The following is a 115,343-nucleotide window of genomic DNA, read 5'->3' on the forward strand; positions in this document are numbered from 1 at the left end:
TCCAAGAAAGTGTTTAGGGTATAAAATGCCTAAGGAAGTGTTTATACAGCAGTATAAAAATGATTGTCGCATTTGGAGCTAGAATGCGCCCATTATTGAAACGGCGAGAACCCTTGATTTTATTGGTCGGGACGGAAGGATTTGAACCTTCGACCCCTAGCACCCCATTCTGTAGTTAATGGTTCAAAATGGAATATCACTTTCAGACTATTATAACACAACATCCTTGAAATAAAAGGATTTTAAGCATATCATAAGTATCAATCGATAACATCTGATAACAACCCAGAACACCATAAAGTACCCAGCAAAGTACCCAGCAAAAAGGAAACTCATGGTCAGATTTACAGATACCTATATAAAGAACTTAAAAGCAACCGACAAACGAATTGAGAAATTCGAAGGTGATGGCTTTGGGATATTCATTTATCCCACCGGAACCAAAACATGGATATACCGTTATAAAATAGATGGGAAAAAAGATCATGTAACTTTAGGCAACTATCCTGCTGTTAGCTTATCAGATGCCAAACGTAAATTCATGGATTTAAGAGATCTAAAAAAGAACGGTAATAATCCTAAAAATATCCTGCTGACCCAAAAAGAAGAGGAAAGTTATACAGTTCAAGACCTTGTTACAAACTGGTATGACAATTACATTGTACGCCATCGCAAAAATCCAGGCCAAGTGGAGCAAATTATCAAAGCAGACATTACTCCAATGCTTGGAAGTGTAGAGGTAGAAGAGCTGAAAACAAAGGACATCACAAGAGCCCTGGATAGAATTGTTAAACGAGGCGCTCCGGTGCATGCTAATAAAGTTTTAAGTGCCCTCAAGCAAGCATTTAATTATGCAGTAAGCCGAGGGGAACTGACTACCAATACCGCAGCGAACATCCGCTCACGAGATATCGGTGGCGTTGAAAAACCAAGAGAGCGATTTTTATCCCTTGATGAAATTAAACTGGTTTGGGATTTTTTAAGTGATGGTGAGCATGGTGTATCGCTCCAAATCACTAACGCCATTAAAATTCTATTGCTTACTGGCGTTAGGACTGGCGAACTACGCATTGCCAAATGGAACGAATTCGACTTCGAAAACTCACTATGGACCATTCCCGCAGCAAACACAAAAACAGGAATAACCATGCGAGTTCACTTAACTGAATTAGTTAAGTCATTATTTATGGAATTATACAATTGCAGTATCGGATATTATGTCATAAGTGGTGTAGATGGCCATAAACCTCTCACCGACCGCGCGCTACCCCGAGCAGTAAACCGTATACAAGAAAGAATAGGCATCCCCAAATGGACACCCCACGATCTTCGCCGAACCTTTGCAACCCAGCTAGGTGAGACTCTGAATATTGATCCGGTTGTTATTGAGAAGTGTTTAGGCCATAAAATGCCTAAAATCATGGCAACTTATAACAAAAATGAGATGCTACCCCAGAGAAAAGAAGCTTTGGAAAAATGGTCAGATTATGTAACAAATTTAGTTTTCGAGAATGTAGATTTGCAAACATAAGACGTTTTTTTTGACAATGTACAACTTTATTGGTACACTTTAATATGAATAAGAAAATTGAATATATCGCTTATCAAGGCGAGTCTTTTACCATTGAATGGTACTATGACGATAATAAAACCAGTGATGCACTTGAGTACTATAACAGCTTAAATAAAGCAGAAAGAATACAGCTGTTAAAATTGCTAAAACGAATGGGAGATAATGGAGAAATTAAGGATAAGACAAAATTCAGGAATGAAGGTGATAAAATTTACGCATTTAAGCCTCAGCCTGATCGATTTTTATGTTTTTTCTGCGAGGGTAAGAAAATTGTTATTACTAATGGTTTTCGCAAGAAACAGCAAAAACTGCCTCTTAATGAAAAAGACAAGGCACTAAACAGCCGAAATGATTATATTAATCGCGTAAAGCGAGGTGAATATTATGAGTAACAAACCACTATCAACATTCGAACGAGAAATGCAAGACCCTGCATTCAAAGAGCAATTTGAAGAAGAATACCAAGAGTTCCTGTTATCCGAGATTATTCGTGAGTTAATGGAAACCAGTAAAAAAAGCGTCAGAAAACTAGCTAGCGAATCAGGTCTATCTACTACGGCAATCCAAAACCTGCGTTCTGGAATACAAGAGGATATGAAATTAACTAATTTTCTGAATGTATCCCATGCTTGTGGTTATAATATAGTCTTGGAAAAAAATGGCAAAAAAATCAGCCTGTAATAGCAATTCAATGAATAATAAACAGGCGATCATCTTGGTTATTAGAGGTGTTAGTTTATATTTCAAATGAGGCATTGATGGATTTTCAAAGTAGAGAAGAAGAATTTTATAATAGGTTTGGATTAGACACGCCTCAATTCGACAATGAAGTGCTAGAAAAATCCTTTCGAGCAGGGGTGATGAATTTCTTAGACGAACTTGATAACAATTTAGGTAAATCACAAATCAAAAGGTTCTGCAGTTGGTATGGTGAAACATATCAAGACAATATAAGCGGAAATATATATAAAATCCTATCGAAAGAACAAAATTTTAATAAATTTTTATTTAAGTTAGAAAGCGTTTTTTCACTAAACTTTGCTTTGGGCGAATCTTTATATAAGGATTTGCGCATAAAATACCAGATAGAATTATATCATTACATAAAGGAAATATTTGACAACTCCAAGCTACCGATAGGCTTTGAGCGCATTGGAGGACAGGTTATTATATTTCCCCAAGGATGTGACTTTCTAGACAAAGAACTAGTGATAAAAACCCTTAAGTATCTTGATGAAAACTCTCATAAGCACTTCAGCGATGCATTACACCATTATATGGAATCTAAATATATAAAATCTGCTGAAAGTATCAGAAGGACTGTAGAAGAATTTTTAAAATACAAGTTGGAGAGCCCAAAAGGATTAGAAAAAAATATCAGTCTCCTGCTAAATACCATTAAATCTCAATCTTTGCCTGAAATCCGAAACACTATACATAAAACTTTCGACTGCCTGGACAAATTATTTAATGAACACAGCAAACACAATGACGGAGATATAACAGAAAATGAATGTGAGTATTTAATTTACCAATCTGCTCTATTAATGAGATATGTGGATAAAGCTTTAAAAAAATAACTTCAAATTCTAGGCTCCATCAGATCAAGTCAGAACTAACTAATTCAGAGATAACTAGGATCCCAAAAACACATGATTTTAAAACAAAAACTCTACGAAAACTGATGTTCTTCGACATAAAGGTCCAAAGACGGTTTATTTATTTCTTGAAATATTTTAGTAGTTCATTATTATATTGCCTCAAAATATTTGGAGATATTAATTGTGGAGAAGAAAGCCTTTAAAGAAGCTGAGGCAGCTGAATATATAGGTATGAGCCGTTCTTTTCTCTCTCAAGATCGAGTTAATGGAACTTTGGCTAATAGAACACCAGGACCAAAATATCTAAAAATTGGTCGTTCAGTCCGTTACTTGAAAGAAGATTTAGATTTATGGCTTGAGCAGCACCGTATATAAGTTATAGAAATTTATTTTGATTGGATCTTTTATGCTTATTTATATTGTTCACTTATTTGTTTTGTTCATTTTTAATGAGCAGTCTATAATAATGAACAATTATAGTTATTAATTAAAAACTAGGTGGACCGGTTTTAATGGGGGGGGCATTACGATATTAAATAATAAAGGTCATTTAATATTCAAAAACCCATTGATACAGCTTATTACCAAAATCCAGGAACTATCCGCTTCGGTGAAGGTTTTAATGCTATTGGACAAAAATCCTTTGGACAATTACGCTTATTGCTTTTGTTAAACTCTTCAAGCATTTCTAGCATCTCATCTATACTTTTACCAGTCGCCTCCAGGCGAATATCTTTGGGAAAACTACTCTCTACCGATTGTAAACAAAAACAATTTTGTGTTTTCTGAGAACTAAAAAACTGCGTACCAAACAACTGTTTATGGCCAATACTTACTAAATATCTATCAACAGCAGCTGCCTTTAGCCATTTAGCGCCTTTATACTTTAACTGGTCTGACTTGTTGGCGAAGTAAAATGCTTGAAAATAATGATCTGGAACTTCGCCATGCTGAAAAACCATCGCTGAATCATGATAATCTGATGCCGTTTTCACACACCCTTCAGCAAAAATTTCACTGATGCGCATTCGCCGTTTATTATCACGCTCATTTAACTCCATTCTCTGTTTATCTGTCATTTTGTCAAAATCTTCTCGATCTTTTTGATCTGACACATAAATTTGATGAATTTCTTCCGAGCGTTTTTTTTGTAATTCAGAATCAGTAATGCAATTCTTTGGAGTTGCAGCAAATGATTTAATTGCGGCAAAACAAACCAATAATGCCCCGCAAAAAAACTTACATCCAAAATTCAGCATAACCTAGCCCTGTTTATTATTAATTTGTGTATGCATATTGTTTGGAATAAATATACGAAATAAATATGATTTAGTATTCTTTTCATGTTTTTCCATGGGTTTCAATTAAAATCCATGCTTTGTGCAATATGTTACAATATTATAATAGGTCAAAGTTGTTTTTTGTTACTTATTTTTGATCCATCTCAAGGAATTATCATGGATGATTTGTTAGAAGTATCCCCATCTTTATTTTTCAAATATGCTAAATCACCTCATTGGATTTGGTATGATATTCATGGTGATCAGTCCAAGAAAGAGGAACTACCGGAGCTAACAAAAAAGTTAATTGAAGGTGGTGTATTACATGAGGAAGAATATGTAGATAATTTGCAAAAAATAACAATTGATGAGAGTCTTTCTGAAGAGGAAGCAGAACAACAAACTCTCCAATATATGGAAGATGGAGCCGAGTTAATTTATCAAGGGGTGATTTCTTATATTGATGGCGATGTCAAATACAAAGGACGTCCAGACTTTTTAAAAAAATGTGAAGGTTTGTCTAATTTTGGCAATTATTTTTACATGCCAATTGAAATAAAAAACTCCACTAATTGTGAAAAGCCAGCATATAAAAAGCAATTAATGCTTTATGCAATTATTCTGAAGGATATACAGAATTTTATACCTCCAATAGGTAAATTCATTAATAAATACAGTGAAGAAATTGCCTGTGAGTTATCAGAAAAAATCAAGCAGTCTACTAATAATACGATTGGTGAGATTTTGAGTATCCTTCGAGGAAAAGAGCCGCCTTTAAAAATATCAAAAGCAGCGCTAGAAAGCCCTTGGAAGAAAGTACTATTAAATGAGGCAATAGAAAAATCTGACCTCTCTTTAATATATAATATAAGGTCTGATGTTTTAAAAGGACTAAAGCAACAAGGCATTAGTACGCTTGATAATATGGCAGAGTGTGATATTGAATCATTCCCCAAAATTAAAGGTGCGGGCCCCAAAACATTAGAACGTATTCACAAGCAGGCAAAGTCACTTGTAAATAATGAGATAATTAGAATTTCTAAACCTGATATTCCTGAAGCAGAAATTAAAATTTACTTCGATATTGAAAGTGATCCATTATTAGGAGTGGAGTATCTTTTTGGATTTCTCATTGTAAAACCACATTCTGTGCCAGAATTTAAATATTTTTTAGCTGAAACTCCGGAAAATGAAAAAGATATGTGGGCTGAGTTTTTAGCATGGTTAAATACGATGAGTTTAGATAATGTCAGAATTTATCACTACCATTCTTATGAAAAAACACAATTAAATAAACTTTCAAAAAAGTATGGTGGCTCCCATCAGCTCATACAATTTATCTCAAAATTAGTTGATCTATTAAAGACAACAAGAGACTCTTTTATTTTTCCCGTCTATTTTTATTCAATCAAGGATATCGCCAAATACCTTGGATTTAGTTGGCAACATGAAAAAGCTGGTGGAGCACAAAGTGTATTCTGGTATGAAAAATGGCTTGAGACAAAAGACAGGACTATTTTGCAGGATATTATTGACTATAACGAAGATGATGTAAGAGCAACAGAGTTTATGCACCAATGGCTAAACAAACATAAATAATCAACATTTTTTATTACCCTGGATTTGATCAAATTTTTCCACCTTTTGCAACAGGCCTGAGGGTTTTGTCTACTCTCCTGCCTGCTTTCTTGACCAACGAAAAATCAGCAATATATTAGTTAATAAATGTGGTTAATATTTCTAAGTTAAGTTATTTACAAAACAAACGGGATAATTTACCAAGTAAACGGTAATAAAAATTAATGAATAAAATCCCCCTAAAGTTATCGGCTTGGTATAATTTTTGGGTACATGTTAATTAAATCTTCAAAGTTTCTAGGACGATAGCGATCCCAATTATTTTCTTGAATATACATAGCGCTATACTTAATTTTGTTTTTATCTTGCTGCGAAGCATCTTGACACCATTGTTCCAAGCGCTCTTTTTTAATCATATCTTCTGCGCCTTCGCGCCCTTTTAATTCTATAATCCAGTACTCTGTTTCACATCTTTTTACGATGAAATCAGGATAATAATTAGCTATACTGCCCTCTTGATTTCTGTAGTCAAGGAAAAATCCCATCGCATCATTAATCTTTTCAAATGCCATAATGTCATCACAAGTATCTAAAAACTTAGCAAAATTAAGCTCGAAATTGTTGTCGCAAGCCATTTTTGTGAACGCTGATTTTTTTGGAGTGAGAACAAATTCGGTTGATGCAACTTGAAAAGGTCGAGTTTTACTGACACAAATTGTATCCCTAATTTCAGAAGTTCCGCTATCTCTTACCGTAAGCATATTAATTGCCTTTTTAAAGCCATCAATGATTTGTTTTCTTACACTATTCTCAGAAAGATTGGTTATCACATTCAAATCGTTAAGATCGACCTGAGTATCAAATAAATTGTATTCGATAAAGATTTTCAATTTTTCGAATAAGATATCTGAACCACCGACCATACGTAAATCACTCATAATAGTATGACTAAAAAAATGTAAAGCCCTATGGTAGTCAGGAATAATAAGGGTAGGCATATCAGTAGTATGGCTAATTTCTTCTGTATTAATATCTCTGAAGATAATTTGCCGTTGTTCATTTTTAGAAAATTTTTTAAGTTTGACTCTGTTTGAGATAATGTTGGCTGGATTTAGTTCATTTAAATTTTTCAAATTGCGCTGCATACGTCTTGTTAATTTTGGCAATACTATTTCAAGGGCCGCATTCATTTTTTTATTTTCATCTATAGTAATGACGATCGGAGCTTTCGCTGGAGTATTTAAGCCCATTGGTTTGTAATCAAGCTCAACACCTTCGGATTTTATTTTCTTAACAAAATCGATAAATTTTTCTGTTCCAATTACGCTTAATTTAGGCTCTTCATCAATTGATTTTTCTCGGTACATTCTTCTTAGGCCTCGACCTAGAGTCTGCTCAGGTAGAATCTTACTGCTTGCACTATAAGAGCGTAGGCCAACGATCGTTGTGACATTTTTAACATCCCACCCCTCTCTCAACATCAGCACTGATACAATTACTTTATAAGGGTTATCTAACTTATCAATTTCACGGCTCGCCTTTCTTAGTTCATCCAAGTCGCCTTTTTTCCCTTCATTTATATCGCCATTACGTTTTGTGTGAATGACTAATACAGCCCCTTTAAACTCAGGATAAGTGCCCTCAAGATAATCTTTAATTTGATCACAACTTTTTGTTTCATCTGTCATAATAAATAAAACGGCTTTTTTCCCCATTATTAACTGTTGGTTATATACTTTTTTCCATTCCACATACCCCAGATTTATATGATCTTCATACCGTTCAACAAAATCATCACTGGTTTTTTCCTGTAATTTAGCCATGGATGCATCATCAGGAATTACAGGATGTTTAACGACGCCCTGATAAATCGCCTCACATAGGGGATAATCACTAATTGTATTGGCAAATATTGCGCCATTTGCATGGCGTGGTGTTGCTGTTACATCAAATTGTGCTGATAGTTTATGACCTCTCTCTACTAGACCTGCATGAATATCTTGGATCGTTTTAAACCAGGTTAATGATTCATCATGAATATGATGCGCTTCATCATTTAAAATAACCAAATCAGGTACCTTACGAATAAGCTCTCCCAGATCCATTGATGATATGGTTTTGCTTGGAGGTTTAGATCCAAGAAAATAATCAGATGCATCTGTATCGTCAGCGCTTGGACTTGTTTGTTCTGAAAGAAATAATCTATGGACATTTGTAAGATAAATATTCCCTTCCTCGGAAATACTTCCTACCTCGTCTTGTATGTGTACTGATGGATTAAAATCATCCTGCCAGTTTTTCCCAAGATAACCATTATATGGCAATAAGGGATCATGATGAAATATTTGTAATCCTTCAAAATCAACTTTTAACCTATCTAAAACAATAATATTGGGGGTTACCACCAGAAAGTTCAGAGAAAGATCAGATTGAATTTCATATTTTTTGTGGAAATAGCACCATGTGATCAGTAGGCTCAGAATTTTTGTTTTTCCGCTTCCAGTAGCAAGTTTCATGACGTATCTTGGCCAGTCTTCCTTAAAATGTTCCTTTTGAATCAATCCTGAGCTATCAAATGAAAGGAGCTGACTTGGATCACGCGCTTTGGTAACTTCATATAGCCATATAGCTGACTCTACAGCTTCTCGTTGAGCGAAATACCATTTAAAACCTTCTCCCTGGTTATCTGAATTTTCATTGTAATGATTTAAATCAAACCAGTAGGTCAGTAAAGCTCTTGTTACCCAGCTCGCACCCTCATAATTATTATTACGCCATTGATTTACGCATGTTCTGATTTTATGTACTAGAGGAGGAATTAATTTATCATGGCCGACACTGTTAATATCCTGATCACCTGGAAACCATCGAATATTAGGATCTAAAATTGTATATGGATCATTGGGAAACGCAGGATGTATAGCCACAATTATTTCCCTTTCGCATCAATATGTACATCAAACACTTTTGTTGTGTCATGACCAAAAATATCTATTATTTTAATAGCAACTTTATAACTGCCAGGTTTTGAATATTTAAATCTATCACTCTCGGTAGTTATCTTGCGGTTATTTTTGGTTCTAAAATTTTGCCATTGATTTTCAAAAATATTATTTCCTGAGTTTTGATCTTGTAAACTCTCATAGTCAAAGTCTACTGACCAGTAGTCAATCCAGTCCGTCCAATTTTTGGTTAGAACTTCTTGATCTATTCCACCACCGCGTGTTTTTGTTAATTTTATAACTTGGCCCTGATTTACAATAACTTTTGATCTACCCACTTTAAGACTTTGTACAACAAACTCGATGTCTTCCTGTCGGTAAAACACGCCAAAATCTATAAGTTGAACGGAAATAATATCATCAATTTTATTTATTTTTGCTTCAACGTATGAAACATCGTAAAAAACAACTTGCCCTTTTTCTATGGCTCTTTTATCAAATACATCCCGGGGAATATATCTTAAGACTAAATTAACATTTTTTTCTTTTGCTCTATCCTGCATATCTGGATTTAATCCCATTTCAAATTCAAATCCCAATACATCTACTTTGTTAAACCTATATTTTGGCGCCATGCTAATTATGTCTTCAATCTCACTCATAGTTATGGGAGAGTCTAAGGAACCAATATAAACAGCATGATTAGTCTCCGATTTAAATCCATGAAATGGTGTCATATTATGCAAGGGCTCTGACTTATAGGCTCTGTGTATCAAGTTAAAATATTCATTTTCTTTTAGGTGGGCTTGTGTATCTCTTTCATCCTTGGGTAGCGTTGGATCTATACCCATATAGTATTGGCGGTCATAATGACCAAGATTTAATATTTCAAAGGCATTATATTTTTTCTTTTTTTTATCTAATTCAACTTGCAAATTTATTAACCGTTTGCGAGATGTATGTATGGCAAATCTTGATAAATCACAGCCAATCCATGTTCTGCCAAGTTTCTCCGCTACTGCTAATGTTGTGCCAGATCCACAAAAAAAATCCGCTACTAAATCTCTTGGATTGGATGAGGATAGAATAATTCTTTCCAAGAGAGACTCAGGCTTTTGGGTCGGGTAATTTAAATATTCAGGATTGTCAGCCTTTTTACCGATGTTTCTAACAGCTTCTTGTCGCACATTTCGGATATCTGTCCAAACATCATCGACTAACAAACCCTTGGCTTCGTCTAAATAATATTTTAATCTTTTTGATCCATTTTTGGTTACAAAAATCCTTCCAATTGACTCGAACCTCTTGATGGACTCTTCAGAATAATCACCTAACGTTTGTGATGCCCATCTTCTTCCATCAGGATCTTTTTTTGTGAAAAATTTATTTATATATTCTTGCAAATAAGGGGTATATAAGTTATTAAATGATGGTTCTTCTAGTTTTTTATATGAAAATATGACATCACAATCGCGAGGAAACATTTTAGATTTTGTTTTGCCTCCTGTTGGTGTTGAACGCTTCCAGGTTATTTGATTTAGAAAATTATTTTCTCCAAAAATTTCATCTAAAACCAATCTCATAACACCACTTAATCTATAATCGCAATGAACATATATGCTTCCGTCACTGGCTAATAAATTCTGAATAAGCGTTAATCGCTCGTATATCATGGTAAGATAACTATCTACGCCCTTACCCCAAGTATCTCGATAAGCTATTTCTTCAATAATACTTGGTTTTTTAATAAATGATTCTTTATCCCCGATTTCTATAGGCATAGAAAAATCAGCACCAACATCAAAAGGTGGATCGATGTAAACTAGTTTTATTCCCCCAATAGCTTCTATTTCACGCCTAAGATAACCAGATTGTAATGAAGATAATATAAGTTTATTTTCACCCCAAATGAGTTTATTAGCCCAGGTGTTTTTTGATTGGATGGTATTAGGCGAATGATTTAACTTTGGTGTATCAATGTATTCAATTGCTTGAAATGGCAATTCTGCTTTGCAAATATTGTTATTTTTCCCCGGCCAAATTAGTTCGGATTTATGACTGGAGCTAAATAAGCGGAAGCGATAATCATCAGGAAGAGTTTCTCCTTTATCTAAAAGATCAACAATATTTTTAATCTCATCATCTGACAATGGGTCTACAATTTTTGGCATTATGGGAACAATCCTTGTTCTTACATAGCTACATACCTTAAATATAGACCAAAAATTTAAAAAATATCAGTTTATTAACTGGGGTATTTAGGGTCTATGTGATTATGAAAGCGAGCAGCCACCCAATCACCATCTATCTCAAAAAAGCAAAATACCTAAATTCAATATATCCTTATATTTTATGACCAGCTCTATCATTAATTACAAAATTCAAAAATTAATGACCCAACGATATAAACGATCAAAATTGCTGCTGATAACAACAATGTAAACCAGCTAAATTTCCGCGTTCGATGCGCCAAATAATGGGCCTCAGCTAGTGACTCTGATACTAAGCTTTTCATGGCATAAACGGATTCATTGGTGGTATCTCTCAGTATTTTTTTCATCGTTTCTTTACTGCTAGTCAATGCGGCATTAAGGACTTTCTCTGCTTTTTCCTTGGCGTCATCTTTCCACTGAGAGGAAATGTTCTCCATTTCCTCTTTGAATCGAGCCAGCATTTCCTGCTGTGCCTTCCAGTTTTCCTCAAGCAGCCTTTCATTCATGGTTTGGAGGATAAGAATCGGATCGTCTTTGCCAATAACCACACCATGTTTGACTGCAATATCTCGGATGGCTTCATTAATTTTATCTGACATTAGATCACCATAGCCTTATCAATCTGGCTAAATAGTTGATCTCGTATAAGCTTTAAACGTTGCCTGGTCATAATATTTCGCTCAGGGGAATCGATTGCTTCATTAAAAGTAATTTTTTGTTGAAGCATGTTTGATAGATCCAGGCCGAAGGTTTCTTCTTTTAAGTCAGGTATATTGATGATTGCCGCTATTCGGTCTTTTGTCTCTTTGTATACCCTCATTTGCTCAAAAGGCTTTCCTTCATTTTCAATTTTTCCCCAATAGGGATTTAGCCATACAACATAGCGAACATCATCTGGAAATTGGTTTACCAGCTGAGCAAAGCCGTTTATCGTATCCAGTAACGCTTGACCACCTGTGATAACGGTATGTATGATGAGTTCATGTCCCATTTCTTTCAGCAAAGTGGGTACTTGGTTGGTTATGAGGTAATGCGATAAAGGCACAAATGAGCTGGCACCATTATCTATAATCACATCATCTTGGGTATTTGCTATTTTTTCAATTAAAGCGTCAAAGTGGCGCGGATTTATTTCATCACCTTCCATTATATTCAGGCGTTCGACTTTAAGTGATTTAAAACCATGAAAAGTGGCGTTAATGGGATCGGTATCGATACAAAGCGCTGATTGCTCTTTATAAAATTTGTATTGAGCAGTAGTTGCTGAGACAAAGGATTTGCCGACACCACCTTTGCCTTGCATCGTAATATGTATTTTGGCCATTACAAGAGTTCCTCCGGGTTGGGTATTGGATTGAAAGTAAAGCCTTTGATTTCATTTTTAGGCTTATTCTCTCTCTGTTTGTCATCCTTGGTGTTTTCCTGCTCTGATTTAATTAACTTAAGTACGTAATGTCTAAATGCCTTATAGCCGAATGAAATTTGACCTTCGTCAGACAACGTTTCCCAAACGGCTTTCATCGAACATCCCTTATCAAGGGCTTCTTGAATGTCTTCTTTCAATGCGAGAAATTCAATCTTAGCATTGCTTCGCTTGTTCTTTTTTTCTGACAGATTTTGGATTACCCGTTCGGAAAGTGGTTTTTTCATTCTTCTTTGGCGTCAAATTTTTTATTGTTTAAAAAGTCTAAATCATAATTTGGCTTAGAACAAGAAAAAAAGGAACATTTTGGAGCTATTGGGAATTTATTGGAATATAAAAAGGATTATTATAGCCCTCTAAAAGAACTTTTAGGAGTAATTTGGATTTATTTGGTCCGTTGGGCGAAAAAATTCTTTAAAAATCGTTGCAAGTTCCAAAAAGTTCCTGCTATGATTCTTAAAAGAGATCTACAATAACAGGGCAAGATAGGTGAAGTTAGCTAACCAGTAAACTGGCCACCAAACTTCACGAGCCTTATTCGCACCCTCGGTGCTCAACGGGTATCTTGCTTTTTGAGATCAAAAAGAAAACAATTAATCAGTACCTAAAGGATTGCATAACCACTTATTAAGAGGTCAGCATCCTTATGGACGATAAGAATAAAAAGCCTACCAGAAAACACGGTCGCCACCTTCGTGTTCCCGTTCTTCCAGACGAAGAAATATCCATTAAATCGAATGCTGCTCAGGCTGGACTTTCTATTGCGGAATACTTGCGCCGTGTCGGCCAGGGCCATCCAATCCAAAGCGCCATTGATAAGGAGTATATTCTCCAGCTATCCAAAATAAATGCGGATATGGGAAGGCTTGGAGGACTATTTAAGCTCTGGCTTACTCAGGATAGGCGTGTTGCACACTTTGATCACCGTATGGTAAAAGCACTACTGAACCGTATTCAAACAACGCAGGAAGCCATGTTTGAGGTGGTGAAAAAATTATGATTATTCGACACATACCCATGAAGTCAGCAAGACTGAGCAGCTTTTCAAGCTTGGTTAAATATATTGTTGATGAACAAAACAAGCAGGAGCGAGTCGGCAAGGTCAGGATATCAAACTGTAACAGTATTGACCCCACCTGGGCCATTCAAGAGGTATTAGCGACACAGGCAAGAAATCAAAGGGCCAAGGGCGATAAAACCTACCATTTACTCATATCATTTGCCCCGGGGGAAAATCCTTCCGAAGAAGTATTGAAGGCTATTGAGGAGCGGGTTGTATCAAGCATTGGATTCAAAGAACATCAAAGAATCAGCGCCATACATCACGATACGGATAACCTTCATATTCATGTAGCCATTAATAAGATTCATCCAAAAACTTTCAATATGATTGAACCCTATAGAGCCTATAGGGCTTTTGCTGAAACAGCATCGACACTTGAGGTTGAGTTTGGTCTTGAAATAACCAATCACCAAACACGTAAATCCCGCTCAGAAAATCTTGCTGATGATATGGAGCAACATTCAGGTATTGAGAGTTTGATTAACTGGATGAAACGACATTGCTGGGAAAACTTGGAATTAGCAGAAAGTTGGGACGAATTTCATAAAATCCTCACCGTCCATGATTTGGAAATTCGAGTCAAAGCCAACGGATTTGTTTTTTGTAATAAAGATTGCCTCACCATTAAAGCCAGTTCTGTATCAAGAGGATTTTCTAAAAAGACCCTTGAGTATCAATTAGGTGCATTTGTACCATCGCCATATTCTGCTCACATAGCTGGGCAAAATATTTATCGATATGAACCACTCAATAAGCAAGTGCTCGGCAAAGAAATTTATGCACGTTACCTCCACGAAAGAGAACATGGCAAAACAATTCTTTCCGAAAAACTTAAGAGCCTTCGTGAAGCTAAGACCAGATTAATTGATAAGGCCAAGAAGCGCGGCAGAATGAAACGAGCTGCACTAAAACTACTGAAAGCCCCAAGGACTCAGAAAAAATACCTTTACAAGCAAATCAGCAAGACCCTTTTGAGTGATATTGAAAAAATAGGGCAAAATTACACCAAAGAGCGAGATAATCTGCTTGATTTACATAAAAAAAACACCTGGGCTGATTGGTTGAGATACAAAGCACAACAAGGTGATAAAGAAGCTTTAACCGCCATGCGATATCGCAATCGGAAAAATAAAACCAATTACACCTTATCAGGCAAATCACTGAATATTTCCTCTGCTGATATTGGACAGGTTGATTCCATTACCAAGGAAGGAACAGAGATTTATAAGGCTGGTAAGGCTGTCATTCGGAATACTGGCAAAGAAATTGAAATTTCTAAAGGTGGTTCAATTGCTGCACTTAAGAAAGCAATTGAGATGGCACAACAAAGTTATGGTAATTGTATCCAAGTAAATGGTTCGCCACTGTTTAAAAAAACCATTATTCAATTAACCGTTCAAAACAACATCCCAATCACCTTCGCTGATCCTGAGATGGAGTCTCAGCGCCAAAAAATAACTTCACAACTGGAGAAACAAAATGAGCAATCAAGACGATACGGAACTGATGATGGAAGAAGAACTGCAAGAAGCGATGAAGTTGCTGGAACAGCCCATGGAAAAGGAAACCCTTGCAGACCGAAGCCCAACGCTATCAGCTTTAGACAAGGCCCGCCAGCCGAAGGTAAAAACAGCCTGCGAAACCTGTCCTCACTCGATATGGTTCAGTTCACCGGAAGAGGTAAAATGCTATTGCCGACTAATGCACATGATCAGTTGGAGCAGCAAAGACTCCAACTTGATAACCATGTGCGACGGAAGTTTACTAGACTAAAGAATAATAGTTAGAATTATTCAAATGGAAATCTCTACTAAAAATTTCAAACCAGCAACTTCCATTATGTTTTCTATCATTCCCCGAATATATAAGTATTCCTAATTTGGATAGATGGTTAAGATAGGCTCGAAGGGTTGCCCATGATGATGGCATATTTTCTGAAATGTGTTCTGGAACAAGATCATTATGGCGTCTGCCAAATTTTCCTACGATTTTAGCGCAGGGAGGAACCTTGCAATTACAGTAATTTTGCAGCCAGTCATCAACTTGCTTTATAGAGAAATATGATGTGCTTCGCCGGCAAATAAAATAGCTATACACAGCCGTTTGCCAGACACGCCTATCGCAACTATAAATCCAATCTCCATTTGGAACATCCAAGTCCAGAAAATCAGGTAACTCATTCAATGATAACTTTAGATCTTGACTGTGAGCTATCAGAATAGGGTGTTGATTGGCTTCTTCTTTAAGCTGAGCAATGATATCTTCACTGCAAACTTTATCAAACTCACTCAGAGCTACCTTAAGTTGATTTTTTTCTTCTCTTTCACGTCTTTGCTTAATGATTTCTTGCTGCTCATATTTCTTTTCAACTTTTTGGATCTTTTCTTTCAATTTTTTTGAAAGTTCCAGAACCTGGGCAGGTGCTTTGGCGTTATTAAGCCATTGTATACGCTTAGGTTCATTAATACATGACCAGAAAGTTTCCCAATCTTTTACATCTTCCGGCGTTAAGTCTGATAAGTCGATTTCAATGGCAGATATATTTGCTTCTTTAATTTTATCAATCTTTTGGTCATCCACTTTATGTCGATAGAAAATTTCTATGATGAGCTTCTCGTTCTTTTTTATCCCCTGTATGTCTGCTTTCATTCCATTGAATGCCTGTTCTTCTTGTACAGAATCAAAGGATATCACTCTTCCATTTTTTACAATGGTTTTGGATTCTGTATGCATTATACTCTTTGAATCTAAAGCTGATTCAATGATGGTAAATTCTGGCAGTTTTATTTGTCTTCTTTCCATTATAATCTGCTTAGCAGCCAAATGGATGGCACTTTCCAGCCCACCAACACATTCATTGGTAGATGCGTGCTTAAAGTGGTGCTGATTTTTAGTGCCTTTGGCGGCAATCAATGAAGATCCACAAGACGGACAAACACAATTGCAATTCTTACCACTATCAACACTAGAAATATGAGCGATGGTATTATTTTCATTTAATCCAAAAGGAAGTTTTATTTTTAAAAATTTCATTATATCTCCTAACTTAACGAACTGGCTGACTAGAAATATCAATTAAGGAAATTTCTGGCTTCGCATAACCAAAATGGCCAGCAATACGCTGTAGTTTGATTGTTAGGACAACATCGATTGGTTGAAAATGTATATGGCTTGAACCGTAGTACCTGTTAGAAACCGTTAGTTTCACTTCGTTATCTGTAGCTTCTATTTTAGGGTTAAATTCATAAACAGGTTTGTTAAAAATATTGCGTACATTTTCAGAAGACCTAAAGTTTTTAGGTAAAATTGAGTTTCCATTTGTTTGTAGATATTCATTGGTGAGTGCTTCAGCAAGATGCACCCATGAAGGAAACGAATCACCTATAAACATTTTTTGGGCTGCTAGGAAAGTAAACATTTCCTCACCTAACGTATAGGTATCTGGTAGGTCAGATGGTAAATCTACAAGGCATTTTCGACGTTCTTCTATAAATGTGGATGGAATTAGAACAAAAATATGTGCTTGCCCAATATTTTCTATGGGTGCGAAGGTATCTGAAAGTAAAGCTGCCTTTGATTTATACCCAAAAAATGAAGCAACTAGCTCATGAGCATGGCTTGATTTTAGTTTAACACCATAATTATTGGAAATAGCACGAAGTTGATTGGCGCACAATTTTGCAATGGACATTTGTAGATTCCTTATTAAATATGCTGGGCTTAATTTTGTTTTCATGAGTGTTTAAGGAAAACTGCCAGCAATTAATAAAGATTAACTACAAAACAGATTACATTTTTTGAAAAATCGTTTTTTGGCCACTCATAACCAGGGATATAGACAAACCTGGCACAAGTATACATTAAGGAATTCAGAAATTGCAACATAAAGAGAGGGTCAGATATTGGCAACATTTGAACCCGTCAATTGCTGCCATATTCAATTGAATCTAGGCGATACGAACCACATTCGTCTTTTGCGTTGATTGTAATCGACTGTTTTGCCTTGAAATATTATCAATTTTTGAATTTAACTGCCGTTTCACTCCCTCTATTCCCAGCTTACTGTTGTTAGCCAGATCATTAAAATCGCTAAACTGTCGAGGGTTTGACAACTGCTCCCCTGGAGCAAAGGTTGGTAGAACAATAAAGCCACTAACAGCATCGGCGGCTTCACCGGCTTTTTCTTTGCCTGGGTTGATACCTTTCGATTGTTCAAGGTGTTTATCATCATCGGCGGCCAGCATGATTGGGGTATGGGGATATTTTTCATGTATTGCCTTGGCCACCGACTTGAGATTTCCTGCATCAAAGGCAGAAACAACCGCTGGCAGATCAGTGGCTTCTTTTATCGTTGCCGCGGTTGCATAACCTTCAGCAATGACAATGACAGGTGAAGCCGCAAGCTTGTCCAGGCCTCCTAATACATGAAAGCAGCCATCCTTTCTTGAATCTTTGGCAAAATTTTTAGTGCCATCATCACCGATATATTGAATGCTCCAGATTTTGCCATCAATATCCATAGCAGGAATACAGGTCATTTTGTGCGCTGGGTTAGTATAAACACCGGAGTGAACCTGAATACCTTTTGATTTCATATAAGGGGTTAGCTCGGTGGCCTCTTTCATTTTGGAGAGCCTTTGCGTAAGTTTCAGCACTGTATTTTTGTGTTTTTCATCAAGTTCGAGCTCACGGTTTTTCTGATTTTCCAGTGCTTGAGCTTTAAGGGCTGATTTTTGTTCATCGGTTAATACATAGCCTTTGCATTTCCATTTTAGTTCCAAACCTGTGCGGTTATTTTTGATGTAGCCAGCGGGAATACCATCTAAATGGGCCACATAAAATCCAGCCTTCTCACTGTGCTTATCATCGTCCATTTGTATGCGATGTGGTTTGCCATCCATGATGGGATGCTCACCGGTTACTATGGCGCCTAAGCTGATTAATGCTTCTTTGAATTCATCCGCAGGCGAAAGGACTTTATTTTCTTGTGAAATCTGGTTTTCTGGAAGCCATGTTTTAATCTTTTCAATAGAAACACCAGGGTTTGCATACCAGCATTTTTGTTCTTTATCCCAGGCAATGCCAGGTGTACCATCATCCAGTTTACCGGCGATTGATTTTGCTCTGTCTTTTTCTTTGTATGGGATGCTGAGCCAAATTTTCTCGGAGACTAATTGTTTGGATTCCATGAGGATTTCCTCTTTTGGTTGTTCATCCCTGATTTCAATGGTTTGCTCAAGATCTAGGTCTTGGACCTGTTCCAATGCGCATATGTGATTGACGATTTTTTCCGCATCGGCTGATGCTCTGAATATTTCCAGTGGGTCGTCTTCTAAAACACGAATCCATGATTTGATATAGGCTGTGTGTTGAGATGGATCATGCCCGATGCCAAGTTCTGCGCCCAACAACATGCTGGCAATTTCAGCTCTTAATTCTTCTTTGGCGTAGCCTTCACTGCCAAAGGGATGGCTCAAGTCTCGATTAAGCCTTGAAGGATGGCCGCTCCAATGACCTAGTTCGTGAAGGGCTGTGGCATAATAATTAGCCGCCGTTTTAAATTGCTCTTTGGGTGGTAAGTGAATACTGTCGGTTGATAGTCTGTAAAAGGCCCTGTCTGCTTCCGAATGAAAAATGGCAGCATCTGAGTTTAGTAGCAAAGTTTCAGCTCTATCTATTAAAGACCAGTCCTGCTCTTTTTGAACAAGTTCTGGCATATTATCAATTTGTGAGGCGTGAAATACCCTGGCATAAAATACTTTGGGTCTTTCAAGGTTGACTTGCACTTTAACCGGATTGCCCTGCTCATCGAGGATTGGTTTTCCCATCTCATCTTTTTTAACTTTTTCTTCCACGAATTTCCAATATTGAACAGTCGTGCCTTTTTCTCCCTTTCGAACCTGTGCATCAATACTTTGGGCTTGTTTGTAGGTTAACCAGCGATTATCTTCAGTTTGATTCAACATCAAATACAAAGCATTGATGCCGCGATATCGCTTTCCTGTGAGAGGGTTAAAAGGAATTTGGCCATTACCTATGCCTGGCTCCCACGGCTTTATCCAGGGAGCGGTTCCAAGTTTTAAGCTTTCAATTATTTGATTGGCGACAACCTGATGATGAGACAACTTAGTCATAGGCCGCCTCCTTGGCATCAATTTCGTTTAAGGCATCTTCAGAAAAGGCGCCCATGACGTCTGCCTCGATGGGTGTGACCTCAGTGATAAAACCAGGGACCATTAAGTCCTCCAGTTTTTCTGCAATCACATCATTTAGATTGGTTTCTTTATTCATGCTATTTCTCCACAGTTGCTTTGACCCATACGGGTGTGATCATTCCCTTGATTTGGCTTAAGTGAACAGGGCCGAAATATCGAGCGTCAAAAGACCATTCGCTTTGGCTGGTCATGGTCAATACTTCATCTTCTTTAAGCTGATAATCCCTTGTGCGCCATTGAGGTAAAGGACGATCCAATCCATCTGCGGATATTGGTTTTGAAAAGGGAATCAATTGATGATGCACAAAAATACCTTCATCGGTGACAGAGATGTTATCGCCTTTGATTGCCACGACTTTTTTCATCAAATACCCATAATTACCAGGACAAAGACCGCTATCGATATAGCCTCTGTCTCTTGCTTGTTGAAAGACGGGCTTATCTTCAGGGCAAAATATGACAAAAGCATTTTTAAGGTTCTTAATGTCCGTTATACAATAAAGACCAATAGGAATAGAATCCGTCAGGTTGAGCCTGAAACCCATAGCGACCAAGAGAAGTGCCGCACTTAAGATGCTCAGCAAAAAAATGCTCATCCAGGCCGTCAATTTCCTCATAATCTGATTTCCTCATCTTTGCTTAAACGGGCCCGTAATATGTCCGACTTTTCTGGCGCCTCAACCGATGCCCTGGCACTAAAAACAGGATCTTTAAAATAAAGCGGCTGTTTGCCATAAATGGCGGGAAAACCTGCTACATAGACCACCATATCACCTGCCTCGGTGATTAAGCCGTTGGCATCTTTTTTAGGCCCTGGCATACGTTGACATTCATCAATGGTTAGAAGTGGGCGAGATACTTCCTGCATCGTTTTCGAAATCTGACTTAAAAAAGTGGATATCCGCTTACCGCTGGTGGTGATATGTTCTTTGACAATAGTAGTCTGGCCAGTAAGCTTTGAAAGATGTTCCGCTGTTTCTATTCGGTTCGGTGGATAGGCATTTTGGATATGACAATTAGAAGTAATGGTTTCATCGGGCCCATAACCTCGCTCACGACTTTTAAGCTGGTTGATGTCTTGGCAGATTAAGTAAAACTTCAAACCGTATCCGGCAACAAAGGCCAATGATTCCTGTAAAATATCGAGCTTGCCAAGGCTTGGAAACTCATCAATCATACACAGCAGCCGATGTTTATAAGTTTTCTTCGTTCTTATAAATCCATCTACCCGCTCAAACTCCATTTTATCTGCCAAAAGGCGAACAACCATATTCAGCATAACGCGAACCAAAGGTTGCAACCGTGCTTTATCATTTGGTTGAGTGATAATATAAAGACTGACGGGCGTGTGGTGATGCATCAAATCTTTTATACAGAAATCTGAAGCAGACACATTGTGTGCCACGACTGGATCTCGGTATAAGGCAAGATAAGATTTTAAAGTGGATAATACGGAACCCGCTTCTTCTTCGGGCCTGTCAATCATATCGCGGGCCGAGGCACTAATTACAGGATGCGTTTTGTCATCAACATGATGGTACTGAGTCATTTCAATCAACAAGTCAGCAATATTGGTATTGGGATCGACTAACATCCTGTCAATATTGGGAAAGGTAGCTGGTTCACCCTGATTTCTTAGCTTATAAATAGCATGTAGGATAAATCCAACTAAAAGTGCTTGGGATGTCTTTTTCCAATGGGTTTCAAGCCCTTTTCCATCAGGATCTACAACAAGCGTTGCAAGATTTTGTACATCGCCAACCTCATATTCTGTACCGACCCTGATTTCATCCAATGGATTCCAGCGGGCAGATCCGTTTAAGGTTGCTGGCTCAAAGCGAACCACTTTGTTATTGGCATATTTCTGTCGCCATCCTGAGGTTAATGCCCAAAGCTCGCCTTTTAAATCGGTAATAACACATGATTGTTTCCAGGATAAAAGGGTAGGAATAACAAGACCAACCCCTTTGCCAGAGCGCGTTGGCGCATAGGTTAATATGTGTTCTGGTCCATTGTGGCGCAAATAATGAACCCCACCTTTTTCATCTTCATAAGCACCTACATAGACGCCTTCCTCATTGCCAATAAGTCCGGCATCTTTTAAATCTTGCCTGTTAGCCCACCTGGCGGAACCATGCAGGTATTCACTGACATTTTCTTTTTTTAAATGCTTGCCAACAAAAACAATCAGCATTAAAAATAGACAGCCACTCATCACCATCAATCCGAAAGCAGCATTAAAAGAATCAGGGTAGTAATTATGGTATTTCAGGCCCCACCAGAATGACTGCCAGGGGAAATAGATATGGTGTAGAGAAAATCCCAATCCATCACTAAAATGTAGTTTATAAGCTACATACTGCGTGCCAATCTGCATACTTATGATCAGTGAGAAAATGACTAAAATCATTAGCTGTTTACTCACCTTGCCCTGGTGTTTTTGCCTCACTTGTGGACCAATGGCTTTATTGGGCTTAATCATACTCATTGGCTGTCTCCCGATACCTTTTGATTGACAAACTGACTAACTTCATCAGAACAATCGTATTGAGAACCGATGTCATCACTTCCAGAACTAAAGCTACCTGCTGGCGCACCCATGGATGTGACATTTTGAGATTCAGATGTTTGATGCTCTGGTGAAGATGATTCGCCTCTAGAAGATGCTCGTTGCTGAATGGCATCAGCAACCTTGCCGCCTGTTGTTTGAGAAATTTTATCTGAAAAGGATTCTTTAACACTGCCTGCTTTATCACGGGCAACATCCATCACACCAGAGGCCAGATGGGAACCAACCGAACCAGCAAACTTGGAAGCCTGTCCCATTGCTTGAGCAAGTCCGCCTAATTTTGAACCAGAATTACCGTTGAATAGGGAGCCAGAATCAGTATTACCCATACTTTGTGATGCTGCTTTAAATGCAGCGCTTAACGCTGATAACCCACCTGCGCTGTGAGAGCCGGTACTACTTGCAGCACCGGCAAGGGCAGCACCTGCAATCCCCGCAGCCCCTAATGCACCACCGACTCCAAGACCGCCAGAGCCACCACCTCCGCCACCACCATGAACAATGCCTGCTATTGTTGGTGGGATTTTATTAATGAGAACCAACAAAATTACAGCCACAACCAACATCACAAACATTTCTTTAAGCAAAATATCTTTGGCCATGGCTGCATAATATTGATCGATAAAAGACTTACCAATGCCAATAATTAAAATCATAGTAAAGGCTTGAAGCGCGATGCCTAGAACTGTTTTGTAATAGTTAATGGCAATGTCCTGGGTCCAGCGACCGCCACCAAACCCTAGTAAAATGACACCGCCATAAATCAAAATCCAACTGGTTACCAGGATAATGAGCATATTGACACTGACTAAGGCCAACACAATAAGAATGATGCCTGCAACAAAAAGTCCCACCGTTGTTGCCGCTGGTGACCAGATGGATGAGTTATCAATTGCTTTGGAGACAATATCAAACCCAACATCAACAATTGCCGATGGTGATATGTGATTGCTGATACCAGAAGCATTTGCTGCAAGCTGGCGCATTGAATCCATGATGGATGTGCTAATGGCAGGACCGTTATCTAATATCCAGTAAAAAAAGCCGACCGTCACTAAAAACTTAACTGTTTCTGCCATAAACTCCTGGATATCAGCCTTGCGCAATGCCATTAAGCCATAGGTCCATACCATACTGATGGTTACCAAGGACCAAAATAAATATTGGGCATATCTTAATATCGTTCGACTCCATATAGAGGCAGTACTTGCAAATCGAGACAATATATTGTCGAACAAATCTCGACTATCAATACCCTGAGCATGACTTTGTATTGAAAAAATCAATAGAACAAACAGGGTTAATAAAGTGAGCGTCTTTTTATTCATAGAATTACCATTGTTTTCCACTGGATTTGGTATAACTACCCCCTTTAAAGCAAGCATCAGCTATCGCCTGGAGTTCCTCTTTGGTCCTGCCTTCTTTAGAACTTGAACAAGTCAGCGATGCCAAATGCGCTGCTTTTTTCTTTGCTTTAGTTTCAGCGCTGTCACAACCAGACAGCAAACAAGTTAAAAGCACTAAAGAAAATCCTATTTTTTTCATTATCATCTCCTTTCGTTGTTATGAATGACTCACCATTTTTTACCTGAGCTTTTGTGATAAGTACCAGCCCTAAAACGCTCATCTCCAGCCTCAACTATCGCTTCTTTATTGGTGTTTGATGCATCTCTAACAGCTTGGGCATTTTGCTGGGCAACCATTAAACTTCTTATTTGCAACAGTTGGTTGGTTTGATGGCTGGCTAACTGTGAGGCTGCTTGTAAAGCTTGTTTTTGCCCTTCGGCACTTTGGGCTTGAGTTTGTAGTTTCTTTAACTTTTCAGAGTCCTTTTTTAAGTTTTGTTGTTGCTTATCAATGCCTTTTAACATGGCATCATTAGCTCGTTTTTGGGCAACCGAGGCACTCATTTTATTTTGAATTATTTTTTTGCGTTCAGCAGGTGAACATTTACCAGAACCATTAAAGCAAGGCAGTTTTTGATAATATTCCGCACTTTGAAATTTATCCAAATACCCTTGCATGCTTCCGGCTTCTTGCTTGTAATAATCAATTGTATTTGTTGTTTCCAACAGATTATTAATAATGCTATCGGCATTATCCCATTGATATGAGGTGAGCGATTTTGAGTTTTGAAGCATGGTTTGATACTGAGCTACTTGATTTTTGTATTGATCAATCTGATACCTAAGATCACTTGCCTGATTAACTATCATCTTTGCATTTTGAAACCAGTTGGCTACATCAAACACAGGCGCGCCACTTGAAAAGACATTCATGCTCCACAAAAACAATACTATGACTCTAAGTTTCATTTCACACTCCTTCGTTAATAAGAAAATTGCTGATAAGGTCTGTTAAAGGTCAAATCTTTAATGACAATGACATTGAAACGATAACCAGGTTGTATATTTATCGTTGGCGCAACATTTAAATTCTTTTTCACAAGCTCTGTTGTGACTTCACCTAGTTGCTGACCTAATGATTGGGACAAAACACTGCCCGCAGTGGGTTGTTGGTTAAAGCCGTATTGGTTGGGTTGATTGATATTCTGGCTATAGGTGATACCTGCCACAACTGCTGACATTAGTAATGCTGAGCCATAAATGCGCGCATAGTGATGATCAACCTGGTCGCGGAAACCTGCATAGCCCGCACTATCACCACCTGGCATTGAGCCAATATCCAATGCTTTCCCATCAGGAAACACCAGCCGTTGCCAGGCAACTAACACAGTCTCTTGGCCGTATTTGATTTCACTGGAATATATGCCAATCAGCTTGGTTCCTTGCGGAATTAAAAGATAACGACCCGTGGCAGTGTCATACACATCTTGAGATACTTGACCGATGATTTGTCCAGGTAAATCCGATGAAATACCACTTATCATAACTCCAGGAATAACCCCACCGGCTCTTAATTCATAACGCGAGTTAGGGCTTTCAAGTCTGGAGTTTAGACGCCACCGCATCTCGTTTTCTTGACCACCTAGTGTTTGTGGCATCGGTTTTGGCCTTTTTTGCATGCCCTGTATTAGGGCTAACTGCTCTTTAAACTCACTTGCCACATCAGGCTCATGCATCATTCTTTGATTTTCATTCATGTTGCTGTTGAAGTTTGTATTGGTTTTATCAAAAGATATTGAAGTTTTTGCTTTGACCGCTTCTTCAAAGGATTGGGTTTTCTCCTGCCGGATTCGCTCAATTTCAGCATCGGGCACATCTTCTGCCATCATTTCTTCTTTTTTAGGTAACCCAAATGTTCTTGGTGTTGTAGAACTGGCATCATCAATTGCGAGTTTATCCTCTGATTCTTTAGGTAATATTGCTTTAATGGGCTTTTGATTTTTAATGACTTCCTGGGCAAGGCTCATTGTATTTTTATGCGCTGATTTAAGCTTTACAACAGGAACTTCTTTATTATTGGTATTCGCTCTTTTAGCAGCAACAAAGGCGATTAAAGCGACGAAAAGCGTTAAAACCCCTATTGCAATAAATAAAGGGATATTGTTTACCCGTTTAACGCCCGTTGTTTTTAATGTCTGCGGTGAAGTATCTGCCGATAGAAACTTGTTATCTTTTTCCATGAGGGTTACTCCTTAAATGACCAGGGCGTTATGGGGATAGGGGTTTTACCATTAACTGAATACGCCCTGGTTAAGGTTTGTGATCCAATATAAAGGCTGACTCGATAAACTTTATTAGGCTTAGTCTCATCAACCACATAGAAAAAATTAGCTTTATTTCTAGTACACACATTTTCTTTAATGCCATAACCTTTTTTGCGCAATCCCTCTATCAAGGCAATACCAAAGGCGTCCCTAACCCTCTGGCGCAAACAAAATGTATTTCTTGCAGCAGGATATAAGCAATTTATCTGTGATACCGCATCTTTGGCAAGATAGCTGTCTTTGCTTTGCTGATTTGGGGTAAAGTTGCCATATTGAAGTGTTGTGCAACTTGAAAGCATTAGAGCAATTATCATAATCATGAGTTTTTTCATTTAGCACCTCGTAATCGTTACTTGTTCTTGTGTAGAGCCACTGCCGACCACAAGGATTGCCTTATCAAAAACCTGGTCTACAATATAGCGACACCCTTGCAACCGATAATTAACCATTACTTTTTCTGATTTGTGAAAAAGCCCTTTCTTTCTTAAAACAAGCAGTGCTGGTGCTTCGGTCTGCTTCATTGCTTTTGGCATTTCGATAATGGTTTTAACGCCATTGTTATAGACTCGAACAGGCTTCCATCGAGGACTGCCGGATAAACGATAATTGAAATTTAAATTTCCCAGGTATTCGTTTGTATGGAGAAAAGTATTAGCCTGTCTTCTTTGTGCTTGAATTTGTTGAATCTGTCGCCACTTAGCTTTGGCATCATCTGGATAGATAAAAGACACATAAGGCATAAAATCATAACGATGAGATTTAAGGCGGAAGTGATACGTTCTTCTGTCGGTTGTGACAACCAATGATGAGTCAAGGCCGACATCTTTGGGTTTGATAATCAGATGGATTTGCTGTGAAGGGGCTGTTCCCGTAATTGATGGTTCAACACTAAAACGCGGGTCGCCAACATTCATATCATTAAATTGCTCACCAGGCTGTAGGGCAATATCACATACCTGCAAAGGAGCGCAAACAATTGGTATTTGATTTGTACCATAGACAAAGCTGATTGAGCCATCTGATGCTTTAAATGGTTTATTAGTGAAAGCACCTTTTTGATATTCCCTACCGATTGTTAGAGCTTGTTTTTCCTCGGCGGTCAACCTTGGTATGTCAGTTGAAAAATACCGGTTTGAGATATCGTTATTATCCATAGCCAAACCCAAAGCAGGCCAAATTAAACATAGTGGGAGTAGTATTTTTTTCATTGTTTTGCTCCAGGTTTTAAATCATAAGACCAGTTAAAATCGCGGATATAGATTAAGTGCGGATTTTTTAAAATTGAGTCATTGGAGGCATCATGCGCCTCATCATCTTGATAAAGAGTAATGATTGCTTTCATCTTAACGGGTATATCCTTAATACTCCCATCACGGTTACGGACCGTTTCAACCCAATCAACTTGCCAGCTTGATTCGGATTCCTGCAAAACAGAACGAATCTCAACGCTGACTAACTCATTAGTAGCTCTTTCAAACGGATTTTGGGTCTTGTCGTTATAAAATTCCTGGACCTTGTTGAGAGCTGCATCGTTTTGATTGAGATACGAATAGACCTGATAAACTGCCTTGGTTTGCAACTCGGTATCTGATGACACCATACGGATATTTTCAATGAAATGGGAAGCCTCTGCCCGATAATCATCTATTGTTGCAGAACCCACTCTATCGGCACGCGTTACCGATAACGTATTACCGCTTGCATCCTGCTGAAAAACAAGCGGGATAAACTTTGACTGGCTGCCTATAGAAATCAAACCGCCAACAGCTGTTAATGTGATTAAAAGACAACTTAATGCCACAAACTGCCAGACCTGTAATGATTTCATTAATCCTGCTGTATGAACATTCCAAGCTCTTTTGGCGTTAAGGTAAGGGTTGTTTGTTTTAGGCGTTTCCTGTTTCTTTTTAGAAAAAGGAAAATAGTGTCTCATACTCATGCCGCTTCTCCTCGTAACGAATAATCAATTCCTTTTTCTAGTAACCACTGATTAACCCAATCTTTGCCGAACTTTTTCTCAAGCGCTTTCATCCTCTCAATCGAATCAGGGTCAGTTGCACCGACAAAAGCAAGGGCTATTGGGCCTAGTGCCAACTGATACAAACGTTGTCCTTTTTCAGAAACGTAGTAATAATCTCGTTTAGGGATAGCATTTGCGATAATCTCTATCTGACGAGGGTTTAATCCCATACGCTCATAAATAACTCTGGTTTTGGGGTCTTTTGCATATAGGTTGGGTAAAAAGATTTTAGTTGCAGTCGATGCGGTAATGACATCTAAAATGCCTGAATTTGCCGCATGCGATAAATGCTGGGTTGCCATAAATACCGCACAGTTTTTCTTTGCCATGGAATTTAGCCATTCGGCTATTTTGTTTTTAAATACGACATGCCCAAGCATCAGCCAGGCTTCATCCAGTAAAATCAAAGTTGGTCTACCATCAAGAGAGGTTTCAATTCGTCTGAATAAATAAAGTAATACGGGAAGGACGAACTTTTCTCCTAAGTTCATGAGATGCTCAATTTCAAAAGTCATGAATGTTGATAATCCCAGGCCATCAGATTCTGCATCTAATAAATGCCCCATCAACCCATCAATGGTGTATTGCTTTAATGTTTCACGAATTTGTTCATCCTGGATGGTCATAACAAATTCAGACAAAGTTTTGGAGCCGCTTTTATGCATGTTTATGATGGCATAGCCAATCTCATTACGTTGGGCTGGTGTTGTGTCTAATCCGTTTAGCGCCAAAATAGTATCTATCCATTCCATCGCCCAGGCTCTATCTGACTTGGTTTCTAAAAACTGCAAAGGAGCAAATGAAAGGGATGAGTCTTTATCGGCAATAGTAAAATGCTCACCACCGGTTGCCTTGCAAGTTGGATACATCGACATCCCTTTATCAAATGAATAGATACGTGCCCCTTCATATCTCAACCAGGATAGTGCCATTAATCCAAGATGCGTTGATTTACCAGAACGGGTTGGACCAAACATAATGCCATGTCCTAAATCTCTAACATGAAGATTTAAGCGAAAGGGCGAATTACCGCCTGTTACACAATGCATTAACGGTGGTGAAAGCAAAGGAAAGTAGGGGCAAGGCGCTTTGTTTTCACCCGTCCAAATGCTTGATGTTGGCAGTAAATCAGCGAGGTTCATGGTATTAATTAATGGACGTCTTATATTTTCAACACCATGACCAGGTAGGCTACCAAGATAGGCATCCATGGTGTTGATGGTTTCTGTTCTTGCGCTAAAACCAAGGGCATTAATATTTTTTTCAATATGAAGAGCGGACATTTCCACCTGCTCACGGTCGCTATCCATTAAAACGACAACGCAAGTATAATAGCCTTGACCTACCATGCCCGAATTGGTTTCAGCAATGGCTGCCTGGGCATCATTTACCATATTCAATGCATCTTCATCGACAACGCCTGAATTGGTATTAAATACCTGATCGAAAAATCCTCTGACTTTTTGTTTCCACTTTTTTCTAAACTTGGTGAAATGAGCGACCGCTTCATGGTTATCCATAAAGATAAAACGGGAGCTTAACCGGTACTCAATGGGAAGTTGGGTCAGAATGGTGATAATGCCTGGATAAGACTCTAGTGGAAAGCCTTCAATGGCCACACATTGAATAAATTGTCTGCCGACTTTAGGTATTACTCCTGATATTAATTCCTGACCACCAATTATTGCATCAAGGTAAATGGGATTATTCGGCAAGATAATTGGGTGATTAAGGCCCGTTGCACAATACTGTAAATGTCTTAAAAAATTATCAACAGTTTTCTTTTTACCATTTTCATCAACAATTGATTCTGCTTGCAATCTTTGAAGATTGACCGCTGTACTCATGCGAGATTCAAAGTTTCGACAAATCTGCTTAAACTGCTCAATTAACTCATAAGTTTTTGCTTTCTTGCTTTTTTGTGTGCAGGTATCATCAAACATTAATTCAACAAAGCGCTTTTCATTGAGTACTTGCGGAAACCAAGTCAACGTCAAGACAAAATAACCTTCATATAATGTACCCATCGACTCAAACAATGAGCGTCTTTCTTCATCAACCGCCAAAGAGATATCATCTTTAAAGTTAGACAGGCCTTTGTCACTGTAACTTGGTGCTGCACGTCTTATTGCATCGACATGAATCATAAAACCACTACCCATTTCTGATAGGGTCTGGTTAATTCGAAAAGAGACCATCTCACGAGCTTCATCGGTCATATTGGCATTGTCTTCACCTTGGTAAAGCCAGGCTGCCAAAAATGAGCCGTTTTTATTAATGATGACACCATCATCAACAACAGAGGCATAATTTAATAAATCAGAAAATCCCGCTTCTTTTTGACGATGCTTTTTTAGTTTGAGATGGGCGTTTTGAGTAAAAATTTGATAAAACAGCAGACTTAACATGAAGAGCCCTGTCAAACTTATCAAAATCGTGATCAATTCAATCATTGATAACTCCTGTTGTTTTCCCTAAATGGTGTTGAGCGAGCTGGGTAGTAAGATTGATACCGCCTTTGCCTTAGATAAATCGCGCGCATCAGAGGGTCAGCTTTTGCCATCATGCGAAGCCCTTTAAGGGATAAGAACCACATTGCAGTACCGCAAATAAATGCCAACCAATTAAGAGCTGCAAAAACTAAGATGGCAGATAAAAGACCAGAGAACATGACCAGTTCTCTGTCACCGCCCATAAAAAGACTTGGCCGGTTTCCTGAACGTCTGATAGGTATGGTACGAAGGCTCATGATATTTGCTCCGAAAAAGCTGCTTTAGTTGCTGGTTTTGATATTTCAGCACCCTTACCAGTTATTGCTGTTAATGTATTTTGGGCAGCAACTAAAAAAGATAGAACCAGGACAAAAACAATCAAAGTACGCATAAAGCCATTCATGTCCCCACCAAAAATTAGTGTTGCGCCTGCTGCAACAAGACCAATAATGGCAGCACTAAAGGCAAATGGCCCTGTAATGGATTTTTGAATCTTAGTAAGCCACCCATCAAAAGGAAGTCCACCGCCGGCGCTGGCGGCCATGGCTGGATGAGTTATTAAAATCAACGCCAGAATGACAACTCCCGCACCTAGCATTTGTCTGTATTTAAAAGGTATTGCATCGCTCATTTATCTTCTCCTTAAGCAAGTTTTTCGATTTTGTATTGACCATTTTCAAAGCCATTGATTGCTATGATTTCATCAACCTTCCGGCCAGTTGCTGTTCGTCTAATTTGCACTACCATGTGAACCGCTTCTCCAATTAAAGGTTCGATTTCAGCAGGGGAGGCTGGATTTCTGGTAATAAGTGATTTCAAGCGGGTAAGTCCGGAAAGCGCGCTGTTTGCATGCAAGGTGGCCGCCCCTCCTTCATGACCTGTATTCCAGGCATCTAACAAATCTAAGGCCTCACTTCCTCGGACTTCACCAACTAAAATCCGATCAGGGCGCATCCTAAGTGTTGTTTTTAATAGTTGAGTCATATCAACATCTAGCGTTGTGTGATATTGAACGCTGTTTTCAGCCTTGCACTGGATTTCTCCTGTATCTTCAATGATAAAGACTCGTTCTTCAGGTGATTGGTCTACCATTTCATTAATAATGGCATTAACCAATGTTGTTTTACCTGAGCCAGTGCTGCCAACCACCAAGATGTTTTTATGCTCTTTGACTGCTTTTTTAATTACCCTGCACTGATTAACCGTCATGATTTTTGAATCCACATATTCAACGAGGCTAAAAACTGAGATTGCTTTTTTTCTGATAGCAAATGTGGGTCTAGGAACAATGGGCGGCAATTGTCCGGCAAAGCGTGAGCCATCAATCGGCAACTCACCTTCTAATAGAGGTTGGCATCTGGTTACCTCTTTGCCATGGAATCCTGCAACTGTTTTAATGATTGCTTCCGCCCTTCCTTCCGAGATGTGTCCAATGCAGCACATTGCCTCCCCAAGCTTTTCTTGCCATAGACAGCCATCTGCATTAAGCATAATTTCAACGGTCTTTGGGTCGTTCAAAGCATCTTCAATTAACCCGCCCAGATCACGCCTTAGCTTTTCTTTGGCTCGATCTTTTACAGTTTTTTGTGGTTCATCCTGATTAGGCATTTGGATATTCCCTCAATAATTGACTTAATTTCCTTGAGTAACAGAAAGTTTTTCATCTTGTTGAAATTTTCTGATTAAGCGATCAACAATGCTTTCTTTATCTATTTTTTTAGAATCAAGCCAATTATCTTCTCGGCGATCTCGATAGATTCGTCTTTGAATTTCATCACGGTGGACAGGAATGGAGCGAGGGGCATCAAAGGCCAAGCACACCTCCCCATATTTATAATCTAAAATAGTGCAGTAAACATCATCATGAATAACCACTGATTCCCCTAATCTTCTTGTTAATATCAACATGTGTTATCCCCCTTTGTTTAAAATTTCTTTCATTTTGTTTAAGTAGTAAGCTGCCGTTTCAGGACTAGATTTTTTAATAGGCTCATGTTTTGTAACGTAATGTCGGTTTGCCTCGTTTTTGCAAAGTCCTATAAACTGCGCCATGGTTGGTGGCATCTCGAATTTTTTCTCACATATTTCAATCACCGTGGTAATAATCGTGTCTGAAAAAGGTTGCAAATGTTTCTCCCATTCTTTTTTGGCAAATTCTGTAAAGCGTTCCTCTTGGAGTTCCTTGTGCCATATACCGCGATAAGCTACGGCAAACTTTGTAAACATCAGCTCAATCACCTTGCGCCTTTTTATGCTTGGACAGCTCGATGACTTTTCCTCGTTCTTCAAATTCCTCGTTTTCATCGGGGATATAAAATCCGCTGGTTGGCGCTTTTCTGCCAGTACTTCTCCTATCCTTTGCATGTTTTTTCTCCTGCATTACTTCGGTATTAACTTCATCTTCCCAACATTTTTGTGCCAGCCAGTTCGCTGGATATTTCCAAGGCGGCACCCATACGCCATGAGCTTGCTTTGCACCTCGTGCATTCATTTGGTTTTCTAATGCTTGCAGCATGGTTCTCAGTAAAAAATCATCTGGATTGATTTGCTTGAAGCATTCAAGAGCACGTTCACGTGATTTCTTTTCGGGGTACATTCGCCAAAAATGTTCGAACCGCCTAAGAAGATATATATAATTTTCTTCTTTTAGAGGTGTGACGGCTTTTGGGGTATCGGCTGTGTCGGCTTTTTGAGTGTAGCTGTCTTGTAGACCTTTATTTTCAACCCGATTAACCATTTCATCTGTGCCGGCTAACTGTGACGGGTTTGTGATCACTTTATTTTGGACAGAATAATCCCTTGATGCTAAAAGGCATTTTAAAATCAGCTTTTGATCTTTAGATTGATTTTGAATAAGTCCAACACGCTCAAGACCTTCAATTCCTCTTCTGACTTGAGCTCGTGAATAACTTTCTGATTTGATTCCTTGATGGGGCTCAATATAAAGCTGCTCAGCTATTGATTGAAAACTGATCCCCCGCTTTATCCCTGTAATTCCTGTTTTAACATCCATGTATGGCCTTATTCCTCTTAGATAGGCTAATTGCTGTGTATGGGGCAAACCATAGAGTGCTTCTAACTCTTCTGTGTTCATAACAAAGTCCATTTGTTTACAGCGCTCCTTGTTTGTTTTATCTTATATACAACTTATGTAGTAATTTGAAACTCTAAAAGAGTCAAAATACTCTAAAAGAGTTACGATAAATTATTTTTAACACTCATATAGGGTTATGTCAACCTCTATTTGATATACTTTGAGAAAATGATTATGAACGTCAAAGAACAAATTGGCAGAAGAATTAAGGAAGAAAGAAATGCAAAAGGGCTTACCCGAAAAGAACTTGCAGCTCTGACTGAAGATTTGAATGTTTCTCGCATTAATAATTATGAACGTGGAGATAGAACGCCTGGTCCTAGCGCAATAAAACAGTTAGCTGAAGCTTTGGAGGTTTCGCCTGCTTTTTTGATGTGCTTATCCGATGACAAGCAAGGAAGCTTGCATAAGAGAGCAGGTATCGGTGCTTTAGTCCCAATTCTGGATTATCAGCAAGCGTGTGAGCCCATATATCACATCGACGCTTTCAGAAACGAAGACAATTCAGAAAAATTTGATTTAATTCCAATTGATCCAAACTTAGCAAACCGTCTTAGTGAAAATGCTTTCGCTATAAAAATTAAAGATGACAGTATGAGTCCAGAGTTTAGAACAGACGATATGATAATAGTTGATCCAGAAAAAAAGGCGACTCCTGGTGACTTTGTCGTATTTCACATTGAGAATGAAGATGAAGTGATCATTCGTAAATACAAACAAATATCTGCTGGAAAGAATACTGAGTTTGAATTAGTTGCATTAAGTGATGATTGGGCAAATATTCACATTGACAATGAAACTGAGGGACGAGTTGTTGGTACTGCTATGAGTCTTAAGAGAGACTTTAAATAATTTATCGCTCTTCCAGAAACATCAGGAAAAACTCAACTAATCTCCGTGCCTGTTTACCTTGTAAAGCAGCTTCTCCAGTTGCTGCTTTAAGTAGTCGGCTGACCTTAATACCAAGAATTGCGGATAGCATTTTAAAGTCTATATCGCCATGAACCATGACATATTCAATCAGCTGTTTTTGATCAACCTGAGAACAATTAAGTGTTACACCAGAATTAGGCTTCAATAAATCTACAGCACACTCCATAACCAAACTCCTTTTCCAATACCTCGAATGATATAACTACTGTCTGTAACGACAATAGCTATTAAAACATGGAGTTTATGACATTCAAATTTGTTTTTTTTCCTGGAAAAAAATAAGGATAAAATGCAATCTTAATGTGATAACGCCTCAACCGATTCTTTATTTTCGGCCATGTGCTTGCTAATTTTATAGGAGATAAAATATAGAAATAATGCCCCTAAAATAGCCCAACCTCCCAACTGATTAAATACATGCGCATAATCAGCATTTGTTATGAGTGGATCTGTTGCATTAGTCTTAACCATCTCATTAGAAAAATAATGAGACAGCGCAACTGAAACGCCGGACACCATCATCCACGTTCCCATTAATAAGCCTTGAAGGTGAGTTGGCGCGATACGTCCTATCATTGCATAGCCAACAGGGCCAATTAGTAATTCAGCAAATCCTTGGGTAAAGATATGTAAAAATACCCAATAAAGGGCAGTACGCCCAGCGATATCACTGAATTTAATCCCCATGGATAATAAAAGAAATGATACGGCTAGAAAAAGAAAAGCAAAGACGAATTGTTTGCTTTCTGGAAGCTGATAGCCCTTGTTTTGCAATGTTGAAACAACCCAAGCTACCAGAGGCGCGCCTAAAATGATGACAAATGAGTTAATATTATTAATCCATTGTGTAGCGATTTCATAATTGAATAGATGCTTATCGACATTGTTTTTGATAAACAAGGTTATACCCATTGGGCCAGTGTAATAGATCATCCAAAACAAGATTGAAGTAACAGTCAGGATTAAATAAGTAAATATTTTCTCTTTATCTTCTTTGCTATCTTGCCGGAAGCCCAATCCTAGAATAACAAAGAACATAGCAACACTGACTGCTACGACAAGACCATTACTGATATGGGCAGATTTAAAGCATAATATGATGATTGGCGTCATAAACAATACGGTTAATAGACCTACTGATTCCCGAGACATCTTTTTACTTTTCTCTTTTATACTTTGTAGCGTCGTATCAATATCACCTAAGTCTGGCCAATGCCTCAACATCACAAAGAGAACTAGGGCATTTACAATGACACCGATATAAAACAATTGGCTATAGTCATTGGTAAAATCATAAAAGCCACTTAAAAAATAGCCTGCCAAGAATCCTGCATTCATCCACGAATAACTTGAGAAAAATGCTGTCTCTCGTCGGTTATCATCTGCCTTAAACCGTTGCGTGAGCATAGTGTTGTAACAAGTTGTATTCAGACCACAGCCCACTAAAAATAAACTTAGACCAATAAAGAGGGTTGTTTGAGGGGATATCGCTAATAACAACATTCCAACGCATTGCATGATGCTTGTAATAAAATAGAGATTTCGATTAGATAGTAAGGAGCCACCAATCATCCCACCAAATAGATGAAGGACAAAATTAAATGCTAAAAATAATCCCACGATGCTGTTAGAAGCGGTTTGGCTATATCCTAATTGCTGAGTCAGAAATAACGCCAAAGACGAATATAATATTGCGAAGGAAAACGTAGAGAAAGCTTGAATATAGTATAGTGGGGCGACTCCGCTGGGCATTTTTTGCATCTTTTCAGACATCTTACATCCTTTTTATCCTTGTGAAGGCGTGACTTTAGCATTAAAGATGTCTAAACTTAAGCCTTTTATACAAATTAGATTATTTTAAAATAATCTAATTTGCTGTGTTAGGATTGTTTGGTTAATTGGAATGAATCAGATTAGAAAGGTTTCATGGGATGAAGTTAAAACCAAAGTTAGGGAAATTAGCCCGTCATTCTATGAAGAAGTAGAGCGAATTAGTCCACCTAAAAGTATCCCTTTTTATCTTGCCAAATATGATTTTGGCGAGCACTTTGGCATGAATAAATATGCCTATTTGCCAACAGAGACAGGGCAAGTAGAGAAAATCGACAGCACCAAAACCAATAATGAAATCTATCAGCACCTTGGATATGGAAAACATAGCTCCCCACTTGGTATGATCATAGATAAATATTGTGAATGGCATTATTTCGGTGATGAAAACAGGATTTATCCTGATTGTGTTCAAGGTCCAGGCGCCATTTTCAACATGCAAATTATTTTCAATGAAGCCCAGACGGTGGACAATAATGTTTTATCAGCATCTTCAGGGGCACTTTCTTCGTTTTTATTACCTAATATCGGCTGTCGAAGAAAGCATGCGCGTATCCAAAAATATTTCAAAGTCAGTGCTGAAACTCCAAAATCACCTTATGAACATCATTTAATCTTTAGAGAAATACTTAAAAGCAACAGTAGCAAATGGCAAAGTGAAATATTGTATTTCTCTGAACAATTTATTGATGCCGTTAAACATAATGAACACTGGCTTCGACTGAAATTATATTTCTCAGAAGCCCTACGAAAAAAACTAACCCAAAATACCTATGATTCATCCTGCAATGATCTATTTTTGAGTGCCAAGAGAGTCAACCGATATCGACCAACACCCTTTTTAATGGATACAGCCAAATATATATTCAATATTTGTATGGGTTCCGGACTCGGCGTAAAGCCAGCGGTTGATGAGCAATATTTTCCGGTTAGCGAAATTCAAAAAATCTATCACGAATGCTATGGGTTAGAATATACACCAACCATTATGGTCCCTTCTTCATTAAATCAGCAGCCAGATAGTGTCTATTATCCTCTACAATGTCCCTTTTCGAAAATAAATACGTTTAAAACCAATCAAAGTAATAGCACCATTACAGAATTGGAAAGACTGTCAAATGTTCTCTTAGCATATCAAGAAGAGTTTACTGAAGAATCAGGCCCTGCATTCGGTAGTTTTCTTCATCATGTCAGCAAAAACACCAAATTTAATTTCTATCACTATCAGTCTAACGATACAGATAACATATTAAATTCTCATCTACTTAAAGATGAGGATAAGCGCTTTTCAACATCCTATTGTCAAGAAAGTACCGAGTTTGCAGGAGACGCTAAATTCTTTCGGGGCTGCGTAAAAATAGCTACAACTTCACCACAATAAACAATCTGCGCTCAGATTAATTTATTCAACACTCACGAGCTTTCCTTCAACAAATTTGAATTTTTGCTCGGGTTGATAAGGATTCGGTTGATACACCCAAGTAGTCACCTCCTGGGTGCCAGCAGGGATCGTTCGAGTCTGCGTGGATGTCTCTTTTGGCATTCCGCAGGCCTTCTTAACGTCATCCTTCGTCGACACTTTTACCGTGAAGAAGGTTTTACACATGGACATCGACGACACGTTAGAGCCTGCTACGTTTAACTCATACAATGAGTTATCAGAAAAGACGAACGACACTACCTGTGAGTTGCTGCTAGTTGGAGCTGCTCGATAAGACCAAATCTCGAGTTCAAGCTTCTTAGTTAACTCTTCTTGCTGAGTATTCTTCGAAACCGGCGGACCACATTTTGTCAGGACAGCTTGTTCAGAATCTCCTTTCAAGACATTCTGGTAAGTCTTCGGACAGGTCAGTAACGGTTCCGAGGCAAACGAACCGTTTGCTAAACTCATCCCGATCAAAAATACTATTGAAGCTTTTATTCTATTCATACTCAGGTTATTCCTATGCCAAGTTTACTCAAAGTCTAGTCCAGTGTTTGCTTTCGAATATGATAATTTAAATTAAAAGAAACCAGAACCATAGTACTGCTCCACATTTTATTTAGTATGCCAAGATAGTAACGTATGTTGGTTAGGTAAGTTCTAATAAATCCATATATTTTTTGCTTATAGCCTTTTCACTTAATGGTGGAAAATAAAAGGTAGATTGATGATCCACCAGCTGGTTTCCAACTGAATCCAGAGCCGTCCAGTTATAGTTCGGATCTTGGCCTGGAAGAAATGCTGCTTTATATATACATACCTGATAATCCGATGGATAGAATTGTTTTAAGTAATCAACTAATAAGTGGAGATTACTTGTACTCTGTCTATCTACTCTGCCTAGGTTAGCAGGTTGAAACAGGATAACATGAGAGTACGGGTCTATATTTCTTTCATAGATTAATAATTCAGTAGCATCAATACAAAATAAACCTTTATCCCCAGGGTCAATCTGAAAATCGGCAAATAAGCAATCCATAGATGAGATAGCAGGCAAGATAATGGCTTCGCCACCATTTTCTCTAATAGTGACAGCAGCTTTTAAAGCAGAGTCCGCATAGACTGTTGGATGCCCATAAAATACAACGCAAAGGATTTCAAATTGCTCAATTTCTTGCACAATATAGTTTGTAATATTTTGATAAGCCACACCGCGGTTTTCATCAGAAAAATAGATAGGCTCAAGTGACTCAGCTTTTTTAGCTTCTTGCTCAATCCATTCTTTTAAGTGGTCTTCATTCACTAGATATAAAACTTTATCAGCCAGCTGAATGACTTTCTTTGTTTCTTCCGTAAGATGCGCAATTGATTTAATCCCTGAACCAACAACGATTAATTTAGGCATTAAAACAAACTAACTTATTTGTGTGTGGTTGAGGTTTTTGTTTGAAAGTAACAACTTTGTTTGTATGAGGCTGTTTCTGAATCTTACATTGAACATGAAATTGATTATTTTCAGAACTTGAGTTAATAAAATACTCCGTTCCCACGGCCTCCATAACCCTTTCTAAATCAGTCATTGTCTACTCCCAAACAGTTTAACTTTTTTCATATTGTATAAATAAATTTCTCCTACGTATAGTTAAAAGATCTAATATTTATAAATTTGCTTGCATAATAATACTCTTTATGATTCAATAAAAACTCTTTTAGAGCATTTGAATTCAAATAGAGTTATTTGGCAACCAGGTTGAAATACATACAGGAGGTAACAATGTTCGAAGTATCCAATCAATCTATCCCACAAAAAGTATTATTTGTCCCAGATCTAGAAAGAATGTTGGGTAGAAACCGTGTGACTTTAAGACGCTGGTGGCTTACTGGCAAGTTTCCAAAACCAGTCAAATTAAATGGCACTACTTTAGCATGGCATAGTGATGAAATTGAACAGTGGATCGATCAAACTATTGTGAATGGTGAAAAAGACGCCAGCTAATTAACATATTGTATATGATAAGCAGGCATATAGCCTGCTATGTATTTTAGAAACTTCAAAAATTCACCTCTGATTTTTTCAATATTATTTGCCAATCGCTCCCGGATTTAATTCAAAATCATGCATTTCGTTTAGGATTAAAGTAACATTTAGTAACTGCGTATAATAGCGGTAAAATTCCTACTATAATAAATACTAAATCGCCTGGAGTACGTAACCATTCAAGTAACCTCGCTGTTTCCTGTCCGCCATACTCCAAACTGCGCGCATGCCAATAACCATTATTTAATACATCATAGAGTTGTAATACACCGCCAGGGAATAAACTGAAAACAACCATCATCAATAAGCCAATATTTAGCCCCCAAAAAGAGATTTTGACGTATTTTTCCAGAGAATCCCACTGCTTATCTGTAGAAACATGCCGCATTGAAAATACTAATAACGCAACTGCTAACATGCCAAAAACACCCATCATAGCTGCATGACCATGGTTAGGTGTGAGCATGGTTCCTATTTCAAAATAACTAACAATAGGCAGATTTATAAGAAACCCAAAAACCCCTGCCCCAACAAAATTCCAAGCGCCCACAGCCATGATAAAATAAAACGTCCATTGATGTGGAATGCGAATTGGTTCTCCTGACGGTAACCGTTCTGCTTCGGTGACTTTCACGAAATCCCATGCATCAAGCGTGAGTAAAGTGAGGGGGATAACTTCCATTGCAGAAAAAATGGCAGCAAATGCCATGTTCATTTCACTATGGCCATTGAAATACCAATGATGTCCTGTTCCAATAAGTCCGCCACCGAAATACAGAATTGCATCCAAGTATATAACTCTTACAGCAGTTGTACGAGTGACGACGTTCAAGCCTAACAAAATTGTTGCTACTAAAACTGTTACAAAAAATTCGAAAAAACCCTCTACCCACAGATGAATAATCCAAAACCGCCAAGTATCAACAATTGAAAAATGTGTATTATTATCAAAAAACATTGCCGGCAGATAAAAAAATGGAATAGCTAATGCCGCCAAAAGAAATAGACGCGATATTTCGCCTAATTCCGGATCTTTGATAACAGGAGCAATATTCCGCAATAATAAGACAAACCAAAAGACTAATGCTACAGCTAGCCCAATTTGCCAGGCTCTACCTAACTCAAGATATTCCCAACCTTGCTGACCAAACCAAAACCAATATTTTGAAAGCCACTGGAAAGTACCGGCCCATTCTCCTAAAAGACTACCAATGACTACGATAACTAAAGCAATAAACAGTATATGAATATAAACTGCCTGATATTTCTTTTCATGCCCGCCTATCTCGCGGGCTAAGAGCAATCCACCTGCAACATATGAGGTTGCTATCCAGAAAATTGCCAGTTGCAAATGCCAAGTACGTACCACATTACTTGGAAAAATATTAGATAAATCCAGTCCAAAAAAATTCCCTGGCTCTGCTCGATAATGTGCGGTTAATCCGCCCACCAATGCCTGCAACAAAAACAAAAAAACCACTACTACAAAAAATTTGAGGGTTGCCTGTTGACTTTGGCTTGGATTACCAACTTTGAAAATAGGAGCAGTTCTCTCAGGATTACGTTTCCATCCCAGATAATCAAATTTACCAAACGCTAATAAGACAAGTGCTGTACCTCCCAATAATGCAATTAGACTCATTGCACTCCAAAATAATGCGGCACTTGATGGGAAATTGCCAGCTTGAGGGTCATAAGGGAAGTTGTTTGTGTATGTTGTTGTCTCGCCAGGCCGTTTAACAACAGATGCCCAAGCTGTCCAAGAGAAAAAAGCAACTAGGTCTCTTAACTCTTGGTTTGATGAGATGAAATTATGGGGTAAACCTCCATTACCAGAAGGAGATGAGAAATAATTTGACCACCATTTAATTTGTTGATTATATGACTTTGTTTCTGCTTCAGAAAAATGTAGAACTTCATCACCGGGTTCAAATCGATTTTGTTTCAATAATTCTCGAGTTAAGGCATTAACCACTTCCTTCTTTTCTGATTGAAGTTCATTAAAAGGGACTTTATATTGCTCTGTTGCAATATAATCAGCAACATCCAAGGTTAAATTATGTAAATACTGTGCTGAAAAATCAGGGCCAAGATAAGCGCCATGTCCCCAAATGGTGCCATTATTCATTAAGCCATATTTAAGAAATACAGACTGACCTGATAAAATATCTTTTTTACCAAAAATAACTTCCCCTTGAGGATTAATAACATTTTGCGGTATAGGTGGCGCATCCTGTTGAACTTTATAAGTTAATGATATTAGAACTGAAAACCCTATCAGCATAATTATCAAAACTGAACGACGCCACCAGGGAGAGAGCTTCTCGACTTGTTGATTAGTTTGGTTTACTTCTTCCATCTGCCGCTTAAACTCCTTTTTCACTGGTATTAGTTTCTAAAACTGAGTTAGAAATTCAGTTTTTGTTTACCATGCTGACTATCCTCTTTGACCCTTGCATCTCAAACTCAAATTATATTACAGTTTTCTATATATTATTCAATAGGTTGATATTTGTTACTTGCAATTATTTTGGCGCTATAACTTTCTAAAGATTATTGACGCCATTGAGAAAATGTAAATTAGAATGAGAGAGCAACTAATTTTAGAAACCATACCAGCCAAAAACCGTTTCATACCTTTGATCTTAATTACTTTTTAGGCTAGAACATCCGAATTCAATACTATTGATAGACTAACATAAAATTTTTTCCTATATTTAATAATACAGACCTATAATTAGATCACCAAAAATGGAATTTAATACTCAAGAAGAGGAAAAGTTAGCCACGGTTATGTTTGAAATCCTCGATGGCGTACAAAACCCTAATTTAGTCTGCAACAAGAGTGGGATCATATTATTTTCAAACAAAAAATATAAAGAAATAGCAGCCAAAAGACCTCGAACGGTTCCTTTTTGGAAAGTATATCCATTAACCACTAATTCCCCAGAGTATTTTACAGAAGCTGTGGAAAATGAAATTGAATCTCGTGCAGAAATAAAAGTTAAAGAAAAATCGTTTATTGTCCGCGTCATACCTATAAGAAATATTTTAGTTAATGAAGTAATCTATATTATTTATTTTGAGGATATCACTCCCCAAAAGAATCTAACTGATCAACTCAAATTTGATAAAAAAGCGATGCAAAAAGCTTTTTTGGATACAATCCTCGCTTTCTCTGAATTTATAGAATCTAGAGACACCTATACATCAGGTCATCAAAAGCGAGTGGCTAGGCTTTCGCTAAATATAGCGTCAAAATCGAATATTACCGACCCGAAGTTATTAAGTACCATATATTTTGGCGCTTTGATGCACGATATAGGCAAAATTGGCATCCCAATGGAATATTTGGTCACCCCACGACGGTTGACTGAACACGAGTATGGCGTAATGAAATCTCATGTTGTGATTGGAAACAAAATTATTGAACACATGGATTTTCCTTGGGATATTAAATCAGTGGTATTTCAACATCATGAACGCATTGATGGTTCTGGCTACCCAAATGGACTCACAGGAGAGGAAATCACTATTCCAGCAAGAATAGTTGCTATCGCAGATGTCTATGAAGCAATGTCGACAAACAGGCCCTATCGTGAATCATTGCCACATGAAACCATACTAAATTACCTTAAAGACAATAAAGGAAAATTGTTTGATAGCTACTTTATTGATTGCTTCTTTAAATGTATATCCGAGCTCAAAGATGTATACCAAATTAATCCCGACTTTAGACCATATGATCTTTTTGGTGAATAAGCGTATAAGGTAACCTGTGAGATACCCAGGATTTACAAAAGTACCCAGTAAAGTACCCAGCAAGATATTTTCAGGAAAAATCAGATTTACAGCTAACAGGATAACCTATTGAATTATTGAGGTTTTTATTGGTCGGGACGGAAGGATTTGAACCTTCGACCCCTAGCACCCCATGCTAGTGCGCTACCAGGCTGCGCTACGCCCCGACGTGGATGAGCATTTTACTGGGTTATGGGTTCGATGACAAGAATTTCGTTGCTTTTTAGGCATAAAATCGATGGGATGAGTGTAATCGAAACCAGGCTCCCTTAAATAGGCAAATACTTATATATTGGGGTTAAGTGTTTCTGCCGTTTGAGCGGGCTCTTCCGGTAAACAATAATTTTTTATTCCAACAAAAGCATCACCTACCGTTGCTACCACTGATGTGGTGCTTTTAGTAGCTAACGTTGCTGTAAACAACGCCGGCATAAGAAGAACATCCACCGCTGTTTCCAATAATGAGTTTGCTACCACTAAAGACCATTTGATTAGCGAGCCAATTAAACCTTTTGTTGCATTTTCCAAACTACTTCCCATGGCACTTAAAAAACCCTCATCAGAACCCGAGAATAGTCCACCAAACAATACTCTAAATGGTAAAGCAATTAACTTCGCCGCTAGAATTGCTAACCCTATCGCTGCATAACAACACACCGAGAGAACACCTAACACAAGATTAGGAATTGCCATTAGAAAAGAGGAAAAAAGATTCGTAAAATGCCCTGCAAATTCTGAAAAAGAATGATATCGGGTAAGAGGAGTTGCTATCGATTGCTGATAAGACGATTGATAGGGATCGAAAACCCCCATCACCTGGTCAATCACTTTATGCTTAATCATATGTTCAAAATTATAATTCGCGTCTTGGCCAATGCTGGTAAAAAAGGTCTTAAGCGTCATAACAGGCTACTCTAAAAAAAGAGGGCATTATGTCAAAATTATCATCATTTAGCAAGATGATTATCAATCATCCTATTAGAAAACCTAACGCTCGCTGTGGTTTCCATCTTATCAAATTAGCGGTTGGAACTCGCATTATACTGCGAGACTAGCGAACATCAGTCTATCCTTGTATACTCTTTCATTTTCGACTTTGAAATCGATCGAATGAATGCGCTTGAAATCAGAAACCTTGTAAAAACTTACCAAAATGGCGTTCACGCCGTCAAAGGAATCAGTCTGTCTGTGAAGCAAGGCGATTTTTTTGCTCTTTTGGGTGCTAACGGGGCTGGGAAATCAACGACCATTGGTGCTATTACGACGCTATTATATAAAACCTCCGGGCAAATATTAATTGAAGGGTATGATTTAGATAAACAAACCAGTGAAGCAAAAGCTTGTTTAGGACTGGTCCCACAAGAATTTAATATCAATATTTTTGAAACATGCGAACAAATTCTAATTAACCAGGCCGGATTTTATGGGATTTCGCGTAAGATTGCCAAACAACGCGCCGATAAACTCCTCAAACAATTGGGTCTTTGGGAAAAGAGAAAAGAAATTGTTCGCCACTTATCCGGGGGCATGAAACGTCGATTGATGATTGCCCGGGCTTTGATCCATGAACCCAAAGTATTAATCCTGGACGAACCAACGGCAGGTGTAGATATTGAGATTCGACGAAGTATGTGGGATTTCCTAACCTTTATCAACCAACAAGGCACCACCATTATTTTAACCACCCATTACCTAGAAGAAGCCGAGCAATTATGTAAAAACATCGCCATCATTCATCAAGGCGAGATTGTTGAAAATACAACGATGAAGAATTTATTACAAACGTTGCGATTTCAAACCTTTGTGTTTGATTTAGAACAACCGATTAACTTTCTCCCGGACTTGAGCCCGTTCACTCTGAACACGATTGATAGTTGCACCTTTGAAATCCGCGTTGACCAGCAATACAATTTGAATGATGTTTTTCGTAAACTCGATTCACTGGGGTTAGCGGTGAAATCGATGCGTAACAAATCAAACCGCTTAGAAGAACTGTTTTTGGATTTAATCAACCATGACTAACAAAGCGACGCTCATTGCGTTATATACCATTGTTCGCCGAGAAATACGACGAATGTTTCGAATTGCTAGTCAAGTTTTCTTGCCCCCAGTCATTACAACCGCCTTATATTTTTTGATCTTTGGCACGCTCATTGGCCAACGTATTGGGCTGATTCATGGGGTCAGTTATCCTTTATTCATTGCTCCAGGTCTTATTTTAATGTCGGTCATCACCAATGCGTATGGCAATGTGTCCACCTCTCTATTTAGTGCACGTTTTCAAAAAAGTATCGAAGAAATGATTGTCAGTCCGATGCCGAATTATCTCCTATTGATTGGTTATGTGACCGGTGGTGTGATTCGGGGTGTCATTGTTGGTATTCTTGTATTTATCGTTTCAGCTTTTTTTGTTGACGTTGATCTGCATCATCTCGGGTTCACTTTTCTAATACTAATTGCCGTATCCGCACTTTTCTCATTAGCAGGTTTTACCAATGCCGTGGTTGCTCGCTCTTTTGATGATGTTGCCATCATACCCACATTCTTGCTCACCCCATTAACTTATCTAGGTGGGGTGTTTTACGACGTGGATATGCTTCCGCCCTTCTGGCAAACGATATCGCACTTCAACCCGATTTTGTACATGGTGAATTTATTTCGTTATGCGATGTTGGGGCTAACCTCCATCCCGGTATCGGAAGCCATCCTGGTTATCACCTTAACAATTGTGTTTCTCATCTTCCTGAATATGTATTTACTATACCGTGGCGTTGGATTACGTGATTAGAAAGGCAGCATTGCAAACGACACTTAATTTATTGCTTCTTACGAACAAATCCGATGGCCGCCAATCGACTTTCAATGGAAGGGTGAGTAGAAAACGCACTCGTGATTGATTTAAAGGTATTAACTTTCGAAGGGTCATATAAATAAGATGCTTGGCGGACTTGCTCATGGGCCGTTTGACCATACTCTTGCTGATAAGCTTCTGCATTCGCTTCATGATCTTGAGATATTTTAAGCAGGGCGCGTGCCATCGGTTCGTTGTCTCGCATTAATTCAACACAACCAGCATCGGCCATGTATTCTCGCGTACGACTCAAAAATAACGCTAACAAGACGGTGATAATTGGCAACACATAGCGCAAGATTAAAATAATGGCGAATAACCGATTATCGCCGCGCCTATCTCGCTTAAAAATAATCGTGTAAAAGAGTATATCTACCACCATCAACAAGATATTACTGAGAATAGCGACCATTAGCGTTAACTTGATATCATGGTGGCGAATGTGGCTTAACTCGTGGGCCATCACAGCGGATAATTCGGACCTGTCCAGTTTTTCCATGAGCCCGCGAGTAATCGCCACCATAGCGGATTTTTCACTATAGCCGCTGGCAAAGGCATTCATATAGTTTGCCTCAATGATGTAGACTTTTGGCATAAAGGGCATACCCGCAGCCACCTTCATTTCTTCAACGACGTTATAGAGCTGGCGTTCTTGAGTGGACTGCGCTGTTTCCGGTGTTATTTGCCTCGATTGCGTGCCCAGTAACATCAATTTATCGTACATTGCAAACGTCACCATCAACGAAAGAGCCGCAATCGCAATTAAAAGTAACGTCGCATAGGGCGTGACCTTGAGCGTTAGCAGTGCAGCAAGACACTGTCCAAGAGAGGCTTGGGGATATTGTGACATCAATACCACGCAATCCACGACTAACCCAACAATGATATAGATAAGAAAAAACGCCACAATCACTTGTTTTGTCTTTTTCTCATTCCTTTTTAGTTGAGCGCGCCAATCCCCCGTGGTGGCATGATAATCTGATAAGGCCATAGGTTACCTAAAATTTGACCCGATAATCCTCAGCTTCTTGGACTTTTTCTTCCGTTAAGCTCCAATATTGAAATTCCTTATTCAATGCAGAAGAGAAAATATTGACAACCATGGTTTCAAAAAACGATTTCTTGGTGGCATTATAGCGCTCAATACTATCATTGTAGGCCTGTTTGGCATAAGAAAGCTTATTCTCTGTATTAACAATTTCCTCTTGTAGCTGCAATGCATTTTGACTGGCTTTTAAATCAGGGTACTGCTCAAATACGAGATTAATATTAGAGGCAATTTTAGAAATTTCATTCTCTGCAGCGATTCGGTCTTTGTCATTTCCTTCCGCTTTAGCGGCTTGGGCTTTGTTTCGTAACTCGACCACATCTTTTAAGGTGGTTTTTTCATAATCCATGTATTTTTTCACCGTTTCAATCAATGACTGAAACACTTTAAAACGGCGATCAAGCTGGATGTCTATCTGACGTTGATTATTATTCACCGCTTCTATCATGGCGATTAACTTGTTATAGATACCTATCGCCCAAAGGAAGACCACCACAACGATTATCGCTAGCACGATAAGAAATGTTTTCATGGTTATTCTCTGATTAAGTTACCTGTTATTATTTATAGCATTCTTCTCGCATTTTTGCGATTAAAACTTTAAAGTCCATTCCGCTGTTTTTTCCTTAAGACAGTTTGCAAATATTCGCCTATAATGATTATATTAGAGATTCTTTCATCCTAATAAAAAGAATTGACACTCGGCCTGGACTTACATTAATATTGGCCAAATATTTGACATAATAATATGAAAAAAGGACCATTCCATGCACGATCTCATGAAAGAATGGCAAAGCGAACATAAACATGAACTACAACCACCGGTGATCGCTTGGCCCACGCTATTACTCTTTTTCTTAGCACTTTCTATTTTTATCGGTTCTTTATATTGGTGTGTGACCGGTCATCTATCATTGTGGGCGGGTTTCTTTATCAACGCCATCTGCCAGTTTATCATGTTTACGGTTTTGCATGATGCGTCTCATCGTTCATTGTCCCAAATCCCTTGGATAAACGAAAGCATCGGGACCCTTGCTACAATTATATTAACGCCCATTGCTGGAATCAAAGTATTCCGTTTTATCCATATGCAACATCACCGATTCACTAATGCGGGTGTGGACCAGGACCCTGATCAATGGTCAGCAGTAGGTCCCAAATGGCTATTGGTTTTTAGGTGGATGTTTTTTGATATTCATTATGTTCATTGGTATTTAAGCCGTTGGCATGAACGCCCTAAGAGAGAACGTCTCGAATTGCTAATCATCTTACCAGGCGCAATTATATTGATGGTAACCCTGGCCCTGTTGGGTTATGGTTGGCAAATATTGTGGCTATGGCTGCTTTCAGGACGATTAGCAGCAACGTTACTCGTGGCCACATTTGATTATTTACCTCACGTACCTCATGATACAACAGCACAAGAAAATGAGTATCGTGCAACCAATATCCGCCCGAATCAAAGCTGGCTAATGACGCCCTTACTATTAGGGCAAAATTATCACTTGATACACCATTTATATCCACGGCTACCATTTTATCAATACATTTGGGTCTGGCATCACGCTGAGAAACAACTAAGAGCATCCGGCGCAAGGATATTAAACTGGCGAGGGCAAGATATCAGTGACAAGACAAATCAAACCTCGTCAGGTGATACGACCGCCAAGGAAGCAAGCTAACGCTTGCCCAACAAAAATTAGAAATTGGCTAAGTTTCGCTGACATTTTTTTCATTCGGGTTTATACTTTTTCATATTAAGATACGATTGGCCAAAGAACATGAAACAAAAATCAAGCAAAATTGTAGAGCAAGTCGCACCCTTCTTCATCCTTGGAATCACCATTGCGTTTATGATCGCTTTATTAGTTTTTTTCTCCTATATATTGATCTGGGGCGTTATCATTGGTGCGATTTTAGCGTTAATTGCCTGGGTGAAACAAACCTTCTTCCCGACTGAACAAACTAAAAAATCAAAGCAAGGTCGAATCATAGAACACGATGATAAATAGCGATGCCTGAATTACCTGAAGTTGAAACCACGTGCCGCGGATTATCGCCCTTACTACACCAGAAAACGATCCAAACAATCCATGTTTACCAGCCCAAACTAAGGCAGCCTGTTCCCGATAATTTAGCGAATCTTTGCCGCAATCAAACCATTCAAGCAATTAACCGTCGCGGAAAATATATTATCTTAAGTCTCAAAGAAGCGGCTATTTTAATCCACCTTGGCATGACAGGCCATTTACGCGTGCTGCCTGAGCAACAAATTCGACAGAAGCATGACCATATCGATGTGGTTTTTACCAATAACCAAGTCCTTCGCTACCACGATCCTCGGCGGTTTGGTTGCTGGCAGTGGGTTGATGGACCATTGCATCAACACCCAAGCCTATCTCACTTGGGTATTGAGCCACTCGATGATGGATTTGATGGCCAATATTTAATGAATGCTTGTCTGCATAAGAAGCAACCTATCAAATCCACTATCATGGATTGCCGTTTTGTTGTGGGAGTTGGTAATATTTATGCAACCGAAAGCTTATATCTAAGCCGCATCCATCCACTAGCCCCCGCGGGCAGTTTATCCAACATTCAGTATGAAGCCCTGGCAGAAAAAATCAAAGAAGTGCTCAACAAAGCCATCGAAGCAGGGGGGACAACATTGAAGGATTTTATCAATCCGGAAGGTAAACCCGGCTACTTTGCCCAATCTTTATTCGTTTATGGACGAAACCATAAACCCTGCCCAACCTGCGGGGATATTATAAAATCAATCAAAATCAATGGTAGAAGCACAGCCTTTTGCCCAACTTGCCAATCCGCCTAAGCCTAGGATTTAACACTGAGCGTTCCTCAACTTTTTGGGATATTATCGATATTAAGTCGTTGCGAGCGTATGCCAAGCAATCCAGATCAATCTCATGATATCGATCTATGCTAAATTGCTTCACTTCGCTCGCAAAGACGGCAACTTTTCCCTATTGAAACGCTAAGGTTTTAACGGGCGAATTGTGTGACCGATGCAATGGCCAAATCAATGATTTTCTTTGATTGGTCCTCATCTGCTTTGATTTGACTAATATCGTTAACTAATTCAACTAAAAAATGAGCAATTTCATCCGGTGATCGCCCAACGTGATATAAGGGGTGTGCACATTCAAATAGGTATTGGAGCAGATTTTTGCTAATAATAGCATTATCGTTGGAAAATCGTGTGTCCTTATCCGGATCACCAAACAACAACCAACCAGGAGACACGTTGAGTGCATCGGCAATCGCCATCAACTTGGTTGGTTCGGGGATAGCCTCCCCTTTGAGGTATTTACGACAGATGACGGACGAATAACCGGTAATTTCAGCTAATTTATACACATCAACGCCAACGGTAGATCGATTAGACGTAAAACCAGCCGCGTTCATAGATTGAATTAAACGCTGAGCAAACTGTTTTGAAAGATCCACTTTCCCCATCACTGATTCAATCGACGATTGTTTTTGGTACCCAAGAGTTTAGCAAGTTAACCACCTAACATCAATTAAGCCAATACGTCAAATGGCACGACTAACGCTTACTTTTTCGAAACCGGTGAATAAAGAACGTTCTATACCCGTGATCATTCAGAATTGTTTTAATACTTCTGTTAGTTGATTAATAAAAGCTTCTAATCGATTGGCAAACTCATCGAGCTCGGGTCCGTACTTTTGACGATATTCCTCAATGTTCGTATCAGGCGATAAATTTGTTTTAATAACTTCGGTCACATCCTCCAAGCATTTATTCGATTCAAAGTATAAAACTTTGAATCGATCAACGAGCTTGGGATCGTATAAGTTAGGATCCATGCTAGCTGAATTAATTTTGGAACCGACTTCCGCGCGAACCCCCTCGAGTTTTTGCATCACTTTGAAAAGTAAGTCATGGGTTTTGTTATCAACCGCATCAATCAGACGAACGGGTTCTTTTTCTTCTACCATTTTTATTCCTATAGTAGATTATCGTTTACTTACTATTTAGTGTAACACGTAATCGTTACTTTGTGGGATTTGCTGGGACAACTTCAAATTATATGACCTTTTTTTCTATCGAATTTCAACAGATTTTCATCAATTATTTGTTTTAGAAAAGAACAGATAATGATACAATTGCTTTTTTTGGGCACAGTGGGCTGCCATGTTATTACATTATTTATTTGTCCTAGGTATTTGTGTAGAAGCGATTACTGGCGCAATTGCTGCTGGTCGTAAACGCATGGACTTTTTTGGCGTTATTATTATCGCCTGTATCACGGCCCTTGGGGGTGGAACTGTCCGCGACCTCTTGTTTGACACCCATCCAATGACTTGGGTCGCCCACCCTGAATATTTACTCTATACCGCTTTATCCGCTTTGTTGACTATCTTTATTGCCCATTCCTTAGTGCGCATCATGAAGATGTTTCTCATTTTAGATGCGTTAGGTCTTTCTGCATTTGTCATCATAGGTACCCAAAAAACATTGGCGCATGGCTTTTCTCCAAGCGTTGCCGTTATTAGCGGCATGTTAACGGGGATTAGCGGTGGCATGCTCCGGGATATTCTTTGTAATGATATTCCCTTAGTTTTACGCAAAGAACTCTATGCGATTATTGCTCTGTTTGGCGCCATCCTTTTCATTACCTTAGGCTATTTTCATATTCCACATGATATCAATGTCATTGTTACCCTGCTAGCCATATTTAGTATCCGACTTTTGGCTATCTTTTTTCATATTGAAATGCCTAAGTTTGATTATGCATCCAGTATTAAACGTGGGCGATAGCAATTAATGCATAAAAAAAAGCCCAAGGTTATCTAACATACCTTGGGCTTTTTTGTCGGTGCGATATTACGCTACCGCATCCATTGCAAGCATCGTATTTTCGGACTGATTTTGCTCTAAGGTTTGCTTTAAACTCTGATGAAGCGTGACTATGGCATTCTTTACTTCAACCGTCTCTTTGGGTTGAGTCGCAAAAAAGTTTTTACACTGTCCAAGTGACAATAAGGCGATGACCATATTCGCCAATCCTTTTAACAAATTGATCAGTTTTTCCTTCGCAGGTTGGCTCAAATCGATTTCTTTTTCCTTATCTGCAATAAATTGACAGCATTCATTGAAAAATCCAAGAACATCTTCCTCATGCTTGATATCCTGGAGTAATTTAGGTTTATTATCTGTATAAAAATACTGCTTCTTTAGCCTCTTGATTTGTTCTTCAACAGCCTTTAAGCATTCTTTTTCCTTATCAGTTAAGGTGTTGTCGCCATTCCATTGACCGGCACAAGTGGACACCACCTTGAAGGAATCATGCGAATATTCCAATATCTCACACAGGGCTACCTGCTTTTTCACAAATGCTATAGCCGATTTCAGTTTCTGATTGATAGCTTCTAATGCATTCAGTGGATTGTCAGCGGGTTGAAACTCATATGCTATTTTCTTAAGCGCTTGCACACACAAGTCATAATGGTGAGCACCTTTACTTTCTTTATCATCCAAGCACCATTTATCCAGACATTGGTTGAATAGGGCTAATTGCCCCTGTGGTGAACAGAAGCTTTCGGCTGTTAATTCTGCCATCTTGGCAAAATCATCGGATGATATTTTATTTTTTATATGAAGCTTTAGCTGCTCAACTTGTTCAAGTGTATTAAGCGCACCGATTAATATTTCCAGCGAAGGCTCCTTATCCCAGCTAGTCGAAAGTACCTTATTAAGGTATTCAGCGGTTAAGCCATACTGACCCTTTAATGCTTCTATTTTTTCGTTGATTGTATGAATGTCACTTTGAAGTTTGTAATAGCTTTGGAAGAAGCGATCATCTAATTCTTTGGAAAATAAGTTACTAAATTTTTCATTCAAACTCTCATCGCTTAACTCAAATTGTATCTTGCTAAACTGCCATTGAATTAATTGATTGCGGATATTAGCTTGCTTGTAGTTTGCTAAGTTTTTCAGTGCTTGTGGGTATTGAGCCACAAAGGTTGAAAATAGCTCGACTTCCCTATCCGCTTTTGGCGAATACATTTGTTGGAAAGACTCCAACCGATTTAAAAGAACTTGTGACATTTTGTCTGAACCATCCCATCGAGCCACATATTCCATGTTTTCACTGCTCTGAGCTGTACTTGTCACCGGTGCATTTTGCACATGAGCGATGAGAATCGACAAATAGGCATTTAATAACTCTCTTTTCGGTGAAGCCCCAATGCCTTCTCCAAGATTTGTTGGGGTCTCATTTTCATTAATCCGGGAATCTAATTGACAGCTACCCTCAACCAGCTTGATAAATTGCCCAAATCGGTCTCTATCTTTTTGTGAAAAATGGCTAAAATGATTTTTATACAGATCCGCTAATTTGTCTTGCTGACCATCCATATTAAATATCACAAAGTAGTCTTTTAAATATTGAGTGTTCCAACTATGGTCAGCAATTTTTTGACTTTCGAAGGATAGTTTTTTATAAAAATCCCAAAGTTCTTCAATCGCATTCTCTTTATATAAGTCTGGATCAGATAATCCCAGCCGTTCTGGTGTCAAATGCAATGACTCCAAATTTCTGCGAATATTACTAACATTACTGACAAAATTCCAAAACGGATAAAAATCCGGATTGCTAGGATTGCCTGGAATTAGAGAATTATAACTCATAAGAAAAGCCTGTTAATGAATCAATGAAAATACCAATTGTAACACAATATTAGAGCATACCGAATAAATACAATCTATTTAGTCTTTTTTTAAGTCTTATTTTATGTAAGACGACCAACTAGAAACGATTATTGTAAATTTCAGTTACAGAATTGTAAAGTATAATTATTGTGTTAGTCAAGGAATCAATGATCTTTTAGTCAAAAATATATGCACAGTGCATTTATTGAGAGTTTTTATACAATTTGAATGAATCAGGACTTCTAAATAACTTGCTTCATGTTCCCTTCTCCCCATGTCTGGGGAGAAGGTGCCCAAAGGGCGGATGAGGGGTTGTTGAATCGAAGATATTATTTTGATGAATAGCGCATAGCGCGTGAAATGCTTACGAAAAAGCCCCCTCAGCCTGGGATAGATGAAAGGGCCGTCGATTCAGTGTAAACCCGGGTTGATTGATACACTCTTTTGGGCGCGGATAGATACCCGTGATAGATTAAGATTAACTCCTGCCAACATTAAAACGGGACATCATCATCCAAATCATCAAACGCTTGTGGTGCCGGGGATTGGTTAGGCGCTTTTGCGGCTGGCTGACTTGCGGGTGCAGCATCGGCATAAGCTGGTGGAGCCGATTGATAGGCATTATCGCCAGGAAATGCAGGCGATTGGCCAGCAGCTCCACGGCCATCTAGCATTTGCAAATCGTTTGCAATAATTTCCGTGGTGTAACGGTCTTGGCCTTGCTGATCTTGCCATTTCCGTGTTCTTAAACTGCCTTCGATGTATACCTTACTGCCCTTGCGCAAATATTCACCGGCAATTTCGCCCAAACGGTTAAAGCAAGAGACTCGATGCCATTCTGTACGTTCTTGTCGTTCTCCTGTTTGCTTGTCCTTCCAGCTCTCACTGGTAGCAATAGACAATGTGGCAACGGGGGCACCGCTAGGCATGTACCTGACTTCTGGATCGCTGCCTAAATTACCAATTAGGATAACTTTATTAATACCTCTGGCCATGAATTTTCTCCTTTGCGAAAGTTAAACGTTACATATTATCCATTTTATTTCGTACCTTAGGGGACGACCCAAAGCACGAGACAGACTATTGTAGCGCACTTTCATTAATTATAAATAGCTAGGTAACGTGACTAAATTTCTCAACAAGCGAACTTTAGTCACGTTACTTAATAAAAACCTTTACCCAAAAACGTTAACGCACCATTTTTAGTGTTGCCCTTGCTTACCCTATTTAAGCACAACTGATTTTAGATGTCAGCTGACTCGATGGTTTCAATAACAATCGTTTCTTTGGGGACATCAGCGTGCCCCATGTGGACGCCTGTTTTGACTTTAGCGATTTTATCAACCACATCCATCCCATCAACCACTTCGCCAAAAACGCAATATCCGTAGCCTTGCATATCTTCCGAGGTAAAGTTGAGAAAGTCATTATCCACTAAATTAATGAAAAATTGCGCTGTTGCGGAGTGAGGATTGCTAGTGCGCGCCATGGCAATGGTTCCACGCTTATTTGGCTTGGCTTGTTTTGCCTCATTCTCAACCGGTTGTTTGGTGGATTTTGTTTCCATCTCTTCCGTAAGGCCACCACCTTGAATCATAAAGGAATCAATGACCCGGTGGAAAATGGTATTTTCATAAAATCCATCCGCCACATACTGCTTAAAGTTAGCACTGGTTTTGGGTGCATTTTCTTCATCTAATTTAATGGTGATATCACCAAGATTTGTTTTTATCGTATACATAAAACCCTCTTTATTGTTTTGAATCATTTGAAGCACAAGACAAGATATGTTCACGCATAGTAAAACAAACATCTTGTAACACATGGATATTATGAATGCATGCCAACGCCGTAAAAGATCCTGCCTTTTGCTTGATTAGCTTGTGCAAATCAGCTCGGGTGTAATGTCGACATGTCAAACACTGGCAATCAGCCATGATAGGGGCCTTATCATCCATATATTGGCCTTTTTTAATTTGCAAGCGATGGTTATCGAACTCACTTTCAAACTTTAACCAATGCCCGCATGGCACAACTTTGCCATGATAAAGCGCACCATGCCTTGCATTCCTCGTTGGTGCGACACAGTCAAACATATCCACCCCTTGCTCAACCACATCGAGCAAATCCTGAGGCGACATGCCTACTCCCATACTATATCGGGGTTTTTGCTCGGGCAAATAACGATGAATGCCTGACAAAATTTCCACCGTAGCAGGCATATTAAACCCGATGCTTTCACCACCAATCGCAATCCCATCCAACGGTAAGCTGGTAACATACTCCGCACTTTCTTGCCGTAAATCATCATACAGCCCACCTTGAATGATGCCAAATAAGGCTTGAAAATAGCCATAGTCTGACAACGGATTTACTTGATGATAAGCCAACGATTGCCCTAACCAACGATGCGTTCTTTCCATGATACACTGGACTTGGTCCTTGGTGGCGCTATCCGGTGTGCACTGGTCAAAAGCCATAATGATATCCGCACCAATTGTTTTTTGAGTGGCTAATGACATTTCTGGTGTCATATGAATCACTTTGTCACTTTGAGGCAAAGTAAAATGAGCGCCCGTTTCATCAATGCGGCATAACGTTTCATCTTTGGATAAGCTAAACACCTGAAACCCACCGCTATCGGTTAACATCGGGCCTGACCACCCCATAAATCGATGCATCCCCCCCGCATTTCTAATAACGTCCATGCCGGGTGCACATAGCATATGATAGGTATTACCCCCTAAAATGATTTGACTGCCTGCCTGTTGCAACTCGGATATTGTCATGTTATTGACACCCGCTCGTGTACCAACAGGCATAAAGACTGGGGTTATGAAGCTTCCATGATACGTGTGCACTCGGCAAACCCGCGCTCGATTATGCGGGTGCTGAGCAACTAAATCCAAGGAAAACACATCATTCATAGGCTAATCAAAAAATGGGTAAGTATATACCCAATTAACTTCAAAATGCTAGTTTTATGCTATCCATTTTTTCGCCTTAAAATAATTAAGAGACTCGATACTAAGACTACCGCCACAAAATACAATAATCCCCATGCTGGGAGAGGCAATCCGAGAACATGATATTGTTCATGGGCGCAATCACCCGTTCCCATGAATACCGCCTCGATTACAGCTTGCCAAGGAAAATAATGAACCAGGGTATTAAGGCTAGGCATGCAAGCTGGTACAGCATCAGGCGGAAGGCTATGTAACCAAAGTTGTCGACCTGAGAAATAAACGCCTAACAAGGCAAAGCAAGTCATGATAATCATGACAGCTAACCAGCCGCTTTTCTCCACGCGACGTGACGCGAGAAATCCCAGCAAAGCAATCGATGCCGTGCAATATCGTTGCATGAGGCATAAAACGCAAGGAGTAAGGTTTAAGTGATGCTCTAGGTACAAGGAATAACCAACTACCAATGCGCTAATCAAACTTAATAACAACAGGCTAACGCGTACTTGGATTGCTGTCATTAACTTTTCCTAGGCAACATATACTCAATGGCTTCTTTGATATCCTTATCACTACAATCTAAGCAAGTTCCCTTGGCAGGCATCGCGTTTTTACCTTTAATCGCTGAGGCAACAAGCTCGTCCATTTTCATCTTTGCAAGACGAGGCTCCCATGCTGCTTTATCACGAAATATCGGGGCACCTGCAAGGCCAGACTTATGGCAAACTGCGCAGTATTGTTGGTAAATTTCTTCACCCGGTTCTTTTGCAACTTGCTCAGGTTGAGCAGGCTGCTTTTCAACTGGTGTTTGAGCATCTGCATTTTGTAGGCGAACACTGCCAACAGGGGCAATCCGCTCTTGTACCACTTGACGATCATAGTCATCAGCATGCACTGAGGTAAACATTACGGCCAATATTGTGAATATCGATGCTCTTAGCATAATCAAATTCTTAGGTAACCAAGATCTCAATATACCGCCAATCTATCAATTTTTCCAGTATCACTTGCTTTACAAAAAGGCGTTATCCCGCCATCAAAATTTCTTCTGCATCTAATTCTTCTAAATACTGGTGATATGACAAAATTTTATCTTTATCCAATTCAAACAAGACGTTGCCTTTGAGATGCGTATAATAATAAGTATGTTGAGAAACAAAGCGTTGCGCTGGGACAATCATTTTATCCCATTCCACATCTTTCTTTGCTAAAATATCGGTTTGCCAAAAACAGGGTAATACTTCGCGATTAACTAATTTTTCCAATATGTCATCACTGGCCCCCGCATCATAAGCCAGATCGCAGTAGTTACGCATGTCTTGTTCTGTTTTTACAATTAAAAAGCTAACATTGGCATCATCATCCAGCATTAATAAACTTCCCGAATAGTCGGCTAAATAGTACTCTTCAATACGTTGTTCAGCGCAATAATGTCGAAAAAATTCAGCAAATAATTTATCTTGTAAACAACTGGGAGATGAGACTGAGAGCATGCGAGTAATCATATCCGACATTGTCAGAAAATACTGATACTGTAGCTCGTAAATGCTTTTCGTAATTAATTCGGCTGCATGAGGATCGCTTTTTTTGATGTAGCGATCGATCAACCCTTCATTAAAGGCCTGTATCGCCAATGCCTCGTCTGCTTGACCAGTCAGCAGAATTTTTTTGATACTACTGTCTTCTATGCGCCGGCAAAACTCTAAACCATCAATACCAGGCATTGCATAATCAACAACAACAACCGAGATTTCTGAAAAGCGTCGAGGATTATAAACTTCCGCATGAATCGCAGCTAAATCAAGGTTGACGGTGTGGTTGGTTAAGGGGCAATTTTTTGCCTCCGTATACTCAGTAATGCAACGCTGACTCAATAAATCCAATTCACATCGCTTTTCGCGAATGCAATCTAGCGCATGGAATGGCGAATCAAACACACGATACGCTAATCCTTCATCAAGCTGCAAAACAAAGTTCAGTAGGAAATCGCGACTATCATCAACGAAAACAGCGGATGTAGGAAAATAGCAAGTAGGTATAGAAGAGTAATGCATAGCTCCTCCTGAGCAAGCGTTCCAGTCAATACATCATCTGAACACCGCATTGAACAAACCTCGTCCAAAGCCTGTTGTTAAATGCAGTTTATCATGAGCAAAGCGCAATTGCTATTGCAAGCAGGCCTGTAAAAATAAGTCCATCGACTCAAAAGCCCGTTTTGCCGCCGTCTGACTATACACGGTGCCTAATTTCGCATCCTGTGCAAGCGGATTTGTAAATGCATGGACAGTGCCGCCATACATATGCACTTGCCAATCAGCTTTCTTTTGAGTCATTTCATCACAAAAGGTTTGAACGGCCTGGGGGTCAACCATCGGATCATCATATCCATGCAAAACCAGCACGTTTGCTTTAATCGCTCTATCCGTAGCCTGCTCGGGGGCATTCAGTAAGCCATGCAGGCTGACAACACCCTTGACATCTTCCCCACTTCGCGCCAAATCCAAAACACATAGCCCGCCAAAGCAAAAACCAATCGCAGCAATTTTAGTAGCATCAACAGCAGGCATGCTTTTCGCCGCACTGAGGGCAGCCAACAAACGACCAAGTAAAAGGTTCCTATCATTAAGTAAAGGCATCATCAACGCCTGCTTTTCTTCATTTGTTTGGCCCGTTTTGCCATTCCCATACATATCAACAGCAATACCAACATACCCTTTTTTCGATAAGTCGATTGCATGCTGACAAGCAAATTCATTGCAACCCGACCAATCATGGACGACTAAGACAGCTGGACGAGGTTGATTAGGGTTACCCTCATGCGCAACAAACCCACAACATGTAACTCCTTGATGTTCATAGTTAAATTCTGTTTTTTTCATGCTTTTGCCTCTTAATTCTTATTAAATAAATGCCTTTAATCTGATATAGTCTAAAATTATACCCAAGACACTTCAAAATACTAGGGACATTCCCAACGGAACCCCTCTCATTTTACAAAGGGATTTAATAGGAGAACTTTATGAGTCAATATTTGGATAAAATGTGCGTCGTGCTCGCAAATACTTATGCACTATATCTTAAAACACAAAATTACCATTGGCATGTGAAAGGCCCCAATTTCAAATCGTTGCATGAATTATTTGAGGGTCAATATATTGAATTAGCAGATGCCGTTGACAAAATAGCAGAGCGCATCTTAACCATGGGCCACAATGCACCGGCTACCTTCAAACAGTTTGAGAAACTAAAAACCATCAAAGATGGTGACAGCAATAAAGCTGCGAACGATATGGTTCTGGAATTAGCGAATGATAATACGCTTATGAGCGAGTTTCTCAATGAGGTTATTCAAATCGCCAGCAAACACCATGATGAAGGATCCGTTGCCTTATTGGGAGAACGGATTGCAGCACATGAAAAAGCCATGTGGATGCTTGGTGCTTCCAAGGAAAGATAAAAAATAGACGGCGCGCTCTGTGTTTAGTCTAACAAGTGAAGGTAAGGACAGAGCTTACAGTATCTGCAGCATGTCTTGTAGATGTTTTATCGGCTCTATTTTTAGATCCACCGATTGTTTTGGGGCATTGGCATAGGGAAGAATTGCTCGTTTAAAGCCATGTTTAGCGGCTTCTTTTAAACGCTCTTGACCGCTTTGGACTGGACGAATTTCACCTGCCAACCCAACTTCTCCGAAAATCACCGTTTCTCTATCTAATATGCGGTTGCGGAGACTGGAAACAATTGCTGCCATCAGTGCCAAATCACTGGCTGTTTCGGTGACTTTTACCCCACCAACCACATTGATAAATACATCCTGATCGTAGGTAGCAATACCACCATGCCGATGCAAAACCGCTAATAAAATTGCCAGTCGGCTATGATCGAGCCCCGCTGTCACACGTTTTGGTTGAGAACCATGGGATTCATCCACTAAGGCTTGTAATTCGACGAGTAAAGGACGAGATCCTTCCCAAGTCACCATGATGGCACTGCCTGGCGTGGGTTCAGGCTGTCGTGATAGAAAAATGGCAGACGGGTTGGTGACCTCTTTTAAACCGCGATCGGTCATGGCAAAGACACCTAACTCATTGACAGCACCGAAGCGGTTTTTAATGGCTCGAATGACTCGAAAGCGGCTATCGCTTTGTCCCTCAAAATATAAAACTGAATCAACCATATGCTCCAAAACTCTTGGCCCTGCTAGGGCGCCATCTTTGGTAACATGTCCCACTAAAAAGACTGCCGTTTGCGTCATTTTTGCATATCGAACAATCTGGGCGGTGGATTCTCTAACTTGACTCACCCCACCCGGTGCAGCGCTTATTGAGTCGGTAAATATCGTTTGCACTGAATCAATCACCATCACTCTTGGCTTTTCATTATTCGCGTGGTGCAATATGGTTTCAACGTTTGTTTCAGCTAATAATCGAAGGCCTTTAATAGGCAACTGCAACCGTCTTGCACGCATTGCAACTTGTTGCAGTGACTCCTCACCTGTCACATATAAAACAGCATCCTCTTGTGCTAAATTTGCTAGACACTGTAACAATAAGGTTGACTTCCCAATGCCAGGGTCACCCCCTAACAGCACAACCGAACCATCCACTAATCCACCACCTAAAACGCGATTAAGCTCAGACAGTTTCGAGTCTAGCCTGGCTTGAGTATCCAGGGAAACTTCTTCAACGGAGGTAACGGATGAACGTTCATTAGCCCAGTTCTGATTTCTTGGATTTGACTTTGTCGATGCGACCGCCTCTTCTGCAAGCGTATTCCATTGCCCACATTGATTGCATTGCCCTGCCCATTGCCAATACGTGGCAGCGCATTGACTGCAAACATAACGCGTTTTGGTTTTCATGAAGAAGAACCCGCTTCAATCACCGATTGACCGCCCATATAGGATTGGAGTGCTTTGGGAATTTTGATACTACCATCTTGTTGCTGATAATTTTCCATGATAGCCACCAACGTCCTTCCTACCGCCAAACCAGAACCATTGAGCGTATGTACCAGCTCATTTTTCTTATGATCAGCTGATTTAAATCTTGCTTTCATTCGTCGCGCTTGGAATGCTTCCATATTTGAACACGATGATATCTCTCGATAGGTATTTTGACTTGGCAACCAAACTTCCAAATCATAGGTCTTTGCCGAGCTTGCACCCAAATCCCCCGTGCATAATGCCACAACACGGTAGGGGAGCTCTAACCGCTGCAAAATCACTTCAGCATGTTGGGTTAGTTTTTCGAGCGTTTCATAAGACTGATTGGGATGACAAACCCATACCAACTCAACTTTTTCAAATTGATGCTGTCGAATCATGCCTTTGGTATCACGGCCATACGATCCTGCCTCACTGCGAAAGCAAGGGGAATGACAAACATACTGAATCGGGAGGTTCTCTTCCGATAAAATCACATCTCGAACCGTATTGGTAACTGGAATTTCAGACGTTGATGTTAAATAATAGGGAGCATCCCCTTTCAACTTGAACAAGTCATCCTCAAATTTCGGTAGCTGGCCTGTACCCATCAAGCTATCGGCATTGACAATATAGGGGACATAAATTTCTTCATACCCATGTTCTTTGATGTGGATGTCCATCATAAATTGAATGAGGGCCCGGTGTAATTTCGCAATATCTCGGCGCATAACAACAAAACGGCTACCCGCAATTTTAGCCGCAAGGGCGAAGTCCATTTGTCCTAAGGATTCGCCAAGATCATCGTGAGCCTTCGGGGGGAATGAAAAGGAAGTTGGCTTTCCCCAATCTCGGACAAAGGCATTGTCTTCTTCGTCCTTACCAACGGGAACACTTTCGTGTGGCAAATTGGGCATGCTCATGAGCATTGTATCAAGTTGTTGAAGCACGTCATTTAAAGCATGCTTTTTTAACTCAAGTTTTTCCCCAAGTTTTGACACCTCTTCGCGCAACGGCGCAATATCTTCACCTGCTTGCTTAGCTTGGCCAATTGCCTTGGAACGAACATTTCGCTCATTTTGAAGGGATTGCGTTTCGATTTGTAAATTTTTACGTTCGTCTTCTAAAGCCAAAAAATGATTCACATCAAAGTGAAACCCTCGCTTTTCTAACGCCTCCGCGACAGCGTGGGGATCATCACGCAAGCGTTGTATATCTAACATGCCTATCCTTTAATCAAAAACGATGCAATATAAGCGCCAGCAAGGACACCCGCCAAAGCACCTATATTATTAATGCCAATATTTGCCGTTAATTTTAGCCATTGATGGTGTTGCCAGTAAAGAAGATTTTCTGCTGAAAAGGCCGAGAATGTCGTAAAAGCACCTAAAAATCCGGTAAAAACAAATAGTCGCATTTCAGCTGATGGCACAATTCGCTCAGAAAATGCAATGAGTAGAAAGCCAGCAATGAACGAGCCTAGCAGGTTAACGATGATTGTTGCCCAAGGCAACTCATTGGCTCGATACAACAAGATAACCGTTATGGAATAACGGCAACAGGCGCCAATAGCGCCACCAATTGCGACAACCAAAAATTGGTGCCAAAACATTACCGGACAATTCCTCTGGTTGATTGATTTATCGCATCGATCAATGGAATAACTTCCGGATGTTCAGACTGCATTGCCTCAAGTTCGCTGACGGCTTGCAGAGTGGTTAGGCTTTTGCGAAAGACAATTTTGTAAGCCTTTCTCAAAGCATCCACCGCTTCAACAGAAAATCCACGTCGTTTGATACCAACGGAATTGATGCCACAGGTCGTTGCTTCTGGCCCCACAACCATCACATAGGGGACGACATCTTTGGTCACATACGTTGCACGTGAGATAAAAGCATGCCGACCAACTTTGCAAAACTGATGAACGGCAGCATAAGGGCCTATATTAACGTAATCACCAATTTCAACATGACCAGCCAATGCAGCATAATTCACCATAATGATATGATCTCCAAGTTGGCAATCATGGCCAATATGGGCATAAGCCATTAAGAAATTGTGATTCCCAATCCTTGTGACACCGCCGCCTTTAACTGTGCCACGGTTGATCATGCAATACTCACGAATGGTATTGTAGTCACCAATTTCTAAACGCGTATCTTCCCCATCATAGTTTATGTCTTGTGGTTCATCGCCTATGGATGCAAATTGAAAAATTTTATTATGCTTTCCGATGACAGTCGGCCCTTTAATCACCGCATAAGGTCCAATAGTTGTCCCCTCACCTATCACGACTTTCGCGCCGATAATCGCGCCAGGTCCTACGGTTACCCCTTCGGCTATCTGAGCTGAGGGGTCAATAATCGCATTTTTATCAATCACTTTTCGATTTCCTTAGAGGCACTCATTAAATCTGCCGAACAGACCAGTTTATCATCAACAAACGCCTCACCATGCATTCGCCAGAAATTCCTTTTTTGGCCAATTAAAGTAACATGAAGACGTAACGTATCTCCTGGTTGCACTACCTGTTTGAACTTGGCATTATCAATGCCTGCAAAAAAGTGTAAATTCTCGAATCCAGGCTTAGTATCTACCGATAAGTTAAACAGCACCACACACGCCTGTGCCAATGCTTCTAGAATTAATACCCCTGGCATGACAGGATTACCAGGGAAATGGCCGTTGAAATAAGGTTCATTGATGGTGACATTTTTTGTTGCTGTTAGAAAATCTAACACTTTGTAATCTTCCACCCTGTCGATCAACAAAAAAGGATAACGATGTGGCAACAAGGCCAACATGTCATTGATTTCAATACGATTAGTCATCTATCTACTCACTCACATGATTTTGATTATTCAACCATAATTGGTTATGAATTTCCAAAGCTTTTATTCTGTCAACCCAATTTTCCAACTGTCGAAAACGAACCACATTCTTTCGCCAATGTTGATGCTCCGACACCATGGTGCCAGAGGAAAATATGCCTGCTTTTTTTAGCGATTTACTAACGGTTGACATACCCGTAACAACAACTTCATCAGCTAAATATACATTCGCTGCAATTGTACTTGCGCCTCCAATGATGCAGTGTGAACCAATCTCACAATTAGCACCGATCGCAGCACAGCCTGCAATTGCCGTATAGGGACCTATCACCGTATCATGGGCAATTTGTACCAAGTTATCAATAATGACGCCACGACTAATGATTGTATCCGTATAACCGCCCCGATCGATAACCGTATTGGCACCAACATGTACATTATCTTCGATGATAACCGACCCGTAAGAAGGACCTCGTTGCCAAATGCCGCCAGATTTTACACCATTAAATGGAAAAGCGCCAATGACCGTGCCACTGTCTATCTCAACTTGATCGCCGATTATCGTATGGTGATGCACCACGCTTGCATGATTAATGGATGAATTTGCACCAATGTAAGCATCCGCCTCAATCACACAACCCACACCAATAGTAACATTATCGCCGAGTACAACTCCCTCACCAATATAGGAATTGGCACCAATGCTAACATTTTGTCCAAGTTCACAGCTTAAGGAAATTAACGCATTTGGATGAATAAACCCTCGTTGAGAATTCGTAGACTCAAGACAATTTTGAATTTGAGTAATGGCAATCGCTGGATCGTTGACAATTAAAGCATTGGTTGGACACACATCCACATATTGCTGGGTCAGAACAACCGCACCCGCTTGTGTATCATGCAACCATTTTAACCTGACAGGGTTATCAAAAAAAGCGACATGAGAAGCATTTGCCGCCGCGAGGGATGCGACGGCTGATATTTTCTTTTGCGCGTCACCATGGACAATTGCATTGACATGGTTTGCTATTTGCTCAAGTGTTTTCACCTTACTTTAACGCTTTTAACACCTTGTCGGTAACATCCAATTTACTATTACTGTAAGGAACACTTTCTTTTTGCACAATCAAATCAAACTTATCTGCTTCCGCTACTTTGCTAACAGCTTGCTGAACTTCTTTACCTAATTTTTGCATTGCCTGGTTGTGAGCATTGCTTAGATCTTGTTGATAAGCTTGTCCTTCTTTATCAAATTTTTGCTGGGCTTCGATAAGTTTTTGCTGGGCTTCTTTCTTCTTAGCATCGCTCATCACTGCACTATCGCGCTTAAAGGCTTCAAAATCTTTTTTCAATTTTTCTTCCATTTTCACCAACTCATCGCGACGGCTTTTAAATTTCTTTTCCAGTTCATTGCGGATATTATCTAATTTGCCAGAAGACTGTGTTAATTTTTGGAAATCCACCACACCAATCTTATTATCCGCATAGGCGGTTGAGAAAGTAGCAACTAACAGCGCTGACATCAAAAGGGTTCGAACTCGGTTCATGTTTATCTCCAGGATTAAAATAGCTTATCGTAACATAAACCATACGATACACAACCCCCCGTCATTACAATTTTTAATCAGTTGGAGAGCACATTCTTTCGCCTAAGTATTTACTGCACTTTAATAGGCAAATCATCACCTAGGATTAAGTTGACTAAAACAGCGTATTCTGAGGCAACTTAGGCCTAAATGTTAGAACGTCGATGATAATGCGAATTGGAAATATTGATCTCGGTCGCCTGGCTGTTTGTTTAATGGGCTAGCTAAACTAAACGATAATGGACCAAACGGCGATCGCCAATCAAGTGATATACCGCCCGAATAACGAACAGGTCCCGACAAAGTACCAGTAAACACTACGGGAGTACCTTTAGCATAAACATTACCTGCATCAACAAACAAAGAAGTACGGAACGTATCTCGACTTAACGGATAAGGTAATATTAAGCCCAATGAGCCATTGACAAGGAAGTTTGCACCCAAAGAGTTGCCAAAGATATCCTTTGGTCCTAAGGAGAAACTATCATAGCCACGAACCATCCCTGGATTAGCAATACCCCCGGCGAAATAATTTTCAAAAAACGGTAATCCAACGCCTCGCTGGAAGGAATCACCAAAGGCCACATTACCCATGGCACTAAAAATAAACCCTTTGAATAAAGGCTGGAACCAATGAGCTTGGTAGCCTGATTTATAATAAGATAAAGAGCGGGAATTAGCAGGCAATGCAGCAAGACCCGATACCGCCTGATTAAACCCTTTCGTTGGGAAAGGCATTTGGTTATATGAATTGCTCACCCACCCAGCAGAGAATCGAATTTCGTCATAATTAGTTCCTTGCGTTGCAATAAAAGCCATAATTTGAGGAACCGCTCCTGCGGAACGAATATCTAAATCTTGATACCCCATTCCCAGCTGCACACTGCTGATATCACTTAAACGGATGTTATAATTTAAATCGACGCCATATCGATTTGAATTATAACTACTAATATCAAGTTTGCGTGGGTTTACTTTCGAAAAATACACGCTAACACCTCGGCCAATGCCGGTGTTGGTATAAAAAGGGTTAAAGTAATTCAGGGAATAATCTTGCCCCCATCGGCTCGCATTAAACGCAAAACCAAGCGAACGACCTGTTCCCATAAAGTTGTGTTGGTTTGCCGATACATTAAATTGCAGACCCGTCGTACCAATGCCTAATGAAGCACTCGCTTCAGCAGATGGTGCTTCTTCAACTTGCACATCCAAATCCACTTGATTGTTTGTGCCAGGCACTGGGTTGGTTTTTATATTCACGTTTTTTAAATACCCCAATATCCGCAGCTGTCTCTCACTCTCTTTGACATTATGTAACGTTAATAAAGCACCCTCATCTTGGGTAATAACACTCCGAAGGGCATAGTCAGCGGTCTTGGTATTACCATGGAAATTGATGCGGCGAACATAGACGTGGCGACCTGGCTCGATGGAAAAATGGATGAAGACTGTTTTGTTCTGCTCATCAATGCGAGGCTCGGCGTTGATAGCCGGAAACCCATAGCCCTTATCACCTAAGGCTTTGCCAATTTCAGAAATACTTTCCGTCAGTGCTTTGCGAGAAAAAACATCGCCCTTTTTCACCAAAACTAATTGCTCAACTCTATCCTTGGGTAGAATAGTTTTCCCAGAAATACTAAATCCTGAAAAATGGTATTGAGGTCCTTCCTCAATATGAATATTAATATAGACGTCTTTTTTGTCCGTCGATAACAAAACTTGCGAAGAAATGATCTGAAATTTTAAATACCCTCTGTCTAGATAGAAAGAACGGATTGCTTCCAGAGAAGCATCTAAACCTGGCTTATTGTATTGATCTTTCTTGGTAAAATAGGTGAACAGCCCCCTTTCTTGTAACGTCATTTGCGACAACAATTCATGTTCAGGGAAGTCATGGTTGCCAATGATTTTTATCGCTCGAATGCGCGATACCCGACCTTCGGATATAGTAATTGATATCGCCACCCGATTGTCCGTCAACTCAGTGACCTTTGTCTCAATACGTGCATTATACTTTCCGCGAGCATAATAGGCTTGTTTGAGTTCCGCTGTCAGTCTTTCTAAAACAGATAACTGGAATACGCGGCCTTTGATCAACCCCATTTCTTTCAGAAAATCATTCATTTTATCTTTGGGGATCTGGGTATTCCCAGTGATATTAATCGAGCCGATAGTTGAACGCTCAACTACTTTCACGATTAAGGTATCGCCTTCCCGCTCAAGGCTCACAGATTGGAAAAATCCGGTATCGTATAAAGATTGGATAATCTTTGCAGTTGATTGAGCGCCAATGGATTCGCCAATACGAACCGGTAGATAGTTTAATACCGTTCCTTGACTGACTCGTTGTGCCCCGACCACTTTGATGTGTTTGACAACAAATCCGCTCGCATCAGCAATCTGCGAGCCACTCCACAAGGCTGAAGCATAGCAGATATTCAAAAGAAATTTTCGACTAATTGTTTTCATTATTATTTTTATTCCACAACTGCAAAAACACGCCTGATTGACAATTGATGATTGTAAAACAGAAGCTCCGTTTTATAGAATCACAGCCCGAATGTCAAGAAAAAGTCTATTAATTAGTCAAGTTATTTTTCTAGGAGGAATCCTATCTAGGAGAATATTCGTGCCAAATCGTTTGTAACAGCAAGACCCATTAACATAAACAATAGGCCAAGACCAACATAGGTCAGGGCAATTTGAAATGCTGGGGAAACCGGCCTCCCTCGAATGCCTTCAATCACATAAAAAAATAAATGGCCACCATCCAACATGGGAATGGGTAATAAATTCAACACACCCAGACTAACACTAACAACAGCTAAGAAAAAAAGATAATAGACAATACCACTTCTTCCTGAATTACCAGCACCTTGAGCGATGCCAACTGGTCCGCTAATCGTATCAAGTGACATTTTTCCGGTTATTAACCGACCAATAAAGAGGATGGTTGCTGAGCTAAGATCCCAGGTTTGTTCAAGGGCTTGCCCCATCGCAGCGATTGGTCCCTTTTTTTGGATACGGAGATATTTTGCAGGCCATTGATCGGTTTTAGCCTGAACCCCAAGCCCCCCTATCAACTGACCATCTATCTCCTTGGATGTCGTTTTCACAGAATAGGTATAATGTTTCTCACCACGGCTCACTGTGACTTGGACAAGTTTATTCGGGTTATCTTTGACAAAATTAACCATGTCGTCCCATTGATGAATGGGCATGCCATTGATTGCAATAATAAGGTCTTTTGGTTTAATACCTGCTTTTGCAGCAGGCATATCCGCTGGAGCATGAGCAATAATCGGTAACACAGGTGGTATAAAGGGGCGAATGCCGAGACTTTTAATTAGATTAGGTCTTTTAGGGTCAATTTCCCATGCGGCTAAGGGTAGTTGATGGCTTGTCACCTGGTTGTTAGATAATGACTTGACTTGAATTGTCACCGAATCATCACTGCCAATGTGGGCCATCAGTGTATATTGAAAATCACGCCAAGAACGAATTTTCTCGCCGTCCAATTCAATGATTTCAGTATTAGGTGGAACCCCTGCTTTCGCAGCAACACCATTTGGCTCCACTTGTTTAATAATCGGTGCCAATGATTTTATTCCAATCATCCAAACAAGCCATAAGGCAAAAAAAGCGAAGATGAAATTAAAGAATGGGCCCGCTAATACAATGAGCGCCCGTTTCCAAATTGGTTGGTTATTAAAGGCAAAGGGTTTATCTTCTGGCGCCACTTCCCCTTCATTCTCATCCAACATTTTAACATAGCCACCGAGTGGCCATAGAGACCAGGCATATTCAGTCCCTTTTTTAGACGTGTATTTAGCCAATATATGACCAAACCCAAAAGAAAACCGAAGCACTTTTACTCCGCATAAACGGGCAACGAGAAAATGGCCAAATTCATGAAAAGTGACCAATAAGAGTAAGGCGAATAAAAAATATAACAATGTGCTTGTCATCAATGGATTCCAAGGTTTAACCAAATAAGTCCTGCATAAAAAATGGGTGCTGTGGATATCAAACTATCTAATCGATCTAGAATTCCGCCATGACCAGGTAGGATGTTCCCCGTATCTTTTAGCTTACACTTTCTTTTTAGCACACTTATAAACAAATCACCAAATATAGAAACAATAAAACAACTAAATAAGAGAAAATACCATTGTAAAAGCGACACCGGTTGGAAATAAGCCGCTCCCAATAACGCAATACACGCGACAAAGAAAAATCCACCCAAAAATCCTTCCCAACTTTTTCCGGGACTCACCAAGGGGATTAACTTATGTTTACCCCATAGCTTACCAAACGTATAAGCCCCAATATCCGCCGCCCATACGATAAAGAAAAGATACAAAATTAGGGCCTTCCCATGCTTTAAGCAGAAAATACCTTGCATGGCGTAAGCAAATAAATTGGAAACGACAATAGCCAATACCAAAATAATAGATGGCCTTGCCCATATTGATGTTCCGCTTGGGTATAACACAATAAATACAATAATGGGAACCCAAATTAATACAAGAAAAATTATCCAGTCTGAATGAATATAACTCACACTTAACAATGACAAGCTATAAATCAACACAAAAAACCCATTAGCTTGCATACTATGTAGTGGTATAAGCTTGTGCCATTCATATGCAGCAAGCATTAATACTGCAAAGAAAACCATATAAACTGTTTGTGAAGGTGCCCAAAACAATAGCGCTAATAGGCAAGGAATCAATACCAAGGATGTTATCAATCGCTGTATAAACATGCTTTTCTCAAGATGATGATTGCTCAATTAATCCAAAGCGTCGCTCCCTTTTTTCAAAATCCTGCAACGCACTCTCAAACGCCTTTTCGTTAAAGTCAGGCCACAAAGTTTCGGTAAAATATAACTCGGTATACGCTGCCTGCCAGAGAAAAAAATTACTTAGCCTATGCTCACCGCTGGTACGAATGAACAAATCTGGCGGTGGCAGTGGGTAGGTGGCGAGATGCTCATTAATCGTGTTGATGTCAATATCCTTACTCGATAGTTGCTGAGCTTCTACTTTGTCAATCATCGCTTTAACGGCTTGTAAAATATCCCATTGCCCACCATAATTTATACAAATATTTAGGGTTAACTGCCTGCCACTTACTCTTCTTTCTTCGGCAATCTGCATTAACTGTTGCAACTCAGGTGGGAAGCGACTCTTATCTCCTGTAAACCGGATCTGCACGCCATTCTTAACCAGCTCATCCGTTTCACTTGTTAACGCTTCAAAAAAGAGCCCCATGAGTGCTGAAACTTCTTGTTGAGGGCGAGACCAGTTCTCACTGCTAAAGGCAAATAAACTCAAAAGAGGGATATGGTGTTTAAGGCAGCAACGGATCGAGGATTTTACCGAATCGATGCCCGCACGATGGCCTTCCTCTCGTAATAACCCACGTTGTTTTGCCCATCGTCCATTGCCATCCATCACGATGGCAACATGCTGAGGGATCCGTTTTACAACCAATGTCACACCTTCAAACAACCAAAATAGGCAGTAGTTTATACCGTTCGCAAAAAAAATCATAGTGTTAGAGAACATCGCTGGTATTTTTTATCCGAGTCACCTTATTTAGGAAACCTGTTGTTAACAGAACAAAGTAAACTCGTTATAATGAAATATATTTCTTCGTACATGACATCACAATGCTTAATAAAAAACCTGTCGTCTTATTAATCTTAGATGGTTGGGGATTTCGACAAGATCCGGACCATAATGCTATTGCACAAGCCCGCAAACCCCAATGGGACCAATGGTGGGCTACCTATCCACATATATTACTCTCCGCCTCAGGACACAGCGTCGGTTTGCCAGATGAGCAAATGGGCAATTCTGAAGTCGGTCATATGCATATCGGGGCGGGTAGGATTATCTACCAAGATCTAAGCCGAATTAATTTAGCCATTGAAGATCGTAGTTTTTTCAATCGACCTGCTTTGGTGAATACCATTAATACCCTCAAGGAAAATGGTGGTTCCTTGCATTTAGCGGGATTACTATCCCCAGGCGGTGTTCACAGCCATGAGCAACACTTGTTTGCCACCCTCAAACTTTGTCACCAAATGGAATTTCATCGAGTGCTGATTCATTGTTTTCTTGATGGTAGAGACACGCCCCCCCAAAGTGCCTTGGCAAGCATTGAAAAACTTAACAATCTACTAAAACAATTCCCTATTGGTCGCATTGCTTCCGTGTGCGGGCGGTATTATGCCATGGACCGAGATAAGCGGTGGGAAAGAGTCGCTCCCGCCGCAAAACTCATCTATTTGGGCGAAGCACTTTATCATGCGAATACGGCCAAACAGGCCATTGAAACCAATTATAACAACAAGGTGTATGACGAATTCATTCCACCCACTCAAATTGGTGAGCCAGCTCCTTTAAAAGACGGTGATGCTTTCTTCTTTTATAATTTCCGTGCTGACCGAGCCCGACAACTATGTCAATGCTTACTGAATCCCCACGAACATGATATCAGCAACAAACGGATTACATTATCGGCCTTTTTAACCATGACTCGTTATAGCACAGAAATTCCAAGCCTCGTGGTTTTCCCACCGCAACAACCGCAAAATACGCTTGGTGAATTGGTCGCCAAAGAAAACATGCAACAACTTCGGCTTGCCGAAACGGAAAAATATGCCCATGTCACTTTTTTCTTCAATGGCGGCACTGAAGCAATATTCCAGGGTGAAGATCGCATATTAATACCGTCCCCGAAAGTAGCTACCTATGACCTGCAACCTGAAATGAGTGCCTCATTAATCACGGAAACCTTAGTCGACGCCATCACGGGTAATGATTATGATTTGATAGTGTGCAATTATGCGAACGCTGATATGGTAGGGCATACAGGTAATATCGAGGCAACCATTCAAGCCATTGAAACACTGGACAACTGCTTTATCCAACTTGACCATGCCATAAATCAAACCAACGGATGTCTTTTAATAACAGCCGATCATGGCAATGCTGAACAGATGTACGATCTGGCTACACGGCAGGCCCACACGGCGCATACAAGCGAAAAAGTGCCTTTACTCTATATCGGAAAAGGGGCTCGTTTTAATTGTGATGGGGGTAGCTTAATTGATATTGCCCCAACAATTCTGTCATTATTAGACATTGAGCCGCCCACTGAAATGACTGGTAACATATTACTGGAAGCCACGCATGATGCTTAAATATCGCTTAACATGGACTGTTATATTTCTTTTATATGGGTCATTTGGTTCAATCCCTTGTTATGCAAATAAACTATCACAAACAAAACAACAACTCGCCCAATTAGACAAACAAATCCGTCATACTGAAAAAAGTTTAAATCAAGCTAAACAGAAACGCTCGTCATTGCAGACAGAACTATCCATTCAAGATAAAAAAATTGGCCAGCTTATTCTACAAAAAGGCCAATTAGATCATCATATTCGGCAAAATAATGAATCAATCATTCAGCTTAGTCAGCAAATTAAAAAACTCAATGAACAGATAGAAATAGAGCAAAAAGGATTGTCTCAACAAATTCGCTCACGCTATTTGGTTGATACTCACCAACCAATAAAATGGTTATTATCCCCGGGTAGCAAGCGCGAACTTAGTCAAATATTAACCTATTATCAATACCTCATTCATGCTCAACAAGCGAGCATACAATCAATCCACGATAAAAAGACGCAATTAAATAAAAAAAAGACAGAGTTTAACGATCGAATCGCTGAGGACAAACAACTGCAAGAAAATCTATCCAATAAGCAATCTATTCTCGAATCAACGCAAAAAAAGCAACATCACATTATTAATCAACTGACGCAAACAATCACCTCACAATCCCAACAATTGAAAGAATATAAAGACAACCAAGCTGGCCTAAGTCATGTGATCGACCAGCTTACGAAACAAGACAAAATTTCCCAGAGAAAGCCATTTGCCAGCAAACGCCATCACCTACCAAGACCTGTACCCGTGATGGTGAAAGCCATTAAACCCATAAACCAAGGATTGGCATTCTTTGCCCAAGAAGGAACCGCTGTGACTGCCATCCATCCCGGAAAAATTGTTTTTAGCGATTGGTTAAAAGGGTACGGATTATTATTAATTATTGATCATGGCCATGGTTATATGACTCTTTATGCCCACAACCAAGCCTTAACTAAGCGAAAGGGAGAATGGGTAGATAGTGGTGAAAAAATTGCAGAAGTTGGTCATAGCGGTGGACTTCGTGAAAACGGTCTATACTTTGAAATAAGGCACCATGGAAAAGCGATTTCTCCTATAAATTGGTTGAGTTAATGCTATCTTTCATAATGATGCTGATTAAAACAGGCACTGTTCATTTTTGACCAAGGGTCCTAATAAGAAGAACAAGCTGTACCACGCAGGGGGAACCAATATGAAGGCTAAACGACACGTAAACTATATGCTCGTGGGAGTGTTAACGTTTGGGCTGATGTTGCCCAGCACCGTTTTGCTCGCTGCTGAATCGGAAGCAGATCCGGAGCCTATTCAAATGGAAGATGTTCAACGCTTTTCCAACGCAATCAACCAAATTAAGCGATACTATGTTAAGCCAACGGATGATAAGGAGCTATTTGATAATGCCATTCGTGGTATGTTAAATGGGCTTGATCCTCATTCGGCCTACCTTGATGAAGCCGCTTATAATGATCTTCGTTCCTCAACCAGCGGTGAATTTGGTGGATTAGGCATTGAGGTCACCATGGAAAATGGTGCCGTTAGAGTGGTTACACCCCTTGTTGATAGCCCAGCCTATCGTGCTGGGATTAAAGCAGGTGACTATATCGTCAAACTTGGCAAAAAATCAGTTCAAGGCTTGAGCTTACAAGATGCTGTGCAAATTATGCGCGGAAAAAAGGGAACAGCCATTGATCTAACTATCCTGAGAAAAGGTGAGTCGGAGCCATTAAAGTTTTCGATTATCCGTGAAAATATTCTCATACAAAGTGTTAAAAGTAAATTATTGGAAAATAAATACGGCTACATTCAAATCACCCAGTTCCAAGCCAGTACAGGCCAAGATATGCTTGAGCATATTGAGAAATTAAAACAAGAAGCCAATGGACCGCTGACAGGTGTGATTCTTGATTTACGAAACAATCCTGGTGGATTACTCGATGCCGCCATTCAAGTTTCTGATGCTTTCATTAATAATGACAAGCAAGGTGAGGAAGAAATGATTGTGTACACGCAAGGCCGTCTTCCAGGCAGTAAATTTACCGCCTTAGCGAATCCCGGGGATGTATTAGACAAAGCACCGTTGATCGTTCTTATCAATAACGGCTCAGCCTCAGCGTCTGAAATTGTTGCTGGTGCATTAAAAGACAATAAACGTGCAATCATTCTTGGAACAAAGAGCTTTGGCAAAGGCTCTGTGCAAACAGTGCTACCGCTTGATAGTAAGCGAGCCATTAAATTAACTACGGCGCTGTATTTCACGCCATCAGGGGAATCCATTCAAGCCAAAGGCATTATCCCTGATATCTTGATTGAGCCATTAAAGGTTTCAAAAAATGAAGCCTCAAGTGAGAAATTTAATGAAGCATCCTTAAATGGTCACCTTCTCAATGGCAATGGTGAAGCGGAAGAAACGCAAAAATCATCTCCTTCCGCGGACGGCAAAAATTTGATGGAAGAAGACTATCAGCTTTATGCTGCATTAACCATTTTGAAAGGCCTGTCTGTGGCAAAACGGTAAAATATACCCGTGATCATTCAAAATGCGAGGATTTATGCACTTTTATTTTTTGATCCTGCAAAAAGGGCCCATGAGGGCCCTTTGCATTTCTAGTACTAATTAATTTCCTACATTTTACTCTTCTGATTCAGGCGGTAAATCGAACGTTTCTTCCATGTCACTTTCGATGGCCTCAGACGCTTCAGTCGCTGGATTTGATTTTGGCTTTTCCGGCCATTCCAATTTCACACGTCCTTGACGGTCCATTCCAGCCACAAACACCGTGATCTTTTGACCTTCGGATAAAACTGAATCCACCTTCTTATTTCGATCTTCACAGATTTGTGAAATATGTAATAAACCATCTTTGCCAGGCAGTAAGTTAATAAATGCACCAAAATCAACAATTTTACTAACTGTTCCATGGTAGGTTTGGCCCACTTCAACTTCAGCAATCAGTTCTTTTATCTGCTTTTGAGCCTCTTCCATTGCATCCGAATCCGATGAGAACAATTGAACGGTGCCTTTATCATCGATATCAATGCTAACCCCAGTGCTGTCAATCAACCCTTTAATGGTGGCACCACCCTTACCGATAATCGTACGCACTTTATCTTCAGGGACTTTCATTGTGATAATACGCGGCGCATGTTTGGATAATTCGTCACGGTGAGCAGGCAATGCATTCGACATGACGCCTAAGATATGCAACCGACCTGCTTTTGCCTGATCTAATGCTTTTGACATAATTTCTTGCGTAATGCCAGTGATCTTGATATCCATTTGCAAAGCCGTTACGCCAGACTCCGTACCTGCCACTTTAAAATCCATATCACCGAGGTGATCTTCATCACCAAGAATGTCTGTTAATACGGCGAATCGATCGCCTTCTTTGATTAATCCCATTGCAACCCCAGCAACCGGTGCTTTTAATGGAACGCCGGCATCCATTAATGCCAAACTTGTACCACACACAGTCGCCATTGAGCTTGAGCCATTAGACTCTGTAATATCAGATACCACACGCAATACGTAGGGGAACTCTTCTGCATTTGGGACAACTGCCACTAAAGACCGTTTCGCCAATCGACCATGGCCAATTTCACGACGCTTTGGACTGCCAACCATGCCTGTTTCTCCCACACAAAATGGGGGAAAATTATAATGGAGCATAAAGCGATCTTTACTTTCGCCACTAATGCTATCAAGTATTTGAGCATCTCGCTCATTACCAAGTGTTGCCGCTACAATTGCTTGGGTTTCTCCTCGGGTAAACACGGCAGAACCATGCGCTCTTTCCAGGAATTTTGTTTTGATCTGAATGGGTCGAACGCTCACCGTGTCCCGCCCATCGATTCGGGGCTCACCGGCCAATATTTGTTCCCGCACATGTTGCTTTTCAAGTGTCATCATCGCTTCAGCAACATCTTGCTCAGCCACTTCCGATGTTTCTGGCTGACAAAGCTGTTCAACCATTTTTTGGCGAATTTCACCTAATTTTTGATAACGCGATTGCTTATCACGGATTTCGTAGGCGGCAACAATATCCGCCATTGCATGCGATTTGACAGACTCAAGAACGGTATTATCTTTCTCTAATGGCTTCCAATCCCAACGAGGTTTGCCAACCTCTTTGGCCAACTCATTAATCATTTGAATAACCGATTTCATCATTTCATGGCCATACATAACTGCGCCGAGCATGACTTCTTCACTGAGCTCTTTAGCTTCTGACTCAACCATTAATATGGCATCGTCTGTTCCAGCAACAACCAAATCTAGCTCAGAGCTTTCTATATCCTTAAAGCCAGGGTTCAGCGTATAAACACCGTCACGATAACCAACGCGAGCTGCGCCAATTGGTCCATCAAAGGGGATACCGGAAATGGCCAGAGCAGCTGATGCGCCAATCATGGCAACAACATCTGCTTGCACATCTGGATTTAATGACATGACTGTGGCAATGACTTGCACTTCATTCATAAATCCTTCCGGAAATAAGGGTCGTAATGGCCTATCAATCAAACGTGATGTTAATGTTTCATGTTCGCTTGGTCGGCCTTCTCGTTTATTAAAACCACCTGGGATTTTACCAGCAGCATAGGACTTTTCTTGGTAGTTAATGGTCAAGGGGAAAAAATCATTTTTCTCAGCACCCTCTTTTCTGCCTACGACGGTTACTAAAACCTGCGTGCCACCCATATTGATAAAAACAGCACCATCAGCCTGCCTTGCAATTTCGCCCGTTTCAATGACCAACTCATGATCACCATAGGACATTTTTTTAATAATTTTACTCACAAATTATTCCTCTTTCTCTATTATTCAATTCAGTATATGCAAAAAAAAAGGCGCAACTAGGCGCCTTTTTTTGGTGTATCGGTTGATTTATATTAATAAGCCTAAACAAAGTGCCTGCCTCATTGTCATCGAATTCATATCAATAAATTGTTACAATTATTAATATGAATCACGCAAGCCAAGTTTTTTAATTAAGTCTTGATAACGAGCACTGTCTACTCGCTTCAAATATTTCAATAACTTTCTACGCTTACTGACTAAATCCTGTAATCCACGGCGCGAATGAAAATCTTTTTTGTGTTCTTTAAAATGTTCTGTTAAGTATTTTATGCGTGCAGTCATTAAAGAAACCTGTACTTCAGGTGTACCCGTATCTTTATCATGTTTTTGGGCTTCTTTAAGAATTTCTGCTTTCTGTGCGCTATTGAGCGACATGCTTTACTCCTAATATCATACAAATAATTTTAAGAGCAGCATTCTACCAATTAGATAGCAAAATAACAAGTAGCTCTATCAAATAATTCGACATACGGGACTAGCACCTCAGTGCCCGCTGTTAAAATCGATAGGCAAGTAGTCGATGGGCAGCTAATAAGCCTGTTGAGATGCCAATGACCAAACCATAGAACTGTTCATCGCATATCAATCGATAAATACAATTAGCATTCGCCAAGGCATGTTCAATTTGCTGCCCCTTTTGCAAACGAACGAGTTCGCTCTTATCAACAAGAATAGAGGACAAATGACTAACAGCCTTGTCAATGGGTAATAAGCACACCTGACGTTCACTGTCAGTCATTTCAGTTAACTGAGAAAGCTCATACATTGGCATGGATTCAAAGCCTGCAGTTGCAATACGATGCAACTCAGTCATATGGGCATAATACCCTAGCTTGGCGGCAATATCCTCGATCAAGGTACGGATATAAGTCCCTTTTGAACAACGAACGGAAAATGAAAACGTTTCTGATTGTACTTCGGTTATTTTAATCTGATTTATTCTGATTTTCCTTGGCTTGCGTTCAACACTGACACCTTGGCGAGCCAACTTATATAATGGTTGACCTTTGAATTTTAATGCCGAGTACATGGGGGGTACTTGCTCACTCGTTCCTATCATCTGCTCGCAGGCTAATTCCAATGCCTTGGCGTCAAGATTGACATGCTCATTGGTCGCTATTATTTTCCCCGTTGCATCGCCTGTATCCATTGCCTCGCCAACTTTTGCCGTTGCCAAGTATATTTTGTCCGCATCTAATAGATAACCAGAAAATTTGCTGGCCTCACCAAAACAAATAGGCAACATACCCGTTGCCATGGGGTCAAGACTTCCGGTATGGCCTGCTTTTTGGGCTTGGTATAGATGTTTAACTTTCTGCAAAGCGTGGTTTGAGGTGATTCCCTGCGGCTTATTGAGTAATAAAATGCCAGAAATGGGTTGCTTATCGTGTCTCTTGGTCATCATCAGGATTCACATCATCGATTAATTTACTTAATTTTTTGCCATACTCAATCGATGTGTCATAAACAAAGGTTAATTCAGGTACTTTTCTCGTTGTCATAGATTTCGCTAGCACTGAACGTAAATAGGGTGCCGCTTGATTTAAGATTTGTTTTGTCTCATGCTCATCACCGTTTAATACCGTGAAATAAACCTTGGCATAACTTAAATCCGACGTGACGTGCACCCCGGATAACGTGATCATCGCCGTCAACCTCGGATCTTTTATCTCTTGCTGAATTAACGTTGATAACTTTCTTAACATCAACTCAGCAATGCGATCGGTTCTTTTAAATGATGCGCTCATATTGTACGTTTCACTTCAACGGTTTCATAGACTTCTATTTGGTCGCCTGGCTTCACATCATTATAATTTTTCACACCGATACCACACTCGGTTCCTTGACGAACTTCAAGTACATCATCTTTAAAGCGTCTTAGAGATTCAAGTGTGCCTTCATAAATCACGACATTATCACGCAATACGCGAATTGGATTATTTCGCTTAACCACGCCTTCAACCACCATACAACCTGCGATAGCGCCTAATTTAGGTGAGCGGAAAACATCTCGAACTTCGGCAATTCCAACAATTTCTTCTATAAATTGTGGGGAAAGCATACCACTCATAGCTGCTTTAATTTGATCAACAATGTCATATATGACGCTGTAGTAATGTAATGGAACTTCCTCTGCCTCTGCTAATTTTTTAGCGCCCCCATCTGCACGCACGTTGAACCCGATCAAAATAGCTTCCGATGCTAATGCTAAATTCACATCGGATTCCGTAATTCCGCCCACACCGTTGGAAACAACTTCCACCTTGATTTCATCCGTTGACAGTTTCACCAATGCATCAGAAATCGCTTCAACCGATCCTTGAACATCGGCCTTTAATACAATGTTGAGGGTCTTCACATCTGCATCGGCCATATTTTCGAAAATACCTTCTAGCGTATTCTTTTGACGGCGAGCTAGCTTCACATCGCGGAATTTTCCTTGCCGGAACAAAGCGACTTCGCGTGCCTTTTTCTCGTCTGAAACAACGATTGCCTCATCACCAGCATGGGGCACTGATGATAATCCCAAGACTTCAACTGGAATGGAAGGCCCCGCCTCATCGACTAGCGACCCGTTATCACTAACTAAAGCCCGTACGCGACCATACTGGAACCCAGCTAATAAAATATCTCCCTTATGAAGCGTGCCACTCTGCACCAACACAGTAGCCACTGGACCTCGTCCTTTGTCTAATCGTGACTCAATAACAACGCCTTTTGCAGAACCGTCTGTGGACGCTGTCAACTCCAATACCTCGGACTGTAGTAAAACGGCATCTAATAACTCATCAATCCCTAATCCTGATTTAGCTGATATTTTGACAAACATGGTGTCTCCACCCCAAGCTTCAGGAATAACTTCATGAGCCGATAATTCATTCATAACTCTGTCTGGATCCGCTTCTGGCTTATCCATTTTATTAACTGCGACAATTATTGGCACCTCTGCGGCCTTAGCATGTTTAATTGCTTCAATGGTTTGAGGTTTAACACCATCATCGGCAGCCACAATGAGAATAACAATATCTGTGGCTTGGGCACCGCGTGCACGCATGGCGGTAAATGCTGCGTGACCGGGTGTGTCTAGGAATGTAATTTCGCCTTTTGGTGTGGTCACATGGTAAGCACCGATATGTTGCGTAATACCGCCAGCTTCACCAGATGCCACTTTGGTTCGTCGAATATAATCAAGCAAGGATGTTTTGCCATGATCAACGTGTCCCATGATTGTTACAACGGGCGCTCTTTCAACAACATTGCTTCCTAGATTGATTGAATCGCCTAGCCTATCTTCAATGGCATCTGCTTTTAATACGACGGGTTTATGCCCCATTTCCTCGACTAAAATAATTGCCGTGTCCTGATCAATGACCTGGTTAATAGTAGCCATTGCACCTAATCCCATGAGTGCTTTAATTAATTCAGCCGCTTTGACTGACATTCGCTTGGCAAGCTCTGCAACCGTGATGGTTTCAGGGACATGCACTTCTCGAACCATTGGCGCTGTCGGCATTGCAAAACCTTGAGTCAGTGACTCTTCTGCCTGGCGTAGTTTTTCAGATTTTTCATTGTCTAAATGCTTTCGCTTTTTGCCTTTATGGCGTTTGCCTTTAAACGGAATTTCAAAATCATCATCATCTTCATCTCGACCATGATGTTTGGCTTTTTTGCGCGATTTTTTATGGTCCGCTCTGCTTTTATCGCCCTCTTTTCGATGCGATTTATCGGTTTCAGCTGGCTCAGACGCTTCAACCACAGGCTCCCCAATGCTTGGCTCTTCCGCTTGTGGAGCTTCCTCATAAGCAACTGCTCCAGGCGTCTCAGAATCACTGGCTTCTGCTTCGACTACCTCTTGCCCCGATGCATCTTCAACAGCTGTTTCTTTGGATTCCTCGCTTACCTCAAGCAATGTCTCCTCTTTGTCCTTTGCCTGATCGGCAACAACCGTTTCCGGTGCCATTTCTTCTTGAGCTAGTTCGGCATGCTCATTCGCACTCCCTTCAATAATATCTTCAACTTGCTTAATTTCTTCTGGCTCATCTATCTCAGTTGGTCGTTGAACGTAGGTACGTTTTTTGCGTACTTCAACGTTGATTGTTTTACCAGGTGAGTGGGTTTTTGCGCCTGTGGTATGGGTTTGTCCCAGCGTAACCGTGCTCACGCTCTTACGCCGTAATGTGATTTTGCTGGGCGCTTTACCTGCACCAGCAACGCCCCCTGACTTGATATAGTTCAATAATGTCTTTTTTTGATCTTCAGTGACCGAAGCATTTTCTGAGTCAATGCTCACACCCGCTTCATTCAGTTGCATCAATAGACGTTCAACGGGGATCCCCACTTGTTGTGCTAATTGTCTAACTGTTACATCTGCCATATTTTTAATCCCCTAAACGCTTAACTGGTTATTCCGGTCAGTAAAGATAGTCTTATATCATTCCTCAACCGCCGGTCTAAATCTATTTTCGGGTAGTTTACAAATCCCACTTTCCTATTGTTATTAATTGTTGTATTCACCACAACTCTCTATCTTAACAGGTGCAGGTTAGCAGATGCCAGCCTAGGGTTTCTTATCGAATTTTTTTCATGGCTGCAAATGCGGTTACCCTAAATCATATATTGTTTCATCTTGGTTATCCTACTTGAACCAAGGCTCACGAGCTTTCATAATTAATGCCGCCGCTTTTTCTGAACCGATATCTTCAATTTCGAGAACTTCGTCGACAGACTGTTCAGCTAAATCCTCCATGGTCGTTATACCCTTAGACGCTAACTTCATCGCAAGCTCATTGGTCATGCCTTCCATCGTTAATAGCGAATCGTCGGGCGTTCCTGATAATTCACCACCCGAAGTTAAAGCTTTAGTCAACAGTGTATCATTGGCGCGATTGCGCAGTTCATCAATGATTTCATCATCGAATTCTTCAATGCCAGCTAATTCTTCGCGCGGGACGTAGGCTAATTCTTCCAAAGTCGAAAACCCATAAGCCACTAAAACCGCAGCAATTTCTGCATCAACATCCAATGATTCAACGAACATCTCAACCACTTTATCGGTTTCTTCTTTGTTTTTCTTCTCGAAATCTTCCGTGGTCATTACATTCAGCGTCCAACCAGTCAACTGGCTGGCTAATCGCACATTTTGGCCACTTCGACCAATTGCTTGCGATAATTGCTCAGGCTCAACAGCTAAATCCATTGTTTTACTATCTTCATCGATGATAATGGATGCAATTTCAGCTGGTGCCATCGCATTAATGACGAATTGTGCGGGGTTATCATCCCATAAAACAATATCGACTCGCTCACCTGCTAGCTCATTCGACACAGCTTGGACCCGAGCTCCACGCATACCAACGCATGCCCCAACGGGATCGATTCGACCATCATTGGTTTTAACTGCAATTTTGGCACGAACACCAGGCTCTCTAGCCGCAGCTTTTAGATCAATGATGTTTTCGCCAATTTCTGGCACCTCAATTCGAAATAGTTCCATCAACATTTCCTTCCTATTTCGGCTAAGATATATTTGTGGTCCTCGTGGTTGCTCCACAATATCATAGAGATAGGCGCGAACGCGATCATTGATTCGAAATATTTCATTTGGCAATATTTCAGATCTTGGCATAATTGCCTCAGCTTTGCTCCCCAGATCAACGATAATGCTATCTCGTGTTACTTTTTTCACTGTCCCATGAACCAATTGACCGATTTTGGAACGATACTGGTCGATGATCTGTTGCCTTTCTGCATTACGCACTGTATTGATAATTACCTGGCGTGCTGACTGGGCAGCAATTCGGCCAAACTCAATGGATGCCATTGGCTCTTCAATTCTTTCACCAACTTTAAGGTTAGGGTCTCGCTTAACCGCTTCGTCTAATGGGATTTCCCTGTCGGGTGAAACCAACTCGTCATTTTCCACTACGTCCCAATAGCGATACGTTTCATAGTCACCCGTTTTATGATCCAATTTAACCCTGACGGCGATATCTTCAACACTTAGTTTTTTTGTGGCTGACTCAAGGGCGGCTTGTATTGCTTCCAATACAACCTCTTTGCTGACGCCTTTTTCGTTTGAAAGTGCTTCAGCGACCAATAACAATTCTTTACTCATAGTTGCCTCTTTAGTCAGTCAATTGCGCTTTTACAATGTTAGAAAGTGCGATGGAGAGTATACCATTATCTAATTTCAATATTAGATTAGCGTTCTCATCCAATGCCTCAATAATCCCATTAAATTTTCTTGTTTTATCAATTGGTTGCATCACCTTCACGTCGACTGTTCTGCCAATAAACTGACGATAATGCGCCGCTTTATATAATGGCTTTGGCCATCCTGGTGAAGATACCTCAAGACTATAAGAGCCTGAGATGGGGTCCTCCACATCCAAATAAGCGCTTATTTGCCTTGATACCTGCTCACATGCGCCCAGGCCAACACCATTAGCGTGGTCGATAAAAACCCTCAATATCGAGTGTTTCCCTTGTGGTAAATAATCACAATGCCAAAGTTGGTATCCACAATGTTCGACGATTGAGGCTATTTGCTCTTCAAGCTTTTTATCGATCATCCCAATTTCCATCAAATCCACAGAACATCATAGTGTTCTGCATAAAATTTAGGGTAATAAAAAACCCCATAAAGGGGTTTGATATGTGGTAGCGGGGGCAGGATTTGAACCTACGACCTTCGGGTTATGAGCCCGACGAGCTACCTGGCTGCTCCACCCCGCATCAATTGCACGAATTATACGATTTCATCGAGGCAAAATCAAGTAAATACTCGGTTTAATTTAAAATTAAAACCAGATTGGGCTTTGATCAAGTGTACCTTGTGGCATTTACAGTTTGATTCACTGTATAAAAAAATTAGTCTAGATTCTATTTTTTGGGTCACGTCTCTCATGCTAAACAGCATATATACCCGTGATCGTTCAAATAGCGAGTTTTCTGCTTTTTGAACGATCACGGGTAGAGACTATGCATTAAAATCCTTGGAAGGCACGCACACACATGTTGATTAGTCCAGAAGGAAATAAGCCAAAATACAAAAGTGACAGGCAATTAATCGAATACAAAACCATCATCCCTTTATTGATGGAAATTGCCTTCTCAGTGCTGGGCACATCAAAATACATCACTTTGACGACTCGAAGATAGTAAAAGGCACCGATTACTGCGAATAACAAACCGACAACAGCTATCCATGTTAATTGAACATCAATCAGTGCTTTAAGGACTAGCATCTTTGTAAAGAACCCGACTAAAGGGGGAACGCCTGCCATGGAAAACATCACAAGTAACATCAAAAAAGCAAGCCAAGGACTTCGTTTATTCAACCCTTTTAAATCATCAATTAAATGAACATTAACACCTTGATTCGACATCAGGACGAGTATGCCAAATGCGGCAGCAGACATCAGTGCATAGGTAACAATATAGTATAATGATGCGGCATAACCAGCAGCCGTTGCAGCAATTATCCCAAATAGGGCATAGCCAATATGGGAAATAGCAGAATAAGCTAACATACGTTTAATATTGACCTGCGCTATCGCAAGTAAATTACCAATCCCTGTGGACAAGATTGCCATGACGATTAACAATTGCTGCCATTGGGGCGTGATATTGGGCAATGCGATGGTTAAAATTCGAAATGTAATCCCCATCGCCGCGATTTTCGGGCCAGCACTGATAAAAAGTGTGACAGCAGTTGGCGCACCATCATACACATCAGGGGCCCACATGTGAAAAGGAACGGCTGCTAATTTAAAGCCTAATCCCGCGATAATAAATACCAATGCAAACGATAACAGTCCCGCTTGACTCTGATAGTTATTATTGATTGCCATCGATAATTGATCGAACTGCAAAAAGCCCGTTGCACCATATAACAATGACATGCCATATAGCATCATGCCTGAGGCTATTGCACCCATGACAAAATACTTCAAAGCCGACTCTGAGGCATCATCATTCGTCCGTTGTATCGCCGTCATTGCATAGAGTGGTAGCGATAATAATTCTAATCCCATGTAAACCGTTATCAAAGAATAGGCCGACACCATGACCATCATGCCAATCGTTGCGAATAGTGCCAATACCGTATAGTCCCCAATCTGAATTTTATTATCTTGCATAAAACGAGTGGAGTAGAGGAGGGAGAGCAACACACTAATTTGGATAAATACTTTCATCACATTAGCCAAATCATCGGACACAAATAAATTATAAAAGACCAGATATTTGTAGTCCCCTATAAAAAGGATATTGATTGCAGTTGAAACAATAAGCCCTATTGCGGCGATGACGATTGTTCCGATTTGTTTACTGTCACTCGAAAATAATGAGTACACAAGTGCAATACATGCTGTGATTAATAATACAATTTCAGGTAATGCGAGATGAAAGTTGCCAAGTATGTTTGCCATTGAACAGTCTCACTATTTATGATTTTGATTTATCAGCTTCAGCTAACGTATGGCTGACCGTCTGATGCACATAATTTAACATTGGTTTTGGATAGACGCCCATTGCGATCACCATTACCGCCAGAAGGATAAAAGCTGCGCTTTCAAACCCGTTGAGATCTTTTAATTTTTTAACTTTTTCGTTTGTTACGGGGCCAAAAATCACTCGTTTATACATCCATAATGTGTATGCTGCCCCCAATATCAATGTCATTGCAGCCCAAAATGCTACCCAAAACCCAATTTTCATACTGCCGAGGATTACCATGAACTCCCCAACAAATCCGGATGTGCCTGGTAAACCGGCATTGGCCATGGCAAATAGCATCATAAAGGTGGCAAATATCGGCATGGTTGTAATCACGCCACCAAACTGTTGAATATCCCGAGTATGCATCCTGTCATAGATATAGCCTACGCCCGCAAATAATCCGCTTGAGACAAACGCATGTGAAATCATGACCATGATAGCACCTTCGAGCAATAACCCGGCTTGACTTAAACCCGAATGAGAGGCCACAGCAAAGATTCCAAAACAGCCTAGCGTGACAAATCCCATATGGGAAATTGACGAATAGGCAATCAATTTCTTCATATCACGTTGAACGATGGCAACGAGTCCAATGTAGACGATGGCAATCAAGGAAAGCGCTATCATAAACCAAGCAAAATGTTTGCATGCATCGGGTACGATTGGTAAAGCAAAACGGATAAAACCATAGGCGCCGAGTTTTAATAAAATCGCCGCCAGAACAATAGAACCACCCGCCGGCGCTTCCGTGTGAGCATCCGGCAACCAGGTGTGCACTGGAAACATCGGGATTTTAATTGCAAAACCAAAGAAAAAGGCAATGAAAATGAGTGTTTGGACCGATAGGCTTAACTTAATTGCATAAAGCGACTCGATTTTGAAGGAACCTGCGTTATAACCCAAATACAAAAATGCAGCAAGCAATAATACAGAGCCAATAAACGTGAATAAGAAAAACTTGATTGCTGCATACACGCGATTATCAGAACCCCATATTCCAATGATTAAATACATTGGAATTAAGGTTGCCTCGAAGAAAATATAGAAGACAATGGCATCCAATGCAGAGAAAATTCCAACGAGTAAGCCCTGCATAATTAAAAATGCAGCCATATATTGTGATACCCGTTTATCAATTCCCGTCCATGTGGCTAAGACCACAATCAAATTGGTAAAAATTGAAAGCACAATCATGAGCAGCGATAAACCGTCAACACCTAAACTATAGTTAATACCCAGCATAGGAAGCCATGGAATTTCATCAATGTACTGCATACTATATGTATTCAGATCAAACCCTATCATTAAGGGCACACAGATAAGCAGCGTCAAAATAATTGTAAATAACGTTAGATAACGTGAAATATTTGGATTCTTATCATCGCCAGTTAAGGCAACAAAAACACCACCGATTATCGGTAACCAAATTAGTAGATTGAGCAAATGATGCATAACCTCACCTTAGAATTAGCCCAGGAGGAGCCAAATTAAGAAAACGATTAATCCCAAAACCATAAAAGTCGCATAATGATAAAGATACCCAGTTTGTAATAACCGTCCTTTATCTGCAAACCAACGGATTGTTTTCCCCGTACCATTGACAACAACACCATCTATCATGATTTTATCGCCAATTTTATAAAATATTTGTCCAATTGCACGGCCACCCCTGACAAAAAATAAGTCATTAAATGCATCGAACCCATATTTATTAACAAGCACTCGATAAATTACCGAAAAATAGTGCGACAATCTTCCAGGGATTGACGGATAAACAATATACAATAGCCACGTTATGACAATGCCACTGACTGTTAACCAGAATATTTCGCTGCTAAACGCATGGATGGCGGATGAAAGTGGGGAGTGAAACTCTTCTTTTAGCGTTGTAAGTACATTATGCTCCGGCAGAACGAAAATGGATTTTGACAGTAGAGTCGGTGAGTTATAAAGCATCGGTCCAATTAGAATATATCCCAGAATGACGGAAGGGATTGCCAATAGCACCAATGGCAACCACACTACCCAAGGGGATTCATGAACATGATCAAATGTTTTTTCATCCATCCTCGGTTTGCCATGAAATGTTAAAAAGAACGCTCTAAAGGTATACAAGGCAGTCACCATTGCACCAATGGCAACACAGAAATAAGCATAGCCGCTGCCTGGTATGGTACTTAAATGGGTGGCCTCAATAATTGTGTCTTTTGAATAAAAACCTGCAAATGGTGGGATAGCACATAAAGCCAGACTTCCTATCAAAAAGGTAACATAAGTAATTGGCATTTTCTTCCATAAACCACCCATCTTCTGCATATCCTGTTCATGGTGCATGCCAATGATCACTGAGCCCGCTGCTAAAAACAGCAAGGCCTTAAAGCAAGCGTGTGTTAATAAATGAAAAATACCAGCGCTGTATGCCGAAATACCCATCGCAACCATCATGTAACCCAACTGTGATAGAGTTGAGTAAGCAATCACACGCTTTATATCGTTCATGACAATACCAAGAATCCCAGTAAATAAAGCGCCTGTTGCGCCAATCACCAGCACAAAGGTCAGCGCCGTTGTGGATAATTCGATTAGAGGCGATATTCTAGCTACCATGAACACACCCGCGGTAACCATTGTAGCCGCATGGATTAGAGCTGAAATTGGTGTTGGACCTTCCATTGACTCAGGCAGCCAAACATGAAGTGGAATTTGTGCTGATTTTCCCATAGCTCCGATAAATAAGCATATACAAATCACCGTGATAAGAGACCAGCTATGATCATTGAATAATGAGATTGTCTGTCCAGCCAAGGATTGAGCATGGTTGAATACTATTTTGTAGTCGAGGGTGCCGGTGTAGGCGAGAATTAATCCCAAACCCAGAATAAACCCAAAATCACCAACCCTATTCACCAAGAATGCTTTTAAACCACCTGCAATCGCTGATTCTTTGGTATACCAAAAGCTGATCAGTAAATAAGAAACTAGACCAACCCCTTCCCAACCAAAAAACAATTGCAAAAAGTTATTTGCCGACACCAACATCAACATCATAAAGGTGAACAAGGATATGTAGCTAAAAAAGCGCTGATAGCCATCATCATCCGCCATATAGCCGATGCTATAGATATGAACTAAAAAAGAGACAAACGTTACTATGGTTAGCATGACCACGGTTAAGGGATCAATTAAAAAGCCAATGTGGAAATGGTAAGGAAACAACTGTCCACCGCTTGCCCAGGCATACAGATTACCATTATAAATATCAATGTTACCCGTTAGCACTTGATAGGCAACATAACATGACAAAACAAATGAAATGAAAACCAACCCAATAGTCACTGAGTGGGCTCCAACCCGGCCTATTTGATTGCGGAAGAATCCAGCACAAATCGCTCCAACAAGTGGGAGCAATACGATGATCAATGTAATATGTTCAATATTCACGTTGCTTAACCTTTTAGATGGTTGAGTTTATCAACGTCAATGTTGCCTCGATTTCGATAGAGTAACATGACAATGGCTAGTCCAATCGCTGCTTCAGCGGCAGCAACGGTCAAAATAAAGAAAACAAACGCTTCTCCGGCAACCGAATTATAATAATGGGCAAAAGCAACAAAATTCGTATTGACGGCTAAGAGCATCAATTCAACGCAAACTAACAACAAAATGATGTTTTTACGATTTAGCATGATGCCAACCAAGCTAAATCCAAACAGTATTGAAGATAGAATCACATAGTGACTGACAGGTATCATCTCATTGATCCTTATTTATTATCATTTTTTATTTGCATTAACCGCACCCTATCCTCTCGCCTTGTCATCAGCTGTTGGCGAATATCCTGCCGCTTCGAGCGAACACGGTTAGTGTGGGCTAAGGTGATGGCTGCAACAATAGCGACGAGTAATAACATTGCCGCCATTTCAAAAGGGAGCAAATATTCGGTGTAAAGTACCATGCCTAACCGCTTGGTGTTGGACAACGCTTCTTGGGTTCCCCCTTCATTCGACGGCTCAAGGTAGGTCACAGCTTGGCTTGTTTCAACAATACTATTGTCAAAGGTGTTTGAAGGTAGTGCTATCATCAATAATCCAGCCAGCAGGGCTACTAGGATAAGTCCGAAAGGTAGGTAGCGCGCAAAATGACCTCGGAGGGATTCTACCTCGATGTCTAACATCATCACAACGAATAAGAATAATGTCATGACTGCACCCACATAGACGAGCACCAAAATCAGCGCTAAAAATTCTGCTTGGGCAATGATCCACAAACCAGCACTAGCAAAAAACGTCAACACTAAGAACAGCACACACCGAACTGGGTTGTTTTGGGTAATGACCATCAAAGCAGATAATACTGCCAGTGCTGCAAAACCGTAGAATACGACCTGAATGAATAATTCGTGCATTATTTCCCCATTAACGATATTTTTTATCTTGCATACGATCTTCTGCTAAACGGGCTTCCATCATATCACCGACCGCTAGCAACTTTTCTTTTGTCATAATGTTTTGCCCACGCTCATTGATATGGTAATGATGGATGGGTGTAACAACGATGGAGTCCACCGGACAAGATTCTTCACATAACCCGCAGTTGATGCATTTAAATACATCAATATCATACCGTGTTGTTCTCCGAGAGCCATCTTCTCTAGGTTCTGATTCTATTGTAATTGCTAATGCAGGGCATATTGCTTCGCATAATTTGCACGCAATACATCGCTCTTCACCATTTGGGTAACGTCGTAAAGCGAGCATCCCTCTAAATCGAGGGGAAATGGGTGTTTGCTCTTCTGGAAACTGAACTGTTGTTTTTTTCTTAAAGAAATACTTCACTGTCAGCATCAAACCAACTAGCAGTTCTGTTAAGAAGAAGCTGCGCAAATAGTGCTTTATGTATCGATACGATTTCTTCATTCGAACACTCTTATTCTATATCGTTATCATGCGAACCACGGATTAACGTGCAATTCAACCATTAAAGCTGTCACAACTACCCAAACGATAGTTGTTGGAATTAATACTTTCCAACCTAATCGCATCAATTGATCATAGCGATACCTTGGGAAGGTTGCCCGCATCCATAAATAAATAAATAAAAATAATGATACTTTAATAAAAAACCACACAAACCCTGGCACCACAAAAAAGATGCTTTCTAAGAGAGGCATCCCTTCGAATGGAGACAACCATCCACCTAAAAATAATAAGGTGATAGCGGCTGAAATTAAAATCATGCTGGCATATTCAGATAAGAAAAATAAGGCAAAACCAATCCCCGAATACTCAACATGGAAACCAGCAACAATCTCAGACTCGCCTTCAGCCAAGTCAAAAGGTGCACGGTTTGTTTCTGCAACCCCCGATATCCAAAATATTAGAAACAGTGGTAACAGGGGAATAAAAAACCAATGGCTTAGACCACCTTTTTGCGCTAATACAATCTCGGATATGTTCATATGCCCGGCAGCAAGAATAACACCCACCAAACAAAACCCCATAGCAATTTCATACGAAATTGTCTGTGCCGTGCTTCGTAGTGCGCCAAACATGGCGTATTTAGAATTGGATGCCCAACCGGCAATCAAAACGCCATACACCCCCAGGGAACTCATCGCAAACAAATACAGCACGCCCGCGTTAATGTTTGATAAAACCACACCTTCTGAGAATGGGATGACCGCCCAACCCGCAAGAGCGGGGGCAAGCGCGAAAAGTGGGGCAATGATAAATAAATACTTGTTTGACTTAGCCGGGACAACAATTTCTTTGGTGATTAACTTCAGCAAATCAGCAAACGGTTGCAGTAACCCTTTATAACCAACTCGATTTGGACCAATTCGAGTTTGGATATAACCGATAACTTTTCGTTCTGCGTAAGTCAAATACGCAACCGCAATCAACAACGGAATCAGGATTACAACGATTTTGATAATAATCCAAATTAAAATACCAATGTCTTGAAACATATGTTGCATATTTATTTACCTGTTTCTCGCTTAATATTAATCTCAGCAAACGAATGGCCTAGATCCGCTGTCTCTTGCATCGCATTGGGTAACCATACCACATCCAATGCGATTCGGTGATCGCGCTTTAGTGGTAATGTTATCTCAATATCGCCTTGAGATACAGTTGCAGATTCGCCTAAATGTAATCTGTCCGCTGTTTTGGGATTGATACGGATGCAGCTGCTCTCTGCAGCGGCACATCGTTGAAGCGCTTCAGCTCGACGAACAATGGCATCCCCTCGATACAAGGGCCACTCGCCCACTCGTTGTATCGCCGCATTGGGCTCAAGAATGGCGTTAGGCAGATACAGAGGATATTCTTCTATCGCCATCAGCTGAGTGTGCGATTTTAGTTCCTGAAGTATCTCATCACTTGATACAAAATCAAACCCGGGGCATTGCAAAAGATTGCCCATAACACGCAATATTTTCCAAGCAGGTCGTGCTTCTTCATAGGGTTGTAATGCGCCTTTAAAAGATTGCCAGCTATTGTCAATATTGATGTATGTTCCTGACGTCTCCGCATAAGGAGCCATGGGTAGAATGACGTCTGCGTAATCTTTCATCGACTCTTCACTATAGGCCGACAATAACACCACAAATTGTGCACCAAGGACCGCTTTTCTTGCTAAACCTGGATTTTCAAAATCAAACCCAGGCTCTGTATTCATTAAAAAATAACCAGCCAAATTCGCTGAGAGAGCAGCTTGAACATCAAGCCCAACTGACTCTTCACGTTTTCCTGCTGGCCCACGATGCGGCAACATACCTGCCAGCGAAAGACCGGTTGAATTAGCACCCGTTGAGAAGTGTAGGTACTTTGCACCGCTGTGTTTTTGTATTAAGGTTGATAACGTTCTTAACAAACTAGCCTGAGGATGGTTTTCAAAGAGCGCGCCCGTAAGCATCACCGCCTTTTCAGCAGATAACATCGCTGCTATCTTCCGGTGATTATCATCTGGTGTTAAGCCAATCAATAATGGTTTCATTGCTTCTGGCAATTTCTCTATTTCGCCATCGACGCAACCAATCAATATCTTTGCTAAATCAAAAGGTAACTCCTGAGGAGCAGACACCAGTGAGACGCTAGTAGTGAAATGAAAATCATAATCCACGGGGTTAAGGTGAGCAACCTTTGCCCCTGATTGGACCGCTTTTCTGACTCTTACACCAGCTAACGGCACTTCGCGCGTAATATTGCAACCAATCATTACAATGTTTTCTTGCTCTTCGATAGCTTGATAAGCAAGATTATTACCCGCCAAAACTGGTCGGTGTTCTTGGTCTGCAAAATCAGTTTGGTGAAGTCGATAATCGATATTGGTCACGCCGAGTGAGCGCATCAACTTCTGCAATAAATACCCTTCTTCAACCGTGGAAGATGGGCTTGCAAATGCTGCAAACTGCTCTGGACCATGCTTTTTGATAATATGGGAAATCCCTTCCGCTGCAAATTTCAAGGCGGTTTCCCAATCAGTGGTTTGCCATTCACCCCCTTTTTTAATTTGGGGTTTTGATGCTCTTGTCGGCGCCGTCAGACCTAGATAACTAAATCGATCCCTATCGGACAACCAAGTCTCATTAATCGGTTCATATTCTCGTGGCACCGCCCGCATTAACCGTCCTCGGCGAACATGAAGGTGTATATGAGAACCGATACAATCATGAGGAGCAATGCTATCATGCTGTGTCATCTCCCATGCCCTACCTGTGAATCGATAAGGTTTTGATGTCAAAGCACCAACAGGGCACAAATCGATGACATTACCCGATACTTCAGACTCCATGCTGTGCTTTATATAGGTACCAATGTGTGTCGTTTCTCCCCGACCGGTGGCACCCAATTCTCGCAGACCACCAACTTCATCACCAAAGCGCACGCAGCGTGTACAGTGGATGCACCGTGTCATTTCAGTCGAGATCAAGGGGCCGATATTATCATCGTCAAATGAGCGTTTGCTTTCTTCATATTCAGAAGCATCATAGCCAAATCCCATTGAAATATCTTGTAATTCACACTCACCACCTTGGTCGCATATGGGGCAATCAAGCGGGTGATTAATTAGCAAGAACTCCATCACTGCTTTTTGCGAGCGAATGGCCTCTTCAGATTTTGTGAAGACTTTCATGCCATCTGTTATTGGCGTTGCGCAAGCGGGGACCGGTTTCCGGCCATTTTCAACTTCAACTAAGCACATACGGCAGTTAGCTGCAACCGATAACTTCTTATGGTAACAAAAGCGGGGGATGTAAATACCTGCTTCATCAGCCACTTCAATAATCATTTTGCCATTATCAACGTCTATCTTTTTGCCATCTATTTCTATCGTTGCCATGGAATTAACCTTCTCGATTATGCCGCTACCAGCGATCGCTTGTGCTTCACAAAATATTCAAATTCATGATAAAAATGCTTGACGAAACTTTGTACTGGCCAAGCAGCTGCTTCACCAAATGCACAAATGGTTCGACCTTCAATGCTATCAGCGACATGGACTAACTTCTCAATGTCACTCTGTTCCGCATGTCCTGATTTGATCCGATGTAATAAACGAACTAACCACCCCGTACCTTCTCGGCAAGGGGTGCACTGACCGCAAGACTCTTCATCGTAAAATTCCGCGATCCGGTAAAGAACGTCCACCATACAAGTTGTTTCATCCATAATGATGACTGCCCCAGAACCAAGCCCTGATCCAGCTTTTTGAATACTGTCGTAATCCATATCCAATTGCATCATCACATCACCTGGTAGAACTTTCATCGATGAACCGCCCGGGATCACCGCTTTGATTTTACGCCCTTCTCTCACACCGCCAGCTAATTCTAAAAGATCTTTGAATGGCGTACCAAGTGGAATTTCATAATTCCCTGGTTTATTGACATGTCCGCTAACTGAAAAACATTTTGTTCCGCCATTATTGGGTTTACCCATATCTAAGAACCACTTAGCCCCTTTTTCCAGGATAACAGGGACAGATGCCAGTGTTTCGGTATTATTGATGGTGGTAGGTTTGCCATATAAACCATAATTTGCGGGAAAAGGTGGCTTGAAGCGTGGCTGTCCTTTTTTGCCTTCCAAGGAGTTTAATAAGGCCGTTTCCTCACCACAAATATAAGCACCGGCTCCTAAATGGTTATATAAATCAAAATCAACCCCACTTCCCAGGATATTTTTACCGAGTAGGCCTGCTTCATAAGCTTCTGCAATTGCTTGTTCCATGCGTTCAAATGGCAACCAAAATTCACCACGGATATAGTTATACCCTACTGTTGCGCCAATTGCGTATCCACAAATCGCCATCCCTTCTACCAGCTGATGAGGATTATAATTCATAATGTCTCTATCTTTGCAGGTGCCTGGCTCGCCCTCATCAGAGTTACAAACAAGATAGCTTTGTATGTCTTTATTTTTAGGCATAAAGCTCCACTTTAGCCCTGTTGGGAAGCCAGCTCCCCCACGACCACGTAATGCCGATGTTTTAACTTCTTCAATAATATCATGGGGAGGGATTTTTTCTGTTAATATCTTTCGCCATGCGCTATACCCACCAACGCTTTGGTAAGTTGACATGGCATGAGGATTGGGTAAATGTCTTGTGCGGTAGCAGACCTGATTCAAACAATCAGTCATATCAGCCTCCTTCCTTGATCAAATCTCGTTGAAAGCGTTTCATTTATACTCCTCAATGGCTTGATCAATTTTTTCGTGGGTTAAATTTTCATGATAATCTTTATCAATTTGCATCATTGGCGCATTAACACACGCGCCTAAGCACTCAACAGAACGTAAAGCAAACCGACCATCATTGGTGTTACCGCCGAGCGAGACATCCAATTTATTTTCCAAGTATTTAACGACATCGTTAGAACCGCTTAACATACACGAGATGTTTGTGCAGACATTGATAGTATGCCTTGGATGAGGTTTGTGCTCATACATTGAATAGAATGTAGCAACCTCATAAACAGCAATCGGCGGCATATCTAGATAGGAGGCTAGCGCATCCATCAATGGAGGGGTTAAGTGATTTTTTTCTTCCTGGATAATCATCAAGCCTCTCATAACAGCAGATTGCTTTTGATCGGCTGGATATTTTGCAATCCACTGATCAATTTCTTCTATGGCCTTGCTGGATATCAGTTCTTTAAGTAATTTGGCTGAATTATCAGACATATTTTTAACCTTGCATCTATTTATATAACCTATCGTTCATTTTAACGGTCAATCTCACCAAACACGATATCTTGGCTAGCTAGAATAGCCACACCATCGGCGAGCATATGCCCTTTAACCATATCATTGTAGCTGGATAAATGTGAAAATCCTGGGGCTCTTATCTTGAGACGATACGGCTTATTAGCGCCATCGGATACCAGATAAATGCCAAATTCGCCTTTTGGAGCCTCTACGGCCGAATAGACTTCCCCTCTAGGCAAGCAAAAACCTTCTGTAAATAGCTTGAAATGGTGAATTAGCGCTTCCATATCATGCTTCATCTCTTCTCGTGTTGGCGGTGTAATTTTATGGTCATCAATTTTAATTGGGCCGGGATTACTCCTAAGCCATTCAATACATTGACGAATGATACGGTTTGACTGCCGTAATTCTTCAACACGAACAAGGTATCTGTCGTAGCAATCGCCTGTCTGACCCACTGGAATATCAAATTCTATTTCATCATAGGCGGCATAGGGCTGTTTTTTTCGCAAATCCCAAGCAATATTGCTGCCTCTTAACATCGGGCCGGAAAATCCCCATTGCAATGCTTCTTCTGGAGAAACAACGCCAATATCAACTGTACGCTGTTTCCAAATGCGATTGTCAGTCAATAGCGTTTCATATTCATCAACACAGTTTGGGAAACGCTCCGTAAATGCCCAAAGAAAGTCCAGTAAATTACCCTGGCGATTTTGGTTTAATTTGTCCACTTCCTTTTCACTATGCCAGCGAGAGGGTTTATATTGCGGCATGCTATCGGGTAAATCCCTCGCAACGCCTCCTGGACGGTAGTAAGTGGCATGCATACGCGCACCAGAAACCGCTTCGTAACAATCAAATAAATCTTCTCGTTCGCGAAAGCAGTATAGAAAAACTGACATGGCGCCAATATCGAGCGCTGTCGCTCCTAGCCACAGTAAATGATTGAGGATACGAGTGACCTCATCAAACATCGTTCTTATATATAAAGCACGCTTCGGAGGGGTAACACCTAATAGCTTTTCAATTGCCATCACATAGGCATGTTCATTACACATCATGGAGACGTAATCCAATCTGTCCATATACCCGATATTGTGAATAAACGGTTTGGTCTCAGCTAATTTTTCAGTGGCACGATGCAATAAGCCAATATGGGGATCTGCACGGACAATCGTCTCCCCCTCTAACTCCATGACAAGCCGCAAAACTCCATGTGCAGCAGGATGTTGTGGGCCAAAATTCAGGGTGTAATTTTTTAATTCAATCATGATTCGCTCCCATTTTGCAGATCATAGTAACGATTATCGTTACGGATCACTTTGGGCACCGTTATTCTAGGTTCAATGTCAACGGGTTCATAAACTACCTTTTGCAGCTTAGCATCATATCGCATTTCAACATGGCCACTTAACGGGAAATCCTTTCTAAATGGATATCCGATGAACCCATAATCGGTCAATATTCTTCTCAAATCAGGGTGATTGGCAAATAAAATACCATATAAATCATAGGCTTCCCGCTCAAACCAGTTAGCGGATTTCCATACATCATGGACAGATTCGATCATCAATTTATCTTCTGAAAGAAATGCCCTGACACGAATGCGGGTATTATGAACAGTCGATAATAAATGATAGACAACGGCAAACCGTGGCTTTTCCATCGCATAAGCTTTCGCTTCTTGACGCTCCACGCCTCGTGAAAACCCAGATTCAGTGGCTGCTTCCGTTTCCCAGTCATACTCACCATACAATAAGTAGTCAACGCCACAGACATCCATTAATTGATTAAACTGAAGGGATTTATCATCTCGCAGCGTCATCATCACATCACGGACATTGTTTGCATCGACTTCAATTGTCAGCTCATTGGTATGAATCATTGTATTCTGAATTAACTGACCTAACACTTGTTGTACTTGGGTCGATAAACTGTCAATTTTTTGCATAGGTATTCTGCTCTTAAATTGTCTAGGCTTCAATGATAGGTTTTTTACGGATCTTGTTTTGTAATTGGATAATGCCATACAGCAATGCTTCCGCTGTTGGCGGACAGCCAGGGACATAAACATCCACTGGAACGATGCGATCACACCCTCGCACAACTGAATAAGAATAATGGTAGTAGCCACCACCGTTAGCGCAAGACCCCATGGATATAACCCATCGTGGTTCGGGCATTTGATCGTATACCTTTCTCAAAGCTGGCGCCATTTTATTGCACAAGGTTCCTGCGACAATCATGACATCCGACTGTCTCGGACTGGGTCTAAAGATGATACCAAATCGATCTAAATCATAACGAGCAGCGCCCACATGCATCATTTCGACAGCACAACAGGCCAAGCCAAATGTCATCGGCCACATTGAGCCTGTTCGAGCCCAGCCAACTAGCTTATCGATGGAAGTTGTTAAAAAACCACTTTTTTCTAATGCTGAGACCGCCATTGTCGCCTCTGTAATTTTTGTGAATACAATTAAAATAAATAGTTAGCCAAATGGATTATTCCCAATCCAGTGCTCCCTTTTTCCATTCGTATATAAAACCAATAACTAGGAGACCCAAGAATAACATCATCGCATTGAAACCAAACCAACCTAGCTCTCTTAAAACTGCAGCCCATGGAACAAAGAAGGCCGTTTCAAGATCAAAAATGATAAATAGGATTGCCACTAAATAGAAGCGAACGTCAAAGGGAATGCGGGTATTTTCGAAGACGCCAAACCCACACTCATAGGGCGAAACTTTTGCTGCATCAGGATTGTGCTTTGACAGCAAACTACCTGCGCCCATCATCGCTACGCCTAAGGCGAGGCCTATGACAATAAAAACCAATATAGGTAAATACTCTGCTAACATAAAATGCTTCCTAAGTATTAAGTATTGGTGCCGAAGGCCGGACTCGAACCGGCACGGCTTTCGCCACCGCCCCCTCAAGACGGCGTGTCTACCAATTCCACCACTTCGGCAATATATTGCAACCTTATTTCATCGGTATTTTGACAACCCGTTGAGACAATTGTTACTAATTTTCTAAAAATTACGCACGATGACTTCTCATTCAAGAAGGAAGCCTTTTCGGCCTTATACTCACTCCGCAGGAGCGGGCAAAGACTGATCTACTTGGCTGTTTTGAGCCGGCAACGCCTGTTTTTTACCTTGGTTATAATCGCTAGATACCAAGTATGACAACGTTAAGCTGGTCACAAAAAATCCAATCGCCAAGGAACCGGTTAACTTGAATAAAAATCCTCCGGACCCTTGACTACCAAAAACCGTATTTGAAGCTCCTGAACCGAAAGCGGCGCCGATGTCAGCACCCTTACCGTGTTGAATGAGAACCAATCCGATTAATACGACAGCAATAAAAACATGGGTTATTAGCACTAACTGATACATTTCACTATATCCAAAAACTGATTGATTTCAAGTGACGCCCCCCCAATTAGCCCACCATCGATATCTGGCATGGCAAATAAGGCTTCTGCATTACTTGGTTTAACACTTCCCCCATATAATACAGGGATGCGTCGCGCACTTGTTTCGTCAAATTGACTGATAATTTGGCGAATGAGTGCGTGAGCTTGTTGCGCTAATTCAGGTGTTGCTGTTTTTCCAGTACCGATTGCCCACACAGGTTCATAGGCAATGACAACATCCTCAAACGCACGCACGTTATTTCGGGCAACTGCTTCTATTTGGCGCACAAGAACGGCTTCTGTTTGACCATTGGCACGCTCTTCGTCAGTTTCACCCACACACAAAACCGGTACTATATCATGTTCTTTTGCATGGTGGAATTTTTCTGCAATAAATTTTTCACTTTCATGCAGAATATGCCTGCGCTCAGAGTGACCAACCAGGGCATACCGGCATAAGGAAGGCGGAAACATCGACAGCGACACTTCGCCAGTGTATGCGCCCGATTGAGCAGGATAAAAATTTTGCGGTCCAACAAAAAAGTGCTGACGCTTTTGAAATGCGGGTTGTAGCATAAAAGGAAAGGGTGGGAAAATAATCACAGTAGCCGAACCAGCGTTCGTCGCTAGTGCATTGGATAACTGGTTGCAATAGCGCTCAGCCCATTCTGGATCACCATGCATTTTCCAGTTAGCTGCAACGATTTTTTCTCTCATAACCCATGCCTTTCATTTTCAACGCCGAGACTATAACCGAACTCATGAGAAAATAAAAGTACTTCCCAAATATTCCCATCCTTTCTATGCTTCGAGCCATCACCTGACTAATTCGATAATTGGAAGGAAATTGGAGACGCTTTAATCGCTCCAAACTTAACCATACAAACCCACCCGTCTAATCTATCTTTGTTATTAGAGTCTATGTAATATGAAAAATCCCCCCCTGCTTTTTTTGGGTTGGGTGTTGTAGAAATTCACAACAAGAATAGGAATAAAATATGGATATTTTTGAGCTTTCAAAACAAGCAACGGATGCTGAATTTGATGGGTTGGTCAATGAAGAAATGCTTGAGTCACACGATATCAATGCAATTGACAATCACCAACATACACCTCTGTTTTATGCCATCCGTCATGGTAATTTGAAAATGACGCAATTTTTACTGAGCCATGGCGCTACCTTACAAACAAATCATTATACTGCCTTTCAGGTGGCTTGCTATTTTGGCCATTTACAACTAGCAAATGCCTTATATAAACCCACATCTTTACAAGATCGCGACAAATTTGGCAATACGCCGCTGATTCTTGCTTCTATGAAGGGACACATGCAAGTGTGCGAATGGTTATTGGAGCAAGGCGCAGATATTAATGACGAAGATATTCATTGTCAAAGCGCATTCTATGTTGCTCTTCGATACAATCATCCAGACACAGCCAAATTGTTGCTGAAAAATGACACCCTTATAACCACCCGAGCATGTGGATTGGGTTATTATCCTATCACAGTTGCGCTTGTTGAAGGCTATTTAGATATTGCTGAAGAACTATTTACGGATAATTTTGATGTTAATCAACCCTACACGGAAAACAACACGCTTTTGCATATGTGTGCGATGACTGGCAATGTGGAAGTGACCAAATGGTTACTTGATAAACATGCAAACCCTTTTCTCAAAAATAACTCTCACTTCCGACCCATCGATATTGCCGCTGCCCGAGGCCATACCGAGGTTTTTCAGGCGATGCTGGCTTCCCTAAAAAGTCGTGTTAAAAAAGTGAGGAACCTGGATCTGGACCTTATGCTCTGTTTAGCTGCCAGTCAAGGCCATCACCAGATCATAGAAATCATCGGCGGTCATCAGCGGCATTTTTCCAACATCTGTATTCAGGCCAGTTTAATGTTTGCCACAATAAAAGGACACGAAAAGGCAATTGATGCATTATTACTGCTCGAACCGAAAAAAATGTCTAACCTGATTAACAAACACTATCGATATGGAAAATTTCCATACAATGGTGGCGGGACAGTCCTCCACGCAGCGGCAGACATCGGTCATTTATCCACCGTAATTCATCTGGTAGCGCATGGTGCAAAACTCAATGCCCTCAATGACAATAAAGATAGTGTTTTGCATTCTGCTGTCAAAAGTGGCAACGTAGACTTAGTCCGATGGTTGTGTAACCAACGCGTTTATCCTAATCAAACAAACAAACAAGGAGACACACCTTTACACATCGCTACCACTTTAAAAAACGAAGCAATGATTCGTTGTTTACTCCTCCATGGCGCTGACTCAACAATCGAAAATAAACATCGACAAACTGCCATGACCTTAGCCCAACATCATGCTACTTTGCCTTTGCTATTTGAACAGTTCAACAATAATAATTTTGAACAATTTAAATTACCGCCGCTGCATATCATGGCGACGCTTAAAGAAGAGAAAGGAATCATGGAGATGCTTCCAGAAATGGATAATATCCATATCCAATCGGAAGATGGCCTAACACCCATCCAATTGGCAGCCTGCTTAGGCAGAAACAATCCTTTGTCGATGCTACTTCTATGGAATGCAAAAGGAGACGTATCCCTAGCTCAAAATCTAGCCTTGCATATGGCTTCACAGTACCATCCAAAATCAACCGCCCATAAAACCTTACAAAAATCGGCTCATGAACTTGGTTTACTGACCTCACAGCGTATGGATAGCTTCAAAAGAATGATCGAAATGCAAAACACGCTGGACGATCAGCCCAGTCAGTCATCCAGCCATAAGATATCTACTTCTAGTGTGGCAACGCTTGGCATGTTTAGTACAAAAGGCATGGACTCATTACCGCTCGATAGGGATGACACCTTAAGATTAAGTCAGCGATCACCAAGCACATCGGGGTAAAATGAATATTTGAACTTTCTTTATCCACTGGTTGATATAATGGATGCCCATCGCGCTGGTTAGATTAAATTGCCCCCCTTATCCATGGGGGGCTACTTACCCTAAACCTAGCAATGGCAACGTTTACTCCATATCATTTTTGGTATTGCTGAACTGGATTTGTAGAGAGCATTTTTTCAGTATTGATCTCATCACAAAGAACAATAAAATCGCCCTTTCCATGATTTTTAACATGATTTGACACGCCATTATTGCATGTTGATTATTGTCCGCATCTAACCTATTTAGCATGGGGAATCTTTCTGTTATTGTTATTGAGATTTTATCCAAATCATACTCTGGATTGATTGCTTTTATTTGTTTGGCATAATGATTCATTGCCATTCTTATCTGAATCAGCTCGGCCAAAGTAGGATCTGAAAATGGAGAGCTTTGGGAGAGGACTCGGGTTCAAAACTATAAATCAGTGCGGGATTAAAGAGTTTCAGTTCTTTATAGCTACGCATGCTAAGCTCCAACTTCAAAAGCAAAATATCCTATGCTAAGCACTCTAATTTGCAATGGAGACCGCACCCATTCTTTATTCTTGCGTCGGAATACACAAATACCAGGGATCATTGACAATGCCAATTTTATGCTATTCTAAATTTATAAGACTAAATAATCCGAGTGACTAGGGATCCTCCCTAGGGTTCTTAAAAGAACTTGAATGGCATTCGCAAATTCCTTCATTTCAGCTCATTGCCAATGCCTCTAGAGTAGCTGCAAAATTTATGACATAATCTTATTTTTTTATTAACCATCGAGGCTTCTATGTGCGGAATTGTTGGTGCGATTACCGATGCAGACGTTCAAAGTTTTCTGCTAGAAGGCCTGCAGCGCTTAGAATATAGGGGCTACGACTCGGCTGGCATCGCTATATTATCAAATGAAGGAATGCTAAACCGTTGTCGCATTTCAGGTAAAGTTAACGTCCTTACGGAAACAGTTAAGGGTCGTCAATTAGCAGGCTTCTTGGGGATCGGTCATACGCGCTGGGCCACACACGGAAAACCCTGCGAAACCAACGCACACCCTCATGTTTCAGCAGAAGAGCTAGCGCTTGTCCATAATGGAATTATTGAAAATCATCTCAATTTAAGGGATTTTCTCCAAGGAAAAGGCTATGAGTTCTACTCAGAAACTGACTCAGAAGTGATTGCCCATCTCGTTCATTATTATTATCAGGATCATAAAAATCTGCATAAAGCAGTATCCAGTGCAGTTCAAGAATTACAAGGTGCTTTTGCACTGGCCATCATTCATAAGGACCAGCCCGATGAGTTAGTCGTTGTTCGTCAAGGTAGTCCTCTTATTATTGGCACCAGTAAACATGGCCATTTTATAGCCTCGGATACGCTCGCTTTACGTGGATTTGCGGATAAAGTTTGCTATTTGGAAGAAGGCGACAGTGCTATCCTGACACAGTCTTCCTTTAAAATAGTTAATAAGGCCGGTAAGACTTGCACTCGAACCATGCACAAATTAGAAGCCGAGCAAGCAGTGATTGGCAAAGAAAATTACCGTCACTTCATGCAAAAAGAAATCTATGAGCAACCCCGCGTCCTACTCGACACCTTAGAGGGAAGAATTGTCAGTCCCAAGGTGGTCAAAGCCAGTTTCGGCGACCATGCAACCGATATATTTCAACGAACAAAGCACATCCATATTGTTGCCTGTGGCACAAGCTATCATGCAGGCCTCGTCGCAAAATATTGGCTAGAATCCTTAGCAGGATTGCCCACTCAAGTTGAAATCGCCAGTGAGTATCGCTATCGAAATGTGGTTGTTCCAGACAATTCTTTGTTTATTGCCGTATCTCAATCAGGTGAAACGGCTGATACCTTGGCCGCACTTCAAAAAGCAAAAACCCTGAATTACTTAGCCACCATGGCAATATGCAACGTTCCAAGCAGCTCGTTAGTTCGCGAAACGGAGCTAACTTTTTTAACAAGGGCGGGTATTGAAATTGGCGTTGCCTCAACCAAAGCATTCACAACCCAGTTGTTGGCCTTCCTCATGTTAGGCATTGCTCTCAACCAGGATGGTCGAGGAAACGAAGTTATCGCCCAATTACAAACGCTTCCACAACTCGTCGAACAAGTTCTAAAAATGGACCCGCTGATTGAGGAATTAGCCGCTTCGTTTGTGAATAAAGAACATACCCTGTTCCTAGGTCGAGGGGTCCAATACCCTGTTGCCTTAGAAGGTGCTCTTAAACTGAAAGAACTCTCATATATCCATGCTGAAGCCTATCCTGCGGGAGAATTAAAACATGGCCCACTGGCATTAGTTGATGATAAAATGCCCGTTGTGGCAGTTGCACCGAATAATGAACTGTTAAACAAATTAAAATCCAATTTACATGAGGTTAGCGCGCGTGGTGGGCAGTTATTCGTATTTGTGGATGACCAGCATGATTGGCAGGCTAATGGAGCCATATTAATCCCCGTGCCAACCTGTGGTGAGTGGGTAGCACCCATTATATATACGATTCCATTACAGCTTCTGTCATACCATGTTGCCGTTGCCAAAGGCACTGATGTCGATCAACCTCGAAATCTGGCAAAATCGGTGACAGTTGAGTAAAATCACTGCTGTTAGAAGTACATTTTACCTATAAAACAACGAGGTAAAATACTAATGCATTGGAAATTTTATCATTTTCAATCGCTTATCTTGGATTATAATGTATTAAGAAAGGATTCGTCAGGGCATGCGTCATGGATGTCCTACGAAATTTTTTTTAATTAGGGGTATACCCTTGGGAACGTCCCTAAGTAATTGTGATTTGTAATTTAGGACAGAAGGTACAATCAATGAATAAAAAGAGACCCGTCAATTTAGATTTGGCAACGATGCGTTTTCCAGTCATGGCTATCGCATCAATCTTCCACCGACTATCTGGCATAGGTATTTTTGTCCTATTGCCGTTTATGATGTGGTACTTACATGCTTCTCTTCAATCGGAGAAGTCCTTTATTGCCACAAAATCATTACTAGGATCACCCATCCATTTAATTATAATTTGGGCTTTTTTGGTGTCCTTGGGCTACCACATCCTAGCCGGTCTAAGGCATATTTTCATGGATTTAGGATGGGGTGAGGATTTATCGTCAGGACGTAAGAGTGCTGCAACCGTTATTGTTATAGCAATCATTTTGGCAATTTTAGCAGGAATCTGGATATGGTAACGAATGTCACTAGTTTAACGGGGAATGGATTAAAAGATTGGTTAATACAACGTGTCACAGCGGTTTTTTTAGCCATTTATGCTTTATTCTTATTGGGCTTTATTTTAAGTCATCCACAACTTACGTATCAGCAATGGCTAACCTTGTTTTCTAACCCCATCATGAAGCTGGGGAGCATTCTATCTTTATTGGCGGTGTTATTGCATGCCTGGGTAGGATTATGGACAGTAACCACTGACTATATTAAACCAACGAGTTTAAGAATTATGGTACAGATGGTTATCCTTGGCGTTTTATTGCTCCTATTCACCTGGGGCATCATGATCTTATGGGGGCTATAATATGACAATTGCTCGAAACAAATTTGATGCGGTTATTGTAGGCGCTGGCGGCGCTGGCATGCGTGCGGCCTTACAACTGGCCCAGTCAGGAATGAAAGTCGCCCTCTTGTCAAAAGTTTTCCCAACGCGCTCTCACACTGTTTCCGCTCAAGGAGGAATCACAGCTGCGTTAGGAAATGCGGACGAAGATAATTGGCATTGGCACATGTACGACACTGTAAAAGGGGCGGATTATATTGGTGACCAAGAAGCCATTGAATATTTGTGTAAATCGGGTCCCGAAGTCGTCTATGAATTAGAGCATATGGGGCTACCCTTTTCGCGCATGGACAACGGCAAAATTTATCAACGCCAATTCGGTGGGCAGTCCAAAAATTTTGGCGGGGATCAAGCTGCCAGAACATGTGCCGCCGCCGATAGGACCGGGCATGCCTTACTGCATACCTTATACCAGCAAAACATCAAAGCGAATGCTCATATTTTCAGCGAATGGTATGCCCTGGATATTGTCCAAACCAGCACAGGCCGCATTGCTGGTGTCACTGCGATGAACATCGAAACAGGCGAAGTCGTTTTTTACCAAACGCGCGTATGTGTGTTTGCAACCGGTGGGGCCGGCCGAATTTATCAATCTACCACCAATGCCCATATTAATACCGGAGATGGCTTTGGCATGGCTTTACGTGCCGGTCTACCGCTTCAAGATATGGAAATGTGGCAATTCCATCCTACCGGGATTGCCGGAGCTGGAACACTAGTGACTGAAGGATGCCGGGGAGAAGGTGGTTACCTTATCAATAAAGACGGCGAACGCTTCATGGAGCGCTATGCTCCTCGGGTTAAGGATCTTGCATCTCGGGATGTGGTTGCCCGGTCAATGGCGTTAGAAATTCGCAACGGTCATGGTTTTGATCCGGACGGTGAAGATTATGTTAAATTGAAATTAGATCACTTGGGATCTGATTTGATTAAGTCCCGTTTACCCGGTATTCGTGAACTATCCCTTAAATTTGCTGGCGTTGATCCCATCATAGAACCAATTCCAGTTGTACCTACCTGTCACTATTCGATGGGTGGCATTCCAACCAACATTCATGGGCAAGTAATCTCCCATAAAAAAGGTAAAGATCACGTGATTGAGGGACTGTATGCTGTCGGTGAATGCGCTTGTGTTTCGGTTCATGGGGCGAATAGGTTAGGCGGTAACTCCTTACTTGACTTAGTGGTGTTTGGCAGAGCAGCTGGCATGCACATTGAAGAGCTATGGTTATCGAATCAATTGCCTGAAATGCCTTATGTTTCCGATGATGATATCGATGCTGGTTTAGCCCGCTACCAACGATGGGAAACCAATAAAGATGGTGAAAACCCAGCTGACATTCGCAAAGAGATGCAGCGCGTCATGCAAGAGGATTTTGGCGTATTCCGTACAGGGGAAGTTATGTCAAAAGGCCTACACCGGCTGGAAGAATTAAGAAGCAGGCTGCTCACTGCTTCCATTAGCGATAAGAGCCACATTTTTAATACCGAGCGTCTCGTGGCTTTAGAGTTGGATAACCTGATGGCAACTGCCTGCGCAACTGCCCAATCGGCGTTAGCAAGAACGGAGAGTCGTGGCGCCCATAGCCGAGAAGATTATCCGGACCGAAATGACGAAGAATGGATAAAACATACGCTCTACTTTGAAGAAAACCATAAAATTGATTATCGCCCCGTCAATGTCACACCAAAGTATGTTAAACCGTTCGAGCCCAAAGTACGGGTTTATTAAAGAGGAAAGATAATGGCAGATAAAAGAACGATTTACTTTTCGATTTATCGATACAATCCTGAAACAGATGATGCACCTTATATGCAGGAATATACCATCGAAATTCCTCAAAAAGGGGATCCGATGGTTTTAACCTTATTAGAAAGGCTCAAAGCAGAGCAAGACCAAAGCCTATCGTTCCGACGCTCATGTCGTGAAGGTGTATGCGGCTCTGATGGGATGAATATTAATGGCAAAAACGGCTTAGCTTGCATCACCTCTTTATCGCAACTAAAAGCGGCAAAAATCGTCATTCGCCCCTTACCCGGCTTTCCAGTCGTCCGAGATCTGGTGGTCGATATGACCCAATTTTACCAACAATATGAAAGAATTGAGCCTTATTTGCAAAACAATCAAGTTGCGCCTGCCCAAGAGCGATTACAATCGCCAGAAGATAGAGCAAAACTGGATGGTTTATATGAATGTATTTTATGTGCCTGTTGCACAAGCTCCTGCCCCTCTTTCTGGTGGAATCCTGACAAATTTGTTGGTCCCGCTGGTCTGCTTCAAGCGAGACGTTTTTTAGCCGATAGTCGGGATACAGCAACGCAACATCGTTTAGATAAGTTACAGGACCCGTTCAGCGTTTTTCGCTGCCGTTCGATTATGAACTGCGTGAACGTTTGCCCCAAAGGACTGAATCCAACAAAAGCAATTGCGGAAATAAGAACGCAAATGCTTCGTGAGGAAACTTAATTTAGCCTCACCAGTCACTTCCTCCCCATTCATTTTCTCCCTAGACAGGGTGAGAAGAAGCCCAACGGGCGAATAAGGGGGTGTTGATTTGAGGTTATTTTTTTATGTGTAGCATAATGTGTTTGTAGTGCTTATATAATCAGTGCTGTCTTTGAGATAAGTCAAAGGCAGTTTATTTGGAGAAGTCAATGAGCGAAGGTGATCTTGAAAAACAGTGGGCAGAAGCTTACCTGTCTGGTGGAAACATGGCATACGTGGATGGGTTATATGAAGATTATCTTGCCGATCCAAACAGTGTTTCGGAAGCATGGCGAGATACCTTTGACCGTCTACCCAAGCGTGATGGCATTGCCCAAGACACAGCGCATAGACCCATACGAGATCAGTTTCTTAAACAAGCGCAAATGCCCAAATATTTTGCAGCGCCTGCCGGTGACGGTGTTAAACAGTATCGTGTCACCCAGCTGTTAAATGCTTACCGCGCCCATGGACATCACAAAGCAACCTTAGATCCCCTTGGGACAGCCAAACGCCACGATATTCCCAGTCTCGAGTTAGCTTATCATGACTTGAGTGACGCAGACCTATCCGCCCCTTTTATTGGGGGACGTAACTTTTCTAGCAGCCCAATGCCTTTAAAGGACATTATCCAAGCATTGAAAGAAACCTATTGCGGCAGTATTGGTATCGAGTATATGCATATTGCCAATATCGAAGAGCGCGATTGGCTGCAAACCAAAATGGAAGGTGTTCGTGGTAAGCCAACCTTTACCAATGAAGAAAAAGTAAGCATTCTCAAATCACTCATCGAAGCCGATGGCTTAGAACGTTATCTTGGCACGCGTTACGTTGGCCAAAAGCGCTTCTCCCTTGAAGGAGGCGATGCGTTGATCCCCATGCTCAAACAAATGATTGAGCAAGCAGGTCAAGATAAGGTGAATGAAGTGGTTATGGGGATGGCTCATCGCGGTCGTTTAAATGTTTTAGTGAATGTTCTTGGGAAAGAGCCCAACGCCCTTTTTGAAGAATTCGAAGGCAAAGTGCATACAGATATTAGTGGTGATGTGAAATACCATAAGGGTTACTCCTCGGATATCAAAACAAAATCAGGACAAATCCTTCATATTGCTTTAGCGTTTAACCCTTCCCACCTTGAGATCATAGGCCCAGTCATTGAAGGATCAACTCGGTCTAGACAAAGACGGCGAAACGACCTCATCGAAAAGAGAAAAGTTGTTCCAATCATCATCCATGGCGATGCTGCATTTTCTGGGCAAGGGGTTGTCATGGAAACATTCAACTTCTCACAAGCAAGAGGCTATTGCACGGGGGGTACGGTTCATATTGTCATTAATAACCAAATTGGCTTCACCACCAGCAATCCGTTAGATTCCCGCTCCACATTATATTGCACCGATGTGGCTAAAATGGTCCAAGCCCCCGTGATTCATGTCAACGGTGAAGATCCTGAAGCGGCCGTTTTTGCAATTCGGTTAGCGTTTGAATACCGCATGAAATTTAAGAAAGACGTGGTGTTAGATTTAGTATGCTATCGCCGTCATGGCCATAACGAGGCCGATGAGCCGTTCGTGACGCAACCGGTCATGTATGCCAAAATAAAACAAATGAAGCCGCTCAAAGATTACTACTCGACAAAATTAATCGAGCAATCCGTGATTGATAAAAAAACCTATGATGGCATGAATGATTATTATCGCGATTGCCTTGATACGGGCAAAGCCGTTGTTGAATTGGTCACAGAGCCTTATAAGGATCAAATTTCTATCGATTGGGAACCCTATTTTAAAGGCAAATGGACGGATAAAGCAGATACGGCCATTTCCAAAGAAAAAGTGGCTGCCCTATCCAAAACACTCATGAATTTGCCTGATGATTTTACGCTTCATCCTGTGGTTAAAAAAATACTCGATGACCGTCAGCAAATGTCTGCCGGCAAACTCGATATGAACTGGGGATTCGCTGAAATCATGGCCTATGCCTCCTTGCTTGACGAAGGTTTCGGCGTAAGGCTATCTGGCCAAGATAGTGGACGGGGCACTTTTGCCCACCGGCATGCGGTTTTACATGACCAGAAAACCGGCGAAGACTTTATTCCGCTCAGTGCTTGCGCTACGAACCCAGTGAGGCCGTTTCTTGTCATCGATTCTGTTTTATCCGAAGAAGCCGTGCTCGCTTTTGAGTATGGGTATGCTTCTTCTGAGCCTCATTCCCTCGTGATATGGGAAGCACAGTTTGGTGATTTTGCCAATGGAGCTCAAGTGGTGATTGACCAATTTATCAGTTCGGGTGAGCAGAAATGGAATCGCCTTTGTGGCTTAGTCATGTTGCTACCTCATGGTTACGAAGGCCAAGGCCCTGAGCACTCTTCGGCGCGTCTTGAGCGATATATGCAACTATGTGCACAGCAAAACATGCAAGTATGCACACCCACTACACCCGCACAGATTTTCCACCTGTTAAGACGCCAAATTATTCGTGACTACCGCAAGCCCTTGATTATCATGTCCCCCAAAAGCTTGCTTAGACACAAATTAGCCACCTCCCCAATCAGTGAATTAACCAACGGTGAATTCCACAATGTTATACCAGAAATTGACAAACTAGAGGTGAAAAAAGTACGAACTGTGGTATTATGTTGCGGCAAGGTCTATTATGACTTATTGCAAAAACGAAGAGATGAGTCGCTTGAGCATGTTGCCATCATTCGTATTGAGCAACTCTATCCCTTCCCGAAAGCGGATTTAAAGAAGGAGCTCGCAAAGTACGAGCATGCAAGCGATATTGTGTGGTGTCAAGAAGAACCTAAAAATCAAGGGGTTTGGTTCTCATCACAGCATAATATAATAGATTGCCTTAGCGAAACACAAACCTTGCGTTATGCAGGCAGAGGATTTGCGGCAGCACCAGCAGTTGGTAGCCCAATTTTGCATGCCAAACAACAGCAAGCGCTAGTTCATGAAGCGTTGACGGGCAAAAAGAATAATGTTTAACATCCTATTTTAACAACACAAGGTATCGACATGTCCACAGTAGTCAAAGTACCCACCCTACCCGAATCTGTTGCAGATGCGACGATTGCAGCCTGGCATAAAAAGGTTGGAGATGCGGTCACACGTGATGAAAATATTCTCGACCTAGAAACAGATAAAGTTGTGTTAGAGGTTCCAGCACCGGTTGATGGCATCATTAAACAACTCCATTTTGTCGAAGGGGATACCGTTGAAGCCGGTCAGATCTTAGCAGATATCGAAGAAGGCGCAGTTCAAGCAGCCCCTGAAACCAAAGCTGAGCCTGCTGCGGCTGAAACAGCGAAAGCAGAGACAGTTAAGGAATCGACGACTGGCGACGACAAGACAACTGGCCCTGCTGTTCGACGGTTACTTGCAGAACACGACCTAAATGCCAATCAAATTAAAGGCACCGGTAAAGATGGCCGTGTCACTAAAGAAGACGTGCAAAATTACCTCGATGTGAAGAAACAAACACCTTCCATCGAAAGGCCAACCGCACCGCTTGCGGGTGCGCGGGAAGAAAAACGTGTACCCATGTCTCGATTGCGGGCAAAAGTAGCTGAACGCCTGCTAGCTGCGCAACATAACGCGGCCATGTTAACCACATTTAACGAAGTGAACTTGCAGAGTGTGATGGATTTACGCTCAAAATACAAAGACCTATTTGAGAAAAAGCACGGTGTTAAAATAGGGTTTATGTCCTTTTTCACCAAAGCAGTGGTTGAGTCATTGAAGCGATTCCCCGCTGTTAACGCATCAATCGATGATCAAGACATTGTCTACCATGGCTACTTCGATATTGGTATTGCCGTTTCAACCGATAGAGGTCTGGTCGTTCCGGTGGTTCGCGATGCCGACCAAAAAAGTTTGGCTGATATTGAAATTGACATCGCTGATTATGCGAATCGCGCACGCTCTGGTAAATTAACAATGGAAGAAATGCAAGGAGGAACCTTCACCATCACCAATGGTGGTGTGTTTGGATCCTTATTAGCAACACCCATTATTAACCCACCCCAGACCGGTATCCTAGGGATGCACAAAATAGAACAACGCCCCGTTGTTGAGAATGGCGAGATCGTCATTCGTCCAATGATGTATGTGGCGTTATCTTACGATCACCGTTTGATCGACGGCAAGGAGTCCGTACAGTTTTTGGTTAGCGTGAAAGAACTACTCGAAGATCCTTCACGACTCTTGCTCAATGTGTAACGATAAATTTTCCATATGCCCCGAATGGGGCATTTGTTTTTTATAAGGTAACATCATGAATTTACATGAATATCAAGCAAAAGAACTATTCGCAAGTTATGGCTTGCCAACGCCTCTTGGCGAAGTGGCTTACAACGCTGAAGATGCGTTACAAGTTGTTAATAAATTAAGCACGGCCAAATGGGTTGTCAAAGCACAAGTCCATGCAGGTGGTCGAGGGAAAGCTGGCGGCGTCAAAATTGTTAACAATAAAGAGGAACTCGCCAATGCTGTGCGGTCATTGATTGGCACTCGGCTTGTCACCTATCAAACAGACGAACATGGTCAACCCGTGAATGCTGTCTTAATTGAAGAAACATGCGATATCGAGCGTGAATTATACCTCGGTGCCGTCATCGACCGCGCTAGCCAGCGTGTCGTTATCATGGCATCCACGGAAGGTGGGGTTGAAATTGAAAAAGTGGCTGAAGAAACCCCTGAAAAAATCATCCGCATCATCGTGGATCCCTTAGTCGGTGTCATGCCTTATCAATGCCGTGATACCGCATTTCAATTAGGGTTAAGTGGCGAGCAAATCAAACAATTTACAAAGTTGATGATAGGCCTTGGCAAAATGTTTAAAGAGTGTGACTTAAGCTTGCTTGAAGTCAATCCTCTAGTTGTCACTAAAAAGGGCGACCTATTATGTCTGGATGGCAAAGTGAACATTGATTCGAATGCCTTATATCGCCAATCAAAATTAAAAGAGAAACGTGACGTCACCCAGGAAGATGAAAGAGAGCATCGAGCCAGTGAATGGGATTTAAACTACATTCCCTTAGATGGCACCATCGGCTGCATGGTCAATGGCGCTGGGTTAGCGATGGCTACCATGGACGTGATTAAATTACACGGTGGCGAGCCAGCAAACTTTTTAGATGTGGGTGGTGGCGCGACCAAAGAACGGGTTAGTGAAGCGTTAAAAATCATCCTCTCCGATGAAAATGTTAAAGGCATTTTGGTTAACATTTTCGGCGGGATTGTTCGCTGTGATTTGATTGCAGAAGGGATTCTCTCAGCGGTTGAAGAAGTCCATGTCAAGGTGCCTGTGGTTGTTCGCTTAGAAGGGAATAATGCCCAAAAGGGTGCTGACATGCTAAATGCTAGCAGCTTAAATGTAATCGCAGCAACCAGTTTAACGGACGCAGCAAAGAAAATCGTTGCCGAAGTTGCTGCTTGATTGAGCGAATAATTTGATCCGCA

111 protein-coding genes and 3 tRNA genes are annotated in these 115,343 nt (G+C 40.8%); 31 read left to right on the forward strand and 83 right to left on the reverse strand.

Annotated elements, in window-relative coordinates; translation table 11 throughout:
- Nucleotides 1-334 precede the first annotated feature (334 nt).
- From AB3348_RS12145 to AB3348_RS12165, 5 genes are all read left to right on the forward strand, one after another.
- Nucleotides 335-1,531: a tyrosine-type recombinase/integrase gene (locus AB3348_RS12145; protein ID WP_367607861.1), complete on the forward strand. Its 1,197-nt coding sequence runs from the start codon at nucleotides 335-337 to the stop codon at nucleotides 1,529-1,531.
- A 44-nt stretch (nucleotides 1,532-1,575) separates the two neighbouring features.
- Nucleotides 1,576-1,965: a type II toxin-antitoxin system RelE/ParE family toxin gene (locus tag AB3348_RS12150; protein WP_367607862.1), complete on the forward strand. Its 390-nt coding sequence runs from the start codon at nucleotides 1,576-1,578 to the stop codon at nucleotides 1,963-1,965.
- Nucleotides 1,958-2,254: a hypothetical protein gene (locus AB3348_RS12155; protein ID WP_367607863.1), complete on the forward strand. Its 297-nt coding sequence runs from the start codon at nucleotides 1,958-1,960 to the stop codon at nucleotides 2,252-2,254. The genes AB3348_RS12150 and AB3348_RS12155 overlap by 8 nt, the downstream gene beginning before the upstream one ends.
- A gap of 77 nt (nucleotides 2,255-2,331) precedes the next feature.
- A complete protein-coding gene (locus tag AB3348_RS12160; RefSeq protein WP_367607864.1) occupies nucleotides 2,332-3,153 on the forward strand; it encodes a hypothetical protein in 822 nt (273 codons plus the stop codon).
- Nucleotides 3,154-3,357: 204 nt separating this feature from the next.
- On the forward strand, nucleotides 3,358-3,549 hold the full coding sequence (locus AB3348_RS12165; RefSeq protein ID WP_367607865.1) for a helix-turn-helix transcriptional regulator: 192 nt from the start codon (nucleotides 3,358-3,360) through the stop codon (nucleotides 3,547-3,549).
- 206 nt (nucleotides 3,550-3,755) lie between these two features.
- On the opposite strand, the gene AB3348_RS12170 is transcribed toward AB3348_RS12165, so the two are convergent.
- On the reverse strand, nucleotides 3,756-4,433 hold the full coding sequence (locus AB3348_RS12170) for a hypothetical protein (protein ID WP_367607866.1): 678 nt from the start codon (nucleotides 4,431-4,433) through the stop codon (nucleotides 3,756-3,758).
- Nucleotides 4,434-4,631: 198 nt separating this feature from the next.
- Between AB3348_RS12170 and AB3348_RS12175 the strand changes: the two genes are divergently transcribed.
- Nucleotides 4,632-6,053: a TM0106 family RecB-like putative nuclease gene (locus AB3348_RS12175; RefSeq protein WP_367607867.1), complete on the forward strand. Its 1,422-nt coding sequence runs from the start codon at nucleotides 4,632-4,634 to the stop codon at nucleotides 6,051-6,053.
- Nucleotides 6,054-6,277: 224 nt separating this feature from the next.
- Here the strand turns inward: AB3348_RS12175 and AB3348_RS12180 are convergent, their stop codons facing one another.
- The 5 genes from AB3348_RS12180 to AB3348_RS12200 all read right to left on the reverse strand — a co-directional run bounded on the left by AB3348_RS12180 (nucleotide 6,278) and on the right by AB3348_RS12200 (nucleotide 12,837).
- Complete coding sequence (locus AB3348_RS12180; protein ID WP_367607868.1) at nucleotides 6,278-8,959, reverse strand: DEAD/DEAH box helicase family protein; 2,682 nt, start codon at nucleotides 8,957-8,959, stop codon at nucleotides 6,278-6,280.
- 2 nt (nucleotides 8,960-8,961) lie between these two features.
- Entirely contained in the window at nucleotides 8,962-11,145 is a 2,184-nt protein-coding gene (locus tag AB3348_RS12185) for a site-specific DNA-methyltransferase (protein WP_367607869.1), read from the reverse strand.
- A gap of 197 nt (nucleotides 11,146-11,342) precedes the next feature.
- On the reverse strand, nucleotides 11,343-11,786 hold the full coding sequence (locus AB3348_RS12190; RefSeq protein WP_367607870.1) for a conjugal transfer protein TraM: 444 nt from the start codon (nucleotides 11,784-11,786) through the stop codon (nucleotides 11,343-11,345).
- Complete coding sequence (locus AB3348_RS12195) at nucleotides 11,786-12,511, reverse strand: ArsA-related P-loop ATPase (RefSeq protein WP_367607871.1); 726 nt, start codon at nucleotides 12,509-12,511, stop codon at nucleotides 11,786-11,788. Before AB3348_RS12195 ends, AB3348_RS12190 begins: the two co-directional genes overlap by 1 nt.
- Nucleotides 12,511-12,837, reverse strand: coding sequence for a TraK family protein (locus tag AB3348_RS12200; protein ID WP_367607872.1), 327 nt, complete (start codon nucleotides 12,835-12,837; stop codon nucleotides 12,511-12,513). Before AB3348_RS12200 ends, AB3348_RS12195 begins: the two co-directional genes overlap by 1 nt.
- Before the next feature lie 419 nt (nucleotides 12,838-13,256).
- On the opposite strand from AB3348_RS12200, the gene traJ reads away from it, so the two are divergent.
- Both traJ and traI read left to right on the forward strand, forming a co-directional pair.
- Nucleotides 13,257-13,610 carry a conjugal transfer transcriptional regulator TraJ gene (traJ, locus tag AB3348_RS12205; protein ID WP_367607873.1) on the forward strand — a complete coding sequence of 118 codons (354 nt, stop codon included), beginning with the start codon at nucleotides 13,257-13,259 and terminating at the stop codon, nucleotides 13,608-13,610.
- The gene (traI, locus tag AB3348_RS12210; RefSeq protein ID WP_367607874.1) at nucleotides 13,607-15,460 is read left to right on the forward strand and encodes a TraI/MobA(P) family conjugative relaxase; all 1,854 of its coding nucleotides are present in this window, start codon (nucleotides 13,607-13,609) and stop codon (nucleotides 15,458-15,460) included. The genes traJ and traI overlap by 4 nt, the downstream gene beginning before the upstream one ends.
- Here the strand turns inward: traI and AB3348_RS12215 are convergent.
- The 20 genes from AB3348_RS12215 to AB3348_RS12310 form a co-directional block, all read right to left on the reverse strand.
- Complete coding sequence (locus tag AB3348_RS12215) at nucleotides 15,438-16,706, reverse strand: competence protein CoiA family protein (RefSeq protein WP_367607875.1); 1,269 nt, start codon at nucleotides 16,704-16,706, stop codon at nucleotides 15,438-15,440. The two genes, traI and AB3348_RS12215, sit on opposite strands and share 23 nt — an antisense overlap.
- 13 nt (nucleotides 16,707-16,719) lie before the next feature.
- A complete protein-coding gene (locus AB3348_RS12220) occupies nucleotides 16,720-17,364 on the reverse strand; it encodes a hypothetical protein (protein ID WP_367607876.1) in 645 nt (214 codons plus the stop codon).
- A 256-nt stretch (nucleotides 17,365-17,620) separates the two neighbouring features.
- On the reverse strand, nucleotides 17,621-19,807 hold the full coding sequence (locus AB3348_RS12225; RefSeq protein ID WP_367607877.1) for a zincin-like metallopeptidase domain-containing protein: 2,187 nt from the start codon (nucleotides 19,805-19,807) through the stop codon (nucleotides 17,621-17,623).
- Complete coding sequence (locus AB3348_RS12230) at nucleotides 19,800-19,964, reverse strand: hypothetical protein (RefSeq protein WP_367607878.1); 165 nt, start codon at nucleotides 19,962-19,964, stop codon at nucleotides 19,800-19,802. Before AB3348_RS12230 ends, AB3348_RS12225 begins: the two co-directional genes overlap by 8 nt.
- Before the next feature lies 1 nt (nucleotide 19,965).
- Nucleotides 19,966-20,505 (reverse strand): conjugative transfer signal peptidase TraF, encoded by a 540-nt coding sequence (gene traF, locus AB3348_RS12235; protein ID WP_367607879.1) that lies wholly within the window; start codon nucleotides 20,503-20,505, stop codon nucleotides 19,966-19,968.
- Nucleotides 20,502-22,376 carry a type IV secretory system conjugative DNA transfer family protein gene (locus AB3348_RS12240; RefSeq protein WP_367607880.1) on the reverse strand — a complete coding sequence of 625 codons (1,875 nt, stop codon included), beginning with the start codon at nucleotides 22,374-22,376 and terminating at the stop codon, nucleotides 20,502-20,504. Before AB3348_RS12240 ends, traF begins: the two co-directional genes overlap by 4 nt.
- Nucleotides 22,373-23,785 (reverse strand): P-type conjugative transfer protein TrbL, encoded by a 1,413-nt coding sequence (gene trbL, locus AB3348_RS12245; RefSeq protein ID WP_367607881.1) that lies wholly within the window; start codon nucleotides 23,783-23,785, stop codon nucleotides 22,373-22,375. Before trbL ends, AB3348_RS12240 begins: the two co-directional genes overlap by 4 nt.
- Before the next feature lie 4 nt (nucleotides 23,786-23,789).
- Complete coding sequence (locus AB3348_RS12250) at nucleotides 23,790-24,002, reverse strand: hypothetical protein (RefSeq protein ID WP_367607882.1); 213 nt, start codon at nucleotides 24,000-24,002, stop codon at nucleotides 23,790-23,792.
- 29 nt (nucleotides 24,003-24,031) lie between these two features.
- Nucleotides 24,032-24,772 carry a P-type conjugative transfer protein TrbJ gene (gene trbJ, locus AB3348_RS12255; protein WP_367607883.1) on the reverse strand — a complete coding sequence of 247 codons (741 nt, stop codon included), beginning with the start codon at nucleotides 24,770-24,772 and terminating at the stop codon, nucleotides 24,032-24,034.
- 14 nt (nucleotides 24,773-24,786) lie between these two features.
- The gene (locus AB3348_RS12260) at nucleotides 24,787-26,043 is read right to left on the reverse strand and encodes a TrbI/VirB10 family protein (protein ID WP_367607884.1); all 1,257 of its coding nucleotides are present in this window, start codon (nucleotides 26,041-26,043) and stop codon (nucleotides 24,787-24,789) included.
- A gap of 5 nt (nucleotides 26,044-26,048) precedes the next feature.
- The gene (locus AB3348_RS12265; RefSeq protein WP_367607885.1) at nucleotides 26,049-26,459 is read right to left on the reverse strand and encodes a conjugal transfer protein TrbH; all 411 of its coding nucleotides are present in this window, start codon (nucleotides 26,457-26,459) and stop codon (nucleotides 26,049-26,051) included.
- A complete protein-coding gene (trbG, locus tag AB3348_RS12270; RefSeq protein WP_367607886.1) occupies nucleotides 26,460-27,335 on the reverse strand; it encodes a P-type conjugative transfer protein TrbG in 876 nt (291 codons plus the stop codon).
- Complete coding sequence (locus tag AB3348_RS12275) at nucleotides 27,332-28,060, reverse strand: VirB8/TrbF family protein (RefSeq protein WP_367607984.1); 729 nt, start codon at nucleotides 28,058-28,060, stop codon at nucleotides 27,332-27,334. The genes trbG and AB3348_RS12275 overlap by 4 nt, the downstream gene beginning before the upstream one ends.
- 2 nt (nucleotides 28,061-28,062) lie before the next feature.
- On the reverse strand, nucleotides 28,063-30,600 hold the full coding sequence (locus AB3348_RS12280) for a VirB4 family type IV secretion/conjugal transfer ATPase (protein WP_367607887.1): 2,538 nt from the start codon (nucleotides 30,598-30,600) through the stop codon (nucleotides 28,063-28,065).
- Nucleotides 30,597-30,896 carry a conjugal transfer protein TrbD gene (locus tag AB3348_RS12285; protein ID WP_367607888.1) on the reverse strand — a complete coding sequence of 100 codons (300 nt, stop codon included), beginning with the start codon at nucleotides 30,894-30,896 and terminating at the stop codon, nucleotides 30,597-30,599. Before AB3348_RS12285 ends, AB3348_RS12280 begins: the two co-directional genes overlap by 4 nt.
- The gene (locus AB3348_RS12290) at nucleotides 30,893-31,270 is read right to left on the reverse strand and encodes a TrbC/VirB2 family protein (RefSeq protein WP_367607889.1); all 378 of its coding nucleotides are present in this window, start codon (nucleotides 31,268-31,270) and stop codon (nucleotides 30,893-30,895) included. Before AB3348_RS12290 ends, AB3348_RS12285 begins: the two co-directional genes overlap by 4 nt.
- Before the next feature lie 11 nt (nucleotides 31,271-31,281).
- Nucleotides 31,282-32,247, reverse strand: a complete 966-nt coding sequence (gene trbB, locus AB3348_RS12295) for a P-type conjugative transfer ATPase TrbB (protein WP_367607890.1) — start codon at nucleotides 32,245-32,247, stop codon at nucleotides 31,282-31,284.
- Nucleotides 32,248-32,271: 24 nt separating this feature from the next.
- Nucleotides 32,272-32,547, reverse strand: a complete 276-nt coding sequence (locus AB3348_RS12300) for a carbon storage regulator (protein ID WP_367607891.1) — start codon at nucleotides 32,545-32,547, stop codon at nucleotides 32,272-32,274.
- Nucleotides 32,548-32,550: 3 nt separating this feature from the next.
- Nucleotides 32,551-32,865 carry a Vir protein gene (locus AB3348_RS12305; RefSeq protein WP_367607892.1) on the reverse strand — a complete coding sequence of 105 codons (315 nt, stop codon included), beginning with the start codon at nucleotides 32,863-32,865 and terminating at the stop codon, nucleotides 32,551-32,553.
- Nucleotides 32,866-32,869: 4 nt separating this feature from the next.
- Nucleotides 32,870-33,745: a hypothetical protein gene (locus tag AB3348_RS12310; protein WP_367607893.1), complete on the reverse strand. Its 876-nt coding sequence runs from the start codon at nucleotides 33,743-33,745 to the stop codon at nucleotides 32,870-32,872.
- A gap of 162 nt (nucleotides 33,746-33,907) precedes the next feature.
- Between AB3348_RS12310 and AB3348_RS12315 the strand changes: the two genes are divergently transcribed.
- On the forward strand, nucleotides 33,908-34,585 hold the full coding sequence (locus AB3348_RS12315; protein WP_367607894.1) for a LexA family protein: 678 nt from the start codon (nucleotides 33,908-33,910) through the stop codon (nucleotides 34,583-34,585).
- A 1-nt stretch (nucleotide 34,586) separates the two neighbouring features.
- Here AB3348_RS12315 and AB3348_RS12320 read toward each other — a convergent pair whose 3' ends face one another.
- Complete coding sequence (locus AB3348_RS12320) at nucleotides 34,587-34,832, reverse strand: hypothetical protein (RefSeq protein WP_367607895.1); 246 nt, start codon at nucleotides 34,830-34,832, stop codon at nucleotides 34,587-34,589.
- Between the two features lie 131 nt (nucleotides 34,833-34,963).
- A complete protein-coding gene (locus AB3348_RS12325; protein WP_367607896.1) occupies nucleotides 34,964-36,439 on the reverse strand; it encodes a peptide MFS transporter in 1,476 nt (491 codons plus the stop codon).
- Nucleotides 36,440-36,569: 130 nt separating this feature from the next.
- On the opposite strand from AB3348_RS12325, the gene AB3348_RS12330 reads away from it, so the two are divergent.
- The gene (locus AB3348_RS12330) at nucleotides 36,570-37,877 is read left to right on the forward strand and encodes a hypothetical protein (RefSeq protein ID WP_367607897.1); all 1,308 of its coding nucleotides are present in this window, start codon (nucleotides 36,570-36,572) and stop codon (nucleotides 37,875-37,877) included.
- Between the two features lie 21 nt (nucleotides 37,878-37,898).
- Here AB3348_RS12330 and AB3348_RS12335 read toward each other — a convergent pair whose 3' ends face one another.
- The 3 genes from AB3348_RS12335 to AB3348_RS12345 all read right to left on the reverse strand — a co-directional run bounded on the left by AB3348_RS12335 (nucleotide 37,899) and on the right by AB3348_RS12345 (nucleotide 39,499).
- Nucleotides 37,899-38,426 carry a DUF2845 domain-containing protein gene (locus AB3348_RS12335; protein WP_367607898.1) on the reverse strand — a complete coding sequence of 176 codons (528 nt, stop codon included), beginning with the start codon at nucleotides 38,424-38,426 and terminating at the stop codon, nucleotides 37,899-37,901.
- 142 nt (nucleotides 38,427-38,568) lie between these two features.
- Nucleotides 38,569-39,324 (reverse strand): SAM-dependent methyltransferase, encoded by a 756-nt coding sequence (locus tag AB3348_RS12340; protein WP_367607899.1) that lies wholly within the window; start codon nucleotides 39,322-39,324, stop codon nucleotides 38,569-38,571.
- Complete coding sequence (locus tag AB3348_RS12345) at nucleotides 39,317-39,499, reverse strand: hypothetical protein (RefSeq protein WP_367607900.1); 183 nt, start codon at nucleotides 39,497-39,499, stop codon at nucleotides 39,317-39,319. The genes AB3348_RS12340 and AB3348_RS12345 overlap by 8 nt, the downstream gene beginning before the upstream one ends.
- A 194-nt stretch (nucleotides 39,500-39,693) precedes the next feature.
- Between AB3348_RS12345 and AB3348_RS12350 the strand changes: the two genes are divergently transcribed.
- Nucleotides 39,694-39,915 carry a helix-turn-helix transcriptional regulator gene (locus AB3348_RS12350; RefSeq protein WP_367607901.1) on the forward strand — a complete coding sequence of 74 codons (222 nt, stop codon included), beginning with the start codon at nucleotides 39,694-39,696 and terminating at the stop codon, nucleotides 39,913-39,915.
- A gap of 118 nt (nucleotides 39,916-40,033) precedes the next feature.
- Here AB3348_RS12350 and AB3348_RS12355 read toward each other — a convergent pair whose 3' ends face one another.
- On the reverse strand, nucleotides 40,034-42,340 hold the full coding sequence (locus AB3348_RS12355; protein WP_367607902.1) for a nitric-oxide reductase large subunit: 2,307 nt from the start codon (nucleotides 42,338-42,340) through the stop codon (nucleotides 40,034-40,036).
- A gap of 368 nt (nucleotides 42,341-42,708) precedes the next feature.
- On the opposite strand from AB3348_RS12355, the gene AB3348_RS12360 reads away from it, so the two are divergent.
- Entirely contained in the window at nucleotides 42,709-43,719 is a 1,011-nt protein-coding gene (locus tag AB3348_RS12360) for an HD domain-containing phosphohydrolase (protein WP_367607903.1), read from the forward strand.
- A gap of 129 nt (nucleotides 43,720-43,848) precedes the next feature.
- On the opposite strand, the gene AB3348_RS12365 is transcribed toward AB3348_RS12360, so the two are convergent.
- A tRNA-Pro gene (locus AB3348_RS12365) sits at nucleotides 43,849-43,925 on the reverse strand.
- Nucleotides 43,926-44,043: 118 nt separating this feature from the next.
- On the reverse strand, nucleotides 44,044-44,661 hold the full coding sequence (locus tag AB3348_RS12370; RefSeq protein WP_367607904.1) for a hypothetical protein: 618 nt from the start codon (nucleotides 44,659-44,661) through the stop codon (nucleotides 44,044-44,046).
- Nucleotides 44,662-44,868: 207 nt separating this feature from the next.
- Here AB3348_RS12370 and AB3348_RS12375 point away from each other — a divergent pair, with 207 nt between their 5' ends.
- Entirely contained in the window at nucleotides 44,869-45,780 is a 912-nt protein-coding gene (locus AB3348_RS12375; RefSeq protein ID WP_367607905.1) for an ABC transporter ATP-binding protein, read from the forward strand.
- Complete coding sequence (locus AB3348_RS12380; RefSeq protein WP_367607906.1) at nucleotides 45,773-46,546, forward strand: ABC transporter permease; 774 nt, start codon at nucleotides 45,773-45,775, stop codon at nucleotides 46,544-46,546. The genes AB3348_RS12375 and AB3348_RS12380 overlap by 8 nt, the downstream gene beginning before the upstream one ends.
- A gap of 28 nt (nucleotides 46,547-46,574) precedes the next feature.
- Here AB3348_RS12380 and htpX read toward each other — a convergent pair whose 3' ends face one another.
- Both htpX and AB3348_RS12390 read right to left on the reverse strand, forming a co-directional pair.
- The gene (htpX, locus tag AB3348_RS12385) at nucleotides 46,575-47,600 is read right to left on the reverse strand and encodes a zinc metalloprotease HtpX (RefSeq protein ID WP_367607907.1); all 1,026 of its coding nucleotides are present in this window, start codon (nucleotides 47,598-47,600) and stop codon (nucleotides 46,575-46,577) included.
- Nucleotides 47,601-47,607: 7 nt separating this feature from the next.
- Entirely contained in the window at nucleotides 47,608-48,189 is a 582-nt protein-coding gene (locus tag AB3348_RS12390; RefSeq protein ID WP_367607908.1) for a LemA family protein, read from the reverse strand.
- A 235-nt stretch (nucleotides 48,190-48,424) separates the two neighbouring features.
- Between AB3348_RS12390 and AB3348_RS12395 the strand changes: the two genes are divergently transcribed.
- The 3 genes from AB3348_RS12395 (at nucleotide 48,425) to mutM (ending at nucleotide 50,490) form a co-directional block, all read left to right on the forward strand.
- Nucleotides 48,425-49,339, forward strand: a complete 915-nt coding sequence (locus AB3348_RS12395) for a fatty acid desaturase (protein ID WP_367607909.1) — start codon at nucleotides 48,425-48,427, stop codon at nucleotides 49,337-49,339.
- Nucleotides 49,340-49,438: 99 nt separating this feature from the next.
- Nucleotides 49,439-49,669, forward strand: a complete 231-nt coding sequence (locus AB3348_RS12400) for a hypothetical protein (protein WP_367607910.1) — start codon at nucleotides 49,439-49,441, stop codon at nucleotides 49,667-49,669.
- Nucleotides 49,670-49,671: 2 nt separating this feature from the next.
- On the forward strand, nucleotides 49,672-50,490 hold the full coding sequence (mutM, locus tag AB3348_RS12405; protein ID WP_367607911.1) for a bifunctional DNA-formamidopyrimidine glycosylase/DNA-(apurinic or apyrimidinic site) lyase: 819 nt from the start codon (nucleotides 49,672-49,674) through the stop codon (nucleotides 50,488-50,490).
- Between the two features lie 170 nt (nucleotides 50,491-50,660).
- Here the strand turns inward: mutM and AB3348_RS12410 are convergent, their stop codons facing one another.
- Complete coding sequence (locus AB3348_RS12410) at nucleotides 50,661-51,134, reverse strand: helix-turn-helix domain-containing protein (RefSeq protein WP_367607912.1); 474 nt, start codon at nucleotides 51,132-51,134, stop codon at nucleotides 50,661-50,663.
- A gap of 147 nt (nucleotides 51,135-51,281) precedes the next feature.
- Nucleotides 51,282-51,638: a hypothetical protein gene (locus tag AB3348_RS12415; RefSeq protein ID WP_367607913.1), complete on the reverse strand. Its 357-nt coding sequence runs from the start codon at nucleotides 51,636-51,638 to the stop codon at nucleotides 51,282-51,284.
- A gap of 196 nt (nucleotides 51,639-51,834) precedes the next feature.
- Here AB3348_RS12415 and AB3348_RS12420 point away from each other — a divergent pair, with 196 nt between their 5' ends.
- Nucleotides 51,835-52,461 carry a trimeric intracellular cation channel family protein gene (locus AB3348_RS12420; RefSeq protein ID WP_367607914.1) on the forward strand — a complete coding sequence of 209 codons (627 nt, stop codon included), beginning with the start codon at nucleotides 51,835-51,837 and terminating at the stop codon, nucleotides 52,459-52,461.
- A gap of 66 nt (nucleotides 52,462-52,527) precedes the next feature.
- Here AB3348_RS12420 and AB3348_RS12425 read toward each other — a convergent pair whose 3' ends face one another.
- From AB3348_RS12425 to AB3348_RS12460, 8 genes are all read right to left on the reverse strand, one after another.
- Entirely contained in the window at nucleotides 52,528-54,333 is a 1,806-nt protein-coding gene (locus tag AB3348_RS12425; protein ID WP_367607915.1) for a hypothetical protein, read from the reverse strand.
- A 515-nt stretch (nucleotides 54,334-54,848) separates the two neighbouring features.
- Nucleotides 54,849-55,349 carry a single-stranded DNA-binding protein gene (gene ssb, locus AB3348_RS12430; protein WP_367607916.1) on the reverse strand — a complete coding sequence of 167 codons (501 nt, stop codon included), beginning with the start codon at nucleotides 55,347-55,349 and terminating at the stop codon, nucleotides 54,849-54,851.
- 248 nt (nucleotides 55,350-55,597) lie between these two features.
- On the reverse strand, nucleotides 55,598-56,095 hold the full coding sequence (locus tag AB3348_RS12435; protein ID WP_367607918.1) for a peptidylprolyl isomerase: 498 nt from the start codon (nucleotides 56,093-56,095) through the stop codon (nucleotides 55,598-55,600).
- A 10-nt stretch (nucleotides 56,096-56,105) separates the two neighbouring features.
- On the reverse strand, nucleotides 56,106-57,281 hold the full coding sequence (tgt, locus tag AB3348_RS12440; RefSeq protein WP_367607919.1) for a tRNA guanosine(34) transglycosylase Tgt: 1,176 nt from the start codon (nucleotides 57,279-57,281) through the stop codon (nucleotides 56,106-56,108).
- A gap of 59 nt (nucleotides 57,282-57,340) precedes the next feature.
- Nucleotides 57,341-57,838 carry a disulfide bond formation protein B gene (locus AB3348_RS12445; protein WP_367607920.1) on the reverse strand — a complete coding sequence of 166 codons (498 nt, stop codon included), beginning with the start codon at nucleotides 57,836-57,838 and terminating at the stop codon, nucleotides 57,341-57,343.
- The gene (locus AB3348_RS12450) at nucleotides 57,838-58,224 is read right to left on the reverse strand and encodes a cytochrome c5 family protein (protein WP_367607921.1); all 387 of its coding nucleotides are present in this window, start codon (nucleotides 58,222-58,224) and stop codon (nucleotides 57,838-57,840) included. The genes AB3348_RS12445 and AB3348_RS12450 overlap by 1 nt, the downstream gene beginning before the upstream one ends.
- Nucleotides 58,225-58,342: 118 nt before the next feature.
- Entirely contained in the window at nucleotides 58,343-59,371 is a 1,029-nt protein-coding gene (locus AB3348_RS12455; RefSeq protein WP_367607922.1) for a response regulator, read from the reverse strand.
- A 111-nt stretch (nucleotides 59,372-59,482) separates the two neighbouring features.
- Complete coding sequence (locus AB3348_RS12460) at nucleotides 59,483-60,196, reverse strand: dienelactone hydrolase family protein (protein ID WP_367607923.1); 714 nt, start codon at nucleotides 60,194-60,196, stop codon at nucleotides 59,483-59,485.
- 140 nt (nucleotides 60,197-60,336) lie between these two features.
- On the opposite strand from AB3348_RS12460, the gene AB3348_RS12465 reads away from it, so the two are divergent.
- Entirely contained in the window at nucleotides 60,337-60,774 is a 438-nt protein-coding gene (locus AB3348_RS12465; RefSeq protein ID WP_367607924.1) for a Dps family protein, read from the forward strand.
- 54 nt (nucleotides 60,775-60,828) lie between these two features.
- Here AB3348_RS12465 and radA read toward each other — a convergent pair whose 3' ends face one another.
- The 11 genes from radA to uppS form a co-directional block, all read right to left on the reverse strand.
- The gene (gene radA, locus AB3348_RS12470) at nucleotides 60,829-62,178 is read right to left on the reverse strand and encodes a DNA repair protein RadA (protein WP_367607925.1); all 1,350 of its coding nucleotides are present in this window, start codon (nucleotides 62,176-62,178) and stop codon (nucleotides 60,829-60,831) included.
- Nucleotides 62,175-63,464 carry a serine--tRNA ligase gene (serS, locus tag AB3348_RS12475; protein WP_367607926.1) on the reverse strand — a complete coding sequence of 430 codons (1,290 nt, stop codon included), beginning with the start codon at nucleotides 63,462-63,464 and terminating at the stop codon, nucleotides 62,175-62,177. Before serS ends, radA begins: the two co-directional genes overlap by 4 nt.
- A gap of 2 nt (nucleotides 63,465-63,466) precedes the next feature.
- Complete coding sequence (gene crcB, locus AB3348_RS12480) at nucleotides 63,467-63,853, reverse strand: fluoride efflux transporter CrcB (protein WP_367607927.1); 387 nt, start codon at nucleotides 63,851-63,853, stop codon at nucleotides 63,467-63,469.
- Nucleotides 63,853-64,623 carry an acyl-ACP--UDP-N-acetylglucosamine O-acyltransferase gene (gene lpxA, locus AB3348_RS12485; protein ID WP_367607928.1) on the reverse strand — a complete coding sequence of 257 codons (771 nt, stop codon included), beginning with the start codon at nucleotides 64,621-64,623 and terminating at the stop codon, nucleotides 63,853-63,855. Before lpxA ends, crcB begins: the two co-directional genes overlap by 1 nt.
- Nucleotides 64,620-65,072, reverse strand: coding sequence for a 3-hydroxyacyl-ACP dehydratase FabZ (gene fabZ, locus AB3348_RS12490; RefSeq protein WP_367607929.1), 453 nt, complete (start codon nucleotides 65,070-65,072; stop codon nucleotides 64,620-64,622). The genes lpxA and fabZ overlap by 4 nt, the downstream gene beginning before the upstream one ends.
- Nucleotides 65,073-65,076: 4 nt before the next feature.
- Nucleotides 65,077-66,120 (reverse strand): UDP-3-O-(3-hydroxymyristoyl)glucosamine N-acyltransferase, encoded by a 1,044-nt coding sequence (lpxD, locus tag AB3348_RS12495; protein ID WP_367607930.1) that lies wholly within the window; start codon nucleotides 66,118-66,120, stop codon nucleotides 65,077-65,079.
- A gap of 1 nt (nucleotide 66,121) precedes the next feature.
- Nucleotides 66,122-66,619 (reverse strand): OmpH family outer membrane protein, encoded by a 498-nt coding sequence (locus AB3348_RS12500; protein ID WP_367607931.1) that lies wholly within the window; start codon nucleotides 66,617-66,619, stop codon nucleotides 66,122-66,124.
- A 192-nt stretch (nucleotides 66,620-66,811) separates the two neighbouring features.
- Nucleotides 66,812-69,127, reverse strand: coding sequence for an outer membrane protein assembly factor BamA (gene bamA / locus AB3348_RS12505; protein WP_367607932.1), 2,316 nt, complete (start codon nucleotides 69,125-69,127; stop codon nucleotides 66,812-66,814).
- Nucleotides 69,128-69,273: 146 nt separating this feature from the next.
- Nucleotides 69,274-70,626, reverse strand: coding sequence for an RIP metalloprotease RseP (rseP, locus tag AB3348_RS12510; RefSeq protein ID WP_367607933.1), 1,353 nt, complete (start codon nucleotides 70,624-70,626; stop codon nucleotides 69,274-69,276).
- Nucleotides 70,626-71,426, reverse strand: coding sequence for a phosphatidate cytidylyltransferase (locus AB3348_RS12515; protein ID WP_367607934.1), 801 nt, complete (start codon nucleotides 71,424-71,426; stop codon nucleotides 70,626-70,628). The genes rseP and AB3348_RS12515 overlap by 1 nt, the downstream gene beginning before the upstream one ends.
- A 7-nt stretch (nucleotides 71,427-71,433) precedes the next feature.
- Nucleotides 71,434-72,156, reverse strand: coding sequence for a polyprenyl diphosphate synthase (gene uppS / locus AB3348_RS12520; RefSeq protein ID WP_367607935.1), 723 nt, complete (start codon nucleotides 72,154-72,156; stop codon nucleotides 71,434-71,436).
- Nucleotides 72,157-72,335: 179 nt separating this feature from the next.
- On the opposite strand from uppS, the gene gpmI reads away from it, so the two are divergent.
- The 3 genes from gpmI to AB3348_RS12535 all read left to right on the forward strand — a co-directional run bounded on the left by gpmI (nucleotide 72,336) and on the right by AB3348_RS12535 (nucleotide 76,402).
- Nucleotides 72,336-73,874: a 2,3-bisphosphoglycerate-independent phosphoglycerate mutase gene (gpmI, locus tag AB3348_RS12525; protein WP_367607936.1), complete on the forward strand. Its 1,539-nt coding sequence runs from the start codon at nucleotides 72,336-72,338 to the stop codon at nucleotides 73,872-73,874.
- Nucleotides 73,864-74,979, forward strand: a complete 1,116-nt coding sequence (locus AB3348_RS12530; protein WP_367607937.1) for a murein hydrolase activator EnvC — start codon at nucleotides 73,864-73,866, stop codon at nucleotides 74,977-74,979. Before gpmI ends, AB3348_RS12530 begins: the two co-directional genes overlap by 11 nt.
- A gap of 157 nt (nucleotides 74,980-75,136) precedes the next feature.
- Nucleotides 75,137-76,402: a S41 family peptidase gene (locus tag AB3348_RS12535; protein WP_367607986.1), complete on the forward strand. Its 1,266-nt coding sequence runs from the start codon at nucleotides 75,137-75,139 to the stop codon at nucleotides 76,400-76,402.
- Nucleotides 76,403-76,516: 114 nt separating this feature from the next.
- Here AB3348_RS12535 and pnp read toward each other — a convergent pair whose 3' ends face one another.
- The 25 genes from pnp to tpiA form a co-directional block, all read right to left on the reverse strand.
- Nucleotides 76,517-78,682: a polyribonucleotide nucleotidyltransferase gene (pnp, locus tag AB3348_RS12540; RefSeq protein ID WP_367607938.1), complete on the reverse strand. Its 2,166-nt coding sequence runs from the start codon at nucleotides 78,680-78,682 to the stop codon at nucleotides 76,517-76,519.
- A 159-nt stretch (nucleotides 78,683-78,841) separates the two neighbouring features.
- Nucleotides 78,842-79,117 carry a 30S ribosomal protein S15 gene (gene rpsO / locus AB3348_RS12545; protein ID WP_367607939.1) on the reverse strand — a complete coding sequence of 92 codons (276 nt, stop codon included), beginning with the start codon at nucleotides 79,115-79,117 and terminating at the stop codon, nucleotides 78,842-78,844.
- Nucleotides 79,118-79,238: 121 nt separating this feature from the next.
- The gene (gene truB / locus AB3348_RS12550; protein ID WP_367607940.1) at nucleotides 79,239-80,147 is read right to left on the reverse strand and encodes a tRNA pseudouridine(55) synthase TruB; all 909 of its coding nucleotides are present in this window, start codon (nucleotides 80,145-80,147) and stop codon (nucleotides 79,239-79,241) included.
- Entirely contained in the window at nucleotides 80,125-80,490 is a 366-nt protein-coding gene (rbfA, locus tag AB3348_RS12555) for a 30S ribosome-binding factor RbfA (RefSeq protein ID WP_367607941.1), read from the reverse strand. Before rbfA ends, truB begins: the two co-directional genes overlap by 23 nt.
- Complete coding sequence (gene infB / locus AB3348_RS12560; RefSeq protein ID WP_367607942.1) at nucleotides 80,487-83,117, reverse strand: translation initiation factor IF-2; 2,631 nt, start codon at nucleotides 83,115-83,117, stop codon at nucleotides 80,487-80,489. Before infB ends, rbfA begins: the two co-directional genes overlap by 4 nt.
- 261 nt (nucleotides 83,118-83,378) lie before the next feature.
- Entirely contained in the window at nucleotides 83,379-84,857 is a 1,479-nt protein-coding gene (gene nusA / locus AB3348_RS12565; protein WP_367607943.1) for a transcription termination factor NusA, read from the reverse strand.
- Between the two features lie 10 nt (nucleotides 84,858-84,867).
- Entirely contained in the window at nucleotides 84,868-85,314 is a 447-nt protein-coding gene (gene rimP, locus AB3348_RS12570) for a ribosome maturation factor RimP (RefSeq protein ID WP_367607944.1), read from the reverse strand.
- An 86-nt stretch (nucleotides 85,315-85,400) separates the two neighbouring features.
- Nucleotides 85,401-85,477: transfer RNA gene (locus tag AB3348_RS12575), tRNA-Met, on the reverse strand.
- A gap of 251 nt (nucleotides 85,478-85,728) precedes the next feature.
- Entirely contained in the window at nucleotides 85,729-87,174 is a 1,446-nt protein-coding gene (nuoN, locus tag AB3348_RS12580; RefSeq protein WP_367607945.1) for an NADH-quinone oxidoreductase subunit NuoN, read from the reverse strand.
- A 16-nt stretch (nucleotides 87,175-87,190) separates the two neighbouring features.
- Nucleotides 87,191-88,696 (reverse strand): NADH-quinone oxidoreductase subunit M, encoded by a 1,506-nt coding sequence (locus tag AB3348_RS12585; RefSeq protein ID WP_367607946.1) that lies wholly within the window; start codon nucleotides 88,694-88,696, stop codon nucleotides 87,191-87,193.
- A 15-nt stretch (nucleotides 88,697-88,711) separates the two neighbouring features.
- On the reverse strand, nucleotides 88,712-90,685 hold the full coding sequence (nuoL, locus tag AB3348_RS12590) for an NADH-quinone oxidoreductase subunit L (RefSeq protein ID WP_367607947.1): 1,974 nt from the start codon (nucleotides 90,683-90,685) through the stop codon (nucleotides 88,712-88,714).
- Between the two features lie 5 nt (nucleotides 90,686-90,690).
- The gene (gene nuoK / locus AB3348_RS12595; RefSeq protein ID WP_367607948.1) at nucleotides 90,691-90,996 is read right to left on the reverse strand and encodes an NADH-quinone oxidoreductase subunit NuoK; all 306 of its coding nucleotides are present in this window, start codon (nucleotides 90,994-90,996) and stop codon (nucleotides 90,691-90,693) included.
- Nucleotides 90,997-91,007: 11 nt separating this feature from the next.
- Nucleotides 91,008-91,649 (reverse strand): NADH-quinone oxidoreductase subunit J, encoded by a 642-nt coding sequence (locus tag AB3348_RS12600; protein ID WP_367607949.1) that lies wholly within the window; start codon nucleotides 91,647-91,649, stop codon nucleotides 91,008-91,010.
- Between the two features lie 10 nt (nucleotides 91,650-91,659).
- Complete coding sequence (gene nuoI, locus AB3348_RS12605; RefSeq protein ID WP_367607950.1) at nucleotides 91,660-92,160, reverse strand: NADH-quinone oxidoreductase subunit NuoI; 501 nt, start codon at nucleotides 92,158-92,160, stop codon at nucleotides 91,660-91,662.
- Nucleotides 92,161-92,186: 26 nt separating this feature from the next.
- Nucleotides 92,187-93,212 carry an NADH-quinone oxidoreductase subunit NuoH gene (nuoH, locus tag AB3348_RS12610; protein WP_367607987.1) on the reverse strand — a complete coding sequence of 342 codons (1,026 nt, stop codon included), beginning with the start codon at nucleotides 93,210-93,212 and terminating at the stop codon, nucleotides 92,187-92,189.
- Between the two features lie 11 nt (nucleotides 93,213-93,223).
- Nucleotides 93,224-95,590: an NADH-quinone oxidoreductase subunit NuoG gene (gene nuoG, locus AB3348_RS12615; RefSeq protein WP_367607951.1), complete on the reverse strand. Its 2,367-nt coding sequence runs from the start codon at nucleotides 95,588-95,590 to the stop codon at nucleotides 93,224-93,226.
- A 17-nt stretch (nucleotides 95,591-95,607) separates the two neighbouring features.
- Nucleotides 95,608-96,888 carry an NADH-quinone oxidoreductase subunit NuoF gene (nuoF, locus tag AB3348_RS12620; RefSeq protein WP_367607952.1) on the reverse strand — a complete coding sequence of 427 codons (1,281 nt, stop codon included), beginning with the start codon at nucleotides 96,886-96,888 and terminating at the stop codon, nucleotides 95,608-95,610.
- A 39-nt stretch (nucleotides 96,889-96,927) separates the two neighbouring features.
- Nucleotides 96,928-97,431 (reverse strand): NADH-quinone oxidoreductase subunit NuoE, encoded by a 504-nt coding sequence (nuoE, locus tag AB3348_RS12625; RefSeq protein WP_367607953.1) that lies wholly within the window; start codon nucleotides 97,429-97,431, stop codon nucleotides 96,928-96,930.
- Nucleotides 97,432-97,472: 41 nt separating this feature from the next.
- Nucleotides 97,473-98,726 (reverse strand): NADH-quinone oxidoreductase subunit D, encoded by a 1,254-nt coding sequence (locus tag AB3348_RS12630; RefSeq protein WP_367607954.1) that lies wholly within the window; start codon nucleotides 98,724-98,726, stop codon nucleotides 97,473-97,475.
- On the reverse strand, nucleotides 98,723-99,406 hold the full coding sequence (locus tag AB3348_RS12635; protein ID WP_367607956.1) for an NADH-quinone oxidoreductase subunit C: 684 nt from the start codon (nucleotides 99,404-99,406) through the stop codon (nucleotides 98,723-98,725). The genes AB3348_RS12630 and AB3348_RS12635 overlap by 4 nt, the downstream gene beginning before the upstream one ends.
- A 22-nt stretch (nucleotides 99,407-99,428) precedes the next feature.
- Nucleotides 99,429-99,905, reverse strand: coding sequence for an NADH-quinone oxidoreductase subunit B family protein (locus tag AB3348_RS12640; RefSeq protein WP_367607957.1), 477 nt, complete (start codon nucleotides 99,903-99,905; stop codon nucleotides 99,429-99,431).
- A gap of 55 nt (nucleotides 99,906-99,960) precedes the next feature.
- Complete coding sequence (locus AB3348_RS12645) at nucleotides 99,961-100,317, reverse strand: NADH-quinone oxidoreductase subunit A (protein ID WP_367607958.1); 357 nt, start codon at nucleotides 100,315-100,317, stop codon at nucleotides 99,961-99,963.
- A gap of 25 nt (nucleotides 100,318-100,342) precedes the next feature.
- Nucleotides 100,343-100,427 (reverse strand) — tRNA-Leu (locus AB3348_RS12650).
- 121 nt (nucleotides 100,428-100,548) lie between these two features.
- Entirely contained in the window at nucleotides 100,549-100,857 is a 309-nt protein-coding gene (gene secG, locus AB3348_RS12655; RefSeq protein ID WP_367607959.1) for a preprotein translocase subunit SecG, read from the reverse strand.
- Entirely contained in the window at nucleotides 100,845-101,594 is a 750-nt protein-coding gene (gene tpiA / locus AB3348_RS12660; RefSeq protein WP_367607960.1) for a triose-phosphate isomerase, read from the reverse strand. The genes secG and tpiA overlap by 13 nt, the downstream gene beginning before the upstream one ends.
- Before the next feature lie 281 nt (nucleotides 101,595-101,875).
- Here tpiA and AB3348_RS12665 point away from each other — a divergent pair, with 281 nt between their 5' ends.
- A complete protein-coding gene (locus AB3348_RS12665; RefSeq protein ID WP_367607961.1) occupies nucleotides 101,876-103,777 on the forward strand; it encodes an ankyrin repeat domain-containing protein in 1,902 nt (633 codons plus the stop codon).
- Between the two features lie 123 nt (nucleotides 103,778-103,900).
- Here AB3348_RS12665 and AB3348_RS12670 read toward each other — a convergent pair whose 3' ends face one another.
- Nucleotides 103,901-104,161, reverse strand: coding sequence for a hypothetical protein (locus AB3348_RS12670; protein WP_367607962.1), 261 nt, complete (start codon nucleotides 104,159-104,161; stop codon nucleotides 103,901-103,903).
- A gap of 429 nt (nucleotides 104,162-104,590) precedes the next feature.
- On the opposite strand from AB3348_RS12670, the gene glmS reads away from it, so the two are divergent.
- From glmS to sucC, 8 genes are all read left to right on the forward strand, one after another.
- Entirely contained in the window at nucleotides 104,591-106,405 is a 1,815-nt protein-coding gene (glmS, locus tag AB3348_RS12675) for a glutamine--fructose-6-phosphate transaminase (isomerizing) (protein ID WP_367607963.1), read from the forward strand.
- A 230-nt stretch (nucleotides 106,406-106,635) separates the two neighbouring features.
- A complete protein-coding gene (sdhC, locus tag AB3348_RS12680; RefSeq protein WP_367607964.1) occupies nucleotides 106,636-107,010 on the forward strand; it encodes a succinate dehydrogenase, cytochrome b556 subunit in 375 nt (124 codons plus the stop codon).
- Nucleotides 107,004-107,351 carry a succinate dehydrogenase, hydrophobic membrane anchor protein gene (gene sdhD / locus AB3348_RS12685; protein ID WP_367607965.1) on the forward strand — a complete coding sequence of 116 codons (348 nt, stop codon included), beginning with the start codon at nucleotides 107,004-107,006 and terminating at the stop codon, nucleotides 107,349-107,351. Before sdhC ends, sdhD begins: the two co-directional genes overlap by 7 nt.
- A gap of 1 nt (nucleotide 107,352) precedes the next feature.
- On the forward strand, nucleotides 107,353-109,122 hold the full coding sequence (gene sdhA, locus AB3348_RS12690) for a succinate dehydrogenase flavoprotein subunit (protein ID WP_367607966.1): 1,770 nt from the start codon (nucleotides 107,353-107,355) through the stop codon (nucleotides 109,120-109,122).
- A 12-nt stretch (nucleotides 109,123-109,134) separates the two neighbouring features.
- The gene (locus tag AB3348_RS12695; protein WP_367607967.1) at nucleotides 109,135-109,857 is read left to right on the forward strand and encodes a succinate dehydrogenase iron-sulfur subunit; all 723 of its coding nucleotides are present in this window, start codon (nucleotides 109,135-109,137) and stop codon (nucleotides 109,855-109,857) included.
- A gap of 188 nt (nucleotides 109,858-110,045) precedes the next feature.
- Nucleotides 110,046-112,868: a 2-oxoglutarate dehydrogenase E1 component gene (locus AB3348_RS12700; protein WP_367607968.1), complete on the forward strand. Its 2,823-nt coding sequence runs from the start codon at nucleotides 110,046-110,048 to the stop codon at nucleotides 112,866-112,868.
- A gap of 30 nt (nucleotides 112,869-112,898) precedes the next feature.
- Nucleotides 112,899-114,101: a 2-oxoglutarate dehydrogenase complex dihydrolipoyllysine-residue succinyltransferase gene (odhB, locus tag AB3348_RS12705; protein WP_367607969.1), complete on the forward strand. Its 1,203-nt coding sequence runs from the start codon at nucleotides 112,899-112,901 to the stop codon at nucleotides 114,099-114,101.
- A gap of 55 nt (nucleotides 114,102-114,156) precedes the next feature.
- Complete coding sequence (sucC, locus tag AB3348_RS12710) at nucleotides 114,157-115,320, forward strand: ADP-forming succinate--CoA ligase subunit beta (protein WP_367607970.1); 1,164 nt, start codon at nucleotides 114,157-114,159, stop codon at nucleotides 115,318-115,320.
- The last annotated feature ends 23 nt before the right edge of the window (nucleotides 115,321-115,343 follow it).

It is taken from the genome of Legionella sp. W05-934-2, from assembly GCF_964199965.1.
Classification (GTDB): Bacteria; Pseudomonadota; Gammaproteobacteria; order Legionellales; family Legionellaceae; genus JAFIFT01.

Coding starts and splice junctions, on each gene's coding strand:
- AB3348_RS12145 (WP_367607861.1), top strand. CDS start 335: ATGGTCAGATTTACAGATACCTATATAAAGAACTTAAAAGCAACCGAC.
- AB3348_RS12150 (WP_367607862.1), top strand. CDS start 1,576: ATGAATAAGAAAATTGAATATATCGCTTATCAAGGCGAGTCTTTTACC.
- AB3348_RS12155 (WP_367607863.1), top strand. CDS start 1,958: ATGAGTAACAAACCACTATCAACATTCGAACGAGAAATGCAAGACCCT.
- AB3348_RS12160 (WP_367607864.1), top strand. CDS start 2,332: ATGGATTTTCAAAGTAGAGAAGAAGAATTTTATAATAGGTTTGGATTA.
- AB3348_RS12170 (WP_367607866.1), bottom strand. CDS start 4,433: ATGCTGAATTTTGGATGTAAGTTTTTTTGCGGGGCATTATTGGTTTGT.
- AB3348_RS12175 (WP_367607867.1), top strand. CDS start 4,632: ATGGATGATTTGTTAGAAGTATCCCCATCTTTATTTTTCAAATATGCT.
- AB3348_RS12185 (WP_367607869.1), bottom strand. CDS start 11,145: ATGCCAAAAATTGTAGACCCATTGTCAGATGATGAGATTAAAAATATT.
- AB3348_RS12190 (WP_367607870.1), bottom strand. CDS start 11,786: ATGTCAGATAAAATTAATGAAGCCATCCGAGATATTGCAGTCAAACAT.
- AB3348_RS12195 (WP_367607871.1), bottom strand. CDS start 12,511: ATGGCCAAAATACATATTACGATGCAAGGCAAAGGTGGTGTCGGCAAA.
- AB3348_RS12200 (WP_367607872.1), bottom strand. CDS start 12,837: ATGAAAAAACCACTTTCCGAACGGGTAATCCAAAATCTGTCAGAAAAA.
- traJ (WP_367607873.1), top strand. CDS start 13,257: ATGGACGATAAGAATAAAAAGCCTACCAGAAAACACGGTCGCCACCTT.
- traI (WP_367607874.1), top strand. CDS start 13,607: ATGATTATTCGACACATACCCATGAAGTCAGCAAGACTGAGCAGCTTT.
- AB3348_RS12215 (WP_367607875.1), bottom strand. CDS start 16,706: ATGAAATTTTTAAAAATAAAACTTCCTTTTGGATTAAATGAAAATAAT.
- AB3348_RS12220 (WP_367607876.1), bottom strand. CDS start 17,364: ATGTCCATTGCAAAATTGTGCGCCAATCAACTTCGTGCTATTTCCAAT.
- AB3348_RS12225 (WP_367607877.1), bottom strand. CDS start 19,807: ATGACTAAGTTGTCTCATCATCAGGTTGTCGCCAATCAAATAATTGAA.
- AB3348_RS12230 (WP_367607878.1), bottom strand. CDS start 19,964: ATGAATAAAGAAACCAATCTAAATGATGTGATTGCAGAAAAACTGGAG.
- traF (WP_367607879.1), bottom strand. CDS start 20,505: ATGAGGAAATTGACGGCCTGGATGAGCATTTTTTTGCTGAGCATCTTA.
- AB3348_RS12240 (WP_367607880.1), bottom strand. CDS start 22,376: ATGAGTATGATTAAGCCCAATAAAGCCATTGGTCCACAAGTGAGGCAA.
- trbL (WP_367607881.1), bottom strand. CDS start 23,785: ATGAATAAAAAGACGCTCACTTTATTAACCCTGTTTGTTCTATTGATT.
- AB3348_RS12250 (WP_367607882.1), bottom strand. CDS start 24,002: ATGAAAAAAATAGGATTTTCTTTAGTGCTTTTAACTTGTTTGCTGTCT.
- trbJ (WP_367607883.1), bottom strand. CDS start 24,772: ATGAAACTTAGAGTCATAGTATTGTTTTTGTGGAGCATGAATGTCTTT.
- AB3348_RS12260 (WP_367607884.1), bottom strand. CDS start 26,043: ATGGAAAAAGATAACAAGTTTCTATCGGCAGATACTTCACCGCAGACA.
- AB3348_RS12265 (WP_367607885.1), bottom strand. CDS start 26,459: ATGAAAAAACTCATGATTATGATAATTGCTCTAATGCTTTCAAGTTGC.
- trbG (WP_367607886.1), bottom strand. CDS start 27,335: ATGAAAAAAATACTACTCCCACTATGTTTAATTTGGCCTGCTTTGGGT.
- AB3348_RS12275 (WP_367607984.1), bottom strand. CDS start 28,060: ATGAGACACTATTTTCCTTTTTCTAAAAAGAAACAGGAAACGCCTAAA.
- AB3348_RS12280 (WP_367607887.1), bottom strand. CDS start 30,600: ATGATTGAATTGATCACGATTTTGATAAGTTTGACAGGGCTCTTCATG.
- AB3348_RS12285 (WP_367607888.1), bottom strand. CDS start 30,896: ATGAGCCTTCGTACCATACCTATCAGACGTTCAGGAAACCGGCCAAGT.
- AB3348_RS12290 (WP_367607889.1), bottom strand. CDS start 31,270: ATGAGCGATGCAATACCTTTTAAATACAGACAAATGCTAGGTGCGGGA.
- trbB (WP_367607890.1), bottom strand. CDS start 32,247: ATGCCTAATCAGGATGAACCACAAAAAACTGTAAAAGATCGAGCCAAA.
- AB3348_RS12300 (WP_367607891.1), bottom strand. CDS start 32,547: ATGTTGATATTAACAAGAAGATTAGGGGAATCAGTGGTTATTCATGAT.
- AB3348_RS12305 (WP_367607892.1), bottom strand. CDS start 32,865: ATGTTTACAAAGTTTGCCGTAGCTTATCGCGGTATATGGCACAAGGAA.
- AB3348_RS12310 (WP_367607893.1), bottom strand. CDS start 33,745: ATGGACTTTGTTATGAACACAGAAGAGTTAGAAGCACTCTATGGTTTG.
- AB3348_RS12315 (WP_367607894.1), top strand. CDS start 33,908: ATGAACGTCAAAGAACAAATTGGCAGAAGAATTAAGGAAGAAAGAAAT.
- AB3348_RS12320 (WP_367607895.1), bottom strand. CDS start 34,832: ATGGAGTGTGCTGTAGATTTATTGAAGCCTAATTCTGGTGTAACACTT.
- AB3348_RS12325 (WP_367607896.1), bottom strand. CDS start 36,439: ATGTCTGAAAAGATGCAAAAAATGCCCAGCGGAGTCGCCCCACTATAC.
- AB3348_RS12330 (WP_367607897.1), top strand. CDS start 36,570: ATGAATCAGATTAGAAAGGTTTCATGGGATGAAGTTAAAACCAAAGTT.
- AB3348_RS12335 (WP_367607898.1), bottom strand. CDS start 38,426: ATGAATAGAATAAAAGCTTCAATAGTATTTTTGATCGGGATGAGTTTA.
- AB3348_RS12340 (WP_367607899.1), bottom strand. CDS start 39,324: ATGCCTAAATTAATCGTTGTTGGTTCAGGGATTAAATCAATTGCGCAT.
- AB3348_RS12345 (WP_367607900.1), bottom strand. CDS start 39,499: ATGACTGATTTAGAAAGGGTTATGGAGGCCGTGGGAACGGAGTATTTT.
- AB3348_RS12350 (WP_367607901.1), top strand. CDS start 39,694: ATGTTCGAAGTATCCAATCAATCTATCCCACAAAAAGTATTATTTGTC.
- AB3348_RS12360 (WP_367607903.1), top strand. CDS start 42,709: ATGGAATTTAATACTCAAGAAGAGGAAAAGTTAGCCACGGTTATGTTT.
- AB3348_RS12370 (WP_367607904.1), bottom strand. CDS start 44,661: ATGACGCTTAAGACCTTTTTTACCAGCATTGGCCAAGACGCGAATTAT.
- AB3348_RS12375 (WP_367607905.1), top strand. CDS start 44,869: ATGAATGCGCTTGAAATCAGAAACCTTGTAAAAACTTACCAAAATGGC.
- AB3348_RS12380 (WP_367607906.1), top strand. CDS start 45,773: ATGACTAACAAAGCGACGCTCATTGCGTTATATACCATTGTTCGCCGA.
- htpX (WP_367607907.1), bottom strand. CDS start 47,600: ATGGCCTTATCAGATTATCATGCCACCACGGGGGATTGGCGCGCTCAA.
- AB3348_RS12390 (WP_367607908.1), bottom strand. CDS start 48,189: ATGAAAACATTTCTTATCGTGCTAGCGATAATCGTTGTGGTGGTCTTC.
- AB3348_RS12395 (WP_367607909.1), top strand. CDS start 48,425: ATGCACGATCTCATGAAAGAATGGCAAAGCGAACATAAACATGAACTA.
- AB3348_RS12400 (WP_367607910.1), top strand. CDS start 49,439: ATGAAACAAAAATCAAGCAAAATTGTAGAGCAAGTCGCACCCTTCTTC.
- mutM (WP_367607911.1), top strand. CDS start 49,672: ATGCCTGAATTACCTGAAGTTGAAACCACGTGCCGCGGATTATCGCCC.
- AB3348_RS12410 (WP_367607912.1), bottom strand. CDS start 51,134: ATGGGGAAAGTGGATCTTTCAAAACAGTTTGCTCAGCGTTTAATTCAA.
- AB3348_RS12415 (WP_367607913.1), bottom strand. CDS start 51,638: ATGGTAGAAGAAAAAGAACCCGTTCGTCTGATTGATGCGGTTGATAAC.
- AB3348_RS12420 (WP_367607914.1), top strand. CDS start 51,835: ATGTTATTACATTATTTATTTGTCCTAGGTATTTGTGTAGAAGCGATT.
- AB3348_RS12425 (WP_367607915.1), bottom strand. CDS start 54,333: ATGAGTTATAATTCTCTAATTCCAGGCAATCCTAGCAATCCGGATTTT.
- ssb (WP_367607916.1), bottom strand. CDS start 55,349: ATGGCCAGAGGTATTAATAAAGTTATCCTAATTGGTAATTTAGGCAGC.
- AB3348_RS12435 (WP_367607918.1), bottom strand. CDS start 56,095: ATGTATACGATAAAAACAAATCTTGGTGATATCACCATTAAATTAGAT.
- tgt (WP_367607919.1), bottom strand. CDS start 57,281: ATGAATGATGTGTTTTCCTTGGATTTAGTTGCTCAGCACCCGCATAAT.
- AB3348_RS12445 (WP_367607920.1), bottom strand. CDS start 57,838: ATGACAGCAATCCAAGTACGCGTTAGCCTGTTGTTATTAAGTTTGATT.
- AB3348_RS12450 (WP_367607921.1), bottom strand. CDS start 58,224: ATGTTTACCTCAGTGCATGCTGATGACTATGATCGTCAAGTGGTACAA.
- AB3348_RS12455 (WP_367607922.1), bottom strand. CDS start 59,371: ATGCATTACTCTTCTATACCTACTTGCTATTTTCCTACATCCGCTGTT.
- AB3348_RS12460 (WP_367607923.1), bottom strand. CDS start 60,196: ATGAAAAAAACAGAATTTAACTATGAACATCAAGGAGTTACATGTTGT.
- AB3348_RS12465 (WP_367607924.1), top strand. CDS start 60,337: ATGAGTCAATATTTGGATAAAATGTGCGTCGTGCTCGCAAATACTTAT.
- radA (WP_367607925.1), bottom strand. CDS start 62,178: ATGAAAACCAAAACGCGTTATGTTTGCAGTCAATGCGCTGCCACGTAT.
- serS (WP_367607926.1), bottom strand. CDS start 63,464: ATGTTAGATATACAACGCTTGCGTGATGATCCCCACGCTGTCGCGGAG.
- crcB (WP_367607927.1), bottom strand. CDS start 63,853: ATGTTTTGGCACCAATTTTTGGTTGTCGCAATTGGTGGCGCTATTGGC.
- fabZ (WP_367607929.1), bottom strand. CDS start 65,072: ATGACTAATCGTATTGAAATCAATGACATGTTGGCCTTGTTGCCACAT.
- AB3348_RS12500 (WP_367607931.1), bottom strand. CDS start 66,619: ATGAACCGAGTTCGAACCCTTTTGATGTCAGCGCTGTTAGTTGCTACT.
- bamA (WP_367607932.1), bottom strand. CDS start 69,127: ATGAAAACAATTAGTCGAAAATTTCTTTTGAATATCTGCTATGCTTCA.
- rseP (WP_367607933.1), bottom strand. CDS start 70,626: ATGACAAGCACATTGTTATATTTTTTATTCGCCTTACTCTTATTGGTC.
- AB3348_RS12515 (WP_367607934.1), bottom strand. CDS start 71,426: ATGTTTATACAGCGATTGATAACATCCTTGGTATTGATTCCTTGCCTA.
- gpmI (WP_367607936.1), top strand. CDS start 72,336: ATGCTTAATAAAAAACCTGTCGTCTTATTAATCTTAGATGGTTGGGGA.
- AB3348_RS12530 (WP_367607937.1), top strand. CDS start 73,864: ATGATGCTTAAATATCGCTTAACATGGACTGTTATATTTCTTTTATAT.
- AB3348_RS12535 (WP_367607986.1), top strand. CDS start 75,137: ATGTTGCCCAGCACCGTTTTGCTCGCTGCTGAATCGGAAGCAGATCCG.
- rpsO (WP_367607939.1), bottom strand. CDS start 79,117: ATGTCGCTCAATAGCGCACAGAAAGCAGAAATTCTTAAAGAAGCCCAA.
- truB (WP_367607940.1), bottom strand. CDS start 80,147: ATGATGACCAAGAGACACGATAAGCAACCCATTTCTGGCATTTTATTA.
- rbfA (WP_367607941.1), bottom strand. CDS start 80,490: ATGAGCGCATCATTTAAAAGAACCGATCGCATTGCTGAGTTGATGTTA.
- infB (WP_367607942.1), bottom strand. CDS start 83,117: ATGGCAGATGTAACAGTTAGACAATTAGCACAACAAGTGGGGATCCCC.
- nusA (WP_367607943.1), bottom strand. CDS start 84,857: ATGAGTAAAGAATTGTTATTGGTCGCTGAAGCACTTTCAAACGAAAAA.
- rimP (WP_367607944.1), bottom strand. CDS start 85,314: ATGATCGATAAAAAGCTTGAAGAGCAAATAGCCTCAATCGTCGAACAT.
- nuoN (WP_367607945.1), bottom strand. CDS start 87,174: ATGGCAAACATACTTGGCAACTTTCATCTCGCATTACCTGAAATTGTA.
- AB3348_RS12585 (WP_367607946.1), bottom strand. CDS start 88,696: ATGCATCATTTGCTCAATCTACTAATTTGGTTACCGATAATCGGTGGT.
- nuoK (WP_367607948.1), bottom strand. CDS start 90,996: ATGATACCTGTCAGTCACTATGTGATTCTATCTTCAATACTGTTTGGA.
- AB3348_RS12600 (WP_367607949.1), bottom strand. CDS start 91,649: ATGCACGAATTATTCATTCAGGTCGTATTCTACGGTTTTGCAGCACTG.
- nuoI (WP_367607950.1), bottom strand. CDS start 92,160: ATGAAGAAATCGTATCGATACATAAAGCACTATTTGCGCAGCTTCTTC.
- nuoH (WP_367607987.1), bottom strand. CDS start 93,212: ATGTTTCAAGACATTGGTATTTTAATTTGGATTATTATCAAAATCGTT.
- nuoG (WP_367607951.1), bottom strand. CDS start 95,590: ATGGCAACGATAGAAATAGATGGCAAAAAGATAGACGTTGATAATGGC.
- nuoF (WP_367607952.1), bottom strand. CDS start 96,888: ATGACTGATTGTTTGAATCAGGTCTGCTACCGCACAAGACATTTACCC.
- nuoE (WP_367607953.1), bottom strand. CDS start 97,431: ATGTCTGATAATTCAGCCAAATTACTTAAAGAACTGATATCCAGCAAG.
- AB3348_RS12630 (WP_367607954.1), bottom strand. CDS start 98,726: ATGATTGAATTAAAAAATTACACCCTGAATTTTGGCCCACAACATCCT.
- AB3348_RS12635 (WP_367607956.1), bottom strand. CDS start 99,406: ATGCAAAAAATTGACAGTTTATCGACCCAAGTACAACAAGTGTTAGGT.
- AB3348_RS12640 (WP_367607957.1), bottom strand. CDS start 99,905: ATGGCGGTCTCAGCATTAGAAAAAAGTGGTTTTTTAACAACTTCCATC.
- AB3348_RS12645 (WP_367607958.1), bottom strand. CDS start 100,317: ATGTTAGCAGAGTATTTACCTATATTGGTTTTTATTGTCATAGGCCTC.
- secG (WP_367607959.1), bottom strand. CDS start 100,857: ATGTATCAGTTAGTGCTAATAACCCATGTTTTTATTGCTGTCGTATTA.
- tpiA (WP_367607960.1), bottom strand. CDS start 101,594: ATGAGAGAAAAAATCGTTGCAGCTAACTGGAAAATGCATGGTGATCCA.
- AB3348_RS12665 (WP_367607961.1), top strand. CDS start 101,876: ATGGATATTTTTGAGCTTTCAAAACAAGCAACGGATGCTGAATTTGAT.
- AB3348_RS12670 (WP_367607962.1), bottom strand. CDS start 104,161: ATGGCAATGAATCATTATGCCAAACAAATAAAAGCAATCAATCCAGAG.
- glmS (WP_367607963.1), top strand. CDS start 104,591: ATGTGCGGAATTGTTGGTGCGATTACCGATGCAGACGTTCAAAGTTTT.
- sdhC (WP_367607964.1), top strand. CDS start 106,636: ATGAATAAAAAGAGACCCGTCAATTTAGATTTGGCAACGATGCGTTTT.
- sdhD (WP_367607965.1), top strand. CDS start 107,004: ATGGTAACGAATGTCACTAGTTTAACGGGGAATGGATTAAAAGATTGG.
- sdhA (WP_367607966.1), top strand. CDS start 107,353: ATGACAATTGCTCGAAACAAATTTGATGCGGTTATTGTAGGCGCTGGC.
- AB3348_RS12695 (WP_367607967.1), top strand. CDS start 109,135: ATGGCAGATAAAAGAACGATTTACTTTTCGATTTATCGATACAATCCT.
- AB3348_RS12700 (WP_367607968.1), top strand. CDS start 110,046: ATGAGCGAAGGTGATCTTGAAAAACAGTGGGCAGAAGCTTACCTGTCT.
- odhB (WP_367607969.1), top strand. CDS start 112,899: ATGTCCACAGTAGTCAAAGTACCCACCCTACCCGAATCTGTTGCAGAT.
- sucC (WP_367607970.1), top strand. CDS start 114,157: ATGAATTTACATGAATATCAAGCAAAAGAACTATTCGCAAGTTATGGC.